Below are 90,273 nucleotides of genomic sequence, written 5' to 3'. Positions count from 1 at the left end.
AGTGCCTGGCCAAGGCCGAGGGCATGGCCCGCACCCGCGGCGACACGGGCTGCCACGCGCAGGCGGTGGAGCTGCGGGGCATCGCGGAGTCCGGCGAGGACCTGGACCGGGCGGTGTCGCTCTGGCAGGAGGCCAGCCAGCTGTTCGCGGCCATCGGTGAGGAGCAGGGGCAGGCCCGCTGCCTGCAGCACCTGGGCGCGGCGGCCGTGGTCGACCCGGCGGTGGCCGACCGGCTGGACAGCGCGGTGTCCCTGCTCGAGCGGTCGAAGAAGCTGCGCGCGGGCCAGCCCGACACCACCCTCGTGGACGAGTACCTGGACCTCGCGGAGAAGCCGCCGGACCACGAGCCGAACGGACCGGACGGCGAGGACGACTGACCCGGCCGGCCGTGGTCGACCGTGGTCGACACCGTGGTCGACACCGTGGTCGACACCGTGGTCGACCTCGGCGGAACGCCGGCCGCCGAGTCGTCCGCCGGGCGGTGTGCACGAAACCGCAACTCGGTATGTCTCAACGCGGGACTCGGTATGGTTGAACGCGGGACTCGCGCGTGCCCAGGTGGAGGCGTCCCTGGACCGCTTCCGGCAGGCGGGCGACCGCTGGGGGCAGGCCGCACTGGGCAAGGAGGAGTTCGCCGCGGCGTACGCGAAAGGCTGGGCACTGGACGGGAAGTCGGCCGCGACCGCGGCCGACCCGGCCTCGGGAATGTCCGGCGGGACATGGCCGGTCACCCGGCTTCGCCGCCGCCACCCGTCGGGCGGGAATGGCCCGGATTCCCGGAAGGTACACGCCTCGGCAGGCGAGGATATCCGAATATCCCTTTCGTGCCGGCTCGCGCGGGAATGGTCACGATCGGGTGATGACGAGAATCCCCCTAATGGGTAGTCGACCCGGAGCGACCAACCTGGAGAATGGTGGAAAACAAAGTTATGGGGGGAAAGGACACACCATGGCCAATCAGAGTGCGAACCATTTCACGCTGGCCGGCGGCGGGATCAAGGGCACCGTCGACACGACCAGCTTCACCGGCGGACCCGCCATCGACATCACGGTGGACGGGCAGCAGGTCACCGGTCCGAGCCTGGCGGACACGGAGAACGGCTTCGAGGTGACCGCGGTGGTCGAGCAGGCTCCGGACAGCCGCACCGTCCGCCTCGTCCTGCTGGTACCGCACGTCAACCTGGTGGACGGCAAACCCAAGCGGTTCACCGGGGTCGGCATTCTCGCCACCGCCCGCACCACCATCGGCGGCGAACCGTTGGTCGACGGTGTCGTGCACCGTTACGACGTGCGCTCGGTCAACGGCACGGCGGAGGTCGTCGACTCCTGACCCGGCGGTGTCACCGCGGACGACGCTTCGGGACGGAACCTGAGGCCAGGTCCCGTCCCGAAGGTGTGTGTGTCAGCTAACTCTGGCTCCACTGCTGGTTCGTGGCCGCGGTGCAGGCGTACAGCTGGATCTTGGTGCCGTTGGCGGTGCCGGCGCCGATGGCGTCGAGACACAGTCCGGACTGGACACCGGTGATCGTGCCGTTGGCGTTGACGTTCCACTGCTGGTTCGCGTCGCCGTCACAGTCCCAGATCACCACCGCGGTGCCGTTGGTCGTGCCCCGGCCGCTCGCGCCGAGACACTTGTTGCCGTACACCGTCAGCTGCTTGCCCGACGTGTAGAGCCACTGCTGGTTGCTGGCGCTGTGGCAGTCCCACAACTGCACCTGCGTGCCGTTGGTGGTGCTGGCATTGGGCACGTCCAGACACCTGTTCGCGCCGACCGCACGCAGTTGGCCACCGGTACCCGGGTCGCCGCCACCGGGGTCGCCACCGCCGGGGCTGCCGGCGTTGAGCGCGTTGAGCACCGACGTGTAGGCCGACTTCTTGTTGCCGCTGTTGTCGAACAGCAGCGGGTTCTGCCCGGTCCGCCACGAGTCGCTGTCCCGGATTCCCCACACGGTCATCCCGGTGCACCGCGACACGGCCATGCATGCCTGGGTGACGCTGCCGTACACGGCGGCCTGGTTCGAACCGGAGATGTCCAGCTCGGTGATCTGCACGTCGACGCCGAGGTTGGCGAAGCGCTGCAGGTTCGCCTGGTAGTCGCCCGGCGCCGAGTTCGTCAGGTGCGACTGGAAGCCGACGCAGTCGATCGGCACGCCGCGGTTCTTGAAGTCGGCGACCATGTTGTAGACGCCGGTGCTCTTCGCGTTGACGCCGTCGGTGTTGTAGTCGTTGTAGCAGAGCTTGGCGTTCGGGTCGGCCGCACGGGCGGTGCGGAACGCGACCTCGATCCAGTCGTTGCCGGTGCGCTGGAGGTTGGAGTCCCGCCGGCCGCCGCCGTTGCCGTCGGCGAACGCCTCGTTCACCACGTCCCACGCGTAGATCTGGCCCCGGAAGTGCGTCGCCACCTGAGTGATGTGGTTGGTCATCGCCGACCGCAGATCGCTGCCGGACAGGCCCTGCGCCCAACCGGGCTGCTGCGAGTGCCAAGCGAGGGTGTGCCCACGCACCGACGCCCCCTGGCTACGCGCCTGGCTCACGATCCGGTCCGCGTTGCCGTAGCTGAACGAGCCCCGGGACGGCTCGGTCGCGTCCCACTTCATCTCGTTCTCGGGCGTGATGCTGTTGAACTCCCGCCTCAGGATCGTGGAGTACGTGCTGTCACCGAGCTTGCCCGCCGCGACCGCCGCACCGAAGTAGCGGTTCGTCTGCGCCGCGGCGGCGCCCAGCGTCGAGGCCGCCGCGTGTGCCGTGCCGGCGAACACCGACACCAACCCCGCGGTCAGCAGCCCGACGGCGAGAAAGACCACCGCCGCTAACCGGATTCTCGGAAATGTCTGATCCATCGCGTATTCCCTCCGACGTCATTGTGCGCAGGGGTCAACTACGCGACGGCACACATCACGCAGTCACGCGTTCTCGAGCGTGCCGTCACGCACTTGCACCAAAGTGTGTGAGTCGAGCAACTTCTACCAATCGAACGTAGCCAGGGCAACAATGGAAAGTCAATACTCCGCGACGAGCGAATGTGAACGCTAACTTCGGCGTCGCCAAATCCATCGGGCATCGACGAGCGACTTGCCACAGACCCTACCTGCGCAAATGCCGCCCACTCCGGCAAGTTCCGCCCATCCGACACCTTCGGTGAGGCTCATCTTGTGAGCGCGACCAGAACCAGGTCACAATCGATGTCAGACCACTTCGGACGAGCGAAACTTTCGAATTAACACGGGTCAGCGGCGTCGATTTCGAAACTTTCACCACCGCACACCGGAATCCGAGCGGACGGAACCGCGACGCGGTAGGTCCTCGCGCTTACCCAACCGGTCAGCCCTTGGTCGCACCGAACACCGGAGGCGGGGACCATCGCGTGCCGCCAGCACTTCGGACGATCACCACACGTATGCGGGTTCATCACTCATCGTGACGATGCCTCTCGTCGTCACACCGGAGAAAATCTATGGTGACTGGGGTAGACATTCGTCGATGGTCGCGTGTAGTCTTCTCCTCGAACCGAGAGAGACAATGTCAAGCAGGCGCGGGAGATGACGTAACTACCCGCGAGGTGAGGCAAGGCGGTCGTGGATGGTGGGGCGGTTTCGAGCGACGCCCCGGCGACCGAGCAGGACCGAGACCAGGAGTTCAGGCAGTACCGGTCTCGATGCGTGGGTGGAGCTGGTGCGCCCATGAGGTTTGACGAAGGAGCTGTACCGAGAGAAGAAGACACCCGAGAGAGAAGGGAAGGGTCACATCATTTGATCGCCCGCCATGGCTGTCGTTCACCGGGCGGGTACCGCAGTCCCATCGGATTGGTAGGTGGTTCTCGGTTACGAACAAGCGATCCCCGCGATGGCTGCCTGTTGGGCGGCCGCGGGTACGGTAAACCGGCCTTACGGCCGGTGGACAATGATGAAACCCAAACCCCAGGGGCCTCGGCGCTGTGCGCGCCGAGGCCCCTCGTGATGTGGAGGTGCGATGATCCCTGACCCACGTGAGACGTCCGTGCCTGGCGCGGGCGACAAGTTCGACGACGAGCACTACCCCGCCTACACCATGGGCCGAGCCGCGGAGATGCTCGGCGCCACGCCGGGATTCCTGCGCAGCCTGGACGAGGCGAAACTCATCGAGCCGCAGCGCTCCGCGGGCGGACACCGCCGCTACTCCCGTTACCAGCTCCGGCTGGCCGCCCGGGTACGGGAGCTGGTCGACCAGGGCACCGCCCTGGATGCCGCCTGCCGCATCGTCACCCTCGAAGACCAGCTCAACGAGGCGCAACGGCTCAACGCCGAACTGCGCCGGCACGACTGACCGCCGCGCGGCCACCGGACCGCGCGGCACCATGCCGATCGACCGCACCGTCGACAGGTGCCGCGTCGAACCCGCCCGAACGCCGTAGCCGGCACCTCTCAGGTGCCGCCGCGGTCGTACACCGTGGCGGAGCAGGCACCGTCGCGACGGCCGCCGCATGATCCCCCGCGAAACGCGTGACGTGACCCGCGCGCGTTCGGATTCGGTCGGGAACGGCCCACACCGTGTCCGCTCGGCGCAACGTAGTGCGGGCAAGGTCCTGTCAGGCAACGAGAAGGGGGCGGACATGCAGTGGAGAAGGGTCGGACGGGGAGCGACCGTCGGGGTGATCGCCGCGGGAATGCTGGTGCTCTCGACAGCGGCCGCGTCGGCGGACATCAACCAGGGGGACCACGGAAAGCCCGTGTGGTGTGTCCAGCACGTCGTACACACCTACGCCGGGATCAGCATCGGTTCGAGCGGGGAGGACAGCGATTTCGGCCCCGCGACCAAACGCGCCGTGGTGACCTACCAGACCCAGATGGGCATCGACCACGACGGTCAGGTCGGCACGGTCACCGGCCACGTGATGTTCCAGGACGTCACCAACATTCACCGCGTCGCGAGTCAGACGGGCGACACGCAGCTCTTCCAGGACACCGGCGGCTGGCTGTCCGACTGCCCCCGGGCGTCGAGCTACTTCAGGTGATCGGGTGACCGGCTCTCCCCGCGGCCGCCGTCGACGGTCGTGAGGAGGGCGCCGAGCTCGTCGGCCTCCGGCATGCCGAGGTCGGTGTACAGGGTGAGGGCGTGCCGGTAGTGCTCGCGGGCCTGGGCGGCGTCGCCGAGGAGGTGGTGGGCGCGGCCGAGGCCGAACTGGGCACGGGCCTGCTGGTCACGGTCGCCGGTGTCGGTGGCGATGGTGTGGGCGGCGGTGTGGTGGGTGACGGCGTCGCCGGCGCGGCCGTCGGCGCGGGCGGCGTCGCCGAGGTCGTTGAGCACCCAGCACTCACCGACCCGTCCGCCCACGTCGCGGAAGATGGCCAGAGCCTGCTGGTGGTACTCGGTGGCCAGGGCGCGTTGACCGGCCCTGGCATGGAGGGCGCCGAGTACCTCCAGCGTCCAGGCCTCGCCGTCGCGGTGGCCGAGCTCCCGGCACAGCGCCAGGGCCTGCTGGAGGTGGTCGGCGGCGGAGTCGATGCGCCCCAACCGCACCTCGGCCTCGCCGAGGGTGTTCAGCGCGCTCGCCTCACCGGTCCGGTCACCCGCCCGCTGGAACAGTGCCAGCGCCTGCTGCTCGAGATCGGCCGCCGGCTGGAAGCGGCCCAACAGCACCTCGACGTTGCCTCGGTTGTACAGCGCGCGGGCCTGGCCGGCCAGGTCGCCGGTCTGCCGGTGCAGGGCCTGGGCCTGCTGGTAGCGGTCGATCGCGAGCTCGTACCTGCTGAGCCGCTGCTCGACCCTGCCGAGGTTGTTGAGCACGCGGGCCTGACCGCCGTGGTCGCCGGTCCGCCGGAACAGGGTCAGGGCCAGCTCCAGGTGGTGCGCGGTCGCCGTGTAGTTGCCCATCTGCATGTGCGCCGCGCCGAGGCCGAGCGACGCGTGGGCCTGTCCGGTGGGGTCGCCGGCCTGCTCGGCGGCCCGGTGTGCGTGGCCGTGGATGGCCAGTGCGTCGGCGAAGTGTCCGCCGTCGAGATAGCGGAACAGGACGGTGGACAGCCTGATGGTGTGGGCGGACCAGCCATGGGCGGCGGTGTGCACGGCCGCCGCCACGAGGTTGGCGCGTTCGGTGTCCAGCCAGGTGCGGGCGACGTCGGCTTCCGTGAGGGCCGGAGTCGGCGTGACGACCGGGGGAACCCGCGGCCGCAGGTGCACTTCGGCGGGGTGCAGCGCGTCCATCGCGGCGGCGGCGGTGGCGAGGTAGTAGTCGAACAGCCGGGTGAGGGCGGTCCGGCGCTCGGCTGGTGGGGCCTCGTCGTCGGCCCGGTTGGTGGCGTAGGCGCGGACGAGGTCGTGGAAGGTGTACCGGCCGGGGGTGGGCTGCTGGAGCAGGTGGTCGGCACAGAGGTGGCGCAGGTGCGTGCCGGTGGCGAGCAGGTCGGTGCCGGCGAGGGCGGCGGCGGCATGGAGGTCGACTTCCTGGCCGGGGTGCAGGGCCAGCAGGCGCAGCAGCCGTCGCCGGTCGGCGGACAGGTGCTGGTAGGACAGGTCCAGGGCCAGCTCGACGCCGGAGTCCAGGCGCCGGGTGCGGTGGCGTTCGTCGAGCCGGTCGGCGTGGTCGGTCAGTGTCCAGCCGGGGGTGGCGCGGATGTGGCCGGCGATCAGTTCGAGCGCCAGCGGCAGGTGGCCGCAGCGGGCCGCGATGCGGGTGTGGGCGGTGGGGTCGGCGCCGACGGGAATGTCGGGCATGGCCTGGCCGAGGAAGCGCCGGGCCTCCTCGGCGCTGAACACGTCCACCGCGAGGCGGGTCGTGGCGGCCAGGCCGGTGAGGCTGCGGCGGCTGGTGATCAGGGTGAGGCAGCCCGGGCTGTCGGGCAGCAGCGGGCGGACCTGGTCCTCGGTGGCGGCGTTGTCCAGCACCACCAGCGTGGTCGTGCCGGCGACGCGGTCGCGATAGGAGCTGGTGCGGGCGGGGAGGTCGTGCGGGATCTGGTGACCGGGAACCCCGAGCAGGCGCAGGAAGCCGTCCAGGACGGCGGCCGGATCGGCCGGCGGCTGGGCGGGGTCGGGGTGGAACCCGCGCAGGTTGACGAAAAGCACGTGGTCGAAAGGAAGCTCTCTGGTGAGCAGGTGCCCGGCGTGGATGGCGAGCTGGGTCTTGCCGACTCCGGCCATGCCCTCGATCGCGGAGATCACCACCGCGCCGCCATGACGCCTGCCGGTACCGAGGAACTGGCGGAGCTGGTCCAGCTCGTCGGCCCGCCCGGTGAACCGGGCCAGGTCCCGCGGCAGGCTGTGCTGCACCCGAACCTGTGCCGCGGCCCGGGTTTCCCCGCCGACGACCCGCAGTGCCTGCCGCCACTGCGACACATACCCCACCTCGGGGTGCAACGCGTGCACCACCGCGAGAACCAGGTCGGTGTTCAGCCGTCGCCGGCCCGTGCGGAAGCAGTCCACGACCGTCGTCTTGCGTGCCAGCTCCGCGGCCGGCCGCCCGGCCGCCGCCCACTCCGCGTTGACCCTGTCCTTGATCGACGCGTACGACGGGTCGCCGGCCCAGACCTTCAACAGCCGCAACCGGTGGACGAGGTCGTCCAGGGTGCCGGCCTGTCCGGGATCCGGTGGCTCCACGAAGGTCCCCTCGGTTTTTTCGCCGCCCTTCGGAATGCGCTCATTGTGGCATGGGCCCGACGGACGCGGCCGGTCCCATGACACCGGCGCGCGTTGGTCGGTACCCGCGGTCGGCCACCTGGTGGTGTCGTCGCCGGGCGGCGAGCACGAGACTGGCACCGGGTTCTCCCAGGCTCGGCTCGCCAGAGGAGGCACGAGCATGCCAACAGCCGTCGAGTACGCGCTGGTGTTGAGCTGGCACACCCAGAACGGCTGCGGCAGCGGTCCGCCCGCGGCGAACGTCCTGCACACCCAGAACGGCGTCGGCACCGGCCCGCCCGCGGCGAACGTGGCCACGGTGGCACAACCACCGGCGCCGCCACCCGGTGAGCCGCTCCTGATCAGCCCGCTCGCCGCACTCCTTGTGGTCGCGACGTTCCTGGCCGCGATCAGACGCCGGACACAGCGGTCGACACCCGTCCAACTTGCCGAAGGGCCCTGATCGCGAGATCCCGGCCGCGCGACTCCCCGGCCGACACCGACGGCATACTGTGCCCGGTGAACACGACGTGGCGCGTGGTGATCCTCGACGATCACGTGAACTCGTACGCTGTCGTGGTGTACCTGCTGCAGACGCTGTGTGGCATGACGCTGGAGCACGCCGTGCGGTTCGCGAACGACGTGCATCACCGCGGTTCGGCCGACGTGGCGGTGTTTCCGGCGCAGGAGGAGGCCGAGCGGCTGGTCGTCGCGTTCCAGCGGCGGGGTCTGCACGCGACGGCTCGGCGGGGTTGATGGACGAGCGGTTCGGGGTGACCGAGGACTACTTCGACGCGGTGCTCGTGGCGGACGGCATCGCGGTGCGGATGTCGGACAACGTGGCGCTCATCCTCACCCAGCTGGCCGGGCGGCTGGTTCGCTTCCTGGAGACGGGTGAGGTGGAGTGGCAGGGTCGCCGGGCGACGGCGCCGGACAAGATGCTGCGCAGGCTCTTCCCGGACGCCTACCGCAACAGCGCGGCGGCACGGGCGTTCCGGGACCGGCATGCGGCCGTGCTGACGGACAGCAACGCGCCCCGGCTCGTCCATGCCCGGTGCGGCGGCGGCACCGAGCACGTGATCGCGCACGCGGAGGTGGACGACTGGCTGGTCACGCTCGGCCTGGCCCGGTTCCTGACCACGGCACGCGACGCACGCACCGTCGACATGACCGACATCTGGATCAACCACATGCAGGAGTGCCTCGTCACCGCCGTCGACCCGCGGCTCGCGAGCCTGCCGATGGAGTGGGCGCCCCAGCCACGCACCATCCGCCGCGACGGCTGACGTCACCGCACGCATCGCTGTGCCGGACGTCACCGCGCAGTTAGCTCTGATGCAGAGCTAATCTGGGAGGCATGCACGACCTACCCGACGACTTCGCCGAGCTCCTCGCCGGAGTTCACCGCCTGATGCGGCGACGGCTGCGGGCCGGCGTCACCGGGCCGCCGATCCGCGGTGCACAGGTCGAGCTGCTTCGCCTCGTCGACAAGCACCCGGGGGCCCGCGTCTCCCAGGCCGCCGAGCGGATGGGACTGGCCGGCAACACGGTGTCGACGCTCGTCAACCAGCTCGTCGACGCCGGCCTGCTGCGGCGCGAGACCGCGGCGGACGACCGGCGGGCAGCGGTGCTGCACCTGACCCCGGCCGCCGAGCGGCGGCTGCGGGACTGGCAGGAGCGGCGCGCGGCCCTCATGCGCGAGCAGGTGGGCCGACTGTCCGAAGTGGACCGTGCGGCGCTCGCCGCGGCGGTGCCCGCCCTGCGCGGGCTCGCGCGGGGCCTGCGGGAGGAGCTGGACGCATGACGACCGACGAGGCCGTCCGCTGTGCCGGACTGGTCTACGCGTTCGGCGCGCACCGGGCGGTCGACGGCGTCGACCTGTCCGTGGCGGCCGGCGAGGTCTTCGGGTTGCTGGGCCCCAACGGCGCCGGCAAGACGACGACCATCCGCGCGATCACCACGCTGCTGCCCGTGGCGTCGGGCATGGTGCGGGTGTTCGGGCACGACGCGGCGAAGGAGAAGATGGCGGTCCGGCGGCTGCTCGGCTATGTGCCGCAAGCGCTTTCCGCCGACGCCGGGCTCACCGGGCGCGAGAACGTGGGGCTGTTCGCCCGGGTCTTCGACGTGCCTCGCCGGGAACGCGGCCCGCGCGTGGCGGCGGCGCTGGCGGCCGTCGGCCTGACCGAGGCCGCCGACCGGCTCGCCAGGACCTACTCCGGCGGCATGGTCCGGCGACTGGAGCTGGCGCAGGCGCTGGTCAACGCGCCGCGGCTGCTGGTGCTCGACGAGCCGACCATCGGGCTGGACCCCATCGCCCGCACGGAGGTGTGGGAGCACATCGGCGCGGTACGGGCCGCCACCGGCATGACCGTCCTGGTCACGACCCACCACCTGGACGAGGCCGACCAGTACTGCGACCGCGTCGCGCTCATGCACCGCGGCCGCCTTCGCGGCATGGGCACGCCCCGCCGGCTCAAGGACGACCTGGCGGCCGTCCAGGGCGGCAGTCCCGGCCTCGAGGACGTCTTCCGCCACTTCGCGGGCCGCGATCTCGACGACGCGCACGAGGACCGGAAGGAGAGGTTCAGCGATGTCCGCCGCACCCGCCGCACCGCTTCCCGGCTCGGCTGAGACCTCGCGCCTGCTGCTCACGCCGCCCCGCGCCCGCGCCGGCTGGCGGGTGGTCGCGGCGCGGGTCGGCGCGATGTGCGTGGTGGAGCTGCAGAAGCTGCGGCACGACCGCACCGAGCTGTACACGCGGGCGATCCAGCCGGCCCTGTGGCTGCTGATCTTCGGCGAGACCTTCACCAGGATCCGGGTGATCCCGACCGGCGGGATCCCGTACCTCGACTACCTGGCACCGGGGATCATCGCCCAGTCCGCGATGTTCATCGCGATCTTCTACGGCATCCACATCATCTGGGAACGCGACGCGGGCGTGCTCACCAAGCTGCTCGTCACGCCGACGCCGCGGGCGGCACTGATCACCGGCAAGGCGTTCGCGGCCGGTGTCAAGGCGGTCGTCCAGGCCGTGGTCGTCGTCGTGCTCGCGGCGCTGCTCGGTGTCGGCATGACGTGGAGCCCGTTGCGGCTGCTGGGAGTCCTGGTCGCCGTCGTCCTCGGCTCGGCGTTCTTCGCGTGCCTGTCGATGACGATCGCGGGGATCGTGCTCACCCGGGACCGGCTGATGGGCATCGGGCAGGCCGTCACCATGCCGTTGTTCTTCGCGTCCAACGCGCTGTACCCGGTCGACGTGATGCCGGTGTGGGTTCGTGCCATCAGCACGGTGAACCCGCTGACCTACCAGGTGAACGCGCTGCGTGGGCTGCTGCTCGGCACGCCGGCGAACCTCGTCGTGGACTTCGCCGTCCTCGTCGTGGCGGCCGCGGCCGGGGTGGTCGCCGCGTCGTCCCTGCTGGGCCGCCTGGCCCGCTGACCCGTCACCGCCGCCGCGCCGTGAACCGCGGCTCCACGCCGGTGAGCTCGGCGGTGGCGGTCCACAGGCCGGCGGCGAGCCCGGTGTCGGCGAGTTGGCCGCGCACGGGTTCGACCCTGGGGGCGCCGCGCATGCCGAACACGCGGGGACCGCACAGCTCGCCGCCACGCAGCGACGGGTCGAGGACCGCCCGGACGGCGGGCCACGCGCCGGCCTGCTTGCCTTGTAGGACAAGGCCCGCGGGCAGGCCGCGCAGCCGCTGGCCGGTGGTCCGGACGTGGACCGGCGGGCGCGACGGGGTGAGCGAGTCGAGCGCGCCGCCGGGATGGTTGACCACGCTCACCACCGTGCCGCCTGCCGCGCGCAGGCGACGGTCGAGCTCGACGGCGAACAGCATCTGCGCCAGCTTGGACCGGGCATAGGCGCGGTCGGGTTCGTAGTCCGCGGTGCTCTGGAGATCTTCCAGGTCCAGCCGCGCGGACCTGGCGACGAAGCTGCCCGTCGTGACCACCCGGCCCCCGTCCTCGAGCAGGGGCGCCAGCCACCGGACCAGCACGAAGTGGCCGAGATGGTTGGTGGCGAACATCAGCTCGTTGCCGTCCGCCGTCTCGCGGCGCGCCGGCTCGTCGAGGTAGACGCCGGCGTTGCACACGACCGCGTCGAGGCGGTCCAGCTCGTCCACAGTGGACTCGAGGGACGCGAGGTCGGCGAGGTCCATGCGCAGGTGGCGCACCCGCGCGCCGGGGACCCTCGCGCGCACGGCGGCCATCGCGGCGGCGGCCCTGGTGGCGTCGCGGCTGGCGAGGACGACGGTCGCCCCGGTGCTGGCCAGCTGCTCGACGACGAAGTAGCCGATTCCCGTGTTGCCGCCGGTGACCAGGAAGGTCCTGCCGTCGGCACGCGGCAGCCGCCGCACGTTCCAGGTCATCGCCACAGAATAATCGGAGTCGTTCCGATTTCGCAATGACTTCGAGTATGGTGCCCGGCATGACACCCACCGGCCGGCGCGAGCGCAAGAAGGCCGCCACCCGGCAGGCGCTGGCGGACGCGGCGCGGCGGTTGTTCCTGGCGCGCGGGTTCGACCGGGTGACCGTCGCGGAGATCGCCGAGGCCGCGGACACGGCGGTGTCGACGCTGTTCGCGCACTTTCCCGGCGGGAAGGAGGCCCTGGTCCTCGGTGACAGCCAGGAGCGCGAGCAGGCACTGGTCGCGGCGGTCCGGCAACGCGCGGACGGGGTGTCGATTCTCCAGTCGCTGCACGACTTCCTGGCGACGCGCGGTCCGTTCAACCCCGCGCCGGAGCCGCGGTACCGGCGCCTGACCGAGCTCGTGGTCGCCACCCCGGCCCTGCGCGCCTACGCCAGAACACTGTGGACCAACTGCGAAACCACCCTCACCGCGGCCATCGCGGCGGAGACCGGCCAGGCGGCTGACGAGCTGTCCCTGCGGCTGCTTGCCCGCTACGTCCTGGAAATCCCCGACCTGGCCGGCACCGAACCCGACCCGCCCGCCGCACTGGCCACCGCCTTCACCCACCTGGCTCGCGGCTGGCCCGATCTCTGGTTCGGGTAGCCTGACATGCGTGTTCACGAAGTGAACAGCGTGCAACCCGTCGGCGGAGGGCTCTCGTGACCAAATCGACCCGCTCGCCGGACGCGGAGCGTGGCGATCAGGCCGACATCCAGGCCGTGAGCAGGGTCAGCCAGATTCTGTCGCTGTTCGACCCGTCGACCCCGCTGGTGACGGCGAACATGGTCGCCGAGCGGCTCGACCTCAACCGCACCACCGCGTACCGGTACTGCACGTCGCTCGTCGCGGCCGGGCTGCTGGAGCGCAACGCCGAGGGCGGTTACGTGCCGGGCGGCCTGCTGCTCCAGCTCGGCGCGTTCGCCATCGGGCACCGGCGGGTCGTCAACCTCGCGCCGCGGCACATGCGGGCGCTCTCACGTGCCACGCAGACCAGCGTGGTGCTCAGCCTGTGGGGCCTCACCGGTCCGGTGGTCTCCCGGGTCGAGGAGGACACGTCCACCATCGTGCTCGTGTCCGTGCGGGTCGGCAGCCACCTGCCGATGGACACGGCGCAGAGCAAGATCTTCCTCGCCTACCACGCCGACCAGCTGGCCGTGGAGCGGCTGATGGCGAACCTGCCCGCCCAGACCCGCCACGAGCTGCGCACCGAGGTCGACCACGTCCGCGCGGTCGGCCACTGCTCGGCGATGAGCACCCCCGGCGTCGTCGCGGTCGCCGCCCCCGTCTTCGACGAGTACGGCATCTGCGCCACCCTCGCCATCGTCGGCCCGGACAACACCCTCTCGATGTCCGACGACGCACCCGAGCTACGCGTCGTCGTCGACACCGCCCGCGCGCTCACCAACGAGCTGGGCGGCCACTACGGCCCCGACGACACCGACTAGCGCTGCTCTGTGGAGCTTTGACGGGAAGTCCGCGCCCGACCAACGGATACCTCAGGGGAACGTGACGGCACCCGGCCACGATCCACGTCCACACCGCACCTGCGCCGGAACGCGACCAACACTCAAGAAATCCGGAGAGGCGGGATCGTGCTCTCGTCGGACATGTCGATGTCCTTCGTCTCCGGGCCCAGGAAGCCGCCCAGGCTGATCAGCGCGCCCGCCAGCACCAGCAGCACGCCCGGCGCGAGGTGCGCCGGCATGACGTTGTCCAGCCGCTGCAGGTAGAACTGGTAGAACGCCGGTGCGATCAGCGCCAGGCTGTACCCGACGCCGTACCCCGTCGACCGGATGCTCGCCGGGAACCGCTCGGTCAGGTACGCCGCGATCGGACCGAACGTGCCCACCGTGAACACCCCGATCAGCACGGCCCAGCCCAGCACGGCGCCCATGCCGCCGTCGGACGACATCAACAGCGAGTACGACCCGGCGCCGATCACCAGGACACACAGTCCGTACCCGATGTAGAACCGCCGCCGTCCTATTCGCTGGGACAGCAGTCCGAACAGCGGGTACGACAGCGCCGCCGCGCCGTTGATCACCAGCATGGTCAGCGTGACCTGCTTGCTCGACAGCTCCAGATGCGCCTTCAGCTGGGCCGGCGTCACCGCCGCCTCCATGTTGGTGGCGAGCCACGTGCCGGTCATCAGCACGAACACCTGCCCCAGCGCCCTCGGGTACTTCGCCACCAGCCGCACGAACGGCACCTTGTGCCGCTCCCCGGTCACGGCGGCCGGCGGCTCGTGCACCTGCTTCTGGTAGTACCGGAACAGCACGGCCGCCAGCAGCGCGCCGATCACGAAGGGGATCCGCCAGCCCCACTGCACGTACGCGCTGTGCACGTCCGCCGCCGGCAGCACCTCGAGCAGCACCAGCGTGATCGCGGCGATCATCACGTAGGCCAACGGCGACGTCGACGTGATCAGGGAGGCGTAGAGGCCGCGCTTGTGTTTCGGGCTCCACTCCATCGCCAGCGGCACGGCGGTCGTGTACTCGCCGCCCAGGAAGATCCCGTCGATGAACCGCAGTGCGATCAGCAGGCCGACCGACCACAACCCGATCGTCTCGTGGCCGGGCATGCACGCGATCGCCAGCGTGACGACGCCGAAGCCGCTGACGGCCACCAGCGTGGTGCGCTTGCGCCCGACGGTGTCGGCGAAGTGGCCGAAGATGATCGCGCCGAGCGGGCGGCCGACGAGCGTCGAGGCGAACACCAGCGAGGCCAGCAGGGCCGTCGTGCTCGCGCTCAGGTTCGCCGCCTGGAAGTAGGACATCGCCGGGGCCAGCACGACGATCGGCAGGTAGATGTCGAACTGGTCGACGAAGTAGGCGAGGGCCCCGCCGCGCACCGCGGCGCGCACCTTGACGAGGTCCGGATCGTGCGGGGTGGCCGGAGGAGCGGGGGCGTCCGACTGTGGTTCCGCGACGGGGGGCGGTGTGGACATCGTCGTCCTCCCGGGTTGTTTCGAACAGCGTGTTCACGAAGTGAACGACATGAACCGTAATCTTGGCAACTGGAGAGCACAAGAGCCTGGAAAGGGTTGACTCATGCTCTTATAGTGAACTTAGGCTTCACATCGTGAACGAGGTGGTTTTGTGAGTCAGCGTCCTGCCATAACCTCCGTACTGGACGGCCTGGTCGACATGCACGTCCACTCCGGTCCCAGCCCGTTCCCCCGGCGCCTCGACCACGTCGAGGCCGCCCAGGACGGCGCCCGGATCGGCATGCGGGCCATGGTCGCGAAGTCCCATCACCACAACACCCAGATGGACATCCTGGCGATGAAGGGACGCCTGGCCGACGTCGCCGCCACGGCCTACGGCGGCATCGCGCTGAACAGCACGGTCGGCGGGCTCAACGTGCACGCCGTGCGCATGTGCCTGCGGATGGGCGGCAAGGTCGTGTGGTTCCCGACGATCTCCTCCGGCCGGCACCTCGAGTGCCACCCCGAGGACGGGGCGTTCCCCACCACCACCGTGCCACTGACCCTGGAGCGCATCGACATCGTCGACGAGGCCGGGCAGCTCAAACCGGCGGCGGCCGAGATCCTCGACGAGATCAAGGAACAGGAGGCCGTGGTCAACGGCGGCCACATGTACCCCCACTACATCCGCACGCTGTTCGAGGCCGCGAAGGAACGCGGGATCACGCGTATGGTCGTCAGCCACCCCGACTTCGTCATCGGCGCCGAGCCGGAGCTGTGCCGCGAGCTGATCGACCTCGGCGCGTACGTCGAGCACGAGATCGGCATGTACGACCCGGAGGGAACGCAGGCATGGGACCCCCGCCAGCTGATGGGCTGGATCGAGCGCCTCGGTCCTGAGCACATCGTGCTGGCGTCCGACTTCGGCCAGGCCGCCAACCCGAAACCCGTCGACGCCTGGCTGCGGGTCGGGGAGATCCTGCTCGACCTCGGCCTGGCGGAGAAGGACCTGCGGCGCATGGTCCGTGACAACCCGACCTATCTACTCAACCTCGACTCCTGAGGAGAAGACCATGGCTTACGGAAAGGACGACCCGCGCTCGTCGCTCGCGACGGCGACCGCGACCCGGCCGGACAGCGGCGACGCTATCGCGGCCGCACAGTACTTCGACCTGCGCGAGCACCCGGTCGTGCGTGCGCAGAACGTCATCCTCGTGCACACCGACGCGAAGGACGGGGACGACCTCGACAACGGGACCGTGGAGGGCGAGCTGGCCATCGTGGTCACCGGCGCCTCCCCCGCGTTCACGGTGCTCACCGAGGACGGCGCGACGAAGGTCGACGAACCGGGGCTCGTCGTCGTCCCACCCGGCGCGTCGCGGATCAGCGTGCACGGCGACGGCCCGCTGGTCCGGCTCATCGAGGCCACCGACCCGACCTGGCGCGACCGGCCGGCGAACGCCGCCGCCTACGCGGAGGACCACCCGCGCGTGGCGTTGCTCCGCAGGTGGCCGGAACCCGTCGGGGGCAAGGGGGTCCGGTTCTACCCGCTGTCCGCGGTGCCGGCCGAGCCGGGGCGGTTCGGGCGCATCTTCCGCACCCGCTCGTTCATGGTCAACTTCCTGCCCGAGCAGCGGGGCCCCCGCGACCTACGCAAGCTCTCGCCACACACCCACGACGACTTCGAGCAGCTTTCCCTCGCCGTGCAGGGAGAGTACGTGCACCACATCCGCACGCCGTGGCTGACCGACAGCACGCGGTGGCGCGAGGACGAGCACGTGCGGGTGGGCAGCCCGTCCGTCGCGATCATCCCGCCGCCCACCGTGCACACGTCCGCGGCGAGCGACCCGGAGATGAACCAGCTGATCGACATCTTCAGCCCGCCACGCGTGGACTTCTCGGAGAAACCCGGCTGGGTGCTCAACGCCGACGACTACCCGATGCCGTGAGCGAGCCGGTGTCCCGGGGCCGCACGGGAGCCGGGCTGTTCGCGCGGGAGACCACACCGGTGGGCACCTGGCTGAAGATCGCGTCCGGTGAGCCGGTCGAGATCATGGCATACGCCGGGTTCGACTTCGTGGTGATCGACCTGGAGCACGCGCCGCTCGACCTGCAGACCGCCTACCGGCTCATCAACTCGGCCGCCGCGTTGGGCATGACGCCGCTGGTGCGGGTGCCGGACAAGACGCCGTCGACGATCCAGAAGGTCCTCGACGCGGGTGCCATGGGCATCCTCGTGCCGCATGTCGACACGGTCGAGCAGGCCGACGCGGTCGGGCAGGCCTGCCGGTTCCCACCCGCCGGCGTCCGGGGTGCCGGCGGCACCAGCCGGGCCGGCGCGTGGGGGCTTCGCCCCAACGCCGAGTACCTGGCGACCGGCAACGACGACGTGCTGTGCATCCCGCAGCTGGAGAGCGTCGAGGCGATCAAGGCCGCGCCGGAGATGCTCGCGCTCCCGTCGGTCGACGCGGTGTTCGTCGGCGCGGCGGACCTGTCGATGTCCATGGGCTCGACGCCGGCCTCGCCCGAGGTGACGGAGTTGGTCGCCTCGGCGGTCGAGGCCGCGCACGCCGCCGGGAAGCGCTGCGGGCTCGCGTTCGGGGGCGTGCCTGCGCGGGCCGCGCGGGCCGTTCAAGACGGGTGCGACTTCGTGCTGCTGAGCAACGACACGTCGATGCTGGCCGACGCCGCGCGTGGGCTGGTCACGGCGTTCCGGGAAGCAACCGGATGACGCTGTCGCTGCCTCGCACCGCACTGTCGATCGGTGAGCTGGACAGACTCGACCACGACGGGGTGGTGCGCTTCGTGCGGGTGCTCGAGGAGGCAGGGCACCGCATGGTCTGGATCCCGGAGGTCGCCGGCCGCGAGGCGTTCACGACCGCCGCCCTCGTCCTCGCCTCGACCGAGCGGATGATCGTCGGCAACGGCGTCGCCCGCGCGCTCGAACGCGTGCCGAAGTCGGCGGGGTCCGCGGCGTTCGACCTCGCCGCCGGCTACCCGGGGCGCTACGTGCTGGGCCTCGGGGTGAGCGGCGCGGTCCGCGAGCGCGGCGTCGGCCCGCTGCCGTTCATGCGCGACTACCTCGACGGGGTCGACGAGACCGTCGAGCGCCGTGGCGACCTGCGGGTGCCGCGGGTGCTCGGCGCGTACTCGGCCGGGATCACCCGGCTGGCCGCCGAGCGTGCCGACGGGCTGATCACGTTCCTCGTCACGGCGGAGCACACCCGCTGGGCCCGCTCGCTGGTCGGGCCGGACCTGTTCCTGTCCGTCGTCCAGTGGGCGGTGGTGAGCCACGACCGGGCCAGTGCCCGCGAGGTCGCGCGAGAGCGGCTCGCCTACTACCTGACGCTGCCGCACCAGATCGCGAAGCTGTCGCGGCTCGGGTTCACCGAGGACGACCTGGCGCCGCCCGGGTCCGACCGGCTGATCGACTCGCTCGTCGCCGTCGGCACGCCGGACCAGGTGGTCGAGGCGCTGCGGGCACAGTACGACGCCGGTGCCACCCAGGTGGCCGTCAGCCTGGTCGGCCCGCTCGACGACGCGAAGCTCGACGTCTATCGGGCACTAGGAGTCCATCGGGCACCAGGAAAGGAGAGCTGATGCGAGCAGCCGAAAGAGTCATCATCACGACGGCGGTCACGGGCTCGGTCAACATCCCGTCACAGAGCCCGTACCTGCCGCTGTCCGCCGACGAGGTGGCCGACGCCGCACTCGAGGCGATCGAGGCGGGCTCGGCGATCGTCCACCTGCACGCCCGGGAGCCAGACGGCCGGCCGACGCCCGACCCGGACGTCTTCGAGAAGATCGTCGGGCGCATCACCGCGGAGACCGACGCCGTCATCAACATCACGACCGGCGGCGCGTCGTCGATGACCATGGACGAGCGGCTCGCGGCGGCCGTCCGGCTGCGGCCCGAGCTCGCGTCGCTGAACATGGGCTCCATGAACTTCGTCTACTCGGGAATCGCCGAGAAGGTGACCGAGTGGAAGCACGAATGGGAGAAGCCGTACGTGCTCAACACGTACTCGCACCCGTTCGTCAACACGTTCGACGCCATCGAGAACACGCTGCGGACGCTGGGCGCGTCCGGCACCCGGTTCGAGTACGAGTGCTACGACATCGGGCACCTGTACTCGCTGGCGTACTTCGTCGAGAAGGGTCTGGCGAAGCCGCCGCTGTTGATCCAGGGCGTGTTCGGCGTGCTCGGTGGCATCGGCGCCGACCACGCGAACCTGGAGCACATGGTTCGGATCGCGGACAAGCTGTTCGGCGACGACTACCAGTTCTCCGCGTTCGCCGCCGGCCGTGACCAGCTGCGGTTCGGGACGCACAGCGCGTGGCTCGGCGGTCACGTGCGAGTGGGTCTGGAGGACAGCCTGTGGATCGGCAAGGGCCGGCTGGCGGAGAGCAACGCCCAGCAGGTCAGGAAGATCCGGGCCATGGTCGAGGACCTCGGCAAACCGGTAGCAACCCCAGCCGAGGCCCGCGAGATGCTGGCACTCCGCGGAAAGAAGGCCTGATGCTCACCGGAAAGACCATCCTCGTCGTCGGCGCCAGCTCGGGCATCGGCGCCGACGCCGCACGCGTCTTCGCCGCGGCGGGCGCCTCGCTGATGCTCGTCGCACGAACCGAGGAAACCCTTGCCGCACTGACGAAGGACCTGACCTCCGCCGGACACGACGTGGCGTACACGACGGGCGACGTCACCGACGGGTCGAGCGTCGCCGCGTTCGTCGACGCCACCGTCGAACGTTTTGGTCGGCTCGACGGCGCGTTCAACTGCGCCGCGATGGGCGGGGCGGGACGCCTGGACCAGGTGTCGGAGGCGGACTTCGACCGGATCATGGCGGTGAACGTGAAGGGCACGTGGCTGTGCGTGCGCGAGGAGGTGCGGGTGATGGAGCCGCTGGGCGCCGGGTCGATCGTGAACGTGAGCAGCATCGGCGGCCTGCGCGGCAGCTCCGGCATGGGTGCCTACCAGGCCACGAAGCACGCGGTGATCGGCCTGACCCGCACCGCGGCGCACGACTTCGGGCCACTGGGCATCCGCGTCAACGTCCTGGCCCCCGGCCCGACCGAGTCCCCCATGCTCGACGAGCTACGGCGAACCATCCCCGGCGGCGTGGAGGCCCGGATCAACGCCACCCCGCTGCGCAAGGCGGGCACGGGCACCGAGGTCGGCGCCACGGCGGCCTTCCTGCTGAGCGACGGCGCAAGCCACCTGAGCGGCGTGATCCTCCCGGTGGACGGCGGTTTCACCGCCTGAGCTGGGCTATGCTCCCCTGCGCGGTCGGCGTTGTCGCTGGGGAGGAACCGTGGGGCTGTTCAGTGCGAAGTGTCCGGTGGATCCGCGGGAACAGAAGTGGATCGAGGAGTCCATGGAGTTCTTCCGGACGAAGTTCGGGGACGGTCCGCTGAGCCAGGCCGTCGTGCTGCCGACGCCGGACTTCTTCCCCGGTCCGTTCTCCGGCACCGCCGCCGACATTCAGCCACTGGTCACGCGAATGTGTGAGTACCTGGCGGTCGACGCGGAGACGGTCTCGGTCGAGCTGTACGGCGACTCCACCGAATCCGACCTGGCCCGGGTGGCGGGGTTGACCTACCGGTCCGACTCCGTCGCCGGGCACTACCGGCGAGTGGACGGTCAGGCGGTCATCGGTATCGACCAGACCCTCGTCGCCACCCCCGAGCGGCTCGTCGCGACCATCGCCCACGAGCTGTGTCACGCCCGGCTCGATGACGGAGCTGCCACCTGGGACCGCGAAGACCACGAGCCGCTCACCGACCTGCTGACCGTCTACCTCGGCATGGGCATCTTCACCGCGAACGCCTGCTTCGACTTCACGCAGGACAACGTCCAGCGGTCCACCCGCCGGCTCGGGTACCTCACCGAGCCGATGTTCGGCTACGGCCTCGCCTGCTACGCCCGCCTACGCGACGAACGCCGACCGGGCTGGGCGAAGTACCTCGACACCAACCCTCGCGCGTTCATGAAGCGTGGCCTGCGCCACCTGGAGGCATAGGGCTCGCGGCGACCATGACGGCCGGACCCGAACAGCTCCACGGCATACGAGCCTCCGACGACATCACCTTCCCGCACTCCCAACTGTCCACATCGGACGTACACAATGGACTGTCGTGGTCGAGACGCGTCGCCGGTGTGGTCCAGATCCCGAACCTCATCTTGTTTCCGCGATCGGTCGGTAGCAAACCGTGACGCTCTTCACTCACTTTGAGTGATCGATCGCGTTTGCAAGCGTGATCATCTGCTCACCCTTTGGTAGTTAGTTTCCGTCGAAAGGAGTAGCAGGATGAGATTTCTTTCTACTAGAAGTGGTTCTCTGATCTCTCTCCTCGTCGCCGCGCTGGTAGTGCTGTTCGCGGCTCCGAACGCCGCCGCGGCACCCGCGGCACCCGCGGCACCCGTCGCCGCGCCGAGCGTGCCGATCGCGGGCACCTTCACCGATGCCACCGGTGGAACAGGTACCGCGACGGGCACCTTCACCCCGAGCCAGTTCGTCGCCAGCGGTGACCAGCTGCTGGCTCAGGGCGTGGCCGACGTGACCCTCGTCGACTCGGCCGGCCAGGTCGTCGGCAGCGAGTCGCGGACGGTCCAGGTGCCGGTCGACACGACCGCGATCGCCGCGTCGTGCGAGATCCTCGACCTGGTGCTCGGCCCGCTCGACCTGGACCTGCTGGGTCTGGTCGTGCACCTCGACCGCGTGCACCTGAACATCACCGCTGAGGGCGGTCCGGGCAACCTCCTGGGCAACCTCCTGTGTGCGGTCGCCAACCTGCTGAACGGGCCGTCGCTCGACCTGAACGGTCTGATCGCGCTGCTCAACCAGATCCTCGGGATCCTGTCCTAGGACGGACCGGCCCCGGCGGGTGTGCCCCACCCGCCGGGGCTTCCCCGTACCCTCGTCGTCCGGGTGCGGGTCCGTGCCGGCCTACATGACGGGCGCGTCGTCGCGATAGGCGACCTTTCCGTTCCACACCATCGCAATCCGCCGTTCGCCGGGGAGGTCGGCGAACGGGCAGGCGCCGGTGCGCAGGGTGTCACCGTCGAGCCACTGCAGCGCACCCGTTCCCAACCAGTGCGTCAGGTCGAAGTCGAGCTCGGCGGTCCGCAGGCGGTAGGCCGACCAGCGGTGGGGGAAGACCGGATAGTTGTTGGTACCCCACAGGTCGACCAGCGGCACATCGGACGGCATGGGGCCGAAGTAGCTGATCGCCCAGCCGGTGTGCGGGCCCACGGGGACCTCGGCGACCACCGCGCGGACGCCGGGAAGACCGAGCAGGCGCGGCAGCACGAACGGCACGCCGGGACCCGGCACGACGACGTCGGGGTTGTGCTCCACGGGTTCGACCAGCCGCATCGCGCCGGTCATGGCCAGCCAGGAACCGGGCACGGTCTTCGGTTGGCGGCTGATCTTCCTGGCGTACGACCAGTACCAGCCGTCGAGGCCCCAGATGTCGATCGGCCAGCGGACCGGTTCGCCGGTGTGCGGGCACCTCGCGACGGTCACCTCGGGCAACAGGGCCCGGTACCGGGCGTTGATCTCGTCGACCTCTCGCCACAGCCGCCACGCCGCGTCGGGCCGGTCGGCCTCGAAGTGGGCCTGTCCCGCCGCCAGGAGCCGGTTTCCCGTGGCCATCAGCTCGGCTCGCACCGCGGTGACGTCTCCGGTCATCGTCTCCCCCTGAACGGGCGTCGCCAGATCCGGGTGCCGGGCAGCACCCACCGCATCGGCTGACCCGGCGCGAACCGGATCACCCCCTCCTTCAACGCTCCCGCGATCAGGTCCCGCCGCGCCTTCCACTCGTCCACGTCCCGCTTCTCCCAGTCCTTCCAGTACACCACCGTCCCGTGCATGACGCCGAAGCCCTTCTGCACCATGTCCTGGACGAGTGCCAGGTGATCGTCCTCCGGAAGGTGTTTCCCTTCCAGCGTCGTGATGTCGAACAGGTCGTGGTCGCCTGCCACCGGCCGCCTTCCCCGCGCGGTGAAGCCGTGGACGACGTTGTCCTCGACCACGTACCGGCCCGGCCCGTCCGGTCGCTCGGCGAGCTCATCCATCACAGCGCGGTACTTCCGCCATTCGGCCAGCCGCTGCTCGTACCTGGGTCGTGCGATCGCCAACTCCTCCGGGGTGAGGCCCAGCCCGGCGGGGTCGGGAGGACCGGCGGAGAAGAACCCGACCAGCCCCTGCGTCTCCGGCCGCAGCCCGAGCAGCACGTCGGCGGCGTTGATCGTCTTGGGTTTGATCGGCCTCGCCTTGAACATGGCACCCGCCTCGAGGTGTGGCACGGACTCCGGGTTGGTTAGCCGGACCTCGATGACCACCCGGCGCTCGTCGGCGTACCGCTGGAACATCCGCTGGCTGCGCAGCAGGAGACCGGCCTCCTCTCTGGCCTCCTCCGCGGTGAGCGGCGCGTTCACCGGCCGCGACCTCTTCATCGGGTTGACGACCGCGACGAAGTGGATCACGTCGACAAGCCCCGTGGTCCGCTCGACCACGACGTCCAGGCTGACCAGCCGGTGCCGACGCTGGATCGGGGGCAGCCGCTCCTCGATCTCCTCGACCGGCATCTCCTTCGCGACCAGGGCCTCGGCGTCCCGCAACGCGGCGGCGAGGATGCGGTCGTAGTCCGGCTTCTCCTTGTCGGGCCGAGAGGCCCTCTGCCCGCCCCTGGCCGGACGGGCCGGCTTCGGCCCGCGGGTGTCCGGCCTGCGGGTGTCCGGCTTCTTCCTGTCCGGCCTCGGCTTCTTCCGGTCCCGGCGACCCTTCCTGTCCATTGTGGACTTGAGCTTCGCCCAGAGGTTCCTGATCAGCCCGACGATCTTGTCGATGACGGTGTCGATGACCCGGCCCACCGGTTTGGCCATGGCCTGCACAATCTGCCTGACCCGCCCGGCTATTCCGCCGACGCCCAGCAACGCGGCCAGGAAGCCGAGCAGCACCGGGATCGACCGGGCCAGTGCGCGTTCGACCAACGCGGGCACGCCGCCCGCGCCGCCGCGAGCGATGGCGATCACGGCGTCCAGCACGGCGTTGACGAACTCGATGATCTGCCGGGCCTGCGTGACCACGAACCTGACGATGTCGATGATCAGCTGTACCGCGCGGACGAACGTCGACGCGGGATTCAGCAGCGACAGCACCCACTTGATCCCGGCGAGGACGATCGTCGGCGTCACGTACTGGATGACCTTGTCGACCAGGTCCCTGCGCAGGTCGCCGACGCGGGCCTTCAGGTCGTCCCACATGCCGGCCACGCCCTGCCGGCGAACCTGGTTCACGAGTGGTACAGCGGTTTCCGCCGCGGCCACGGCCTGTTCGGGCACCTTGCGGGTGATCCGGGCGCGGATTCCCTGCCACGTCAGGCCGAGCAGCTCGGCGAGCAGGAGCAGCACGCCGCGGGTGTCGAACGTGGCGGGCAGCTTGATCCCGGCCTCGGCGGTGCGGCCGAGCAGCCAGGACATGATGCCTTCCTGGAGGTGCCTGCCGATGTTGGCCATGAACTGCCTCAGGCCCGCGCCGACGCCGGACACCAGGTTGCTCAGGAAGCCGATCGGGTCACCCAGGATCAGGAACACGGCCTGCGCGGCCTTGGCCAGCACGGCGAGCAGCAGGTCCTTGAGCGCCATGATGGTGTCGATGACGCCCTTGACCGCGTCGATCGCCTTGTCCACCAGGCCCTTGTTCATCTCCTTCGCCAGCGCGATCTCGTCGTCGACGGACTTGACGGCGTCGGTGTACCTGGTGGCCAGGGTGTCGACCAGCTCGTCGCCCTTGTCGTCGACGGTCCGGGTCAGCTCGTCGAACTGGTCGGCGAAGCCGGCGGCGGCCTCCCTGCCGATGTTCCGCAGGCTCGGCGGGAGCTTCCCGACCTCGGTCCGCAGGTCCTCGCGACCCTGGGCGATGCGCCGCTTCGCGCGGCCCAGCTCGGTGCCGATGGTGGTCGCGACATCGGCGATGACCTGGCGCATCCGCCGCACGTAGCCGGCACGGGCGTCGTCGAAGATCTTGTCCGCCTCGGCCGGCAGGCCGGTGAACTGGTCGTCGAGCCAGCGGGCCCAGCCCAGCGCGCCGCCGTAGCGCCGGTCCTTGTACTCGTCCATCTTCTGCCGGTGCTCGGCGGTGAAGGCGTCGCGGGCCGCCTTCTCGCCACGGGTGAACTGGTCGTCGACCAGTTTGTCCAAACCGGACAGTATGTTCTCCACATCGGTCTTCATCGTGTCGAAGACCTGTTGCAGGATGGCGGTGACCTCGGCGCGTTTGTCCTCGTCGCGGCCCTTCGCGCCGGACTTGCCCGTGCCGACCCGCTGTCCGGTCGCGGCCCGCTCGGCGGCCATCGCCCACATCGCCTTCGTGCCGAGCTTCTTCGCCTGGGCGGTCGACGACCTCAGCTGCGCCGCCTCGTCCTTGCGGAGCCGGTCGGGCGCGGTCTCGGCGTGCTGGTCGGCGGTCTGCTTCTGTCGCAGGGCGTTCGTGAAGGCGGGCTCGTTCGCCTTGCGCAGCTGGGTCTCCGTGACGTGCGCGTCCGCCAGCTGCTGGTCGACCTGGGCGGGCCCCGCGGACAGGTCGGTGGCCTGTGGCGGCAGCCGGTCCGGCACGGCCTGGGCCGGGTCGGGGGTCGCCTGGACGCCGGCCGGGCGGTCCGGCGCCATCGGCACGACCTTCTTCTCGACGGCGACCGAGGTGTCCGGCGGGGCCGCGGTCGTGGTGGCGATCTGCTCGGCGGAGTCGGCCTTGCCGTCGCCGACGCGGTTCTGGACGTCGGCCTTGATCTCCTCCGGTTTGCCCGACTCGGCGAACTTGTCGGCCTGGTCGAGGTTCTTCGGGGCCTTGCGCTCGATGGCCTCCTCGACGGCCCGGATGAAGGCGTCCCGGTCGAACTCCCTGGGCTCGGCCTCGTTCATCTTCTCCGCGTTGGCCGTCTTGCCCTGGGCGACCGCGTCGTCCTTCGGTGGCAGGGCGGCGTCCTGCGCGGCGGTCGCCTCCCGGTGCGGCGGCGGATGCGAGGCGGCGACGACACCCTTCTTGTGCTGGACGTCCTTCCTCAGCGCCGCGAACCTGGGGTCGGACCGCGGGCCGCGCGCCTGCTTCCCGGTCTCCTGCCGACCCGCGCCCTTCTGCTCGACGGCGCGTCGCTCCTCGACCGCGGGCGGCGCGGCGCCACGCGCGGCGGCGACCGCGTTGTTGCCGATCATGTTCTGCGCGACGGGCCGCAGTCGGTCGAGCACGAACCTCGGGCCGGGTTCGGTGCGCAGCGCGGCGGCGACCGCGGCGTTCGAAACTCCGGGACTCCCGGGCGGCACCGGGCCGATGACCGGTGGCTTCGCCGGCGGGTTGGTGACCGGCCGGGTGACCGGCTGTCTGGCGGCGGTCGCGGGCAACGGACCGGCGCGGACGTCACGCCGCACGGTCCGGTCCCTGGTCACCACCTCCGAGGGCCGCAACGCGCGAAACCTGGCGGGCGCGGACATACGAGACCTCCCCCATCACGGAACTCTCCCCACGTCCGCGTGCCAAGGGTGGCAGAGCGCCCGTCACAACGGCGTCGCCGACCCGTCGCACGTCGGCGGCCTCGCGCCGCTCAGGACAGGCGCCACTTCTCCGGCTGCCAGAAGCCGCCGCCGGTGGGGTTGAGCGGTTGGAAGTTCTCCACCCGCTTGTTGACCGCCCACAGGCCGCCCGCGGTGTACAGCCACAGGTACGGCACCTGCTCGTTGTCGATCGCCGCCGCCTCGCGGTACAGCGCGAGGCGCGTGTTCTCGTCGGCGGTTCCGTTGGCCTGCTTCATCTTCGCGTCCAGTGCCGGGTCGCAGAACTTCACGATGTTGCCGCCGTTGGGAAAGAACGTGTCGCACCCCTCGATGGCGTTGACGTTCCACGAGTCCACCGCGTAGTCGCCGCCGCCGAACAGGTACAGGTCGAAGTCCGCGTTCTTCAGCATGTCCGTCACACCGCTGGTGTCGAGCCGCGTCAGCTCGACGTCGACGCCGATCTTCGCGAGCTGGTCCCGCACGGCGAGCGCGGCCGCGTCCCGGTCGGGGTTGCTGCCCGGGATCCACGACAGGCGCACGGTTCGCGACCTGTCCCAACCGGCCTCGGTCAGCAGCCGCCTGGCCTTGTCCGGGTCGTAGCCGTACTTCTCGATGCCGCCGCCGGACACACTCGGGTCGAACGAGGAGTCCCGCACCCGGCCGACCCCCGGCAGCATCCTGTCCACAATGGACTTCCGGTCGATACCGTACAGCAGCGCCTGCCGCACCCGGACGTCGGCGAACCGGGCCTGCGTGTGGTTGACACCGATCCGCACGAAGCCACCGTCGCCGGAGGTCTTGAAGGACAGGGAGTTGACCGACTCCAGCGCCGGCCGGTCGGTCGGCGCGATCGGCGCGACGTCCACCTCGCCGGTCCGGAGCCGGGCGGTCGCGACGGCCGAGGTGAGCGGCCTGAGGTACACCCGGTCGATCCCCGGCCGCACCGGGAAGTTCGGGTTGGCCTTCAGCTCGACGTACCGGCCGGCGTGGTGGGCGACGAACTGGAACGGTCCCAGCCCGACGGTCGGGTTGGCGAAGAACGGGTCCCCGGCCACCCGGTCGACGGGCTTGTCACCCAGGACGTGCTTCGGCAGGATCGGCATGACGCCGACCTGTGCCAGGATCCCGTAGTTCGGTGTGCCGGTGGTGATCACGAACGTGTCCGCGTCGGGCGCGGTCATGCTCACGACGCCCCGGTAGTAACCCGCGACGGCAGAGGTGCTCTTCGGATCGGCCAGCAGCTGGTGGGTGAACAGCACGTCCGCGGACGTGAACGGCTTGCCGTCACTCCATTTCAGCCCTTCCCTGAGGTGGAAGGTGAAGGAGGTCGCGTCCGGCGCGACGTCGACCTCGGCCGCGAGCCGCGGCACCAGCCTCAGGTCCGGGTCGACCACCATGAGGCTCTGGTAGATCATCGACATGACCTGCTGGTTCGCCCCGAGCGCCGGCGCGAGCGGGCTGAACTCCGTCGGCTCCTGGTAGAGCACGATGCTGACGGAGGCGCCGGACGCGCCGCTCTCCTGTGGCTCGACGCAGCCGGCGGCAAGCCCGAGGGCGAGCAGGACCGCCACGAAGCGTGCAGGAGGCTTCATACGGGGTCACAGTAGCGATCCGGAGCCGCCCCGGAAATCGCCGAAAAGTTATGGAGCGGCCGGGCGCCCGCGCTCGGGCATGGTGGTGTAGTCGGTGAACCCGACGACGTTGCCCCAGGGATCGGCCACCTCGACCGTCCAGCCGGTGGCCACCGGGAACGGTCGCTCCACAGTGGACAGTGCGCGGACGTCCGGCACCTCCAGCCAGACCCGCCCGCCACCGGCGGCGTCCTCGCGACGCACCAGCAGGCCGGGCGCCTCCGCACCGAGCCGGAACAACGCGATCTCACCGTGCCGGAACACCAGCGGCAGTCCCAGCCCGGTGTAGAACTCGACGGCGCCGTCGAGATCGCCGACGGAGAACAGGACGTTGTCCACGCCGAGCACGGCGTCACCGGGGCGAGTCATCGCGACTCTCCCGTGGTCCACCGGACGCCGTCCAGGGCGCCGCGCAGGGCGCGGGTGGCGTGTGCGCAGTCCCGGCGGCCTGCCTCAGCGAGGCGTCGGGCCGCCTCGTCCGCGCCCACCTCGCGCAGGGTCTCCGCGTCCGGCACGCCCACCGCGTGCAGGTCGGTTGCCAGTGCCGGTCCGATGTTCGGCAGCGTCCGCAGGTCGGTCATGGGCGTACTCCTCGTCGTACTCCTCGAGCCCGAACAACACGATGGCGTCGTCGAACGCCTCGGCCAGGCGGCGCAGGCGGTCGGGTGCGGCGGGCACGTGCCGCAGCCGCACGGGACCGGCGAGCGGCGCCTGTTCGGTCAGCCGCCTTCCCTCCGGCGTCAGCTCCACCAGCCGGCGACGGCGGTCGGCGGGGTCCTCGGCAACCGTGACAAGGCCGTGGGCCGCCAGGCGGTCGAGCATCTGGCCGAGCGTCGCGGGATGCATGACGAGCCGCGCCCGCATCTCGGCCAGCGCGACGCGCGGGCCCCACTCGCGGACCAGCCGCAGCACCGCGAGCTGCGCGCCGGTGACCCCGTGCTCACGCTCCAGCACCCGGTTGAACCCGGCGATCGCCTGGTCGAGCCGGGTCCACGCGCGAACAGCGGACAGCGCCTCACTCACCACGGGCGGTATTATGGCACACATAATAATCGGCCGTAACACCCACGAGATCGGGAAGGACTCCCCTCACATGGGGGATCGCTCGCGCGCCGGACACGCCGCGTGGGAGCCACCCGACTTGTCCACACGGGACATTCCTCGATCCGGCGCACCGCGGGGGCGGTCCAGCCGCGAAGAAACTGGGAGGCTCGGATGAAGAAGCGGATCACGGTGCTGCTGGTCGCCCTCGTGATCGGCGGGCCGCGCTCATGGAGCTGGTACACGGGATCACCCTCGGCACCCTGGTCTTCACATGGGCGCTCGGCATCTCCGGGACCGGCCTCGCCCGCCGCGGCCGGTCCCCGAGGTGAACCGCGACTTCTCGGCCGTCCCGCGCGTCCCTTCGTCGAGTGCGGCGCGACGGAATATCGCGGCGTCGGAGTAGTTTCGGACAGTGGCCGGCCGGGTAGCCGACGTCGAACCTGGAAGTCGTCGAACCTGGAGGGGATGCGGCCATGCCTACGAAGGAAGTCGTCGACTACCAGCTGACCACCGTCGACCTGACCGCGGACCAGCGCAGGCGTGCCGTGCTCGCGGTCGCGTCCGCCGCGGGTGACCCGGCCGAGTGCGTCCGGCTGCTCGATATGCTGGGACTGCGTGCCGACGAGGGTGTGCCCGACGTACCCGCACCCCGTGGGTGATCGCCGTGTCTCCCTCGCGTGCTATTCCTAGGTGACGGCAGCGCGAGACAGGGGACGGATGAGCGAGGAAGAGCGGATCGTCGCGGGCCGGTACCGGCTGCTCGAGCACATCGGCAGCGGCGGTATGGGTGTGATCTGGCGCGCCGACGACGAGCGCCTGCGCCGCACGGTCGCCGTCAAGCAGCTTCGCGTACCCGCCGAGCTCTCCGAGCCGCAGGGCGAGGAGATGGTCCGCCGCACCATGCGGGAGGGCCGGATCGCCGCGCGGTTGCACCATCCGCAACTGATCACGGTGTACGACGTGGTCACCGACGGCGGCCAGCCGTACCTGATCATGGAGTACTTCCCCTCCAAGAGCCTGGCCGAGCGCGGCACGCTGCCCTATGACGAGGTGGCGCGGATCGGCGCCGAGGCCGCCGCGGCGCTGATGGCCGCACACGAGGCCGGGGTGGTGCACCGGGACGTCAAGCCGGCCAACGTGCTGATCGGCGAGGACGGCACGGTCAAGATCACCGACTTCGGCATCTCGCGGGTGATCAGCGACCTGACGCTGACCGCGACCAGCACGTTCGCCGGCACGCCCGCCTACCTCGCACCCGAGGTCGCGAGGGGCGGGTCCGCCTCGTTCGCCGCGGACGTGTACTCGCTCGGCGCCACCCTGTACGCGGCGGTCGAGGGCGCGCCGCCGGTCGGGGACGACGCCAACGCGATGAAGCTCCTGTACCGGGTGTCGTCCGGGGAGATCACGCCGCCGACACACGCCGGGCCGATGACCGACGTGCTGCTGTGGTTGCTCAGCGACGATCCCGAGAAACGGCCCTCGATGACCGAGGCCAGGGACGCGCTCGCCGCGGTGACGGAGGAGCGGTCCGACGCGGCGCCGGTCGCGGTCGTCCCGGCCGCCGCCCCTCCGGCCGAGGCCCCCACCGAGGCCGCCGAGCCGGCCGCGGGTGCCGGTGCCTCGGCCGCGCCGGCAGCCGCGGCCGCCACGCCGACCGCGCGCCGGCGCAGACAGGTGGTCGCGGTCGCCGCAGGCCTGGTGGCGGTGGCCGTGGTGGCCGCACTGGTCACGATGCTGTTCAACCGGAACGGCGCCGCCTCCGGCGACGACCGCGCGGCCGGCGGCGGGTCGTCGAGTTCGGCGCGGAAACCCGCGAGCACGACGACATCCACGACCACCGGAACCACGACGACCGAACGCACGACGACCACGACTCCCCCGCCCGCCACCTCCGGCACGCCGACGGGGCAGCCGGTCGCGGCCACGCCCGTCGCGGCGGTCAACGAGTACTACGCCCTGGTGCCCGGCAACCGGGACGAGGCGTGGAAACGCCTCAGCCCGAAGTTCCAGCAGAACCCGGGCGGCGGCCGGCAGGGCTACTACGAGCGGTTCTGGAGCAACATCAGCTCGGTCACCGCGACCGGCGCCGTGCAGGTCGGCACGAACAAGGTGCAGGTGAACCTGGTGTACACCCGGAAGGACGGCAGCCAGAGCCGCGAGCGGCACGAGTACACGCTGGTCCAGCAGAACGGGATGTGGCTGCTCGACTCGGTGCGCCGCCTCAGCGCCGCCTGATCGGGTGATCGCCCGTTCGAGTGAGTACGGCCATGGCCGTCACCAGGGGTACTACTGTGGTTACTCCGTCCCGGTTCAAGAACGTAGGTGAGGACTCGATGGCAGCACCGACTTCGCCAAGCCAGGTTCCGGTCGGGGTGGACCCCAACCGGCCGAGTATCGCCCGGGTGTACGGGGGCTTCCTGGGTGGGAAGGACCTGTACGAGGTCGACCGCCAGGTCATGGTCAAGATCAACGAGGCGGTGCCGGAGGCGGTGGACATCGCCCGCGGCAACCGGGGCTTCCTGAACCGTGCGTGCCGCTTCCTCGCGCAGACGCGGATCAGCCAGTTCCTCGACTGCGGTTCCGGCCTGCCGACCGCGGAGAACACCCACCAGATCGTCCAGCGGTTCAACGACGAGGCCAAGGTCGTGTACGTGGACAACGACCCGGTGGTGCTCGCACACGGCCGTGCGTTGCTGGAGGACGACTTCCGGGTGCACATGGTCTCGGCGGACATCTTCCAGCCCAGGTCGGTGCTCGAGAACGAGGTCGTCCGCGCGAACCTGGACTTCACGCGGCCGCTGGTGGTACTCCAGGTCGGCACGATGCACCACGTCGAGGGCGACCACGCGCCGGAGATCATGCGGGAGTACGTCGACGCGCTGCCGTCCGGGAGCTACGTCGTGTTCTCGCACTTCTTCGACCCGCAGGTGCCGGAGCTGACCGAGATCGCCCGGCGGATCGAGAACATCCTGGTCAACGGCCCGATGGGGGCGGGCCGGTTCCGCACCCGCGACGAGATCCTGCCCATGTTGGACGGCCTGGAGCTGATCAAGCCGAACGCCCCGTCCGAGCCGGGACTGGCGGTCTGCGACGAGTGGTGGCCCGACGGCCCCCGCCTGACCCCGCTGAGCGGCGCGGCCCGCTGCATCGTGGGCGCGGTGGGCCGCAAGCCCTGACCCGCCCGGCCGCGGGTGCGAGTGCCCCGACCGGCGGCCCGTCGATGTTCACTCGGCCAGTGCCTCGTTCGTCGGCATCGTGTCGAGGAGGCCGGCCGCCAGGGCCGCCGCCGGGCGGGAGAGGCGGCCCTCCGTGTCGTGGAACGCCTTCTGTGCCGCGATGGCCGGCCAGTACTCGGGCAGGTGCCGGACCGGCAGCCGAGGATCCTTGCGGATCACCCGCAGCCACTCGGTGACGATCGACAGGTGGGCGGCCAGCGGGTCGTCCGGATGCGGCGGCGACTCCGTCCACCGGTCGAGGAAGACCCGGTAGCCCGTGGAGATCGTCACGAGGTCGTAGGCCTCCACGACGAGCTGGCCGACGTCGGTCAGCTCGTCGACCGTCGCGCGGAACACCCGCACGTGCGCCCCGAGTCCCAGCGACGCGACGATGTCGTCGACCTCGACGTGCCCCGGTGCGATCCACAGCCCGCCCTGCAGAGAGCCGAAACCCGCCCACGCGAGCTTCGAGCGCAGGTCGTGCCGCTGCCGCCGCCACGCCTCGGGCAGTGAGAAGCCGAGCAGCGTCCACGTGCCGTCCCAGTCGTCGTTGACCGCGCCGGTGCGCCAGATGCGGTCCTGACCGTCGCGCAGGATCTCGACGGCCCGTGGCGTCAGCCCGAAGTACATGCGCCGGCCCTGTTTCTGGCGATGCAGGAGGCCGCGGTTGACCATGCGCGTCAGCGTCGAGCGGGTCGCGTGCTCGGACACGCCGAGCCGGTCCAGCACGTCGATCACGCTGCCCGAGAACACGCACAGGTCGGTCCCGTACAGGTAGTCGCCCAGCAGCGTGAGCATCAGCGACTGAGGCCTTGGGTCGTCTGCCACAGGGAGCAATGTTAGGCAGTTTCTTGACGGCTGCAACCAAGACGCCTAACTTTGTGTGCGGCCACACGGCGCGTACGAGGAGGTACGGTGCGTCGACTTGTTATGTCCCTGGCAGCCCTTTCCCTTGTCGTGGCGGGATGCGGTGACGGCAACACAGCCACCTCGTCCGACGACCCCATCCGTGTCGGCCAGATCGTGTCGCTGACCGGCAACTACTCACCGCTCGGCGGTGAGAACAAGAAGTCCGTCGAGCTCGCCGTCGAGAAGGTCAACCGCGACGGCGGGGTGCTCGGCGGCCGCAAGCTCGAGCTGGTGGTCAAGGACGACAAGAGCCAGCCGGACCAGTCGGTGCTGGCGTTCAACGACCTGCGTGGCGACGACGTGAGCGCGGTCATCGGGTCGCCCTTCTCCAACTCGGCGCTCGCCACGATCCCGTCCGTCGACCGCGCGAAGATCCCCTACCTGTCGCTGACTCCCGCCGACGAGCAGGTGAAGCCCCTGCACCCGTACGTGTTCGTGGTGCCGGCGCTGGCGTCGCTGTACGGCGAGCGGATCCTCCAGTACTTCAAGGCGACCGGCGTGTCCACCGTGGCCGTCGCGCACGACACCAAGAGCTCGTACGCGGTCGCCGGCTTCAAGGGCATGCAGGACAAGGCCGCGAAGTACGGCGTGAAGATCGTGGCGTCCGAGGAGTTCCAGACCGACGCGACCGAGTTCGGCGCGGTGATCGGGCACGTCCGGTCCTCGGGCGCGCAGGCGTTCGTGGTGTGGGCGACCGGCGCCCCCGCGGTCGCGCTGACCAAGCAGTACGCCACGGCCGGCGTGAACGTCCCGCTCGTGCTGACCGGCGCGCAGGCGAGCAAGCTGTTCCTCGACCCGGTCGGCGCCGCGGCCGAGGGCGTGACGGTGGCCAGCTCGATCGGCCTGGTCGGCCCGGAGCTTCCTGACGGGGAGCAGAAGAACGCGATCTCCGAGCTCACCACGTCGTTCGAGAAGAAGTACGGCTACCCGCCGCCGCAGTTCGCGCAGGACGGCTACAGCGGGGTGAAGCTGCTGGTGGCGGCCATCGAGAAGGCGGGAAGCGCGGATCCGGAGAAGATCCGGGACGCGCTGGAGGGCCTGTCGCTGGTGACGCCGAACGGCAAGTACGCCTACGGCAAGGACAACCATGCCGGCCTGGGGCCCGAGTTCATCGCGATCACCAAGGTGACCCAGGGCGCGTTCAAGCCGACCGAGTGGGCCAGCAAGCAGCTGGCCGAGCTGGGTTCATGACGGGGACCGCCCTGTTGCTGCAGGCGGACGGGTTGCACCGTTCGTTCGACGGGGTGTTCGCCGTGCGCGACGTGGACCTCCATGTCGCGCACGGCGAGCTGAGGGGCGTGATCGGGCCGAACGGCGCGGGCAAGTCGACGCTGTTCGGTCTGATCGGCGGCCAGCTCCGCGCGGACGCGGGCAGGGTCGCCTACGACGGTGCCCCCATCGACCGGCTCCCGCCGCATCACCGCGCGAAGGCCGGGATCGCGGTGGTGTTCCAGGGGGCGCGGGTGTTCGCCGGCATGACGGTGCTCGAGAACGTGATGGTGGGTGCGCATGCCAGCACCCGCGCCGGGTTCGTCTCGGCGGTGACGCGGCTGGGCCGGCACCGCGGCGACGAGCGGGCGATAGCGCGTACCGCGCGGGAATGCCTTGCCAGGACCGGACTCCTGGACTGGGCGGACCGGCCGGCGGAGGCGTTGCCGCTCGGCCAGCAGCGGGTGGTGCAGGTGGCGCGGGCGCTCTGCGGACGGCCGAGGCTGCTGCTGCTCGACGAGCCGGCGTCGGGGCTGCGCGCGGCGGAACGCGAGCGGCTGGCGAGCCTGCTGGCCGAGCTCAAGGCCGAGGGGTTGACGATGCTGCTGGTCGAGCACGACGTGGCGTTCGTGACCCGGCTCGCCGACCGGATCACCGTGCTGGACCTGGGCCAGGTGATCGCGGAGGGCACCCCGGCGCAGGTCCGCGCGGACGAGAAGGTGGTCGCGGCGTACCTCGGCACGGAGGTGCCGGCATGACCGGGAGCCGGTCGCGCCCACCCCGCGACGATGTCTCTCGCGGGCGCGGAGGGCAGGCATGATCGACGTGCGGGACCTCGTCGTGCGGTACGGGCCGGCCACCGCGCTCGACCGGGTCAGCCTGCGTGTCGACGCCGGCGAGATGGTCGCGCTGATCGGCCCGAACGGCGCGGGAAAGTCCACTCTGGTCAACACGCTCTCCGGGATCCTCAAGCCGGCGGAGGGTTCCGTCGCGGTGCAGGGCCGGCTCGCGCACGTGCCGGAAGGGCGGCAGGTGTTCGGCGACCTCACCGTCGAGGACAACCTGCGCCTCGGTGGCCGCCGGTACCGGGAGCGGGACACCGCGCCCGTGCACGCGATCCTTCCCCGTCTCGCCGAGCTGCGGCACCGGCGGGCCGGCACCCTGTCGGGCGGTGAGCAGCAGATGGTCGCGGTCGGCCGGGCCCTGATGAGCCGTCCGGACGTGCTCGCCGTCGACGAGCTCTCGCTCGGCCTGGCGCCGCTCGTGGTCGCGGACCTCGTCAGGCACCTGCGGGAGCTGAACTCCCGCCGTGGCCTCGCCGTCCTGCTCATCGAGCAGAACGCGCGGCTCGCGCTCGACCTGTGCACGCGGGCGTACGTGCTGGAGGCGGGCCGCATCGTCGCGGAGGGCTCGTCGAGCGAGCTCATCGCGGACGAACGGGTCTCCGCCGCGTACCTGGGCGGGGTGGTCGCCGATGTCGAGTGAGCTCGCGGGCTACCTACTCACCGGGCTCGGCACGGGCTGCGGCTACGCGCTCGTCGGCAGCGGGCTCGTGGCCGTGTACCGGGTGACGCGCGTGGTCAACTTCGCGCAGGGGGCGTTCGCGGTCGTCGGCGCCATGTGCGCGTCGTCGTTCCTCACCGCGCTGCCACACGGGATCGGCGAGCTGGCGGCCGTCGCCGTGGCCGCGGTGGTGGGGTTGCTGGTCGGGCTCGTCGCGACCGGCACGACACCCCAGTCCGCGTTGATCGTCACGCTCGGGCTGGCCGTGTTCGCGTACGCGGTCGAGGTGCTGGTGTGGGGCGACCAGCCGCGCTCGTTCGCCGGCCTGCCGGGTGCGGTGTCCATCGGGGACACCCGGGTGCAGAGCCACTACCTCCTGATCATCGGCGTCACGCTGCCGGTCTTCGCGGGCATGGCGTTGTTCTTCACCCGCACGGACACCGGCAAGGCGCTGACGGCGTGCGCGTCGAACCCTTACGCGGCACGGGTGATCGGCCTCGACGTGCGGCGGATGGGGCTGCTGGCCTTCACCATCGGCGGCGCCCTCGGCGGCCTCGCCGGCGTGCTCGTGACGCCCGTGCAGCAGATCACGTTCGACGCGGACGTCACGCTGATCGTCAACGGCTTCGCGGCGGCCATCCTCGGCGGCCTGACCCGCCCGGCAATCACCCTCGCCGGCGGCCTGCTGCTCGGCGTCACGCAGGCGCTCGTCGCGGGCTACGGCAACGCGGCGCACCAGACGGAGATCGCGCTGGGCCTGATGATCGCCGTGATGATCTGGCGCGCGGCCCGCCGGCCGGCGACACAGGAGGAACCGGCGTGAGAATCGTGCTCCTGGCCGCGGCCGCCCTGGTAACCCTTGCCCTGCCGGCGTTCCTGGACGGCGCTCAGCTCGGCATCTACATCCTCGCCGGCCTCGCCGCCATGATCACCGTCGGCCTGTCGCTGCTGATGGGCCAGGCCGGGCAGATCTCGCTCGGCCAGGCGTCGTTCTACGCGATCGGCGCCTACACCGCGGGACTCCTCGCCGTGCACGGCTTCCCGCCCCTGCTCGGACTGGTCGCGGCGCCGGTCGTCGCCGCCGCGTTCGCGACCGTCGTGGGCATCGGCGTGCTGCGCCTGCGTGGGCACTACCTCGCGTTCGCCACGCTCGCCATGCAGCTCATCCTCCTGTCGGTGCTGGCACAGTCCGACTGGGCCGGCGGCGCCATCGGCCTGCAGGGCATCCCCCGGCTCTCCGTCGGCTCGTTCGAGTTCGAGGACGACATCCAGTACGCGTACCTGACGTGGGCCTGCCTCGCGCTCGTCCTCCTGGTCGCACGCAACCTCGTGCGGTCGAGGCCCGGCCGGGGGCTGCGGGCGCTCGCCACCAGCGAGGTCGCCGCGGCCGCCAGCGGGGTGCCGGTCGGCCGGTACCGGCTCGCCGTGTTCGCGCTGTCCGCGGCGTTCGCCGGCCTCGCCGGCGGGGTCTACGCCTACTACCTCGGCTACCTCGGCCCCGGCTCGTTCCCGGTGCTGCTGTCGGTCGAGTACGTGGTGATGGCCGTCGTCGGCGGGCTCGGCACGCTCGCCGGCGGTGTGGTCGGCGCGGTCGCCATCACGCTGCTGGTGCAGACACTGAACGACCTGGGCACCCAGCCCGGCATGCCGAGCTACGCCCCGAGCGTCCTGTCCTACGCGGTCTACGGGCTGCTGCTGGTGCTCGTCGTGCTGTTCCTGCCGCGCGGCATCGTGCCCGCGCTCACCCGGCGGGAGCGATCGTGAGGACCGCTCGCGCCACGCTCCCGGGCCTGCACTGAAGGCCATCCCTTCGGAGGCCCGAAAGTCCTTCGGTGCCAACGACATCAGTGAGAGGAGAACCAGTGGACCTGAGCGGACGGGTCGCGATCGTGACCGGCGCTGGTCGCGGGCTCGGTTTCGCGTACGCGTCGGCACTCGCGGCCGCAGGCGCGGCCGTCGTGGTGAACGACGCGGACGGCGGCGCGGCCACCGGCGCGGTCGCCCAGATCGCCGGTGTCGGTGGGAAGGCCGTCGCCGAACCGGGTGCCGTCGGTCCGGCGGCCGTGGCCGACCGGCTGGTCGAGCGGGCCGTCGCCGAGTACGGCCGGCTCGACGTGCTCGTCACCAACGCCGGCGTGCTGCGGGACCGCATGCTGTGGAAGATGTCCGACGACGAGTTCGACACCGTCCTCGACGTGCACCTGCGCGGCACGTTCACGTGCGTGCGGGCGGCCGTCCGGCACATGCGTGAGCAGGGTGACGGCGGCCGGGTCATCGTCGTCGGGTCGCCCGCCGGGCAGCGCGGGAACATCGGCCAGACCAACTACTCCGCGGCCAAGGCCGGCATCGTGGCCATGGCCCGCACGTGGTCCATGGAGTGCGCGAAGGCGGACATCATGGTCAACGCGGTGGTCCCGGTCGCGGCCACCGCCATGACCTCGACCATGCCCGCGTTCGCGCCGCACATCGAGGCGTGGCAACAGGACGGGACGCCACTGCCGGCGTGGCTGCGGGCCGGCGAGGGCTTCGGCACGCCGGCGGACGCGGCGGGGCTCGTCGTGTTCCTGGCGTCGGCCGAGTCGCACGGCGTCACCGGGCAGGCGATCGGCATCGGCGGCGACAAGCTGTCGCTGTGGTCGCACCCCGAGGAGATCGCGGCGTCCTACGCCGAGGGCGGCTGGAGCCCGGACGCGATCGCCGCGACCTGGCCGACGACACACGGCAGGGTCCGGCAGTCGGTCGGGATTCCCCTGCCGGAGCAGCCGTCGTGAACATCGCCGACCTGGTCGCCGTCGACGTGCACGTCCACGTCGAGGCCGGCGCCGACGGGCACGTGTCGCTGCCGGAGGAGCTGCTGGCCGGCTCGGCGGCGTACTTCAAGACCGACAAGCGGACCGCGACGGTGCCGGAGGTCGCCGCCTACTACCGGGAACGGCGGATGGCCGCGGTCGTGTTCACGGTGGACTCCCAGACCGCGACCGGGCACCCACCCATCCCGAGCGAGGAGATCGCGGCGGAGTGCGCGGAGCACGCGGACGTGCTCATCCCCTTCGGCAGCGTGGACCCGTGGCGGGGCAAGGCGGCGGTCCGGCAGGCACGCACGCTCGTCGAGCGGTACGGCGTGCGGGGCTTCAAGTTCCACCCGAGCGTGCAGGCGTTCCACCCCAACGACCCGACCTTCTACCCGCTGTACGAGGTGCTGCAGGAACACCGCGTCATCGCGTTGTTCCACAGTGGACAGACGGGCATCGGCGCCGGGGTACGGGGTGGCGGTGGGATCAGGCTCAAGTACGCCAACCCCATGGCCGCCGACGACGTGGCCGCCGACTTCCCGGACCTGCCGATCATCCTCGCGCACCCGTCGTTCCCCTGGCAGGACGAGGCACTGGCGGTGGCCACGCACAAGCCGCTGGTGCACATCGACCTCTCCGGCTGGTCGCCGAAGTACTTCCCACCACAGCTCGTGCGGTACGCGAACACCCTGCTGAAGGACAAGGTGCTGTTCGGGTCGGACTTCCCGGTCATCACGCCGGACCGGTGGCTCGCGGACTTCGAGAAGCTCGACATCAAGCCGGAGGTGCGTTCCATGATCCTCAAGGACAACGCCGTTCGCCTGTTCGGGTTGGACCATGCGTAACAACGGGATCGGCTCCTGGACGGCACGCAGAGCACGCATGTCGCCGGACCGCGTCGCGGTCGTGCACGGCGACGAGTCACTGACCTACCGGCAGCTGCACGAGCGGGCCACCCGCGTCGCACACGTGCTCACCGGCCTCGGGGTGGCCGGCGGCGACCGGGTCGCCTACCTCGGGCCGAACGAGCCGGCGTTCCTGGAGACCCTGTTCGGCACCGGCCTGCTCGGCGGGATCTTCGTGCCGCTGAACACCCGGCTCGCGCCGCCCGAGCTGGCCTACATCCTCGAGGACAGCGGCACCTCGGTGCTGGTGCATGCCCCGACCCACGCCGAGCACGCGGCGTCGTTGCGGGACAAGGTGCCCCACGTGCTCGACCACGAGGCCTACGAGCGGCTGGTGGCGGACGCGCCGGTCGACCCGACCGACGAGACGGTCGACCAGGACGACGTGGCCGTGATCATGTACACGTCCGGCACCACGGGCCGGCCGAAGGGCGCGGCGCTGTCGCACGCCAACGTCCACTGGAACACGATGAACCTGCTGATCGACGTGGACCTCGCCGGCGACGAGGTGACGCTCGTGAACGCGCCGATGTTCCACGTCGCGGCGCTCAACCAGACGGTGCTGCCGACGCTGCTGAAGGGCGGCACGGTGGTGCTGGACTCCTTCGACCCCGCCCGCACGCTGTCGACGATCGCGCGGTACGGGGTGACCTATCTCTTCGGCGTGCCGGCGATGTTCCAGGCGGTGGCGGCGACGGCGGAATGGCCGGCCGCGGACCTGTCGTCGGTGCGCACGATGATCTGCGGCGGCGCGCCGGTGCCCGAGAAGGTGATCACGACCTACCAGGAGCGCGGTCTGGTGTTCCTGCAGGGCTACGGCCTGACGGAGTCGTCGCCGAGCGCGTTGTTCCTGCGTGCGGCGGAGAGCGACCGCGTCGGCTCGGCCGGCACGCCGTGCTTCTTCACCGACGTCCGGGTCATCGACTCCGACGGCGAGGACACGCTACCCGGCGAGCCGGGCGAGGTGATCCTCCACGGCCCCAACGTGATGACCGGCTACTGGGGCAAGCCGGACGCGACGGCGGCGGTGCTGTCCCCGGACGGCTGGCTGCGCACCGGTGACGTCGCGGTCGTGGACGAGGACGGGTTCCTCTACATCCGCGACCGCATCAAGGACGTGATCATCTCCGGCGGCGAGAACATCTACCCGGCCGAGGTGGAGGACGTACTGCACAAGCACCCCAAGGTGGCCGACTGCGCGGTGATCGGCATGGCGGACGAGAAGTGGGGCGAGGTCGGCCGCGCGATCGTGGTCGCGCGTGAACCCGTCGCACCCGAGGAGCTGATGGCGTTCCTCGACGGCCACATCGCACGTTACAAGATCCCGAAGTCGGTGGTGTTCGCGGACACGCTGCCACGCACGGCCTCGGGCAAGCTGCTGAAGAGCGCACTGCGCAAGGACTACGGAGCGAACGCATGAAGGTGCAGGGGATCGCCGGGCTGCTGGGTCTGGCGGGCACGACGCTGGGCCCGACCGACTGGCACGGGGTGCCCCAGGACCAGGTGAACACGTTCGCCGACGCGACGGGCGACCACCAGTGGATCCACGTGGACCCCGAACGTGCCGCGGCCGGACCGTTCGGCGGCACGATCGCGCACGGCTACCTGACGCTGGCGCTGATCATTCCACTGTGGACCTCGCTGCTGGAGATCGAGAACCTGGGCATGGGCGTCAACTACGGCCTGAACAAGGTCCGCTTCCCGGCACCGGTCCCCGTTGGTGGCAAGATAAGGCTGACGGCCCACATCGCGGCCGCGGACGCGCTGGACGAGAAGAGCGCCCAGCTGACCGTGGACTTCACGATGGAGCTGGCCGGCAGCGAGAAGCCGGCGGTGGCCGCTCAGGCGTTGTACCGCTACTACGCCTGAGCTCAAACCGGAAACCTCCGCTGTCCGCCGGCCGCCTGGTACGGCGACAATCGCAACCATGTCCCGGTTGCGCGCCATCCTCGTGTCCGTCCTCGTGCTCGCCTTCGCACTGCCGGCCCTCATCGGCTGGTTCGGCGGCTACACGAAGACCGACGCGGGCGAGATCGCCGTCGTCCGCAACGGCGGCCTGTTCGACGACAACCAGATCCGGCAGATCATCGACCCCGCGTCCTCGCTGACGTGGACCGGTTTCTGGTCGACCGCGCACCGGTACCCGGCGCAGCAACGCTTCTACACCATCGCCGCCAGCGGCGACACCCACAACGGCCAGCGCGCCGGGATCGACGTGGTCACCGTGCCGTCCAGCGACGGGGTCGGCATGGGGATCGAGGGCACCTTCTACTTCACCCTCAACCTCGACCACGACTCGCTGCGGACGTTCGACAGCAAGTTCGGCACCAGAACCTTCCGCGGCGCGGACGGCGAGTTCCGCTACGCGTGGGACGGCGACATCGGCTGGTCCAGCTTCCTCGACCAGATCGTCCGGCCGGTGATCGACAACGCCATCCGCGAGCAGGTCAACGGCGTGCGCTGTGCCGAACTGGTGTCCAGCTGCGCGCTGGTGCAGAACCAGACCTCGGCCAACCCGCCACCGGCACTGGCCGGACAGCCCAACAACGCCAACATCAACAAGATCCAGGACGCCATCGTCTCGACCGTGCGCACCGACCTACGCCGCAACCTCGGCGGCGACTTCCTGAACGACATCAAGTTCATCCTGGCCAAGGTGACCCTGCCGCAGGCGGTTCAACAGGCGGTGGACAACGCACAGGCCGCGTACGCGGCGGTCAGCGAGTCACAGGCAAGAGCGACCCAGGCCCAGGTCGACGCCCAGGCCAACGAGCAACGCCAGCGCGGCTACAACGCCTGCCCGGCCTGCGCCCAGATCGACATCATGAAGGCGATCCCGTCCAACGTCACGGTCTACGCCCCGGGCGCGAACGCCTCGGTGCCACTCACCGCCCCACGCTAACGCCGGCGCACCTGACGAATGACCAACTCGGCGTGCCCCACGTCGCCGTGGCGACGAATATGGGAGCCTCTCGACTCGTGGCGACGACACGTTTGCGGGAGGTTCCAGAGCCCGTCCACACGGCGATCGACGACCGGGTGGACGGCACGATCCTCGCGATGGACACCGTGCGCGGCGGGCTGAACAGTGAGATCGCGGTACGAGTGCGGACCAGCGCCGAAACGATCTTCGTCAAAGGGCTGCGTACCGAGCACCGTCGCGTGTGGACCCAGGAACGCGAGGCCGAGATCGGCCCCTTCGTGCACGCAGTCGCGCCACGCGTGCTCTGGCAAACCGTCGAGGCGGACTGGAACCTGGTCGCGTTCGAACACGTCGACGGCCGCCACGTCGACTACTCCCCGACCTCCCCGGATCTGCCGCTGGTGGTCGACGCCCTGGAGTCTCTGGCGGCGATCCCGTGCCCGGACCTTCCCCTCCGCGTGGCCGAGCAGCGATGGGCCGCGTACGTCGACAACGAGTCGGTACTCGAGCGGTTCCGCGGCAATGCCCTGCTGCACACCGACTTCAACGACCAGAACATCCTGATCGCCGACGGTCGCGCACGCCTCGTCGACTGGGCCTGGGCGACACGTGGCGCCCCATGGATCGATCCCGCGCTGTGGGTGATCTGGTTGATCTCCGCCGGCGGTCACTCACCCAGCCAGGCCGAGGCGTGGGCCGCACGCACCAGCGCATGGCACACCGCACCCGACACCGCACTGAACGCCTTCGCCGACGCCAACGCCGCGTTGTGGCACGAGATCGGCGGCAACGAACCAGACCCCTGGACAACCCGCATGATCACGGCCGCCGACAGCTGGCGGGCGTATCGAGCCGGCCGTTAGCCCGCTCGAACCCGAGGACAGGGGCCCTCACGACCGCGGCGCACGCATGCCAGGACGCGTCGCGGTGCCCCGTATCGGTCAGCCCTCCGTAGGCGATTATCACACCATGGTGACTGAGGTGGAGGAACGGATCGCGACGGCGCGGAGTGGGGACGGCCGGGTACTCGACCTCTCCGGGCTGGGGCTGACCGAGCTTCCCGGGCAGCAGGACCTGAGCGGACTCGCGAACCTGACGACTCTCGACCTGAGTGGCAACCAGTTGACCACGGTGCCTCCCTGGGTGGGCGAACTGCCCGGCCTGACCACACTCAACCTCGCCGAGAACCGGCTGACCGCGCTGCCCGACACGCTGCGGCGGCTCGCGGTGCTGACCGAGCTCCGGGTGGACAACAACCGGCTCGGTGTCGTGCCGGAATGGATCGGCGAGCTGGCCGGGCTGACCTGTCTCAACCTCAGCTGGAACAAGCTGTCCGGCATACCGGAGAGCATCGGCGGTCTCGCCGCGTTGACCGAGCTGTACATCGGGGGGAACCGGCTGGCCGAGGCACCGGACTGGCTGGGCACCCTTTCCAGCCTGACGCACCTCTACCTCGGCGACTGCGGCATGACCGGGCTGCCGGAGTCGCTGGGCGCACTGACCGCGTTGCGCCATCTCTACATCGGGGGGAACCGGCTCAGCGAGGTGCCGGGCTGGATCCGTGGCCTGCCGGCGTTGTCGGCGCTGGAGCTGTACGGCAACCGGTTGGCCGAGGTGCCGGAGTGGCTGGGCGAGCTGACCAGCCTGACGATCCTTCACCTGTGGGACAACCAGTTGACGGCCCTGCCGGCGACCATCGGCGACCTGACCGCCCTCACGATGCTCGCCGTCAACGACAACCGGCTGACCGTGCTGCCGGACACCCTCGGCGCCCTGCCCGCGCTGACCGGTCTCTACCTCGGGGGCAACCGGCTGGCCGAGGTGCCGGACTGGGTGCGGAACCTCACCTCGCTCACCACGCTCGGCCTGCACGACATCCGGCTGGCCGGAGTGCCGGACTGGCTGGCGGAGCTGACCGGGCTCACCCAGCTCGGCCTGGCCAACAACCGGCTGACCGCGGTACCGGACGCGATCCGGCGGCTGACCTCGCTGACCGAGCTCGACCTGAGCAACAACCGGCTGACCGCGGCGCCGGACTGGCTGGCCGAGCTGACGGCCCTGACCACCCTCGACCTGAGCGGGAACTGGCTGACCGCCCTACCCGGCACCATCGGTGGCCTCACCGCCCTGACCACGCTCCAGGTCAACGGGAACGGGCTGACCGAGGTCCCCGACGGGATGCGCCACCTGACCGCGCTGACCGCCCTCCACCTGAACGACAACCGGCTGACCGCGGCGCCGGACTGGCTGGCCGAGCTGACGGCCCTGACCACCCTCGACCTGAGCATGAACCGGCTGACCGAGCTGCCGGACCTGGCCGCCCTCACCGCCCTCACCGTGTTCTACGTGGGTGAGAACCGGTTGACCGAGGTGCCCGGCTGGATCGGCGCGCTCACCGGTCTGACGCATCTCCACGTCGGGCAGAACCCGTTGACCGGGCTGCCCGAGTCCCTCGGTGCCCACGCCGGACTGACGGGTCTCTACCTCCAGGGCTGCCGGTTGACCGAGGTACCCGGCTGGCTGCGGCAGTGCACCGCGCTGACCGACCTGTGGCTGAAGGACAACCAGCTGACCACGGTCCCGGACTGGCTGCCGGAGCTGACGGCCCTGACGACCCTCGACCTGAGCGCGAACCAGCTGACGACGTTGCCGGACTCCTTCGCCGGCCTCGCCGAGCTGACCTCGCTCAAGCTCGACGGCAACCGGCTGACCGAGCTACCCGGCTCGGTGCGGGGGCTCACCGCGCTGTCCACGCTGGAGGTGCACACCAACCTGCTGGTCGCGCTGCCGGACTGGCTCGGTGAGCTGACGAGCCTGACCGTCCTCGGGCTGAACTGGAACCAGCTGAAGGCGGTACCCCGCGGTGTGCGTGATCTCCCCGAGCTGGCCGAGCTCTACATCGGTGGCAACGTGTTGGGCGAGGTTCCGGACTGGGTGGGGGAACTGGCCGGCCTGAGGGCTCTCGACGTCGGGAGCAACCAGCTGACCGAGCTGCCGGAGTCGTTGAGCGCACTCACCGAGCTGACCGACCTCTACGTCGGCGGCAACCAGCTGCCTGCGCCGCCGGCATGGGTGGGCGCCCTTCCCAGGCTGACGAACCTGGAGGTCTCCGGCTGCGTGCTGAGCGAGGTGCCGGCAGGCTGGGCCGCGCTCACCGCCATCAAACAGCTGTTCCTGGCCAACAACCTGCTCACGACGATCCCGGACTGGGTCCGCGAGCAGACCGACCTGACCGTGCTCGACCTGGAGAACAACCGGCTCGCCTCGGTCCCGGACTGGATCGGCGAGCTGGCGAGCCTCAACACGCTGAAGCTCGCCGGCAACCAGCTGACCGAGCTGCCGGACGAGCTCGGCGCGCTGACCGGCCTGGTCTTCATCGGTCTCAACGGGAACCTGCTGACCGTGGTCCCGGACCGCCTGCGCCACCTCACCTTCCTGACCGACCTCGGCCTCACCGACAACCCGCTGACCGAGCTGCCGGACTGGTTCGCCGAGCTGGCGAACCTGACGAGGCTGTCGATCAACAGCCCGCTCGTCGACACGGCGGAGAGCCTCGGCGCCGTGTCCACCCTGACCGACCTGCAGCTGGGCGGAGGGTCGCTCACCAGGCTGCCGTCCTGGCTGCGACACCTCACCGGCCTCACCGGCCTCAACCTCGCCTCCAACGGGCTGACCGAGCTGCCGGAGTGGCTCGGTGAGCTGCGGGCGCTGGCCTCCCTCGACCTCAACTGGAACGATCTCTCCTCGGTTCCGGACAGCCTGACCCACCTCCCCGCCCTGACCACGCTCGACCTGACCTGGAACGGGCTGACGGCACTGCCGGACCGGCTGGGCGGTCTCACCGCGCTGGCCTCCCTCCGCGTCGGCTCCAACAGGCTGACGGCACTGCCGGAGTCACTCGGCGAACTGACCGCACTGACCAACCTCGACGTCAGCTACAACAAGCTGACGGCACTGCCGGAGTCACTCGGCGAACTGACCGCACTGACCAACCTCGACGTCAGCTACAACAAGCTGACGACACTGCCGAGGTCACTGGGTGCGTTGACCGCGCTGACCGGCCTCAACATCGGCGCCAACCAGCTGACGGCGTTGCCGGAGTCACTGGGCGAGCTGACCGCGCTGACCAACCTCAGCGCGAACGACAACGAGCTGACGGCGTTGCCGGAGTCACTCGGCGAACTGACCGAACTGACCAACCTCAACATCTACGCCAACAAGCTGACGACCCTGCCCGACACGATGAGCCGCCTGACGGCGCTGACCTATCTCGACCTGAACGACAACGAGCTGACCGAGCTGCCCGAGACGATCGGCGAGTTCAAGGACCTGACCAGCCTCTCCCTCAACGGCAACCGGCTCACCGCGCTACCCGCCACGCTGGGAAACCTGGTCGACCTGCACCTCCTCAGCCTCTACAACAACGAGCTGACCGCGGTACCGGACGCGGTGGCCGGCCTCACCAACCTGACGACCCTCTACCTGTCGCGGAACCGGCTGACCGACGTGCCGGCGTGGCTGGGCACGCTCACCGCCCTGCGCGAGCTCACCCTCGGCGAGAACCAGCTGACGGAGGCGCCGGACGCACTGCGCACCCTCACCGAGCTGAACCACCTCTATCTCGGCGACAACCGGCTCACGGAGCTACCCGACTGGTTGGGTGAGCTCCCCAACCTGACCTACCTCGATCTCGGCGGCAACCGGTTGGCCTCGGTACCCGCGTCGTTCGCCGACCTGCCGGCGGGAGCCCTGCGGCTCGACGACAATCCGCTCGCCCCGGAGCTGGAGGCGGCGTATCTGGACAGCTCGGCGGAGCTGGAGCGGTTTCTCCGGCTGCTGAAGGCCGAAGGACGGCTCTTCCACCAGGCGAAGCTGGTCCTGGTCGGCGAGGGCGCCGTGGGCAAGAGCAGCCTGCTGGCTGCCCTGCGCGGCGAGGAGTTCGTCGAGGGCCGCGAGACGACGCACGGCATCGAGGTCAAGCCGTTTCCGGTGACGGCCGGCGACCTGGACATCATGCTCAACGCTTGGGACTTCGGCGGCCAGCCGGTGTACCGGCCGACGCACCAGCTGTTCTTCAGCCCGGCGGCGGTGTACCTCGTGGTGTGGCGGCCACGGGAAGGGCCCGAGCAGGGCTTCGTCGACTACTGGATCCAGCTGATCAAGCACCGCGCCGGCAACGCCGCCCGCGTGCACGTGGTGGCCACCCACGGCGGTCCGCGCAGCCGTGCCGCCTATCTCGACGAGGCGTCGCTGCGGTCCCGGTACGGCGACTTGATCGTGGGCTTCCACCACGTCGACAGCGGCAGCGGGCTGGGTGTGGACGAGCTGAAGGACGCCATCGCCGCGACCGCCGCCGAGCTGCCGCATGTGAGCCGCTGGTTGCCGGCGAGCTGGCAGCGGATGCGGGAGGCCCTGCGCGACGGCGGTGAGCCGTACCTGGACTACACCCGGTACGAGGCGATCGCCCGCGAGCAGGGGCTGACCGCGACGGCGGCCACGTCGCTGGCGAAGAACTCGAACGCCCTGGGGCACTGGATCTACTACGCCGACGACCCGGGGCTGTCGGAACTGATCATCCTCAAGGCGGACTGGCTGGCCACCGCGGTGAGCTACGTGCTGGACGACCTCGACACGATCAACGACAACGGACTGCTGCCGCACCGGCGCCTCCAGCAGATCTGGGACGACCCGCTTCGCGCGCACCGGTACTCACGCCGGATCCAGCTGACCTTCCTGCAGCTGATGGAGAAGTTCGACATCTCCTACCGGGTCGTCGACCTACTGGACCGGGACGAGCCGATAAGCCTGATCGCTCAGCTGGTGCGTGCCGACCGGCCCGACATGACGATGTGGGACACCTTCGGCACCGACCTCGTGGAGCAGACGCAGATCTGCGAGATCCTGGACGGTGTGACCGGAGAGCCGGTCTCGCCGGAGGGCCTGGCGTACCAGCTCATCGTTCGGTTCAACCGGTTCTCCCTCGGTCGCGACGACTACCGGCTGAGCACGCACTGGCAGAACGGGATGGTGCTCGACAACTCCTACAACGGTCGCGCGCTGCTCCTGATGGATCGCAACCGGATCTCGGTGCGGGTCCGTGCTGCGTACCCCCAGTTCTTCCTCCACCAGCTCACGGAGGACATCCGGCAGCACGTGCGGAGCTTCTGGAAAGGGCTCGAGGTCAAGATAAAGGTGCCGTGCGGCAAGACCTGTCCCGCGGGCTCCCCCGGGCGCGGGCTGTTCGACATCGACAAGCTGACCACCAGCCGCCGGGACGGGCGTCCCGCGTACCCGTGCATGGCGTGCGGTGAGTGGTCACAGATCGACGACCTGCTCCTGGGGGTCGGGTCATCCCCCGCCGACGAGCAACAGCGGCTGGTCGAGGCGGTACGCGAGGCGATCGAGCCCGAGTTCGCGCAGGTGCTCAACACCCTCGGCTCCCACAAGGAGGTGCTGACCGGCCAGCTCGACCGGCTGGAGAACTCGGTCCACGCGGCGATCAGCCAGGCCGAGGAGCAGCTCCGCCAGCTGATCCTCGCGCTGGACGACGAGGCCCGCGAGGGGCCGCGCCTGTTCAGCCTCGCCCCGCTGGACCCGACCTTCCGGCGGCCCGGCTGGACGATGCGCCGGATCCGGCTCACGCTGTGGTGCGAACACTCGCGGCTTCCGGTGTCCCTGCTCAGCAAGGACAACCCGGAGGCCGGCGTGTACGACATCGAGGTGCCACGCGACTGGCTCCTCCAGGCCGCGCCGTGGATCAGGGCGATCTCCGTCGTGGCCAGAAGCCTGCTGCCGGTCAGCGTCGCCGGCCTCCAGCTCGATCTCGACGACAAGCAGTGGAAGGCGATCGGCGAGCAGCTCGCCCTCGCCGAGAAGAGCCTGGCCGGGCTCGCCGATCTCGGGACCCGGCTCGACGCGGACGGACCGCCGCCGGTCGTCGACGGTCCGCGGGACGCCGAGCCGAACCATGTCGACGGCTCCGTGTGGCGGACCCTGCACAGCTTCCTTCGCGAGAAGGACCCCTCGTTCGGCGGGCTGGAGAAGGTCCGGGACCGCAACCGGTATCTGTGGGTGCATCCACGGTTCGTGGACCACTACCGCGCCTCGGTGCCGGAGATCCCGACGGGAGGCTGACGACCTCGGCCGCTGACCTGCGAAGACGCCTTCCTCGCAAAGAGGAAGGCGTCTTCGCACGATGTCAGGCGTTACTGCTGCCGGGGAACTCCGCCTTGTAGCCGAGCGAGGTGAACATGCCGGTCAGCACCTGCTGGAGGTTGCGTTCCGCGCGTCTGGTCAGGCCGGCCTCCTTGGCGGCGTCACCGATCTTCTTCTCCGCCATGACGAACAGTTCGCGCTGGTCCTGCGCCTCGAACATGGACTTGACGCTGTCCCACACGCCGCGGTCCTGCGAGTAGATGTAGGTGTGCTCCTGGTCGAGGTTCGTCTTGGCGAGCTTCGCCGCCGGCAGGCGGACCTGCACGGTCTTCTTCTCGGTGTCGACCGTCAACGCCTTCTCGGACAGGTTCTTCAGGTCGATGTAGGCGTCGACCGAGCCGTGTGCCACGAACAGCGTGCGGCTGCCCGCGATGAAGTCCGGCACCCACGCGACGTCGTGCTCCAGGTCGACGATCACCTGGAAGTTGCCCTCGGCACCGTGGAACTCGCTCAGGTCACGCACCGACTGCAGCATCGCGGGCTGGCTTCGGTCGGTCGTCTCGGTGTGGAACGGGTTCAGGTTCGGCAGCCTGCTGACCAGCCACAGCAGCGCGACCACCACCACGAGGACGACCGCGACCACACGGCCGACTCTCCACAGTGGACTCAGTGTTCGGTCGGACATCGCACACCTCCCACGGCCAGGTTCCCGGCTCAGGGATACCCCCGAACCGGGAACTTCAACCGGGTCAGGTCAGCTCTGCGACAGCGACACCTTGTCGGGGTAGAACGCGACGTGCCCGGCGATCTCCGCCACGGCCGGGTACGGCTCGCGGTAGGTCCAGATCACGTCGGTCAGCTCGCCACCGGTGGTGACCAGCGTGTAGTACGAAGCGTCACCCTTGTAGGGACAGTACGTGCTGGTGTCGGTCTCCTTCAGGAACGCCTGGTCGACGTCGGCCAGCGGGATGTACTGCACGGCCGGGTAGTCCGCCTCCCGCAGCGCCAGCGCGGCGGTCGTGTCGGCGACGACCTGGTCACCCACCCGGACGACGACCCGCTCCGGGTTCTTCTCGATGACGATCGGGTGGTCCGGACCGGGGGTCTTGATCTCGCGGGACATGCTCACCTCTCCTGACAGCTCTCCTACCACCTGTCAAGTCCCGGCCAGCGCGCGTTGTTCCCGCCCGAAGCCCTAACCTGTTCTCCGCGCGGCGCGATGAGGAAACGGCGGTGTTGGTGCGCGGGATCGACTACTACGAGCTGCTCGGCGTCGCACGCGACGCGTCGGTGGACGAGATCAGATCCGCGTACCGCGCGCTCGCCAAGGCCATGCACCCCGACGCCGGGGGCACGGCCGGCGCGTTCCGGCTCCTGCGCGAGGCCTACGAGACGCTCGCCGACCCCGAGCGGCGCGCGGACTACGACCGGGGCGAGGAACCAGCGGAGGTCCCGGCACGCCCGCGCCGGCCGGCCCGCGCCCGACGTGAACCCACCCCGCACGAGCCGACGCTGCCGGTGCTCCCACCGGACACGATCCCGTGGTGGCACGAAGTGCGCCGGGAGCGGCAGGTCGTGCTCGTGCCGGCGACCGGCCCCGGCCAGTCCGTCGCCCTGGGCACGGCCGGTGCCGCCGCCGCGGTCGTGCTGCTGCTGGCGCTGGTCGGCGTGCCCGCGTGGCTGGTCATCGTCGCGCTGCTGGGCGGCGTCGCGGCCACGGTCGAGGTCGGCCGGCGACACCTTGCGGCGCAACGGGTCGACCGGGAGTTCACCGCCGAGTTCGGCGACCGGACGGTGTTCGGCCGGCCGGGCACCGAGGACGACGAGCTGGCCGAACGGCTGACCGCCGGCCTGCTCGACCGGTACCTGACCCGGATCCCGGGCGTGCGGATCTTCCACGGGCTCGCCACCGAGAAGGGCTCGGTCTTCGCCGACGTCGACCACGCCGTGCTGTGCGGGCGGCGGCTCGTGCTGGTCGAGTCGAAGCTGTGGCTACCGGGCCACTACGAGGTCGACGAGGCCGGCGAGGTCCTCCGCAACGGCCGCCGCTTCCGGGGCGGCGTGGTCCGCCTGCCGGAACACCTCGCGGCGTTCCAGGCGCTGCTGCCGGACGTCGAGCTGCGTGGGGCGCTGCTGCTGTACCCGAGCCGGGCGGGCGGGATCACCGTGGGCGACGGACTGGCTCACACACCGGAGCGGTTCGTCTCTGACGTGGGCGAATGGCTCGCCGCCGAACCGTCCACCGTGGACCGGGAAGTGTTCCGGATCGTCCGCCGGCAGGTCGCCACGACGGGCTGATCAGCCAGGATCCTTCGAAGATCAACATTGGGGCCTCGGCGGCAAGATGCACTAGGACGTTTGCGGTAGCATCCCTTCCGCCATCCGGACGGTGACGCCGTTCCCTGCCGTCCTCACTACACCGGAAGGAAGCGATGTCTGACGCGCCTACCCCACCCTGGGGCATCCGGGTGGAGCATGACGTTAGAAACGAGTATGCCGACGGCATAGAACGGCTACAGACAAGACTTCTGCACATCGGCCTGTTTCTGCTGACCGTCGTCATGCTCGGCGGCGGGGCCGGTGTGCTCATGGTGGTGACCGACGACTCCCGCGCGCTCGGGGTGTCGATCGCCGTGGTGGCCGGCTGTGTGGTCGCGGTGCTGGTGGCCTTCCTCGCCGCCATGTCCGCCACCCGGCGGCTCTCGGCGCTGGCCCGCAGCCCGCGGCCGGTCGCGGCGGCACGGCCGGTGCCCCGGCCGGAACCCGTTGCGCCGCAGCAGGAGCCGCTCCAGCCCGAGGCACGCCCGGTCGAGTCGCGTCAGGAGGCCCCGGCACCACTGTGGGCGCGGCCCGGCGAGCAGCAGGTCACGCTCACCGACGACCCCGGCCAGCGGCGCGAGGTGTTCGTCAAGCTGGCCCGGCGCCTGCAGTCCCTCATCAACCGCGCCATCAAGCGGATCGACGAGCTGGAGCAGGACAACGAGGACCCGGAGCTCCTCGACGGTCTCTACGAGATCGACCACCTCTTCACGCTCGCGCGGCGACAGGGTGAGAACCTGGCCGTGCTGGGCGGCGAGGCGCCACAACGCCGGTCCAACAAGCCGGTCAGCGTCTACGCGGTGCTGCTCGCCGCGGTGTCGGAAGCCGAGCACTACCGCCAGATCGCGATCGTGCCGGTCGAGGACGTGGAGATCCACGGCCACGCGGTCGCGGAGATCATCCACCTGCTCGCCGAGCTGCTGGAGAACGCGACCCGCTTCTCCGCGCCGGACGGGCCGAAGGTCGAGGTCCGCGCGCACAAGGTCACCGCGGGCCTGGCGATCGAGGTCCAGGACCGCGGGCTCGGCATGCTGCACGAGGACCTGGAACGCATCAACCACCTGCTCGACGGGTCGACCCGCATCGACCTGTCCGAGCTCCTGGAGGACGGCCGCATCGGACTCGCCGTGGTCCGGGAGCTGGCACGGCGCCACAGCATCCGCGTCCGGCTGCAGTCGAACATCTTCGGCGGCATCGCCGCCGCCGTGGTCATCCCGCCGCAGCTGCTGAGCGTGTCGGAGCCGGAGTCCCGGCATCGTGCGGCGGCCCCGCAGCAACAACAGCAGCGCCCCTCGGCACTGCCGAGACGGCGGTCCGAGCTGGACGCCGCCACCCCGTCACCGACGCCGCGGACCGGCGGCGCGACGGAGTCCTCCCCGGCGCTCACGCCGGCACGCGGGCCAGAACCCGCACGCACGCCGACGCCGGTCCCGCAGGAGGCGCGGTCGGACGGCGGCCCGCCATCCCTTTCGGTGCCAACCTTTTCCCAGGCCGACCAGCCGTCCACTCCGGTCGCCTCGCTCGCGCCGGGCGAGCGGTCGGGGCCGGTCCAGGTGCCCGCGCCGTTGCCCATCCCGACCGCGTCGTTACCCGCGTCCCCTGGTCTGGGGCCGGTCCGCCCGGGGCAGCAGGCGACCCGGCACCGGGTGGTCGAGGGCACCACCGCGGACGAGCTGCCGGTGCTGCCGGTCCGCGCGCCCGGGCGGTCCTATGACGACCTGCGGACCGGCGGGGACGGCGTGCTGGAGGAGATGGACGCACAGCTTGGTGAGCAGCCACCGCCGCTGCCGCAGCGGCGCGGCAGTCACCTGCGTGAGGAGCTGCGGGAGCCGCCCTCGCCCACCAGGCCGGTGCCCGGTCACAACACGAACCTCATGAAGACCGTTCAGGCGGGGCGGGAGCACTGGTTCGCCAACCGGGAACAGACGAACGAGAACAGAGGAGACCAATGGCCGACGACCTGAACTGGCTGCTGCGCAGGCTGGTTGAGGCGGTACCCGACACGAACAGCGCCCTGCTGCTGTCTGTCGACGGCATTCCCAAGTACTGGTACGGCCTCGACATCGACGGGGCGGACCGGCTCGCGGCGCTGGCGGCAAGCATGTGCTCGCTCGCCAACCAGGTCGGCAAGAAGTTCTCTCAGGACGGCAGCGACGGCGTGCGGCAGGTGATCACCGAGCTCAACGAGCTCATCCTGTTCGTGACGGCGGCGAGCGCCGGCAGCGTGCTCGCCGTGCTCGCCGCCCGGGAGGTCGACGCCGGCATCCTGAGCTACGAGATGCAGCGACTGTGCACGCAGGTGCCGGCCGTACTGACCACGCCAACCCGCTACGCCACACACCAGGCCAATGGGACCAGATGACGATGACCGGTCCGGACGAGGACCCCGGTCTCTTCGGCGTGCGGCCGTACGCCATGACCAGCGGCAGAACCCAGCCCAGCACGCCGCTCGACCTGATGTCGATGGTTCGAGCGACGGGCCGGGGTATGGTCACACCGCGCCAACTGGGGGTCGAGCATGCGAAAGCGTTGGAACTGTGCGAAAAACCCACCTCGGTGGCGGAGATAGCCGGTGTGCTGCGGCGGCCGGTGACCGTCACCAAGGTCGTGCTGTCCGACCTGATCGAACTCGGTGTGGTGATCGCGAAGTTCACACCGAGCGAGTACTCCAACGATCCGACCATTCTGGAGGCGGTGATTGATGGCCTCCGACGGTTTGTCTGACTTGTTTCCCATCCAGGTCAAGATTCTGATCGCGGGTGGTTTCGGCGTCGGCAAGACGACGTTCGTCGGTTCGGTCAGCGAGATCGAACCGCTGACCACGGAGGAGACGCTGACCGCGGCCAGCGTGGACACCGACAGCGTCAACGGCGTCGAGGCGAAGTCGACCACCACCGTGGCGATGGACTTCGGCCGCCTTTCCTTCCCTGACAAGAACCTCGTGCTGTACCTGTTCGGCACGCCCGGCCAGGACCGGTTCTGGTTCATGTGGGACGAGCTGTCCCGCGGCGCGGTCGGCGCGGTGGTGCTGGCCGACACCCGGCGGTTGGCCGACTGCTTCGGTGCGGTCGAGTTCTTCGAGCGCCGCGGCATCCGGTTTTTGGTGGCACTCAACGAGTTCGACGACGGTTACCGCTACGACGACGCCGCCGTGCGGCAGGCGCTCGCACTCAAGGCGCACGTGCCACTCGTGCGGTGCGACGCCCGCAAGACCCCGTCCGCGAGCCGGGCGCTGATCACCCTGCTCGAGTCCGTCCTGGCGTCCGCTCGCGCCGCCAGTCCGATGATTGGGAGTCCACAATGAACGGTGAGATCCTCGACCAGCGGCTCATGACCGCACCGCACGACCCGGACATCCCGCAGCGGTTGGCACGCCTGGCGCAGCTGGCCCAGCTCGGTGTCGGCGACCGGCCCGACCCCGAGTTCGACCAGTTCGCCGCGCGCCTGGCCGCCGCCGCCAACGCGCCGTACGCGATGGTCAACTTCGTCGGCGACGAGGAGCAGTACTTCGCCGGCCTGTACGGCCCGTCGAGCGCCAAGGCTGACGCGCTGGAGGCCGCGTCGTCGGCGTCGCGCGCCACGCCGGGCCGCGTGATGTCCCGCGAGCACGGCTACTGCCCGCACGTCGTGGTGCGGCGCAAGGCTTTGGTGCTCGACGACGTGTGCGCGTACCCGCGGTTCGCGGTCAACCCGGTGGTGAACTCGATCGGCGTGCGGGCGTACATGGGCGCGCCGCTGATCGACCACACGGGCACCGCGATCGGCACGATCTGTGTGGTGAACACGGAGGAGAGCAGCTGGGGCCGCAACGGCCTCGAGATGATCAAGTCGATGGCCGCCGAGGTCACGGAGCTGATCCACCGCCGCGAGCAGCAGCTCGGCGGCTGACGAACGACCGACGGGAGGCCGGTTGGGACCATGACCGTCTCAACCGGCCTTTTTCCGGCCCTACCGGCGCCACCAGCGGCCGGGGGCCTGCTCGGGAATCCTCAGCTGGTCGGCGAACCGGGCCGACCATTCCTCGCGGTAGGTGCCCAGGGCGACCTCGGCCAGGCGCAGGCGCTGGACGTCCGAGGTGCCGGCCGGTGCGTAGATGTGGTTGGCGTCGCGGAGAAAGCGCTCGATGTGCCGGCCGGGGAAGAGTCCGTAGGCGGCGTGCACCTCCATCGCCGTGCGCGCCGAGTCCAAAGAGGACTCGACGTTGGTGAGCTTGGCGCTGATGAGTTCGGCGTCGCACGGGATGCCGGCGTCGAGCAGGTGCGCGGCGTGGTAGGCGGTGAGCCGCGCGGTCATCAGCTGGGACTGCAGCTGTCCCAGCTTCTGTTTGATGGTGGGGAGTTCGGCGAGCGGTCCCTCGTACCGGCGGTGCGTCCGAGCGAAGTGGACGGTGTGCTCCACGATCGCCTGGTGGATGCCCAGCGCGACGGCGGTCAGGTTCGGCCGCCCGTAGAGGATGCTGGACGAGTAGGCGACGGCGAGCCCGTCCCCCTCCGCGCCGAGCAGGTTCTCGACGGGCACGAAGCAGTTTTCGAATATCAGTTCGCCAAAGCTGAACCCGTGCAGGCCCATGGCCGTCTGGTGCGTGCCGAGGGAGAGTCCACGACGGTCGGACTCGACCAGGAACGCCGACAGGCCCTGGGAACCGGGGCCCGTGCGCACGACGACGCCATGCAGGTCACCGACGTGACTGTTGCCGACGAACACCTTCCTGCCGTTGAGGACGTACCCGTCCGCCACCCGTTCGGCGGTTGCGGACATGCCGAGCACGTGTCCCCCGGACTCCGGCTCGGTCACCGCGATCGTCGGCAGGCAGGCGCCGTCGGAAACCGCTGGTAGCCAACGCTTCTTCTGTTCGGCGCTGCCGAAGTGGACGATCTTCGCGACACCGAGCTGCGAGGCCTGCACCATGGCGCCCATGGCACCGCTGACCCGCGACAACTCCTCGATGATGATCGTCTTGGCGAGGTGCCCGAGGCCCATTCCGCCGTACTTCGGGTCGACCGTGACGCCCAGCCAACCCTGCTGGGCGATGAGTCTGGAGAGTTCGACGTGGACGGCTCTGCTTTCCTCCATCTCGGCGACACGGGGGGCGACCTTCGACTCGGCGAAGTCGCGTACCTGCTCGCGCAGCCGTTCATGTTGCGGCGTGGTGAAATAGCTGGTGATTCCGTGTGCGGTGCTCACCCGACGGCCCCCGACCTGTATGTCACCGACCAACGCGAACTCCCGGATTAAGGTGTGCAGTGTGCAACTTTGCCACTGATCACCCCGTTAGCGGTACCTCCCAAATGGTGACGAGAATTACGAGCCACTACGGACTGTGATCACCGCTCGGCGACCTTCCCGTCCACAAAGGACAAGCCGCGCGCCTGACCACTGAGAACAGCTCAGGCGCGCGGCTTGCCGGTATGCGGTTGTGATCATGCCCTACGCACGGGCGCGTCGGCGGCCTCCGGTGGGTCGCGCGACCGGCGGCATGCGGTCGAAGGAGTCCTCGGGTCCCGGCCGGGACGAGGGCACGCCGTAGTCCTCGGGCCGGCCGTGCTTGGGCATCCGCACCGCGGGCATCTCCATCGAGTCGTCCATGCTCGACAGCGCGGGCACGAGCCGCAGGCTGCTCAGGTCCGGTTCGGGCTCACGCCGCCTCGGCGGGCGGCCGAACTCCGGCGTGAGGTCCTCTGCCCGGTGCGACGCCCGGCGGTCCGGCAGCCGGTCCTCGGCGCGGCGGCGGCCGTTCGAGCCGCCGGGCACCGGCGCCATCCCGGTGATCGACGTCTCCGGGCCGTCGTCCGACCCGAGCCGGGCCGGCGGCAGGCCGTTGACCGAGGTCTGCAGTTCGTCCGCGACCCGCCGGGCCGGCGGGAGCGAGCTGTACGAGTCCTGCGGGCCACGCACGGCCGGCATGCGGCTGAACGACTCCTCGGGACCGCGGGTCGCGGGCGGCAAGGCGCGGTGGGAGTCCTGCGGGCCACGAGCCGGCCGGCGCCCGCCCGCGTCGTCGACGCGACGAGCCGGCGGCAGGGCACTGAACGACTCCTCGGCACCGTGGCGCACGGCCGGCATCCGGCTGAACGACTCCTCCGGGCCACGCTTCACGGGAGGCATGGCACTGAAGGAATCCTGCGGACCACGAGCCTGCCGGCCACCGGCGTCGTCGACACGACGAGCCGGCGGCAGCGCGCTGAACGACTCCTCGGCACCGTGCCGCGCCGCGGGCATCCGGCTGAACGACTCCTCCGGACCACGCTTCACCGGCGGCATGGCACTGAACGAGTCCTGCGGACCACGAGCGGCGGTCCCGCGCCCGGCGTCGGCGCCGCGCCGAACCGGCGGCATCCCACCGACCGACTCCTCCGGGCCACGGTTCACGGGAGGCATGGCGCTGAAGGATTCCTGCGGGCCGCGAGCCGGCCGGCCACCGGCCGCGTTCCGCCGGACCGGCGGCATTCCGCTGACCGACTCCTCCGGGCCGCGCACGGCGGGCATCCGGCTGAACGACTCCTCCGGACCACGCTTCACCGGCGGCATGGCACTGAACGAGTCCTGCGGACCGGGAGCGGACCGACGGCCACCGTCCGCGCCGCGCCGAGCCGGCGGCAGCCCACCGAAGGACTCCTCCGGACCACGCACCGCGGGCATCCGGCTGAACGACTCCTCGGGACCGCGGCTCACCGGCGGCATGGCGCGGAACGAGTCCTGCGGGCCACGCGCGGGCGGCATGCTGTCGAAGGAGTCCGACGGACCACGGTGGGACGACACGTCCGAGAACTCCGGCGACCGCACGTGCCCGTTGGCGTCGAGCGGCGGCATCTCCCCGGTGACGTCGGCGTTCATCCGGCCGCTCAGCGGCTCGGCGAACCCACCGCCGACGTCGGTCATCTCGGCCGCGCTGAACTCCGGCACGCGCGGCGGCACGGGTGCCTGGCCGGTGGCCGGGCCGAGCGCCGGGCGGCTGGGGGCGCCGAACGGCGGGGTGCCGAGCGCCGGCACCGGGGCGCCGTTGCTCAGCCGGCCGCTCGGGCCGGACCGGCCACCGCCGGGGCCGTTGCCGTTGCGGGCGTGCCCGTTCGGCACGCTCGGGAAGGTGCCACTCGCGGCAACACTTGGGAAGGTGCCGCTCGCGGCGACGCTCGGGAACCGACCGCTCACGCCGGCGGGCGGGAAGACGCCGCTGCTGCTGGCCGCGCCGTCGCCGAACGGGCCACCCGGGCCGCCGGCAAGACCGGTGGCGGGTGCGGTGGCGGGCGCGCTGAACTGCTGGCGGGTCAGCGGACCGGACGGGTGGCCGGGCGGCAGGCTCGACGGCGCGGCCGGGATGCTCGGCCGGTTGAGCGGGCCGGGCGAGGAGGTCGGGACGCCGAACGGCCCGGTGCCGGGCATGGTCCGGCCGCCGATGAGCGGCGGGTTGCCGGGCGCGCGGCCGTTCTGTGGCGGGGCGCCGGTCCCCGGGGGACGGACGGCGACGGGAAGCATGCGACTGAACGAGTCGACCACGCTCGCCGGCCGGCCGGCCGGCACACCGCGGCCGGCGCCGACACCGATCGGGCCACTGACCTCGGCCGGCGACTCGACGAAGCCGATCTCGTTGGCCGTGCGCTCCGGGGCCTGGAACTGCTTCTCCCTGGGCGGCGCCAGGTGCTTGCCGGCCTTCTTCTTCAGCGAGCCGCCGACGGAGACCGAGGTCCTTGGCTGCTTCTCCTCGACGGCCTCGCGGCGCGGTTCCGGGTTCTGCCGGCAGAGGCTCTCGGTCCACGAGATCATCGCGGACGGGCAGTCGACGCCGGCCACCGCCATCATCCGGCCCTCGACCGAGTAGCCGTACACGGTGCCGGTGCCCTCGTCCGGGGTGCCGAGCTTGACGATGTCCTTGCCGAGCTTGATCATGCCGGCGGCCTGGATGCGGTAGCTGTACTGATCCGTCCAGAACCGCGGCATCGGGCTGAAGGGCTGCGCGTTCTCCCGGCCGGCCAGCAGGCTCTCGGCGGAGGCACGTCCCATCTCGACCGCGTTGAGCCAGTGCTCCACGCGGCGGGGGACGTTGTCGAAGCGCAGGTTGGGCCACTGGGCGACGTCACCGGCGGCCACCACGTCCTCGGCGCCGACCACGTGGCAGGTCGGCTCGCAGACGACACCGTTGTCCAGCGGCAGGCCGGAACCACGCAGCCAGTGCGTCATCGGCCGGGTGCCGGCGGCGAGGATCACGCACGAGACCGTCAGCGTGCTGCCGTCGGTCAGCCGCAGCCCGATGCCCTCCGGGCCGGGGTTCCACTCCTCCACCGAGTTGCCCAGCGCCAGGTCGACGCCGTGGTCGCGGTGCACGCCGGTCAGCCACTCGCCCATCTCGGGGCCGAGCACGTTGCCGAGCAGGTTCTTGCCGCGGCCGATGAGGGTCACCTCACGGGAGAGGTGGCGCAGGCTCGCGGCGAGCTCGCAGCCGGTGAACCCGCCGCCGATCACGGCGACCCGGCCCTTGGTCGAGCCGAGGACCCGCTCCAGGTCCAGGCCGTCGGACATGGTCCGCAGCACCAGCACGCGCGGGTCGTGGTAGGGCACGCCGCTCTGCTTCCCGGCCTCGACGCCGGTGGCGATGATCAGACCGTCGTAGGTCATCTCCTCGCCACCGGGCAGGACCAGGGTCTTCTTGTTGGGGATCAGCTGGCGCACCTGGGTGCCGAAGCGCCAGCGGGCGTTGAGGTCTTCATAGGCGGGGAGGGTCAGATCGCTCGATCTCAGCTCACCCTTGAGCAACTGCTTCGACAAAGCTGGCCGGTGGTACGGCGGCAACTTCTCGTCGCCGAGGATCGTGATCTCACCCTCGAACTTGAGCTCGCGGAGTCGTTCCGCCGCCCGCAGGCCGGTGAGCCCGCCGCCGACGACAACGATCCGTTCGTCCCGGTTCATCGGGTACGTACCTCCTGCAACTGGATTGCCTGCATCGGGCAGACTCGCGCCGCCGCCTGCGCCTGGGCACGGCTCGCGGTGTCGGGGTCACGGACGTAGCGCAGCCGTCCGTCTTCCATGAGTTGGAACAGCTGCGGCGACTCCGCCTGGCAGATTCCGTACCGCTTGCACCGCTGGTTGTCGACGCTGACCTGCACCTTCCGGCCCATGCGCGGGGTCACCACCGGTGGCTCGACGACCGCCATCTGCGTCTCGGCAGCCTGGGGCACCCCGGCGAGCAGACCCGCGCGGGTCAGTATCCGGGGCGGCAGGAACCGCAGCAGGGTCAGCGTCACGGCCGGGGTGAGCACGGTGATGCCGCCCAACCACAGGTACCCGAGGTGACCATTGTGGATCGAGCCGAACCACGAGTGGATGACGGTCATAGCGACGGCAGGATAGGCGAACTGATGGAACCGAAGCCACCTGCTGTAGCGAATGAATCGCCGCAGTCCCGTCGAGATCAGGATGGCGGTCATGAGCTCGAGGCCGATGATGCCCATCGTGTGCCGGAGTTGACCGCTGAACGGCACCAGGATGCCGAATGTGTTCAGCCCCTGCTCTCGGAGCAGGAGGAACACGATGGCGTGGGTGAAGCCGGTCGCGATGGTGAACGTCGCGAGGATCATGTGGCTGGACCGGATGGCCTGGTGGCCGGTGAGCCGTTTGATCCAGCCCGTGTACGTCAGGATGCCCCAGCTGAGGGTCAGGCACATGAAGACGTAGGCCAGCCGCGCGGACAGCGCGGCCACCTCACGAATGCCGATGTCGTGCTGTGGCAGGGCGACGATCATTCGGCCGTCCCCGGGGTGCTGAAGGTGCGGACGACGCCGATCGTGGCCGCCATCATCAGGGCCGCGACCACGGCGCCGAGCGCCAACTGACCGCCTGACAAGTGGTTCTCCGGGGTGTCGTAGGTACGGGCGCCCGCCTCGGCGAACATGCCGTGTTCGGCGTCCACGTCGCCCGTGCTCTCCAGTAGGGTCATGTGTTTCATCACGATGGTGTTCGCGGTGGTGGCGAAGTCGCGGATGACCGAGTTGCGGGTGCCGGCGCGTACCTCGGCGACCGTGCTGAACACGGTGCCGTGCGCGGCCCGCAGCCGGTCGGCGAAGGCCCGGTCGAACTGCTGACCGGAGGAGCCCCGGATCTCGTCCATCCACTTCTGCTGCGAGGACGTCGCCTGGTCCGGCAGTGGCACGCCGAACCTGGCGGCCAGGTCCTTGACCGCGACGTCGAGCTTCCGGTGGTCGGCGGCGATCGTGGCGCCCACGTCGCGGACGCGCTGGGTACCTCCGTCCTTCGAGGCGAGGTCGCCCATCGGGACCTCCCAGAGGTTCGCGAACCGGATCAGCCTGATGAACTCGCGATCACGTTCGGAGATCCCCTGTTGGGAGATGCCCTGTTCTGCACTCTGTGCGTTCGTCTGGGGCTGAGCCTGGCTGACCACGGCGAACCCGATCGCGGGACATGCCGCGCCAAGGATCACCAGGAACGAGGCAGCGAGCCAGCGAACAAATCTGCGTCGCATGAATTGTTACCGTCCGCGCCTCAGTTCATTCCTGTCCCGTTTTGTGCGGTTAATGATTTGGCGGGCATGCCGCCGTACTCGCTGCCGGGACCTTCGCGCAGCTGGCAGCCACCAAGGAGGAGCGCGAAGACCGTTGCCAGCAGGGCTATCGCGGCAACTCTACAGCTACGCATCCTCATGGATGAACTCCTCTGCAGTAGATATCAGAACAATTACGCTGCGTCAAGATTTTTCTTTCAGGCACGCCTCGTTGCTGGTGCTACCGGTATATACGTTTGATAACGACGAGCGCGTTCAGTTCACTCAGGGACAGATACGTGACGTGGGTCACATCACCCGATCAGGGGCTCAAGTCCACGGGAGGACCAATACGCAGGTCGCGTGGCGTCACCGCTGGTCAGGGGACGGGGTGGGGGAGGTGCTGGCGTCGGGGGGTTTCGCGGGTTGTCTCATGCGGACCGCGGTGGGGGGAGGTATCCGCTGGTCAGGAGGCTACCCCGGCACCGGGTTCACGCAGCGGACGGCCACACCGAAATCGCTGCGTGGAGTCGGGCGCTGTCACGGGGTCACGGCCCGCCCGGCCACGGTGGCGCGGGAGCTGGCAGCCTCGGCATGGCGGCACGGGAGCGTGCGGCAGCGGCTGCCCTGGGTGACCGGTGTGGCCGCCTGCGGCGGCGAACACGGCCTTCTCGGGGATACCGGGCCTCGGCGGCACGCCGGCTTTTTTCGGACCGTCGGCGGAGGCCCGCCGACCTGGGGATGATCGACCGCGGCCACGTTCCCCAACGGCGCCCTGCGGGCGGCCTACCTCGGAACGCGGCCCTGCCTGAGGTCCGGAACGGACTGGTCTAGACCGGTACGGTGACGACCTCGTGCGCGTCCGCGCCCATGGTCTCGATGACGATCGCCTTGACGTCGTCCGGTGCGACGAGGGCCATGCCGGTCACGCGGCTCTTCTTCGCCCCCTCGGCCGAGACCTGCCAGGTGCCGGCCTGCACCTTGTCACCCTGGTCCGAGATGACGTACAGCGCACAGGGCTTGCCGGCGGGCAGCCCGGTGGCCGTCGCGTCCACCCAGACCCAGCCCTTCTTGGGCTCCAGCGCCACGGTCATGGCGGCGCCGGTCTCCGGGTTCTTCGCCTCGGCGATGCGTGCGTTCGACGGGATCGTCGCGACGGTGAAGGTCGGTCCCGCCACGGTCGAAACGGTCTGCCGGCCGAGGTAGATGCCGCCACTGAGCGCGACCGCCACCGCGGCGGCTGCCGCGACGTAGACGCCGGTCATGCGCCGCCTCGGGGCCGCCGCGGGCGCCTCCACCGCGACCCGGCGCAGGGTGCGCCGCAGCAGCAGGTCACCGTCCTCCGGGGGTCCGTCGAGGAAGGCCTCCGGCGGTACCTGGTCCAGCGCCCGCCGGATCATCATCAGCTCGCTGACCTCGCGCTGACACTCGAGGCAACCGTTCAGATGGTCGTGCACCATGCGCGCCTCGGCGGGATCGAGGGCGCCGATCGCGTACGCGCCGAGCTGTGCCCGGTCGTGCGCAGGTCCACTCATGACGACACCTCCCCCGCTCCGCGCCGCCGCAACGCTCCGCAAGCTCCACTACACCGACGGCCTCCACGGGCTCGGCGCCGGCATGAACAACCCTGACTCGCTCCGCAAGCTGCGCTCATCGCCGCACCTCCCCCGACTTTCCCAGAGACTGCGCCAGTTGGGCCCGCAGCGCGCGGACCGCGTGGTAAGTCCTTGATTTCACGGTACCGGGGGCGATGCCCAGCACGGCCGCCGTCTCGTTGACGGTCCGGCCCCGGTAGTAGAGCTCGACGAGCACCGCCCGGTGCTCCGCCGACAGGCCCTCGAGCGCGCCCATCACGGTCATCGTGTCGACCACGGTGTCCGCGTGGTCCCGCTGGGCGGCCGGCACGTCAACCGGCTGGTTGACCTCCATCGGCCGCACCGCGCGGGCCCTGGCCCGGTCGGTGACGAGGTTGCGTGCCACGGTGAGTAGCCAACCGCGGACCGAACCGACGCCGGACTGCAACGCGTCCGCGTGCTTCCACGCCCGCAGCAAGGTCTCCTGCACGACGTCCTCGGCCGCGGCACGGTCACCGGTCAACCTGGTCGTGTAGTCCAGGAGGCTTCGGCCGTGCTCAGCGTAGAGAGACTTGATCAAGTCTTCGGCCGGGTTCGAGGCACGCACGCGCCGGGAACGTCGTCCGATCATTGCCACAGCCGCCATCACCTGCCCGATTGGCCGGTCGATGAGCAGGGTACTGGACGCTACTTCGCTCACGACAGGAACACGAGTACGAACCGGGATCGGTTCACGCCAACGAGATCTGATCCCCGGATACCTTAACTGCACGTGCTGACAGCGGTGCAGTGGCGGGGCCCTTCGACACGGACCCGTCCAGCTTGAACTTGCTGCCGTGGCACGGGCAGTTGATGGTGCCCCCGGAAACCTGATCGACAATACAGCCCTGGTGCGTGCACACGGCCGAGAAGGCCATGAACTTGCCCGCCGCGGGCTGTGTGATCACGATCTCCTGGTCGGTGAGGATCTTGCCGCCACCGACCGGGATCTCCGCCGTGCTGGCCAGGCCCTTCGTGCCGCCGGCGGGCGGGTTGGTGCCCGTGGTCTCCGGCGCGGTCGTCTCCGGCGCGGTGGTGGTCGGCGGGTCGACGGTCCCGGGCGGCGTGCCGCCGGTGACCAGCTCGCCGTACTCGTTCACGCTGACCGTGACCGGTTTGAGCCCGGTGGTCGCGGGTCCGGTGTCGACCGAGCCGTCGGCGACCTTGAACTTGCTGCCGTGACACGGGCAGTCGATGGTGCCCTCGCCGACCTTGTTGACCAGGCAGCCCTGGTGCGTGCACACGGCCGAGAAGCCCCGGTACTGGCCGGCCTCCGGCTGTGTCACGACGAGCTTCTGCTCCTCGAAGACCTTGCCGCCGCCGACCGGGACGTCCGTGGCCTTGCCGAGGACCTCCCCGGTCTCCTGCTGGGTCGCGCCCTTGTCGCCGGCAGCCCCGTCGGGGTACTGCGGCCCGCCGTAGCGGGCACAGGCCGCACATGCGGCGCCCACGCCTACGAGCCCCACCGCGGCGCGGCGGGGAATCTGCTGTGTCATGTTAGAAACTCACCCCGTACTCGGAGAAGAACCACAGGGAGGACGTCACCCACAGGCCCACCAGGCCGGTGAAGACCGCGGCGCCGACGACGGGGAGCACCCAGCCGGGTGTGCGGTGGCGTGTGAGGACGACCATCTTGCAGACGAACAGGCCGTAGAAGAAACAGCCGAACAGCGAGTGCACCAGCACCCGGGTGTTGAAGTCCTGGAAGCCCAGCGCATAGAGACAGTGCGCGGCGACCGGGAGCGAGACGATGACCGCGATCCGGCCGGACCAGCGGTGCACGACCGCGGTGCCGTGGCCTGCGGTGAAGCCGGGCAGCCGGCCCCACATCGCCATCGCGGAGAGTACCTGCGCGATCGCGAGCACGAACGCGATCGACCCGAGCCACGCCTTGGCCGCGATGCCGCTGGAGAACCCGGCGAGGTTCAGCGCCTCGCCGGTCGGCTCGTGCATCTTGCCGTAGACGCCGAGCGCGACGGCGACCAGCGCCCCGATGGCGAGCGCGGCCACGACCCCGCCGACGCCCCGGTTCCGCTCCGGGTCGTCGTCGTCGAACGCCAGTGGCGGGACGGTGGTCGCGGCCGGGGCGGCGACGCTCGTCCACTGGTGTGGCACCGGCTGCGTGAGGTCCGCCTGCGCCGAGCGCGTGGTGGGCGGGTCCAGGTCGACGAAGTCGTTCGGGAACTGGTTGACCTCGGTGTAGTCGTTGTCCGGGGGTTTGCCGGTCGGCCCGAAGTCAGGCGGCAAGGTCATCGGAAAATCTCCTGTCGTGCTACCGAAGCGGTGCCCCGGCACCCTCTTGCTGGGAAGCAGATACGGAGTCCCCCGCGGATCCCGCATCAGCCGAACTTGGTCGCGCCCGTCACTGCTACCGCCGACACGAACGCCCCGCCGACCGTGGCGCCCTTGCGGTCCGAGCCGAGCGGGGGCGCCGACGACGCCCGCGAGCCCGTCCTGGCGACCCCGACCTGCTTGCCGCTGGGCAGCACGATCCAGCCGACGTTCGTGTCACCGTTCGCCCCGCGGTACAGCCCGGCGGGCGGCGGTGCGAGCGGGATGCTGAAGTCGTGTGGTTGGCCCGCCAGCATGATCGAGCCGACCAGGGTGTTGCCCTCGAGCTTGGCGTTCAGCGTGTTCGCGCCGTCCTTCGAGGTGAGGTCGACCGTACCGTTCCTGGCCGTGCCCTTGAGCCACGACTCGACCGTCTTGCCGTCGCACAGGTACGCCGACGCCTCTTCACCCTTCACCGCGAGCGCGATGTAGAGGGGCAGGTCGGCGGTCTCACCCGCGTAGACGGCCTCCGCCGGGAACTGCTGCGCGGGCGGGGCCTCGGTCTTCGGCGGCTGGGTCGTCGTCTCGGCGGGCGGCGTCGTCGTCTCGACCGGCGGCTCGGTGGTCGTGGGTGGTTTCTCGGTCTGAGTCGCGCCGACCCGTGTCGGCGACGGCGCCGGCCCACCGGCGGAAACGAGTCCACCCGCGGCGTTGGCCGTCATCAGGCCGACGAGGCCGCCGACCACCACTACGGCGGTGACCAGAGGACCGCGCTGCGCCATGACCTTCTCCTGTTCCTGATGTCAGCAAGTTAATGAGCCACCCGCCCGCTTGCGAGATACACGTACGGACGGATACGCCGGTTCATTGCCCTATCGGGCCGCATGGTCTGACCTGCCCGCTCGGGCCAGCACCGGCCCTGACCAGCGCATCGGGTCATACCCGCGTGACCAGGCCCTCGCACGTCCGCACCAGCACCCGGCAGGCGTCGGAGGCCCGGCGGCCCAGCGCGGGGTTCTCCGCGTGCTCGTGCCAGCGCCGCAGTGCCGCGAGCGCCGCGGCCCGCGTGGCGATCGCGTCCGCCGCCGCGGGCAGGCCGAGCCGGACGCCTGGTGTGCCGCCGTCGTCGCCGAGTAGCCGTTCTGCCTCCCTGATGAGTGGTTTCGGCAGAACGACCGTACCGGCCCGCAGTGCGGAAAGCAGCCGTAGTTCGGTGAACTCGTGCGCGCCGGCGAGGATTCGTTCGACGTCCCTGGCGAGGCCGCGGTCGTCTGCGCGGGTGATCCGCTCCAGCGCGACGAGCGCCGACCGCGCCTTCAGCAGGTCGCGCCGCTCGGTGAACTGCGTGGTCAGCACCTTCCGCAGGTCCCCGAGCCCGCTCCTGGCGACCAGCTCCCCGGCCAGCTCGGCCGGGGTCCGCGTGCCCTGCCGTAGCAACGACGTCGCGAGCCGGATGCCGAACAGGCCGAACCGCCCCACCAGCTCGTGGCGGCCGTGCAGCCGCGTGAAGCGGTCGGCCGACAGCAACGCCTTCTCCAGGTCCTCGCGGGGCGACGCGGCCAGGTCGGCCAGCGCGGCGAACTCGGCCTGCCGCAGCGTGCGACCGGTGTGGGCGAGGAGCCCGGCGACCGCCACCACGTTCTGGCACAACCCGCGCAGCGCGGGTTCGGACCGGTACCGCGTCGCGATGCCACGCGCGGAGAACATCGCGTCGGCCCGGCCGCCGCCGATCTCGTCGGCGCGGGACAGCACGGCGACGGTGGTGACCGGGGTGGCCCGGGCGACGCCCCGGTCGCGGAACGACTCCAGGAAGTCGGCGTCGGCGCTGTGCAGGTGCCGCATCAGGTAGACGACCGCGTCGGCCTCGGTCGGGGTGTCGTCGTCCGGGTCGAGGAAGCGTTCGGCGCGGGCCGACACGTCCTTGTTCACCGAGGCCACCCCCGGGGTGTCGATCAGCGTGGTGGTGCGCAGGCTCGTCGCCGGCCAGTCGACGACCAGCCGGTCGACGTCCTCGGCACGCGCGCCGAGCGCCAGGTCGAGCGCGCCGTCGCGCCGCACCACCGGCAGCGCCCTCGGCGGTCCCTGCCTGGGATACATCGTGACCCGGGGGCTCGAGCCGTCGCGGTACCAGGTGACGACCTTCGTGCACTCGCCCGCGTCCGTCGGCGCGACCGCCTCGCCGACGAGCGCGTTGAGCAGGGTCGACTTGCCTGCCTTCACCTTGCCGGCGATCGCGACGCGCAGTGGCTCGTCGAGCCTGACCAGCTGGCGGCGCAGCAGCTCGACCGTGTGCGGCTGGTCGCGGTAGCGGCTCATGGCCTTCCCCAGGACCTCCCGGACCGCGTCGGTGAGCGTCACAGCAACCCCCTGACCGTCTCCAGCTCCCTGATCCGCGCGTCCAGCTCGGCGAGGCGGCGGTCGCGTTCGGCCTTCGACGCCTTGGCCGCCTTCTCCGCCGCCTTCAGGGACTCCTGCAGGGAACGCTTCATCTCCTCGGCGCGGGCGGTGAAGTGGTCACGCAGCACCCGCTGGACACCACGCAGCATGTCGCGGGAGTCCTTGCCGACGTGGAAGGTCACGTCGTCGATGTAGCGGCGGAGCGAGGTCCTGGCCTCGTTCTGCCGTTTGGTGACGATGCGCTTGCGCTCGTCGCCGATGCCGCGCCGACCGAGCAGCACCGCGGCGCCGATGGAGACCGGGTTGAGCAGGGCGAAACCGACCAGGCTGCCGAACATGCCGAACATCAGCAGGCCGGAGTACCCGCCCTTCACGCCGACGAGCAGCCGACGGCCGACGGTCCACGACTCGGCGTCGCCGATGGTCATGTCCCGGACGGCATCGAGCCCGCCGGCCTGCTGGATCTCCAGCACCGGCAGTGCATGGGCGCGTTCCTCGTCGAAGTGCTCCGCCACGCGCCGGGCCAGCGAACGGGCCCGCTGCGTCGCCCAGAGGTAGTTGGCCGACGCCGCGGCGACCGCGGACTGCCGCACCCACTGCGCGAACTGCTCCCAGGTGCGGGACGGGTCGCCGCCGGCCGTGATCGACTCCTCGGCGGCGCGGACGATCTCGCGGAGCCGGTCGCGCAGGTCGTAGTCGATGTCGGCGTTGAGGTCGGCGACGCCGTCGTTGAGCGTCTGCTGCCAGCGCGCGGACCGTTCCTTCAGCGCCGTGGCACGGGCCTCGGCGGCGGTCAGGTCGCGGAGCACGTCGGCGGGGTTGTCCTGCGCGGCACGTTCCGCCCGCAGCTGGCCGAGGAGCTGGTCGGTGACGGCGTTGACGTCGTGCGCGGTCGAGCGCCGGGCCAGCTCGGCGGACCTGCCGAGCACCTCGTCGCGGAGGTGGCGGACCAGCGGCGGGAAGCCGGACTCCTGGGAGAGCTCGGTGTCGCCGGTGGTCAACGCGTGCCAGCGCATGGTCGAGGAGACGGGAAACAGCGGGATCTCGCCGAGGTGCTCGCGGTTCCCCGCCCAGATCCGCCGCCACTCGGGGTAGAGGTCGGTCTTGGTGAGGACGCAGGCGACGGTCGGGCAGACATCGGTGGCCTGGCGCAGGAAGTCGACCTCGGGCGCGGTGAGCTCCTGCGACGCGTCGGTCACGAAGAGCACCGCGTCGGCGGTCGCCAGCGCGGACCGGGTGGCCGCGCCGTGCACGGAGTTCAGCCCACCGACGCCCGGCGTGTCGACGAGCACGAGCCCGCCCCTGAGGACCGCGCGGGGCACGCCGACCTCGACGTGCCCGTCGTGCGTGCTCGGCTCGCACGCGTACCGGGCGAGCTGGTCGAGCGGGATCTCGGTGCGGGCGCCGTCCTTGCCGACGAGCGTGACGGCGGCGGGGTCGGCGTAGCGGACCTCGGTCGGCACCGCGGTCGCGATGTCGTCCTGGACCGGGCATACCGGCGCGCACGCGATCCCGTTGACCAGCATGCTCTTGCCCTGCTTGAACTCGCCGACGACGAGCACCCGCACGTCGTCGGCGAGCAGCCGCTCCCCCGCCTGCCGGAGGCGGGCGTCCAGGTCGGGCCGGTCGTACCTGGCGATGGCGGCGACGGCCCGGTCGAGCGCGGCCGCGGCGTCACTGGTCACGAGGCTCACCCGGCCAGCTCGTCGAAGGGATCGTCGGCGGAACGCTCGAAGGGATCATCGGTTCCGGCGGTGAACCCGGCTTCGGTGCCCAGCTCGGGCTGCGCACCGAAGCCGGCGTCCAGGTCCGGGGCGAACCCCTCGCTCGCCCCGGAGTCCGGGTCGCCGGCAAGCTCCCCAGCGGAACTCGCCGGCGGGTCTTCGGTCACCTCGGCACCCGGCGGGTCGGACTCGTCCCCCCGTGCTGTCTCCCCGCCCCCCGAGGTCTCCGGGTCGTCGCCGGTCTCGTCGCCGGTCTCGTCGCCGGTCTCGTCGCCGTCGACGATGCTGATCACGTCGACGTCCGTGATGTCGTCGTCCTGGATCGCGGTCACGTCCGGGTTGAACGAGTCCACGATCAGGGTGTCGTTGTCGTTGATGGTGACGACGGTCGTCGTCACGTCGCCCACCTCGAAGTTCGTTGTCGTGTAATGGATCTCGTGCACCGCGTCGTGGCTCGACGGGCCGCGCTCCGCGCGGGCGGCGGCACGCGGCGCGACGGATCCGCAGTCGGCCATCAGCAGCCGGGCGTCCCGCACGTCCTCGCCGGTCACGCCGCCGAGGCCACGGTCCGCGAGCACGGTGTCCGGGTCCCGCGCGAACTCCCGGCGGGTGTCGTCGTCACGCATCAGGTTCATGAGGAAGTCGATGACTTCGGCGATGGACGCCATGGTTGATCACTCCTAAGTGGACTGAACAGCGCGGGCGGCCCGAGTGCCCCTGCGTCCCCGGGCCGCCCGCATCCCCCGGTCGGGCCTAGATGTCCAGGTCGAAGTTGCCGACGTCGAGGTCGTCCAGCGTCGAGTCGACCTGCTCCCGCACGGACAGGCCGAGGTCGTTGGCCTGGTCGCTCTGGGCGTCCTGCACGGTGGCCTGGTCGCTGTCCAGCCCCGCGTCGTTGTCGCTGTCCAGGTCCGCGTCCTGGTCGCTGCTCTGGGTCGGGGTGACGTCGACGTCGCTCGAGGCGTCGCCACCGTTGCCGCCCGACGCGTCCGCGTCGCCGCCGTTCCCGGCGATCCCGCCGCCGCCACCGAAACCGAACCCGTCGCCACCGCTCGTGTCAGGGCCGAACGCGATGTTGACCTGACCCGACTGCGAGAAGGCGCCCCCCGCGCCACCGATGCCGAGACCGGCGCCGCCGTTCGCGCTGCCGCCGTCGCCGGCGACGGCGGTGCCCCCGTTGCCGCCGTCACCGCCGTCGGTCACGGTGGTCGTGTCGGTGTCCTGGTCCTGCTGGCTGCCCTGCGCGGCGGTCTGGTCGGTGGCCTGGTCGACGGTCTGCTGCCCGACGGTCGCGGACTCCTGGCTCTGCGCCGAGTCAAGCACCGAGTCGAGGTCGAAGTCCGCGACGTTGGCGAGAAACTGGTCGAGCTTGAAAGGCTGGGACATCTTGCTTCGCACTCCCTGGATTGGTTGAGCTCCAACGCTTTCCCACGCTAGGGGCGCGAACGGCGGCCGTCATCGGGGCGTGCTCCGGTCGTCGACCAGGGGCGTTGCGGGATCCCCGGGGGTGGTTGGGGGATTCGCCCTACTCCTGCGATCGAGTCCAATCCGTGACAACCAGGACTCCGAAACACGCGTGTGGAGACAGATGCACCTTTTCCGAGGGGAGTCGGAATGTCTTACGAGGTTGGTGTGGATGTCGGGGGAACGTTCACGACCGCCGCCGTGGTCCGCGGGGGCCGCGCCGAGGTGGTCAAGGTAATGCCGTCACGGTTACCCGGTGTGCCGCAAGGCTTTCTGAGACGCGTGGGCGACGACACCCCGGTTCTTGTCGGGGCGCGCCCGGTACCGGCGGAAACCCTTGTGGCACAACTGGTCACGCAGATCGTGTCGGCGGTCGGCAGACCGGCACGCCTCGCGGTGACGCACCCGGTGACGTGGGGCCCGCACCGCGTGGCCGCGTTGCGGGCCGCGCTGGGCGAGGTCACCATGCTGTCGGCGGCGGCCGCGGTCGCCTACCAGAGCACGGCCCCGACCGCGGTCCACGACCTCGGCGGCACCACGTTCACCGCGGCGGTCGTGCACGGCCTGGCGACGGTCGGGCGGCCGGCCGAGCTGGATCTGGGCGGCGCGGACCTGGACGAGCTGGTGTTCGGCCACGTGTGCGCGGCACTCGACACGGTGCCGGCGGACCCGGCCGAACTGGCGCGGCTGCGCCAGGCATGCACCAAGGCGAAGGAGACGCTGTCGGCGGACACCGAGGTGGAGATTCCGGTCGCCGGCACCCGGGTCCGCCTCACCCGCGCGGAGTTCGAGGAGCTGGCACGGCCCCTGCTGACGGAGACCGCGGTGGCCCTGTGCCTCGCGATCGAGGAATCCGGTGTCACACCGTCGAAGGTGCTGCTCGCCGGCGGCGCGGCCTGGCTGCCGCTGCTGACACAGGTGGTGTCGGAGGAACTGGGCCGTCCGGTGGCCGCGACCCCACCGGGTGCCGCGGCCATGGGCGCGGCACTGGCCGCGGCAGGCATGCCGGTGAACCAGCCCGCTGCCGTCCGCGACCAGCTCGGCGCGGCAGGCAACGGCGTTCCGCTCGGCCGGGCACCGCGCACCGGCCAGCCCACCCGTCTCGCGGTACACCTCGAACCGTTGCCACCCAACGAGCTCCCGGGCCCGCGGGCCCTGCTTTCCCCCGCTGGCAACGGGGTGCGGACCTCCATCGTCGAGCCGGTGCGCCCGCCCGTGCCCGTCGCCGCGGCGCCCGTCGAGGCCAGGTCCAGGCGCCCACGCACGATGGTGGTCGCCGCGGCCGCCGTGCTCGCGGTGCTGGGGAGTGCCGCCGCGCTCGCGCTCGGCAGCGGTCAGGCACCCGCCGGCGCGGGTGCCGACACCATGCCGCCGACCTCGACGGTCTCCGGGACCGTCCCCGTCACGACCACCGAGGCGGCGCCGCCACCCGTCGACACCCCGACCCGCCGGACGCAGCAGCCCCAGCCCACCGAGAAGAAGACCCAGCCGACGACGACCACCACCCGGCCGGCGCCGACCACCACCACGACCACCGCGCCGGCCAGCACGCCGCCGACGACAACGACGTCGCGCACCACCAACTCCCGCTCGACCCAGACCTCCGGGGGAGGCGACCGCTGATGCTCGCGCAACTGGCCGACCAGGCCTGGCGCGCCGGCGACACCGCCGCCGCCATCGAGGCCGCTGACCGCGTGCTCGCCGCCGGCACCGACCCCGACCGCCTCGCCGCCGGCGTCGCCGCCGCGGCGTCCGCCGCCGACGGCGCCCTGTTCGACGCCGCAACGCGTTGGCGGGAGATCGCGGCCGGCGGCACGGGCGCCGCCGCCGCGATCGCCGGTGGCCGGGCCGCCCTCGCCGCCGCCCTGGTCGGGGACCTCGACAACGCCGAGCGGGACCTCGACACCGCCCGCCAGGTCACCGGTCCGGCACCGCGCGGCCTCACCGTCCTCCTCGACGGCGTGACCGCCGTCCTCGGCGCCGTCCGCGGCGACTTCCCCGCCGCGGCAAGGAAACTCGCGGGCCTCACCGCCGCGAGCGTGCCCGCCGATCCGCTGGCCGCCGAGCGGTGGGACGACCTCGCCATGGCCGTGCTCGCCGCCGGCGAGGACGACGAGACCGGCCGCGCGCTGTTCGGGTCCTCGAGCCCGCGCCGGCTGCTCGTCAGCGCATGGCTCGACCTGCGTGCCGGCCGGCTCGCCGACGCACGTGCCGGGGTCGTCGCCGCCGGCGCGTCCCCGGTGCTGCGCCGCGACGCAGTGCTCGCGGCGGCGGTGTCGGTCGGGCTCGCGCGGCGCGCGGGCGACCGCACCGCGTTGCGCACCACGTGGCACCGCGTCGCGCCGGTCGTGATGGGCGCGGACGTGGAGATCCTGCTGCTGGACGCGTGGGGCGAGCTGGCCGCGGCCGCCGAGCCGGTCGACCGGGAGATGATCGTCGCGGGCATGACCGCGGCGGTCGCACGGGCCGGCAACCCGCGCTGGGCCGTGGCCATCCTTGCCTGGTGGGCACTCCAACGCGCCACGACCGCCGACGAGGCGCGCGCCGCGGCGATGGCGCTCCCCGACACCCCACGCGGCCGCGCCGGCCGGGTCTGGGCGGCGGTGCTCGCCGGCGACGTCGACCCGGCGGCGGTGCGTGAGGCGGCGGCCGCGCTGGCCGACCGGCCATGGGAGGCGGCGGTGCTGTGCGGCGCGGCGGCCGCCCGCGTCACGGACCCCGAGACCGTGAAACGCCTGCTGGGCAGGGGCCGCGCGCTGCGCGCGACCGTGACGACCGAGCAAGCCGCGGCCGGCGTGCTGTCCACAAGGGAGCGTTCGGTCGGCGAGCTGCTGCTGGACGGCCTGACCCACAAGGAGATCGGCGCGAAGCTGTACATCTCGCCGAAGACCGTCGAACAGCACGTGGCCAGGATCCGCCAAAAGCTCCCGGCGGCCAACCGCGCCGCGCTGATCGCGGCGCTGCGTACCGCGCTGGCCTGACGACTCCGCGGCGGCTCCGGGCGGCGTGGTCCGCCCGGAGCACACGGGTTTCAGGCGCTGTAGCCCTTCGGCGGGATGAGGGTCGCGAGCTGGTTGAACGTGAGCCAGTAGAGCTGGTTGCCACCGAAGCTCGCGGGGTCGGCGATCTTCACGGTCATGTTCTCGTCGTTGTAGCCGATGACCGTGAAGTAGTGGTAGATCGTGTAGTTCGGGTAGCCGGGCGGGTGGTTGTTCGCCGGCGCCACGATGTTCGCGACGATCGGGTAGTTGTTGTCGATGTTCAGCACGATGTCACGCCACAGCAGGTTGCGCTGCGCCTGCGTCGGCGGGTCGTTGGGCATCTCCTTCGTCTCGTACCAGCCGACGTAGCCGGACAGCACCCCGGTGACCTGGCCGATCCAGTCGGTGCCGTTGGTCGTCGTGCCCAGCTCGGCGGCCAGCTGGGACTGGGAGCGGTAGATGCCGCGGGCGGACAGCGCGATCCGGGTGGCGGCCGGCCCGCACCAGTAGCCGGTCTGCTGGACCTGGTAGTCGACCGACAGCACGTGCGCGCCCTGGACACCGACATCGGCCGGCACCATGCCCGCCGGGTTCGCGCTCGCGAGTGGAGCGACGAGCACCGGTGCCACGGCCACCGCCGCGGTCACGAGCGCGAGAAGCGTCTTGCGCATGGGGATCTCCTGACGGCAGGGGTGTTGGTGAGGATTCACCAACTGTCTTGGATTTCCGATTTTGATCGTGGCAGCGGCATGCGACCATGACCAGACCTGTCCACTGGCTCACCTGCGCCATAGCGCACCTGAGCCACGCCGGAGGTCCCCGTGTTCGACGTACTCGATCCAGACAGCCCGCAGGGCCGGGTGTACCGCGCGCTCGCCCGGCTCGGCCGGGCGAGCGCGGACGCGCTGGCGGGTGCCACCGGCATGTCCGGCCCGGACGTGGCGGGCGTCCTCCGCGAGCTCGCGGACCTGGACGCGGTGGTGTCCGTGGAGAACGGCTGGGTGGTGCGGTCACCGGCGCGGGTGATGTCCGAGGTGCTGCGCGCCGAGGAGCGCCGGCGGGCCGCGTTGTGGCGGGCCGGCGCCGAGCTCGACGAGCTGTACGACCTCGCCCGCCGGGCCGCGGGCGCCCCGGAGGTCGAGCCGGTCACCGGCATCGCCGAGCTGTTCGCACTCACGGAACGGCTGCAGCAACGTGCGACCGAACGCGTCCGCTGGCTCGACCGCCCGCCCTACCGCAGCACCCCGGCCCGGTTCGCGTCACAGGAGTCGTTGCAGGCCAAGCGAATGGCGGCCGGCGTGAGCTACCGGGTGCTCTACCACCGCGCGGTCTACGACGACACCGACCTGTTCGCCGGCATGACGCGGATGATCGAGCGCGGCGAGGACGCCCGCGTGCTGGCCGACCATCCCGTGAAGCTGCTCATCGGCGACGACCGGATCGCACTGCTGGTCCCCGAACCGGAACGCGTCGGGGTCGAGGGTTCCCTCGTGGTGCACGCCTCCGGGCTACTCGGCGCGTTCGCCGGCCTGTTCGAGACACTGTGGACACTCGGGGTGCCGGTGTCCGCCGCGACGCCGGCGACCGAACTGTCCGAAAAGGACAGACAGGTCATCACGTTGATGGCCGCCGGCCTGACCGACGAGGCGATCGCCCGGCGCCTGAGCCTGTCCCGCCGGACCGTGGTCCGCCGCATCACGGAGCTGCTCGACCGCCTCGGCGCGACGACCCGCTTCCAGGCCGGTGTGCAGGCCGCGAACCGAGGCTGGCTCCAGTAGTGCTTCAGTGCTTCGCGCCGACCCGCTCGAACGCGGCCGCGCTGGGCCTCGCGCCGCGGCGAGCGCCGGTCACGGCCTCGGCGGTCGTCCGGTTCAGCCCGGCTCGCCGGCCCCGGGACCCGACCGCACCACCTGAGCCGCGAGCTTCTTCGGCGCCAGCAGGCAGTAGCTCTCGGTGAGCAGCTCCGCGATCTCGTCCCAGTCCGCGTCCGGCTCGATGATCATGCCGACGACCTGCGGGTGCCATCTCGGCTTGTAGAACGGCGGCCCGGAGTTGGCGAGCGCGTGCAGCTCCGGCCCGTCCGCGCGGAACGTCAGCACGACGGCGTCGCCGACGAGCGGGGCCTCGCGGGCGTGGGCGGGCGGGTACTCGTCGGTGATGCCGAGGACGTGCGCGAACGTCCTCGTGCGGATGCGCCAGCGGGTGCCCACCCACGCCCGCTCCTCGTGTGCCCCGGGAAGCGCGAGGCAGATCCCCCGCAGCCGGTCGACCACGTCGTCGGGCACGTCCGGGCTGGTCATGGGACTCCTCGGGCTCGCCGGTGCACCCATACATGATGCCCGCCCTGACTACGCACCACGTGGAGATCGGCGCCGGGCGCACCGGGACCCCGCAAGGACTTGATATATAACCCCACAACGGGTTACATATGGGGGCATGCGCGTGATCGTGGTGGTGACGGTGACCCTTCTGCTCGTCCTGGCCTTCGTCTAGAAGCCGATCGGGAGGCCCGCGTAGTTCTCCGCCAGCCCGGTCGCGCCCGCGACGCTGCTCGCCACCCACCGCAGCTGCGACAGCTGTAGCTGCGCGTCGAACGGGTCGCCGCCGGCATGCAGCATCGTGGTCATCCACCACGAGAAGTGGGTGCACCGCCAGACGCGGCGCAGCGCGCGGTCGGAGTACCCGTCGGCGAGCCGGGAGTCCTTCTCCAGCAACAAGGCGACGAGCGCGGGCGCCAGCAGGGCCACGTCGGCGACCGCCAGGTTCAGCCCCTTCGCGCCGGTCGGCGGCACGATGTGGGCGGCGTCGCCGGCGAGGAACACCCTGCCGTGCCGCATCGGCGCCTGCACGAAGCTGCGCATCGGCAGCACGCTCTTCTCGGTGATCGGCCCGCGCGTCAGCTTCCAGCCGTCCTGGCCGTGCCCGAGCCGCGTCGCGAGCGCGTCCCAGATCCGCTCGTCCGGCCACTCCGCGATGTCCGTCTCCGCCGGCACCTGCAGGTACAGCCGGGTGACCGTCGGCGATCGCATGGAGTTCAGCGCGAACCCGTCCGGATGCCACGCGTAGATCAGCTCGTCGGTGGACGGGGCGACCGCGGCGAGCACACCGAGCCACGAGTACGCGTACGTCCGCTGCCACGTCCGTCCCGGCACCACCGACCGGGTGGGTCCGAACGAGCCGTCGCAGCCGACGACCACGTCCGCGTCCAGCCTGGTCGCGACACCGTCCAGGGTGAACGTCACGTACGGGTCCTCGGGGTCGTGCACCGTCGTGTCCCGCACGTCGTAGATCACCTGCTGCCCGGCGGCGTCCCGCGCCCGGCCGAGGTCCTTCTGCACCTCGGTCTGCCCGTACACCCACACGCCGCGCCCGACGAGGTCGTGGAAGTCGATGTGGTGCCGCTCGGACGGCCACTGCAGGTAGATCCCGCGGTGCTCGTCGCCCTCACGCCGCAGCCGGTCGCCGAGCCCGGCCGACTCCAGGAGCTCGACCGTCGAGTGCTCGAGGATGCCCGCGCGGATACGCGACTCGACGTACTCGCGGGTCCGCGTCTCGATCACGACCGACTCGACGCCGTCCGCCGCGAGCAGGTGTGACAGCAACAAACCGGCCGGGCCGGCACCGACGATGGCCACCTGGGTACGCATGGCACCAGTAGAGACCGCCGGGCCGTCCGGCACCATCAGCCGCTTTCACTCAGTGGAAGACTGCGGCCGATGCCCCGCGCCGCGACCTTCAACGCGGCGACGAGCCGGGACCGGTCCCGGCCGAGGCTCGGCACGACGATGCCCAGGGCGGCGACGACCGCGCCGTCACCCAACCGGATCGGCACGCCCACCGAACACGCGCCGAGGCTCATCTCCTCGCTGGTCTGCGCGAACCCGTCCCGCAGCACCCGGCGCAGCTCGGCACGCAGCCGGCCCGGTTGGGTGATGGTGTACGGGGTGATGCGGGTCAGGTTCGTGAACACCCAGCCGCGCACGTCGTCCGGCGCGTGCGCCAGCAGCACCTTGCCGACGCCGGTCGCGTGCATGGGCAGCCGGGTGCCGACGTCGCTGACCACCGGCACGGACACGTGCCCGGAGAGCCGGTCGAGGTAGAGCACCGAGGTGCCGTCGCGGACCGCGAGGTGCACGGTCGCGAGCGTCGCCGCGTACAGGTCGTGCAGGAACGGCGAGGCCACCTGCCGCAGGCCGGACTGGACGGGCGCGAGCAGGCCGAGGTCCCAGAGCCGGCGGCCGACCACGTACTCGCCGGACGCGCGCCGCTCCAGCGCGCCCCATTCGGCCAGCTCGCCGGCCAGCCGGAACGCGGTGGCCAGGGGCAGGCCGGCGCGCCGGGCCAGCTCGGTGAGCGTCATGCCGCGGTGCTCGCCGTCGAACGCGCCGAGCAGCGCGAGCACCCGGGACGCCACGGTGACGCCCGGCTGTCCACTGTTCCCCGCCACGACGAGATCCTTCCGCTCAGCGGAAGGACAGTCTCGCACCCACGGCCACGTCCGGCCTAGGTTGCAGGTGTGACCGAAGCACCCCCACGTGCGGCCGTGTCGTCCGACGCGGCGGCCGCCACCCAGGACGAGATCAGCGCCGAGATCGCCGCCATCGCCGCCACCCGGACGGGCGACGAGCCACAGCCGCGGCTCGACTACGCCCCGTACCGGAGCAGCATCCTGCGGCACCCGACGAAAGCGCCGCACCAGGCCGACCCCGAGCTGGTCGAGCTGTACGCGCCGGTGTTCGGCCACCAGGACGTCGACCCGGTCGAGGCCGACCTGACGGTCCAGCACCGCGGCCAGCCGCTCGGCGAGCGGATCGTGGTGACCGGCCGGGTGGTCGACGGCGACGGGCGCCCGGTCGCGAACCAGCTGGTGGAGATCTGGCAGGCCAACTCGTCCGGCCGGTACGCGCACCTGCGGGACCAGCATCCGGCGCCGCTGGACCCGAACTTCACCGGCGTCGGCCGCTGCCTCACCGGACCGGACGGCTCCTATCGCTTCACGACGGTCAAGCCGGGGCCGTACCCGTGGCGCAACCACCTGAACGCGTGGCGGCCGGCGCACATTCACTTCTCACTGTTCGGCCACGAGTTCACGCAGCGGATGATCACCCAGATGTACTTCCCGGGTGACCCGCTGTTTCCGATCGACCCCATCTACCAGTCCATCGTGGACCCGAAGGCACGCGAACGGCTGATCGCGACCTACGACCACAGCGTCACCATGCCGGAGGTCGCGACCGGCTACCGCTGGGACATCGTGCTGAGCGGCAGCCACCGGACCTGGACGGAGGCCGCCGAATGACCGCCGTTCCCGGCCAGACGATCGGCCCCTTCTTCGGCTACGCCCTGCCCTACGACGGTGGCCCGGACCTGGTGCCGCCGAGCCATCCCGACGCCATCCGCCTCCACGGCCAGGTCCGGGACGGCGCGGGCGCGCCGGTGCCGGACGCGCTGCTGGAGATCTGGCAGGCCGACGCCGCCGGCGACGTGCCCCGGGTCGGTGGCTCGCTGCGCAGGGACGGCTACACGTTCACCGGTTGGGGCCGTGCTGCGACGGACAACACAGGGCACTACACGTTCACCACGATCGAGCCGGGCGCGCCGTTCATCGCGCTGACCGTGTTCGCCCGCGGGCTGATGAATCGCCTGCTCACACGCATCTACCTGCCGGAGCGGGCCGACGATTTCCTGCTGTCGGTGCCGGCGGACCGGCGCGAGACGCTGGTCGCGACCCGTGAGCCGGCGGGCCTGCGGTTCGACGTGAGGCTCCAGGGGGATGGTGAGACGGTGTTTCTTACCTACCCTGGACAATCATGAGCCACGCTTTCGTCTACGACGCGGTCCGCACGCCTTTCGGCCGGTTCGACGGCGCATTGTCCAAACAGCGGCCGGACGACCTCGCCGCGACCGTACTGAGCTCGCTCGCCGAACGGACTCCCGGGCTGGACACCTCGGAGGTCGACGAGGTGGTGCTCGGGCTCGCGAACGGCGCGGGCGAGGACAACCGCAACGTCGGCCGCATGGCCGTGCTGCTGGCGGGCTACCCCGTGTCGGTGCCGGGCTCGACCGTCAACCGGCTGTGCGGGTCCAGCCTGGACGCGGTGATGTCGGCGTCGAGGCAGATCGAGACCGGCGACGCGTCCATCGTGGTCGCGGGCGGTGTCGAGTCGATGACGCGGGCGCCGTGGGTGTTGCCCAAGCCCGACCGCGCGTTCCCCGCGCGGGACGTGACCGCGGTGTCGACGACGCTGGGCTGGCGCCTGGTGAACGAACGCATGCCGAAGGAGTGGACGGTCTCGCTCGGCGGGGCGAACGAGCAGCTGCAGGAGGAGTTCGGCATCTCGCGGGACCGGCAGGACGCGTTCGCCGAGCGGTCGCACCGGCTCGCACACGCCGCCTGGGAAGCGGGCTTCTACGACGACCTCACCGTGCCCGCCGGCGAGTTGACCCGTGACGAGGGCATCCGGCCCGACACGTCGCTCGAGAAGCTGGCGAGGCTGAAGCCCTCGTTCCGTCCGGACGGGACGATCACCGCGGGGAACGCGTCGCCGCTGTCGGACGGGGCGTCGGCCGTGCTCGTCGCCGCGGAGTCCGCCGGTCTCGGCCGGGACCCGGTGGCGCGGATCGCCGGGCGGGCCGCGTTCGCGCTGGAGCCGCAGCGGTTCGGGTACGCGCCGGTCGAGGCGGCGAACCGGGCGCTGGCCAGGGCGGGCATCGAGTGGTCGGACGTGGCCGCCGTCGAGCTGAACGAGGCGTTCGCCGTGCAGTCGCTGGCCTGCGTCGACGCGTGGAAGATCGACCCGGAGATCGTCAACACCCGCGGCGGCGCGATCGCCGTCGGCCACCCGCTCGGCGCGTCCGGCGGCCGTATCATCGGCACGCTGGCGAAGGTCCTGCGTACCGAGAAGGCACGCTGGGGCGTGGCGGCCATCTGCATCGGGGTCGGCCAGGGACTCGCGGTGGTGTTGGAGAACGTGTCGTGACGCTCGTCTGTTCCTCCGTCGACGAGGCCGTGGCCGGGATCGCCGACGGGTCGACGGTGCTCATCGGCGGGTTCGGCACGGCCGGGCAGCCGGTGGAGCTGATCGACGCGCTGCGCAGGCTCGGTCCGAAGGACCTGACCGTGGTGTCGAACAACGCGGGGAACGGCTCACACGGCCTGGCGGCGCTGCTGGCCGCCGGGCAGGTGCGGAAGATCGTGTGCTCGTTCCCCCGGCAGAAGGACTCGTACGTGTTCGACGAGCTGTACCGGTCGGGCCGCATCGAGCTGGAGGTGGTTCCGCAGGGGAACCTGGCCGAGCGGCTGCGTGCGGCGGGTGCGGGGATCGGCGCGTTCTACTGCCCGACCGGCGTCGGCACGCCGCTCGCCGAGGGCAAGGAGGCACGCACGATCGACGGGCGGGACTACGTGCTGGAGTTCCCGATCCACGGGGACGCCGCGTTGATCAAGGCGCATCAGGCGGACACGCTCGGCAACCTGGTGTACCGCAAGACCGCGCGGAACTTCGGCCCCGTCATGGCGACGGCGGCGAAACTGACCGTGGCACAGGTGAGCGTCGTCTCCGAACCCGGGTCGCTCGACCCGGAGGCGGTCGTGACGCCGGGGATCTTCACCAACCGCGTGGTCGCGTGCCCGTCACCGGCCGTGCTGGCGGCGGAAGGGGCGGCAGGCTGATGGCTCGGCTCGATCGTGCTGGCATCGCGCGCCTGGTGGCGGCGGACATCCCACCCGGGTCGTACGTGAACCTGGGCATCGGGCAGCCGACGCTGGTGGCGGACTACCTCGCCGCGGACTCCGGCGTCATCCTGCAGACCGAGAACGGCATGCTGGGCATGGGCGGCGCGGCGCACGGCGACGACGTGGACCCGGACCTGATCAACGCCGGCAAGGTCCCGGTGACCGAAACCCTTGGCGCGTCGTACTTCCACCACGCGGACTCGTTCGCCATGATGCGCGGCGGGCACCTGGACGTCTGCGTGCTCGGCGCGTTCCAGGTGTCGTTCCACGGCGACCTCGCGAACTGGCACACCGGCGAGCCCGACGCCATCCCGGCGGTCGGCGGCGCCATGGACCTCGCGATCGGCGCGAAGTCGGTGTTCGTGATGATGACGCTGTTCACCGACGCGGGCGTGCCGAAGCTGGTGCCGTCGTGCACCTACCCGCTCACCGGGCTGCGGTGCGTGAGCCGCGTCTACACCGACTACGGGGTGTTCCTGGTCGGCGAGAGTGGCGTGACGATCCGCGAGACGTTCGGCATCGAGGAGCAGGACCTCCGCGGCAAACTGGGCCTCTAGAAAAGGTCTGACCAGATAACGTCGTCACCATCGGTGTTATCAGGTCGAGATTGAACCGTGATCGACGGTCTTCCGTATTAGCTGTGTAAGCCGGCATGCCCCCTTTTTTCCCCGACAAGAAGGTGGTCGAGTTGTCGCCTGCCCACACACAGCCGAAACGAAGAAAACACGTCGCGATCCTGGTGGCCGGACTGGTCACCGCGGGCGGCGTCGCCTGGGCCGCGAGCGCCATGGCGGCCACCGGCAACACGGCCGCCGCGGAGACGATCGTGTGCCCGACCCCGCAGATCGGCGCGGTGCCCGCCGCCGCACAGGCCGAGGTCACCCGCGAGCTCGCGAACCTCGACAAACAACTGAGCGAAGCCAACACCCGACTCCAGAACACCCGCGGTCAAGGCGGCCCGAACTTCGTCCAGAACGCCATCCTCGGCCCCCTCACCGACAAACGCGCATCCACCCTCGACCGCATCGCCATCGCCATCGGCCGCGTCGCCGCAAAACCCGCAGGCCTCCAACAGTTCGCGACCTGCAGCCTGTCCACCGCCGGCCAACCGGCGGCCACCTCACCCCCGACGACCATCCCCGCGACCTCGACGAGCGCCGCGAACAACAACACGGACGCCGGCAAGATCGTGTGCCCGACCCCGCAGATCGGCGCCGTCCCCGCCGCCGCACAGGCCGAGGTCACCCGCGAACTCGCGAACCTCGACAAACAACTGAGCGAAGCCAACACCCGACTCCAGAACACCCGCGGCCAAGGCGGCCCGAACTTCGTCCAGAACGCCATCCTCGGCCCCCTCACCGACAAACGCGCATCCACCCTCGACCGCATCGCCATCGCCATCGGCCGCGTCGCCGCAAAACCCGCAGGCCTCCAACAGTTCGCGACCTGCACCCTCGCCAGCTAGTCCCAGCTCCCAGCTGGTCCACCCCATCGACCGGGCCGGTCCCGCCTTGCACAAACTTCCCGCACGCAAGGCGAGACCGGCCCCCTTTTGCGCAGACTTCCCCGCACGCAAGGCAAGACCGGCCCCATTGCACAGACCTCCCGCACGCAAGGCCGGCCCCTTGTCTGCACGAACTTCCGCACGCAAGGCGAGTCCGGCCCCTTTGCACAGGCCTCCCCGCACGCAAGGCAAGACCGGCCCCTTGCCGTCACCGGCCGACCGAATTCACCAGGTCCTGCCGCCACCCCCGAAGTCGCGCCGGAGCCATCGTCCCGCCACCGATCCCCGAAGACGCCGCACGAGTGGTCCATTCACGCACCCGGCCCGCCGGTTTCGTCGGTGCTGACCACTACGCTGGATTCCGGGGGGCCGACGGCCACCCTCGTCACACCTTCGGCTCACGACCGCACGAGCGGTCCATTCACGCCAGCCAGCGATCCGGTTTCGTCGGTGCCGGCCGCTACGCTGGATTCCGGGGGCCGGCGGCCGCCCGCGATCGGTCTCAGGAGGCCCGGCCGCCCCGGTTCAGGTAGCGGTCCAGGGCACTCGCCGACTTGCGGACGTGCCGGCGGGCCAGGCGTTCCGCCTGCTGCGGCTCCCCCGCCGCGATCGCCGCGACGATCTCCCCGTGTTCGGTCAGTGCGGCGTTCGGGCGGCCCGGCACCCGCGCCGACGTCGCCCGGCCCAGGCGCAGCTGGCCGGTCATGTTCTCGGACACCTGCCGCAGCCGCCCGTTCCCCGCCGCCGCCAGGATCTCCTGGTGGAACAACGCGTCCAGGTCGCCGTAGCCCGCCAGGTTGCGGGCCGCCACCTCCGCGGTCTGGGCCTCCAACAACTCCGCCAGCCGGGCCACCAGCCACTCGCGGCTCGACAGGGCCGCCGCCCGGCGGGCGGCCATGCCGTCCAGCACCTCGCGCAGCTCGTACAGCTCCCGCATGTCCTCGCGGTCGACCTCGGGCACGAAGAAGCCCCGGTGCGGGTGCAGCACCAGGAAACCCTCCCGCTCCAGCGCCGTCAGCGCGGCCTTCACCGGCGTCGCGGACAGGCCGAACTCCTCGCACAGCGGCCGCACGCTCACGTGCGAACCCGGCGCCAGCCGCCCGCTCAGGATCGCCCGGCGTAACTCCCCGTACGCCATGCTGCTCAGGGTGCTTCTCGGCAGCGACACGGCCGTCCTCTCCGCTCACAGTGATCGGGCACACAGTACCCAGCGACCACCATCCCCGGGAAAAGAGGATGACTGCATATTGAATCTAATATTGCGTGTACGAAAGGGGTGGTGTTACAACCGGTTCACAACTGGAAAGGAGTGGACATGCGCGCCTCCCTGCCCAGAGCGGTCACCGTGCTTGCCGCGGTCCTCGCTCTCGTCGCGCCCATGTCGCCGACCGCGTCGGCGGCGCCCACTATTCCCACCCCCGAGCAGTACTTCGGGTTCCGGATCGGGACCGACGGCCGGCTCGCGATGCTCGACCAGATGATCGGATACTTCAAGCTCGTCGCCGACCGCAGCGATCGGGTCGACTACACCCAGCTCGGCAGGACCACGCTCGGCAACCCGTACTCGCTGCTGACGATCAGCAGCAGGCGCAACCTCGACAACCTCGACCGGCTCGTCGGGATCAACCGGCGCCTGGCCGATCCCCGTGGGCTCAGCGACGCCGAGGCCGACCGGCTGGCACGTGAGGGCAGGCCCTTCTACTACGTGCAGGCCGGCATCCACGCCAACGAGGTCGGCAACTCGCAGGCGATGCTGGAGATCGCGCACCGGCTGGCCACCGAGCACTCCCCGTACATCGACAACATCCTCGACAGGGCCGTCATCCTCATGGTTCCCACGCAGAACCCGGACGGCCTCAAGCTCGTCAACGACTACTTCAACGCCACCGCCGGCACGAACTACGCACGCGTCTACCCGGACCTCTACCAGAAGTACACCGGCCACGACGACAACCGCGACTGGTTCATGTTCACCCAGGTCGAGTCCAGGCTGATGGTCTCGATCCAGAACACCTACCACCCGCAGGCGTTCCAGGACGCACACCAGGCCGGCACGGGCGCGCCACGCATGTTCACCCCGCCGTACCTCTCGCCGTACGACCCGAACATCGACCCGATCACCGTGCAGCAGACCAACGACATGGGCATGACCATGCAGCGCGGGATGACGTCGGCCGGCATGAAGGGCGTCGGCTGGGGCTCGACCTACGACTACTGGACCCCGTCGCGCCAGTACCAGGTCTACCACGGCGCCGCCCGCCTCCTCACCGAGGCGGCCAGCGTGTCCAACCTGGCCTACCCGCAGGTCGGCAACCGACCGTTGGGCCAGCAGGAGTCGGGCATCAACTTCCTCGAGCCGTACGACTCCAACACCTGGACCCTGCGCCAGATCGTCGACTACACCTCGCAGGCCTTCTACTCCGGCGTCGACGAGCTGGCCAACGACGGCTACAACTGGCTCAGGGACTTCTACAAGGTCGGCGTGAAGAACAGCACGCGCTCGTCGCCGTACGCGTTCGTCATCCCCGCCGGACAACGGGATCCGCAGGCCGTCAGGGACACCCTGGAGATTCTGCGGACCGGCGCCGTCGAGGTCCACCAGGCGCTGGCCGACTTCGCCGCGAACGGCAGGCAGTACCCGAAGGGCTCCTACATCGTCTACATGCGACAGCCGTACTCCGGCTTCGCCAAGACGCTGCTGGAGGTCCAGCACTACCCGATGCTGCTGCAGTACCCGGGCGGCCCGCCGCAGCGGCCGTACGACGTGACCGCGCAGACGCTGCCGATGCTGCTCGGCTTCCAGGCCGACCAGGTGCCGGGTGAGTTCACCGTCGCCACCCGCCTGCTGGACAGGACGACCCCACCGCCCGTCACCATGCCGGCCGAGCCGGGACCCGGCGGCGCCTACGTGCTGGGGCCGGAGTCCTATGGGGTGTACCAGATCGTGTCCCGGCTCCAGGAGCAGGGCATCCCGACGTTCCGCTCGGCGGCCGCGTTCACCGACGCGGGGCGTCAGTTCCCGGCCGGCACCTTCGTCGTGCCGCCGACGAGGCAGGCCGGGCAGTTGCTGCGGAGCCAGTCGAAGGCCACCGGCATCCCGGTCCACGCGGTCGCGGACGTGCCGGCCATCGAGGGCGTACAGCTCAGGCCGGGCACCAGGATCGGGCTGCTGAAGCCGCCGGACAACATCCCGTCCGGCTGGCTGATGTGGATGTTCGACCAGTACAGGGTGAACTACTCGGTCGTGCGGGCGAGCGACTACGCCGACCTGGCCGCGAAGTACGACGCGATCCTGATGCCGGAGGGCGTCAGCAGGAACTCGATCGTGAACGGCCTCAACCCGGCGAGTTACCCGCCGGAGTGGTCGTGGGCGTACGGCGCCGGTGAGACCGGCTGGAACCAGCTGCGGGACTTCGTGACGGGCGGCGGCACGCTGGTGAGCTTCGGCACCGGCGTCAGCACCGCGCAGCAGTTGTTCGGGCTGCCGATCGAGAACGTGCTGCCGGCCAGCTCCTCGGTGTTCTACGCGCCGGGTTCCCTGCTGAGCCAGCACATCGACGCGTCGACACCGACCGGCTGGGGCATGCTCGAGGACAACCCGGTGTGGTTCGAGGGCGACCGCGCGTACCGGATCACCGACCCGGCGAAGTACCCGCACCAGGTGGTCGGCACGTACCCGGCGAGCGGCGAGCAGCTCCGAAGTGGCTGGTTGATCGGCGGCGAGTACCTCAACGGCGCGGTGAACACCGTGTCGTGGCAGGTCGGCGAGGGCAACGTGGTCACCTTCGGCAACCAGCCGGCGTTCCGCACGTGGAACCGCGCCGAGCAGAAGATGATCTTCAATGCGCTCTACGACGGGCCCGCGAACAAGCTCACGCCCGAGGCCTTCGCGGCGATCGCGGACTAGGAGGAGATGTCGGTGGAGTCGTGGAACAGCGCGCTGTCGCACCTGGAGTGCGGGCGGTGCGGCCGGTGGCACGACGCGGACAGGCCGCGGAACCTGTGCGAGTGCGGCACGCCGCTGCTCGCCAGGTACGACCTCGGCGCGGTCACGGTGTCCAGGGAGGACATCGCGGCGCGGCCGGCGAACCTGTGGCGGTACCGCGAGCTGCTGCCGGTGCGGCACGAGGAGAACGTGGTCACGCTCGGCGAGGGCATGACCCCGATCCTGCCGCTGCGTTCCTACGGCTCCCGGATCGGCGTGCCGCGGCTGCACGTCAAGGACGAGGCGCTGCTGCCGACGGGCAGTTTCAAGGCACGCGGCGCGGCGGTGGGTGTCTCGCGGGCCCGCGAGCTCGGCATCGAGCGGATCACCATGCCCACCAACGGAAACGCGGGCGCGGCGTGGGCCACCTACGCGGCCCGCGGCGGCATGGGTTCGCTGATCGTCATGCCGCAGGACGCGCCGGCCATCACGCGCATGGAGTGCGTGCTGGCCGGCGCCCGTCTGTACATCGTGGACGGCCTGATCGGCGACGCCGGCCGGCTCGCCGCGCAGGCCGTCGGCGACGGCTGGTTCAACACCGCGACACTCAAGGAGCCCTACCGCATCGAGGGCAAGAAGACGATGGGACTGGAGATCGTCGAGCAGCTCGGCTGGCGGATGCCGGACGTGATCGTGTACCCGACCGGCGGCGGTGTCGGGCTGATCGGCATCCGCAAGGCGCTCGACGAGTTGGTCGCGCTCGGCTGGCTGACCGGCCGGCTGCCGAGGCTGGTGTCGGTGCAGTCGTCCGGCTGCGCGCCGATCGTGCGTGCGTTCACGGAAGGAACCGACACCGCGGCCCCGTGGGAGAACGCGGCGACCGTGGCGTTCGGCCTCAACGTGGCGAGCGCGATCGGCGACTTCCTGATCCTGTCGGCCGTCCGCGACACCAGCGGCACCGCGGTAGCCGTCGACGACGCGGACATCCTCGCCCAACAGGCCACCTGCGCGGCCGACGAGGGCGTGCTGATGTGCCCGGAAGGCGCGGCCACCCTTGCGGCCGTGGCCCACCTGCGACAAAACGACTGGCTCGACGGCTCGGAGGAGGTCGTGGTACTCAACACAGGCAGCGACCTCAAGTACCCCCACGCCACCCCGTACGAAGAGCCCCCACTACTGACCAAGAACACCCCCCTCCCACGATGACCCCCACCCCCCGCGAGTCCCGCGTTCAAACACAGCGAGTCCCGCGTTCAGACATAGCGAGTTGCGGTTTCGTGCACACCAAGGTCTCTCCGGGCACATCAAGATCGGCACGAAACCGCAAGTCGGTGTGCGCGAACGCGGGACTCGGCATGTTTGAACGCGGGACTCGCGCGGTGTTGGGGGTGTTGGTGGTGGCCGGGTGTAGTGCTGGTGGGGGTGGGACGGCGGACCGGGCGCCGGCGGCCACGGTGTCCTCGTACGTCAGCATGTCCCAGACCGTGGCGCCGCCGGTCGCCGGGAGGGACGACGCGGCCGTCGTGGCGGCGGCGGTGCCCGCGGACGTGCCGGGGTACGCCAGGCGGGCGGACCAGCCGCGGAGTGTCGTGGTTCGGCTCTGTCCCGGTGTCGCGGACGAGCTGGACGGCGGCACGGTGCAGGCCGTCCACGCTCTGGACGGGTACCGGCGCCGACGCGGACCGCCGGCTGTACGCGGTCGCGGTGCTGGACCCGGAACGTGCTCCGGCGGACCGGCTGCTCGCGACCCTCGTCCCGCAGGACTGCCCGAAGCGCGACGAGGACGGCACCACCTACGTGCACGACCGGCAGCCGTACGACCGGGACGGCTGGACCGGCGTGCTCGACACGAGCCTGGCCACGACGCCCAACGGCACGCGGTACTACGAGTCGACCTACCTGATCTCCAAGGGGGACGCGCTGGTGAACGTGGTCGCCGGCCGGCCGCAGGCCGGCCGCACCACCTTCGACCCCAGTGTCGACGAGGCCGCCGCGCGCTGCGTCGACACCATGGTCGAACGGTTCGCGGTGTGAGTCTTGCGGACCGGACGCCACCGCCCAAACCATTCGTGGTGTGAGGCAGAGTCAGG

Annotated in this window: 84 protein-coding genes; 53 read left to right on the top strand and 31 right to left on the bottom strand. The window is 70.7% G+C overall.

Going from position 1 to position 90,273, the window contains the following annotated elements:
* Nucleotides 1-377 (top strand): hypothetical protein (locus VET29_RS35375; RefSeq protein WP_324929024.1); only part of this gene is annotated, 377 nt, incomplete at its 5' end.
* 572 nt (nt 378-949) lie between these two features.
* Nucleotides 950-1,330: a hypothetical protein gene (locus VET29_RS35370; RefSeq protein ID WP_324929022.1), complete on the top strand. Its 381-nt coding sequence runs from the start codon at nt 950-952 to the stop codon at nt 1,328-1,330.
* A 76-nt stretch (nt 1,331-1,406) separates the two neighbouring features.
* Here the strand turns inward: VET29_RS35370 and VET29_RS35365 are convergent, their stop codons facing one another.
* Nucleotides 1,407-2,840, bottom strand: a complete 1,434-nt coding sequence (locus VET29_RS35365; RefSeq protein ID WP_324929020.1) for an endo-1,4-beta-xylanase — start codon at nt 2,838-2,840, stop codon at nt 1,407-1,409.
* 1,129 nt (nt 2,841-3,969) lie between these two features.
* Here VET29_RS35365 and VET29_RS35360 point away from each other — a divergent pair.
* Together VET29_RS35360 and VET29_RS35355 are read left to right on the top strand one after the other, a co-directional pair.
* Nucleotides 3,970-4,302, top strand: coding sequence for a MerR family transcriptional regulator (locus VET29_RS35360; protein WP_324929018.1), 333 nt, complete (start codon nt 3,970-3,972; stop codon nt 4,300-4,302).
* Nucleotides 4,303-4,588: 286 nt separating this feature from the next.
* On the top strand, nt 4,589-4,990 hold the full coding sequence (locus VET29_RS35355) for a peptidoglycan-binding domain-containing protein (protein ID WP_324929016.1): 402 nt from the start codon (nt 4,589-4,591) through the stop codon (nt 4,988-4,990).
* Here the strand turns inward: VET29_RS35355 and VET29_RS35350 are convergent.
* Nucleotides 4,978-7,572 (bottom strand): tetratricopeptide repeat protein, encoded by a 2,595-nt coding sequence (locus VET29_RS35350; RefSeq protein WP_324929014.1) that lies wholly within the window; start codon nt 7,570-7,572, stop codon nt 4,978-4,980. The genes VET29_RS35355 and VET29_RS35350 overlap by 13 nt on opposite strands.
* 199 nt (nt 7,573-7,771) lie before the next feature.
* Between VET29_RS35350 and VET29_RS35345 the strand changes: the two genes are divergently transcribed.
* The 6 genes from VET29_RS35345 (at nt 7,772) to VET29_RS35320 (ending at nt 11,026) form a co-directional block, all read left to right on the top strand.
* Entirely contained in the window at nt 7,772-8,053 is a 282-nt protein-coding gene (locus tag VET29_RS35345) for a hypothetical protein (RefSeq protein ID WP_324929012.1), read from the top strand.
* Nucleotides 8,054-8,109: 56 nt separating this feature from the next.
* The gene (locus tag VET29_RS35340; protein WP_324929010.1) at nt 8,110-8,346 is read left to right on the top strand and encodes an ATP-dependent Clp protease adaptor ClpS; all 237 of its coding nucleotides are present in this window, start codon (nt 8,110-8,112) and stop codon (nt 8,344-8,346) included.
* On the top strand, nt 8,346-8,876 hold the full coding sequence (locus VET29_RS35335) for a DUF2017 family protein (RefSeq protein WP_324929008.1): 531 nt from the start codon (nt 8,346-8,348) through the stop codon (nt 8,874-8,876). Before VET29_RS35340 ends, VET29_RS35335 begins: the two co-directional genes overlap by 1 nt.
* A 71-nt stretch (nt 8,877-8,947) precedes the next feature.
* Nucleotides 8,948-9,394 (top strand): MarR family winged helix-turn-helix transcriptional regulator, encoded by a 447-nt coding sequence (locus VET29_RS35330; RefSeq protein ID WP_324929006.1) that lies wholly within the window; start codon nt 8,948-8,950, stop codon nt 9,392-9,394.
* Nucleotides 9,391-10,221 carry an ABC transporter ATP-binding protein gene (locus VET29_RS35325; RefSeq protein ID WP_324929004.1) on the top strand — a complete coding sequence of 277 codons (831 nt, stop codon included), beginning with the start codon at nt 9,391-9,393 and terminating at the stop codon, nt 10,219-10,221. Before VET29_RS35330 ends, VET29_RS35325 begins: the two co-directional genes overlap by 4 nt.
* Entirely contained in the window at nt 10,181-11,026 is an 846-nt protein-coding gene (locus VET29_RS35320; protein WP_324929002.1) for an ABC transporter permease, read from the top strand. Before VET29_RS35325 ends, VET29_RS35320 begins: the two co-directional genes overlap by 41 nt.
* Before the next feature lie 4 nt (nt 11,027-11,030).
* Here the strand turns inward: VET29_RS35320 and VET29_RS35315 are convergent, their stop codons facing one another.
* Nucleotides 11,031-11,954, bottom strand: coding sequence for an SDR family NAD(P)-dependent oxidoreductase (locus tag VET29_RS35315; protein WP_324929000.1), 924 nt, complete (start codon nt 11,952-11,954; stop codon nt 11,031-11,033).
* A gap of 59 nt (nt 11,955-12,013) precedes the next feature.
* Between VET29_RS35315 and VET29_RS35310 the strand changes: the two genes are divergently transcribed.
* Both VET29_RS35310 and VET29_RS35305 read left to right on the top strand, forming a co-directional pair.
* Nucleotides 12,014-12,598: a TetR/AcrR family transcriptional regulator gene (locus VET29_RS35310; protein ID WP_324928998.1), complete on the top strand. Its 585-nt coding sequence runs from the start codon at nt 12,014-12,016 to the stop codon at nt 12,596-12,598.
* A 56-nt stretch (nt 12,599-12,654) separates the two neighbouring features.
* Nucleotides 12,655-13,440, top strand: a complete 786-nt coding sequence (locus VET29_RS35305) for an IclR family transcriptional regulator (RefSeq protein WP_324928996.1) — start codon at nt 12,655-12,657, stop codon at nt 13,438-13,440.
* 122 nt (nt 13,441-13,562) lie between these two features.
* On the opposite strand, the gene VET29_RS35300 is transcribed toward VET29_RS35305, so the two are convergent.
* The gene (locus VET29_RS35300) at nt 13,563-14,942 is read right to left on the bottom strand and encodes an MFS transporter (protein ID WP_324928994.1); all 1,380 of its coding nucleotides are present in this window, start codon (nt 14,940-14,942) and stop codon (nt 13,563-13,565) included.
* Nucleotides 14,943-15,093: 151 nt separating this feature from the next.
* Here VET29_RS35300 and VET29_RS35295 point away from each other — a divergent pair, with 151 nt between their 5' ends.
* From VET29_RS35295 to VET29_RS35260, 8 genes are all read left to right on the top strand, one after another.
* A complete protein-coding gene (locus tag VET29_RS35295) occupies nt 15,094-15,984 on the top strand; it encodes a DUF6282 family protein (RefSeq protein WP_324928992.1) in 891 nt (296 codons plus the stop codon).
* Between the two features lie 10 nt (nt 15,985-15,994).
* Entirely contained in the window at nt 15,995-16,870 is an 876-nt protein-coding gene (locus VET29_RS35290; RefSeq protein WP_324928990.1) for a hypothetical protein, read from the top strand.
* On the top strand, nt 16,867-17,652 hold the full coding sequence (locus VET29_RS35285; protein WP_324928988.1) for an HpcH/HpaI aldolase family protein: 786 nt from the start codon (nt 16,867-16,869) through the stop codon (nt 17,650-17,652). The genes VET29_RS35290 and VET29_RS35285 overlap by 4 nt, the downstream gene beginning before the upstream one ends.
* Nucleotides 17,649-18,521: an LLM class flavin-dependent oxidoreductase gene (locus VET29_RS35280; protein ID WP_324928986.1), complete on the top strand. Its 873-nt coding sequence runs from the start codon at nt 17,649-17,651 to the stop codon at nt 18,519-18,521. Before VET29_RS35285 ends, VET29_RS35280 begins: the two co-directional genes overlap by 4 nt.
* Complete coding sequence (locus tag VET29_RS35275) at nt 18,521-19,441, top strand: 3-keto-5-aminohexanoate cleavage protein (protein ID WP_324928984.1); 921 nt, start codon at nt 18,521-18,523, stop codon at nt 19,439-19,441. Before VET29_RS35280 ends, VET29_RS35275 begins: the two co-directional genes overlap by 1 nt.
* On the top strand, nt 19,441-20,187 hold the full coding sequence (locus VET29_RS35270) for an SDR family NAD(P)-dependent oxidoreductase (RefSeq protein ID WP_324928982.1): 747 nt from the start codon (nt 19,441-19,443) through the stop codon (nt 20,185-20,187). Before VET29_RS35275 ends, VET29_RS35270 begins: the two co-directional genes overlap by 1 nt.
* Nucleotides 20,188-20,236: 49 nt before the next feature.
* Nucleotides 20,237-20,944 carry a hypothetical protein gene (locus VET29_RS35265; protein ID WP_324928980.1) on the top strand — a complete coding sequence of 236 codons (708 nt, stop codon included), beginning with the start codon at nt 20,237-20,239 and terminating at the stop codon, nt 20,942-20,944.
* A gap of 288 nt (nt 20,945-21,232) precedes the next feature.
* Nucleotides 21,233-21,790 carry a hypothetical protein gene (locus VET29_RS35260; protein WP_324928978.1) on the top strand — a complete coding sequence of 186 codons (558 nt, stop codon included), beginning with the start codon at nt 21,233-21,235 and terminating at the stop codon, nt 21,788-21,790.
* Between the two features lie 81 nt (nt 21,791-21,871).
* On the opposite strand, the gene VET29_RS35255 is transcribed toward VET29_RS35260, so the two are convergent.
* From VET29_RS35255 to VET29_RS35235, 6 genes are all read right to left on the bottom strand, one after another.
* Entirely contained in the window at nt 21,872-22,615 is a 744-nt protein-coding gene (locus VET29_RS35255) for a hypothetical protein (protein WP_324928976.1), read from the bottom strand.
* A complete protein-coding gene (locus VET29_RS35250) occupies nt 22,612-26,415 on the bottom strand; it encodes a hypothetical protein (protein WP_324928974.1) in 3,804 nt (1,267 codons plus the stop codon). The genes VET29_RS35255 and VET29_RS35250 overlap by 4 nt, the downstream gene beginning before the upstream one ends.
* A 110-nt stretch (nt 26,416-26,525) precedes the next feature.
* The gene (locus VET29_RS35245; protein WP_324928971.1) at nt 26,526-28,067 is read right to left on the bottom strand and encodes an ABC transporter substrate-binding protein; all 1,542 of its coding nucleotides are present in this window, start codon (nt 28,065-28,067) and stop codon (nt 26,526-26,528) included.
* 48 nt (nt 28,068-28,115) lie between these two features.
* A complete protein-coding gene (locus VET29_RS35240) occupies nt 28,116-28,475 on the bottom strand; it encodes a VOC family protein (RefSeq protein WP_324928969.1) in 360 nt (119 codons plus the stop codon).
* Nucleotides 28,472-28,627: a TfoX/Sxy family DNA transformation protein gene (locus VET29_RS44230; RefSeq protein ID WP_414636699.1), complete on the bottom strand. Its 156-nt coding sequence runs from the start codon at nt 28,625-28,627 to the stop codon at nt 28,472-28,474. Before VET29_RS44230 ends, VET29_RS35240 begins: the two co-directional genes overlap by 4 nt.
* The gene (locus VET29_RS35235; protein ID WP_324928967.1) at nt 28,560-29,132 is read right to left on the bottom strand and encodes a MarR family transcriptional regulator; all 573 of its coding nucleotides are present in this window, start codon (nt 29,130-29,132) and stop codon (nt 28,560-28,562) included. Before VET29_RS35235 ends, VET29_RS44230 begins: the two co-directional genes overlap by 68 nt.
* 491 nt (nt 29,133-29,623) lie before the next feature.
* Here VET29_RS35235 and VET29_RS35230 point away from each other — a divergent pair, with 491 nt between their 5' ends.
* The 3 genes from VET29_RS35230 to VET29_RS35220 all read left to right on the top strand — a co-directional run bounded on the left by VET29_RS35230 (nt 29,624) and on the right by VET29_RS35220 (nt 32,326).
* On the top strand, nt 29,624-29,809 hold the full coding sequence (locus VET29_RS35230) for a hypothetical protein (protein ID WP_324928965.1): 186 nt from the start codon (nt 29,624-29,626) through the stop codon (nt 29,807-29,809).
* A gap of 58 nt (nt 29,810-29,867) precedes the next feature.
* Complete coding sequence (locus VET29_RS35225; protein ID WP_324928963.1) at nt 29,868-31,385, top strand: serine/threonine-protein kinase; 1,518 nt, start codon at nt 29,868-29,870, stop codon at nt 31,383-31,385.
* A gap of 98 nt (nt 31,386-31,483) precedes the next feature.
* On the top strand, nt 31,484-32,326 hold the full coding sequence (locus VET29_RS35220; protein WP_324928961.1) for an SAM-dependent methyltransferase: 843 nt from the start codon (nt 31,484-31,486) through the stop codon (nt 32,324-32,326).
* Between the two features lie 48 nt (nt 32,327-32,374).
* Here the strand turns inward: VET29_RS35220 and VET29_RS35215 are convergent, their stop codons facing one another.
* Nucleotides 32,375-33,193, bottom strand: coding sequence for a PaaX family transcriptional regulator C-terminal domain-containing protein (locus tag VET29_RS35215; RefSeq protein WP_324928959.1), 819 nt, complete (start codon nt 33,191-33,193; stop codon nt 32,375-32,377).
* Nucleotides 33,194-33,280: 87 nt separating this feature from the next.
* On the opposite strand from VET29_RS35215, the gene VET29_RS35210 reads away from it, so the two are divergent.
* The 12 genes from VET29_RS35210 to VET29_RS35155 all read left to right on the top strand — a co-directional run bounded on the left by VET29_RS35210 (nt 33,281) and on the right by VET29_RS35155 (nt 49,740).
* A complete protein-coding gene (locus VET29_RS35210) occupies nt 33,281-34,465 on the top strand; it encodes an ABC transporter substrate-binding protein (protein ID WP_324928957.1) in 1,185 nt (394 codons plus the stop codon).
* The gene (locus VET29_RS35205; protein WP_324928955.1) at nt 34,462-35,241 is read left to right on the top strand and encodes an ABC transporter ATP-binding protein; all 780 of its coding nucleotides are present in this window, start codon (nt 34,462-34,464) and stop codon (nt 35,239-35,241) included. Before VET29_RS35210 ends, VET29_RS35205 begins: the two co-directional genes overlap by 4 nt.
* Nucleotides 35,242-35,299: 58 nt before the next feature.
* Complete coding sequence (locus tag VET29_RS35200; RefSeq protein ID WP_324928953.1) at nt 35,300-35,968, top strand: ABC transporter ATP-binding protein; 669 nt, start codon at nt 35,300-35,302, stop codon at nt 35,966-35,968.
* Entirely contained in the window at nt 35,958-36,809 is an 852-nt protein-coding gene (locus VET29_RS35195) for a branched-chain amino acid ABC transporter permease (RefSeq protein WP_324928951.1), read from the top strand. The genes VET29_RS35200 and VET29_RS35195 overlap by 11 nt, the downstream gene beginning before the upstream one ends.
* Nucleotides 36,806-37,750 carry a branched-chain amino acid ABC transporter permease gene (locus tag VET29_RS35190; protein ID WP_324928949.1) on the top strand — a complete coding sequence of 315 codons (945 nt, stop codon included), beginning with the start codon at nt 36,806-36,808 and terminating at the stop codon, nt 37,748-37,750. Before VET29_RS35195 ends, VET29_RS35190 begins: the two co-directional genes overlap by 4 nt.
* 98 nt (nt 37,751-37,848) lie before the next feature.
* Entirely contained in the window at nt 37,849-38,757 is a 909-nt protein-coding gene (locus VET29_RS35185; protein WP_324928947.1) for an SDR family NAD(P)-dependent oxidoreductase, read from the top strand.
* The gene (locus VET29_RS35180) at nt 38,754-39,623 is read left to right on the top strand and encodes an amidohydrolase family protein (protein ID WP_324928945.1); all 870 of its coding nucleotides are present in this window, start codon (nt 38,754-38,756) and stop codon (nt 39,621-39,623) included. The genes VET29_RS35185 and VET29_RS35180 overlap by 4 nt, the downstream gene beginning before the upstream one ends.
* The gene (locus tag VET29_RS35175) at nt 39,616-41,103 is read left to right on the top strand and encodes a long-chain fatty acid--CoA ligase (RefSeq protein ID WP_324928943.1); all 1,488 of its coding nucleotides are present in this window, start codon (nt 39,616-39,618) and stop codon (nt 41,101-41,103) included. Before VET29_RS35180 ends, VET29_RS35175 begins: the two co-directional genes overlap by 8 nt.
* Nucleotides 41,100-41,552 (top strand): MaoC family dehydratase, encoded by a 453-nt coding sequence (locus VET29_RS35170; RefSeq protein WP_324928941.1) that lies wholly within the window; start codon nt 41,100-41,102, stop codon nt 41,550-41,552. The genes VET29_RS35175 and VET29_RS35170 overlap by 4 nt, the downstream gene beginning before the upstream one ends.
* A 58-nt stretch (nt 41,553-41,610) precedes the next feature.
* Nucleotides 41,611-42,585, top strand: coding sequence for an SPFH domain-containing protein (locus VET29_RS35165; RefSeq protein WP_324928939.1), 975 nt, complete (start codon nt 41,611-41,613; stop codon nt 42,583-42,585).
* A gap of 77 nt (nt 42,586-42,662) precedes the next feature.
* A complete protein-coding gene (locus tag VET29_RS35160; protein WP_324928937.1) occupies nt 42,663-43,469 on the top strand; it encodes an aminoglycoside phosphotransferase in 807 nt (268 codons plus the stop codon).
* 106 nt (nt 43,470-43,575) lie between these two features.
* Nucleotides 43,576-49,740 (top strand): leucine-rich repeat domain-containing protein, encoded by a 6,165-nt coding sequence (locus tag VET29_RS35155; protein ID WP_324928936.1) that lies wholly within the window; start codon nt 43,576-43,578, stop codon nt 49,738-49,740.
* Nucleotides 49,741-49,804: 64 nt separating this feature from the next.
* On the opposite strand, the gene VET29_RS35150 is transcribed toward VET29_RS35155, so the two are convergent.
* Nucleotides 49,805-50,404, bottom strand: a complete 600-nt coding sequence (locus tag VET29_RS35150; RefSeq protein WP_324928934.1) for a DUF4230 domain-containing protein — start codon at nt 50,402-50,404, stop codon at nt 49,805-49,807.
* A gap of 111 nt (nt 50,405-50,515) precedes the next feature.
* Nucleotides 50,516-50,884 (bottom strand): DUF427 domain-containing protein, encoded by a 369-nt coding sequence (locus VET29_RS35145; RefSeq protein ID WP_324928932.1) that lies wholly within the window; start codon nt 50,882-50,884, stop codon nt 50,516-50,518.
* Nucleotides 50,885-50,994: 110 nt separating this feature from the next.
* Between VET29_RS35145 and VET29_RS35140 the strand changes: the two genes are divergently transcribed.
* The 6 genes from VET29_RS35140 to VET29_RS35115 all read left to right on the top strand — a co-directional run bounded on the left by VET29_RS35140 (nt 50,995) and on the right by VET29_RS35115 (nt 55,968).
* A complete protein-coding gene (locus VET29_RS35140) occupies nt 50,995-52,059 on the top strand; it encodes a J domain-containing protein (RefSeq protein ID WP_414636698.1) in 1,065 nt (354 codons plus the stop codon).
* Nucleotides 52,060-52,193: 134 nt separating this feature from the next.
* Nucleotides 52,194-54,044, top strand: a complete 1,851-nt coding sequence (locus tag VET29_RS35135) for a sensor histidine kinase (protein WP_324928930.1) — start codon at nt 52,194-52,196, stop codon at nt 54,042-54,044.
* Nucleotides 54,029-54,442 carry a roadblock/LC7 domain-containing protein gene (locus VET29_RS35130; RefSeq protein WP_324928929.1) on the top strand — a complete coding sequence of 138 codons (414 nt, stop codon included), beginning with the start codon at nt 54,029-54,031 and terminating at the stop codon, nt 54,440-54,442. The genes VET29_RS35135 and VET29_RS35130 overlap by 16 nt, the downstream gene beginning before the upstream one ends.
* Complete coding sequence (locus tag VET29_RS35125) at nt 54,439-54,804, top strand: DUF742 domain-containing protein (RefSeq protein WP_324928927.1); 366 nt, start codon at nt 54,439-54,441, stop codon at nt 54,802-54,804. Before VET29_RS35130 ends, VET29_RS35125 begins: the two co-directional genes overlap by 4 nt.
* Complete coding sequence (locus VET29_RS35120; protein WP_324928925.1) at nt 54,782-55,384, top strand: GTP-binding protein; 603 nt, start codon at nt 54,782-54,784, stop codon at nt 55,382-55,384. Before VET29_RS35125 ends, VET29_RS35120 begins: the two co-directional genes overlap by 23 nt.
* A complete protein-coding gene (locus tag VET29_RS35115; RefSeq protein WP_324928923.1) occupies nt 55,381-55,968 on the top strand; it encodes a GAF domain-containing protein in 588 nt (195 codons plus the stop codon). Before VET29_RS35120 ends, VET29_RS35115 begins: the two co-directional genes overlap by 4 nt.
* 60 nt (nt 55,969-56,028) lie before the next feature.
* Here the strand turns inward: VET29_RS35115 and VET29_RS35110 are convergent, their stop codons facing one another.
* The 13 genes from VET29_RS35110 to VET29_RS35050 all read right to left on the bottom strand — a co-directional run bounded on the left by VET29_RS35110 (nt 56,029) and on the right by VET29_RS35050 (nt 71,960).
* Nucleotides 56,029-57,264 carry an acyl-CoA dehydrogenase family protein gene (locus tag VET29_RS35110; RefSeq protein WP_324928921.1) on the bottom strand — a complete coding sequence of 412 codons (1,236 nt, stop codon included), beginning with the start codon at nt 57,262-57,264 and terminating at the stop codon, nt 56,029-56,031.
* 243 nt (nt 57,265-57,507) lie between these two features.
* Nucleotides 57,508-60,981 (bottom strand): NAD(P)/FAD-dependent oxidoreductase, encoded by a 3,474-nt coding sequence (locus tag VET29_RS35105; RefSeq protein ID WP_324928919.1) that lies wholly within the window; start codon nt 60,979-60,981, stop codon nt 57,508-57,510.
* A complete protein-coding gene (locus VET29_RS35100; RefSeq protein WP_324928916.1) occupies nt 60,978-61,814 on the bottom strand; it encodes a ferredoxin in 837 nt (278 codons plus the stop codon). Before VET29_RS35100 ends, VET29_RS35105 begins: the two co-directional genes overlap by 4 nt.
* Nucleotides 61,811-62,551: a DUF4142 domain-containing protein gene (locus VET29_RS35095; protein ID WP_324928914.1), complete on the bottom strand. Its 741-nt coding sequence runs from the start codon at nt 62,549-62,551 to the stop codon at nt 61,811-61,813. The genes VET29_RS35100 and VET29_RS35095 overlap by 4 nt, the downstream gene beginning before the upstream one ends.
* An 848-nt stretch (nt 62,552-63,399) precedes the next feature.
* Nucleotides 63,400-64,104 (bottom strand): zf-HC2 domain-containing protein, encoded by a 705-nt coding sequence (locus tag VET29_RS35090; protein ID WP_324928912.1) that lies wholly within the window; start codon nt 64,102-64,104, stop codon nt 63,400-63,402.
* 115 nt (nt 64,105-64,219) lie between these two features.
* Nucleotides 64,220-64,780, bottom strand: coding sequence for a sigma-70 family RNA polymerase sigma factor (locus tag VET29_RS35085; protein WP_414636697.1), 561 nt, complete (start codon nt 64,778-64,780; stop codon nt 64,220-64,222).
* Between the two features lie 94 nt (nt 64,781-64,874).
* Nucleotides 64,875-65,678 carry a Rieske (2Fe-2S) protein gene (locus VET29_RS35080; protein WP_324928908.1) on the bottom strand — a complete coding sequence of 268 codons (804 nt, stop codon included), beginning with the start codon at nt 65,676-65,678 and terminating at the stop codon, nt 64,875-64,877.
* A 1-nt stretch (nt 65,679) separates the two neighbouring features.
* Nucleotides 65,680-66,435 carry a DUF6529 family protein gene (locus VET29_RS35075; protein ID WP_324928906.1) on the bottom strand — a complete coding sequence of 252 codons (756 nt, stop codon included), beginning with the start codon at nt 66,433-66,435 and terminating at the stop codon, nt 65,680-65,682.
* An 86-nt stretch (nt 66,436-66,521) separates the two neighbouring features.
* Nucleotides 66,522-67,235: a hypothetical protein gene (locus VET29_RS35070; protein WP_324928904.1), complete on the bottom strand. Its 714-nt coding sequence runs from the start codon at nt 67,233-67,235 to the stop codon at nt 66,522-66,524.
* 154 nt (nt 67,236-67,389) lie between these two features.
* Entirely contained in the window at nt 67,390-68,811 is a 1,422-nt protein-coding gene (locus VET29_RS35065; RefSeq protein ID WP_324928902.1) for a dynamin family protein, read from the bottom strand.
* Nucleotides 68,808-70,535 (bottom strand): dynamin family protein, encoded by a 1,728-nt coding sequence (locus VET29_RS35060; RefSeq protein WP_324928900.1) that lies wholly within the window; start codon nt 70,533-70,535, stop codon nt 68,808-68,810. Before VET29_RS35060 ends, VET29_RS35065 begins: the two co-directional genes overlap by 4 nt.
* A 5-nt stretch (nt 70,536-70,540) precedes the next feature.
* Nucleotides 70,541-71,242 carry an IniB N-terminal domain-containing protein gene (locus VET29_RS35055; protein WP_324928898.1) on the bottom strand — a complete coding sequence of 234 codons (702 nt, stop codon included), beginning with the start codon at nt 71,240-71,242 and terminating at the stop codon, nt 70,541-70,543.
* Between the two features lie 85 nt (nt 71,243-71,327).
* On the bottom strand, nt 71,328-71,960 hold the full coding sequence (locus VET29_RS35050) for a hypothetical protein (protein WP_324928896.1): 633 nt from the start codon (nt 71,958-71,960) through the stop codon (nt 71,328-71,330).
* Between the two features lie 417 nt (nt 71,961-72,377).
* On the opposite strand from VET29_RS35050, the gene VET29_RS35045 reads away from it, so the two are divergent.
* Nucleotides 72,378-73,661 (top strand): Hsp70 family protein, encoded by a 1,284-nt coding sequence (locus tag VET29_RS35045; protein WP_324928894.1) that lies wholly within the window; start codon nt 72,378-72,380, stop codon nt 73,659-73,661.
* Nucleotides 73,661-75,019 (top strand): LuxR C-terminal-related transcriptional regulator, encoded by a 1,359-nt coding sequence (locus tag VET29_RS35040; protein ID WP_324928892.1) that lies wholly within the window; start codon nt 73,661-73,663, stop codon nt 75,017-75,019. Before VET29_RS35045 ends, VET29_RS35040 begins: the two co-directional genes overlap by 1 nt.
* Before the next feature lie 50 nt (nt 75,020-75,069).
* On the opposite strand, the gene VET29_RS35035 is transcribed toward VET29_RS35040, so the two are convergent.
* Nucleotides 75,070-75,690, bottom strand: a complete 621-nt coding sequence (locus VET29_RS35035) for a C39 family peptidase (protein WP_324928890.1) — start codon at nt 75,688-75,690, stop codon at nt 75,070-75,072.
* 150 nt (nt 75,691-75,840) lie between these two features.
* On the opposite strand from VET29_RS35035, the gene VET29_RS35030 reads away from it, so the two are divergent.
* Nucleotides 75,841-76,797 (top strand): helix-turn-helix transcriptional regulator, encoded by a 957-nt coding sequence (locus VET29_RS35030; protein WP_324928888.1) that lies wholly within the window; start codon nt 75,841-75,843, stop codon nt 76,795-76,797.
* Between the two features lie 93 nt (nt 76,798-76,890).
* Here VET29_RS35030 and VET29_RS35025 read toward each other — a convergent pair whose 3' ends face one another.
* The 3 genes from VET29_RS35025 to VET29_RS35015 form a co-directional block, all read right to left on the bottom strand.
* Complete coding sequence (locus VET29_RS35025) at nt 76,891-77,319, bottom strand: MmcQ/YjbR family DNA-binding protein (RefSeq protein WP_324928886.1); 429 nt, start codon at nt 77,317-77,319, stop codon at nt 76,891-76,893.
* A 189-nt stretch (nt 77,320-77,508) separates the two neighbouring features.
* The gene (locus VET29_RS35020; RefSeq protein WP_324928884.1) at nt 77,509-78,666 is read right to left on the bottom strand and encodes a 4-hydroxybenzoate 3-monooxygenase; all 1,158 of its coding nucleotides are present in this window, start codon (nt 78,664-78,666) and stop codon (nt 77,509-77,511) included.
* Between the two features lie 35 nt (nt 78,667-78,701).
* A complete protein-coding gene (locus VET29_RS35015) occupies nt 78,702-79,466 on the bottom strand; it encodes an IclR family transcriptional regulator (RefSeq protein WP_324928882.1) in 765 nt (254 codons plus the stop codon).
* A gap of 144 nt (nt 79,467-79,610) precedes the next feature.
* Here VET29_RS35015 and pcaH point away from each other — a divergent pair, with 144 nt between their 5' ends.
* The 6 genes from pcaH (at nt 79,611) to VET29_RS34985 (ending at nt 84,219) form a co-directional block, all read left to right on the top strand.
* The gene (gene pcaH / locus VET29_RS35010) at nt 79,611-80,318 is read left to right on the top strand and encodes a protocatechuate 3,4-dioxygenase subunit beta (RefSeq protein WP_414636700.1); all 708 of its coding nucleotides are present in this window, start codon (nt 79,611-79,613) and stop codon (nt 80,316-80,318) included.
* Nucleotides 80,315-80,833: a protocatechuate 3,4-dioxygenase subunit alpha gene (pcaG, locus tag VET29_RS35005; RefSeq protein ID WP_324928878.1), complete on the top strand. Its 519-nt coding sequence runs from the start codon at nt 80,315-80,317 to the stop codon at nt 80,831-80,833. Before pcaH ends, pcaG begins: the two co-directional genes overlap by 4 nt.
* Complete coding sequence (locus VET29_RS35000; protein WP_324928876.1) at nt 80,830-81,999, top strand: thiolase family protein; 1,170 nt, start codon at nt 80,830-80,832, stop codon at nt 81,997-81,999. Before pcaG ends, VET29_RS35000 begins: the two co-directional genes overlap by 4 nt.
* A complete protein-coding gene (locus VET29_RS34995) occupies nt 81,996-82,691 on the top strand; it encodes a 3-oxoacid CoA-transferase subunit A (protein WP_324928874.1) in 696 nt (231 codons plus the stop codon). Before VET29_RS35000 ends, VET29_RS34995 begins: the two co-directional genes overlap by 4 nt.
* Nucleotides 82,691-83,311, top strand: coding sequence for a 3-oxoacid CoA-transferase subunit B (locus tag VET29_RS34990; protein WP_324928872.1), 621 nt, complete (start codon nt 82,691-82,693; stop codon nt 83,309-83,311). Before VET29_RS34995 ends, VET29_RS34990 begins: the two co-directional genes overlap by 1 nt.
* A gap of 182 nt (nt 83,312-83,493) precedes the next feature.
* Nucleotides 83,494-84,219 carry a hypothetical protein gene (locus VET29_RS34985; RefSeq protein ID WP_324928870.1) on the top strand — a complete coding sequence of 242 codons (726 nt, stop codon included), beginning with the start codon at nt 83,494-83,496 and terminating at the stop codon, nt 84,217-84,219.
* Nucleotides 84,220-84,760: 541 nt separating this feature from the next.
* On the opposite strand, the gene VET29_RS34980 is transcribed toward VET29_RS34985, so the two are convergent.
* A complete protein-coding gene (locus VET29_RS34980) occupies nt 84,761-85,396 on the bottom strand; it encodes a GntR family transcriptional regulator (protein ID WP_324928868.1) in 636 nt (211 codons plus the stop codon).
* Nucleotides 85,397-85,573: 177 nt separating this feature from the next.
* Between VET29_RS34980 and VET29_RS34975 the strand changes: the two genes are divergently transcribed.
* The 3 genes from VET29_RS34975 (at nt 85,574) to VET29_RS34965 (ending at nt 90,217) form a co-directional block, all read left to right on the top strand.
* Nucleotides 85,574-88,165: a M14 family zinc carboxypeptidase gene (locus VET29_RS34975; protein ID WP_324928866.1), complete on the top strand. Its 2,592-nt coding sequence runs from the start codon at nt 85,574-85,576 to the stop codon at nt 88,163-88,165.
* Nucleotides 88,166-88,171: 6 nt separating this feature from the next.
* On the top strand, nt 88,172-89,389 hold the full coding sequence (locus VET29_RS34970; protein WP_414636696.1) for a threonine synthase: 1,218 nt from the start codon (nt 88,172-88,174) through the stop codon (nt 89,387-89,389).
* A 402-nt stretch (nt 89,390-89,791) separates the two neighbouring features.
* Nucleotides 89,792-90,217, top strand: a complete 426-nt coding sequence (locus tag VET29_RS34965) for a hypothetical protein (protein ID WP_324928862.1) — start codon at nt 89,792-89,794, stop codon at nt 90,215-90,217.
* Nucleotides 90,218-90,273: the final 56 nt, after the last annotated feature.

Origin of the sequence: Actinophytocola sp. (assembly GCF_035634895.1) — a bacterium.
Taxonomy (GTDB): domain Bacteria; phylum Actinomycetota; class Actinomycetes; order Mycobacteriales; family Pseudonocardiaceae; genus Actinophytocola.
Note: the sequence above shows the minus strand (reverse complement) of the source record. Positions and strands in the feature narration are given on the sequence as shown.

Excerpts from the sequence above, each read along its gene's own strand:
- VET29_RS35370 (WP_324929022.1), top strand. The coding sequence starts at position 950 with ATGGCCAATCAGAGTGCGAACCATTTCACGCTGGCCGGCGGCGGGATC.
- VET29_RS35365 (WP_324929020.1), bottom strand. The coding sequence starts at position 2,840 with ATGGATCAGACATTTCCGAGAATCCGGTTAGCGGCGGTGGTCTTTCTC.
- VET29_RS35360 (WP_324929018.1), top strand. The coding sequence starts at position 3,970 with ATGATCCCTGACCCACGTGAGACGTCCGTGCCTGGCGCGGGCGACAAG.
- VET29_RS35355 (WP_324929016.1), top strand. The coding sequence starts at position 4,589 with ATGCAGTGGAGAAGGGTCGGACGGGGAGCGACCGTCGGGGTGATCGCC.
- VET29_RS35345 (WP_324929012.1), top strand. The coding sequence starts at position 7,772 with ATGCCAACAGCCGTCGAGTACGCGCTGGTGTTGAGCTGGCACACCCAG.
- VET29_RS35335 (WP_324929008.1), top strand. The coding sequence starts at position 8,346 with ATGGACGAGCGGTTCGGGGTGACCGAGGACTACTTCGACGCGGTGCTC.
- VET29_RS35330 (WP_324929006.1), top strand. The coding sequence starts at position 8,948 with ATGCACGACCTACCCGACGACTTCGCCGAGCTCCTCGCCGGAGTTCAC.
- VET29_RS35325 (WP_324929004.1), top strand. The coding sequence starts at position 9,391 with ATGACGACCGACGAGGCCGTCCGCTGTGCCGGACTGGTCTACGCGTTC.
- VET29_RS35320 (WP_324929002.1), top strand. The coding sequence starts at position 10,181 with ATGTCCGCCGCACCCGCCGCACCGCTTCCCGGCTCGGCTGAGACCTCG.
- VET29_RS35315 (WP_324929000.1), bottom strand. The coding sequence starts at position 11,954 with ATGACCTGGAACGTGCGGCGGCTGCCGCGTGCCGACGGCAGGACCTTC.
- VET29_RS35310 (WP_324928998.1), top strand. The coding sequence starts at position 12,014 with ATGACACCCACCGGCCGGCGCGAGCGCAAGAAGGCCGCCACCCGGCAG.
- VET29_RS35300 (WP_324928994.1), bottom strand. The coding sequence starts at position 14,942 with ATGTCCACACCGCCCCCCGTCGCGGAACCACAGTCGGACGCCCCCGCT.
- VET29_RS35290 (WP_324928990.1), top strand. The coding sequence starts at position 15,995 with ATGGCTTACGGAAAGGACGACCCGCGCTCGTCGCTCGCGACGGCGACC.
- VET29_RS35280 (WP_324928986.1), top strand. The coding sequence starts at position 17,649 with ATGACGCTGTCGCTGCCTCGCACCGCACTGTCGATCGGTGAGCTGGAC.
- VET29_RS35275 (WP_324928984.1), top strand. The coding sequence starts at position 18,521 with ATGCGAGCAGCCGAAAGAGTCATCATCACGACGGCGGTCACGGGCTCG.
- VET29_RS35270 (WP_324928982.1), top strand. The coding sequence starts at position 19,441 with ATGCTCACCGGAAAGACCATCCTCGTCGTCGGCGCCAGCTCGGGCATC.
- VET29_RS35260 (WP_324928978.1), top strand. The coding sequence starts at position 21,233 with ATGAGATTTCTTTCTACTAGAAGTGGTTCTCTGATCTCTCTCCTCGTC.
- VET29_RS35255 (WP_324928976.1), bottom strand. The coding sequence starts at position 22,615 with ATGACCGGAGACGTCACCGCGGTGCGAGCCGAGCTGATGGCCACGGGA.
- VET29_RS35250 (WP_324928974.1), bottom strand. The coding sequence starts at position 26,415 with ATGTCCGCGCCCGCCAGGTTTCGCGCGTTGCGGCCCTCGGAGGTGGTG.
- VET29_RS35245 (WP_324928971.1), bottom strand. The coding sequence starts at position 28,067 with ATGAAGCCTCCTGCACGCTTCGTGGCGGTCCTGCTCGCCCTCGGGCTT.
- VET29_RS35240 (WP_324928969.1), bottom strand. The coding sequence starts at position 28,475 with ATGACTCGCCCCGGTGACGCCGTGCTCGGCGTGGACAACGTCCTGTTC.
- VET29_RS35230 (WP_324928965.1), top strand. The coding sequence starts at position 29,624 with ATGCCTACGAAGGAAGTCGTCGACTACCAGCTGACCACCGTCGACCTG.
- VET29_RS35225 (WP_324928963.1), top strand. The coding sequence starts at position 29,868 with ATGAGCGAGGAAGAGCGGATCGTCGCGGGCCGGTACCGGCTGCTCGAG.
- VET29_RS35220 (WP_324928961.1), top strand. The coding sequence starts at position 31,484 with ATGGCAGCACCGACTTCGCCAAGCCAGGTTCCGGTCGGGGTGGACCCC.
- VET29_RS35205 (WP_324928955.1), top strand. The coding sequence starts at position 34,462 with ATGACGGGGACCGCCCTGTTGCTGCAGGCGGACGGGTTGCACCGTTCG.
- VET29_RS35200 (WP_324928953.1), top strand. The coding sequence starts at position 35,300 with ATGATCGACGTGCGGGACCTCGTCGTGCGGTACGGGCCGGCCACCGCG.
- VET29_RS35195 (WP_324928951.1), top strand. The coding sequence starts at position 35,958 with ATGTCGAGTGAGCTCGCGGGCTACCTACTCACCGGGCTCGGCACGGGC.
- VET29_RS35175 (WP_324928943.1), top strand. The coding sequence starts at position 39,616 with ATGCGTAACAACGGGATCGGCTCCTGGACGGCACGCAGAGCACGCATG.
- VET29_RS35170 (WP_324928941.1), top strand. The coding sequence starts at position 41,100 with ATGAAGGTGCAGGGGATCGCCGGGCTGCTGGGTCTGGCGGGCACGACG.
- VET29_RS35165 (WP_324928939.1), top strand. The coding sequence starts at position 41,611 with ATGTCCCGGTTGCGCGCCATCCTCGTGTCCGTCCTCGTGCTCGCCTTC.
- VET29_RS35155 (WP_324928936.1), top strand. The coding sequence starts at position 43,576 with ATGGTGACTGAGGTGGAGGAACGGATCGCGACGGCGCGGAGTGGGGAC.
- VET29_RS35145 (WP_324928932.1), bottom strand. The coding sequence starts at position 50,884 with ATGTCCCGCGAGATCAAGACCCCCGGTCCGGACCACCCGATCGTCATC.
- VET29_RS35135 (WP_324928930.1), top strand. The coding sequence starts at position 52,194 with ATGTCTGACGCGCCTACCCCACCCTGGGGCATCCGGGTGGAGCATGAC.
- VET29_RS35130 (WP_324928929.1), top strand. The coding sequence starts at position 54,029 with ATGGCCGACGACCTGAACTGGCTGCTGCGCAGGCTGGTTGAGGCGGTA.
- VET29_RS35125 (WP_324928927.1), top strand. The coding sequence starts at position 54,439 with ATGACGATGACCGGTCCGGACGAGGACCCCGGTCTCTTCGGCGTGCGG.
- VET29_RS35120 (WP_324928925.1), top strand. The coding sequence starts at position 54,782 with ATGGCCTCCGACGGTTTGTCTGACTTGTTTCCCATCCAGGTCAAGATT.
- VET29_RS35115 (WP_324928923.1), top strand. The coding sequence starts at position 55,381 with ATGAACGGTGAGATCCTCGACCAGCGGCTCATGACCGCACCGCACGAC.
- VET29_RS35105 (WP_324928919.1), bottom strand. The coding sequence starts at position 60,981 with ATGAACCGGGACGAACGGATCGTTGTCGTCGGCGGCGGGCTCACCGGC.
- VET29_RS35100 (WP_324928916.1), bottom strand. The coding sequence starts at position 61,814 with ATGATCGTCGCCCTGCCACAGCACGACATCGGCATTCGTGAGGTGGCC.
- VET29_RS35095 (WP_324928914.1), bottom strand. The coding sequence starts at position 62,551 with ATGCGACGCAGATTTGTTCGCTGGCTCGCTGCCTCGTTCCTGGTGATC.
- VET29_RS35090 (WP_324928912.1), bottom strand. The coding sequence starts at position 64,104 with ATGAGTGGACCTGCGCACGACCGGGCACAGCTCGGCGCGTACGCGATC.
- VET29_RS35080 (WP_324928908.1), bottom strand. The coding sequence starts at position 65,678 with ATGACACAGCAGATTCCCCGCCGCGCCGCGGTGGGGCTCGTAGGCGTG.
- VET29_RS35075 (WP_324928906.1), bottom strand. The coding sequence starts at position 66,435 with ATGACCTTGCCGCCTGACTTCGGGCCGACCGGCAAACCCCCGGACAAC.
- VET29_RS35070 (WP_324928904.1), bottom strand. The coding sequence starts at position 67,235 with ATGGCGCAGCGCGGTCCTCTGGTCACCGCCGTAGTGGTGGTCGGCGGC.
- VET29_RS35055 (WP_324928898.1), bottom strand. The coding sequence starts at position 71,242 with ATGGCGTCCATCGCCGAAGTCATCGACTTCCTCATGAACCTGATGCGT.
- VET29_RS35050 (WP_324928896.1), bottom strand. The coding sequence starts at position 71,960 with ATGTCCCAGCCTTTCAAGCTCGACCAGTTTCTCGCCAACGTCGCGGAC.
- VET29_RS35040 (WP_324928892.1), top strand. The coding sequence starts at position 73,661 with ATGCTCGCGCAACTGGCCGACCAGGCCTGGCGCGCCGGCGACACCGCC.
- VET29_RS35035 (WP_324928890.1), bottom strand. The coding sequence starts at position 75,690 with ATGCGCAAGACGCTTCTCGCGCTCGTGACCGCGGCGGTGGCCGTGGCA.
- VET29_RS35025 (WP_324928886.1), bottom strand. The coding sequence starts at position 77,319 with ATGACCAGCCCGGACGTGCCCGACGACGTGGTCGACCGGCTGCGGGGG.
- VET29_RS35020 (WP_324928884.1), bottom strand. The coding sequence starts at position 78,666 with ATGCGTACCCAGGTGGCCATCGTCGGTGCCGGCCCGGCCGGTTTGTTG.
- pcaG (WP_324928878.1), top strand. The coding sequence starts at position 80,315 with ATGACCGCCGTTCCCGGCCAGACGATCGGCCCCTTCTTCGGCTACGCC.
- VET29_RS35000 (WP_324928876.1), top strand. The coding sequence starts at position 80,830 with ATGAGCCACGCTTTCGTCTACGACGCGGTCCGCACGCCTTTCGGCCGG.
- VET29_RS34990 (WP_324928872.1), top strand. The coding sequence starts at position 82,691 with ATGGCTCGGCTCGATCGTGCTGGCATCGCGCGCCTGGTGGCGGCGGAC.
- VET29_RS34980 (WP_324928868.1), bottom strand. The coding sequence starts at position 85,396 with ATGGCGTACGGGGAGTTACGCCGGGCGATCCTGAGCGGGCGGCTGGCG.
- VET29_RS34975 (WP_324928866.1), top strand. The coding sequence starts at position 85,574 with ATGCGCGCCTCCCTGCCCAGAGCGGTCACCGTGCTTGCCGCGGTCCTC.
- VET29_RS34970 (WP_414636696.1), top strand. The coding sequence starts at position 88,172 with ATGTCGGTGGAGTCGTGGAACAGCGCGCTGTCGCACCTGGAGTGCGGG.